Here is a 115343-nt window from a genome sequence, read left to right as displayed (position 1 = left end):
TGGAACGGTCACTGACGCTCGCGAGCATGTCGCGGTTCAGCTTCAGGATTTGCTCCGCGAACGCAAGCGCCTTGGTGCCTTCCTGCGTGAGCGTCACATCGCGCGGGCCCCGGTCGAACAGACGTACGCCGAACTCCTGCTCCAGGGCAGATATTCGGCTGGAGATGGCGGCCTGGGTCGCGTGCAGGTGCTCGGCCGTCATCCGGAAGTTGCGCAACTTGGCGAGCCATACAAACGTTTCGAGAAAGCGGACATTCATGGCGCACCCCGGCTGTTGCGTTGAGTGGCGAAGCGGCGGGTATCGACCGAATCAATCCCGTCAGTTTATCGCTGGAAGAATTCCCGCGTGACAAGAAAAAGTGACCACGTGGGTCCACATTTACTTGTTGGACATCGCAGCGCCCTTCTTCAAGACTGTCATTCATTGAATTCAACGGGTGAAAGGTTTTGATGAAGACACTTGAATGCAGGATCGATGGCGGCGCGAGTACCGAGGTTATCGAGGTAACGGTGAGCCGCCTGGCCATCGCCGGCTGGGCGGGACGCGATGCGCGCGACGTCGAGCACCATATCCGGGAACTGGAAGCGCTGGGCGTCAAACGTCCTGCGTCGGTGCCAACGTTCTATAGGGTCGCGTCGGCGTTGCTGACGACCGAGGACGCAATCGATGTCGTGGGCGCGCACTCATCCGGCGAGGTCGAGGTCGTGCTGATCCAGACCGCCAGCGACGGCTTGCTCGTCGGCATAGGGTCCGACCACACCGACCGGCGGGTGGAAAGCTACGACGTTGCCGTATCGAAGCAGATGTGTGCCAAGCCGGTAAGCGCCGCGCTCTGGCGTTACTCCGATGTCGCCTCGCACTGGGATTCGCTGATCGCCCGCAGTTGGCGGATCGACGGTGATGCCGACTCCGTGCTGTACCAGGAGGGCACGCTCGCCCGCTTGCTGCATCCGGACGCGCTGATTGAACGAGGTTTCGGTGCGGGCGCCATGCCGCCCGGATCGGCGATGTTTTGCGGCACGCAAGCCGTGCTCGGTGAACTAAGCGCAGGCGAGGGCTACGAGCTCGAACTACATGATCCGGTGCTGGGACGGAGCCTCCGGCATCGCTACATGGTCGACGCATTGGCCCATGTCGAATGAGAGCGATGACCGGGCGCCAGGCTCGGCCGACTCATGCCATTCAGCGAGGCATTAGATTTGTTTATTGCCGGCCAACAGAATTAGTCGCTGGACGGGGCAAATTGGCGTTTGAATACTGAGCCTCATTCGCCGCCCGTGTTGCCGGTCGCGTTCGATGAACACATCTGCCTCCGCTCACTCTCCAAGCCCCAAGGATCCGCTCGTGATTTCCTCTTCCGCCCCGCTTCGTTTCTCCCGTCCCGCCTGCTCCGCCCTCGCCGCAGCGGTCTTTCTGATGGTCGGGGGACCGAGCTATGCAGCCGATCCAGCCATCGTCCTGATCGGCCACGCTGCGCCCCTGACCGGGCAGCTTTCCCATATGGGCAAGGACAGCGAAAATGCTGCCCGGCTGGCGATCGACGAGATCAATGCCCAGCACCCGGTGATCGGCGGCAAGCCAGTCAGATTCCAGCTCGACTCCCAGGACGATGCCGCCGACCCTCGCACCGGCACGCAGGTCGCGCAGAAGCTGGTGGATGACGGTGTGGTGGCCGTCGTGGGCGACATCAATTCGGGCGTCTCGATCCCTGCGTCGAAGATCTACAGCGAAGCAGGCATTGTGCAGATCTCGCAAGGTTCGACCAACCCCACGTACACGTTGCAGGGATACAAGACCACGTTTCGCGTAGTCGCTACCGACGCGCTTCAGGGACCCGCGCTCGCCCATTACGCGCTCGACTCGCTGCATGCGAAGCGCATTGCGATCATCGACGACTCGACCGCCTACGGTCAGGGCCTCGCCGATGAATTCGAAAAAGCCGCGAAAGCGAACGGCAGCACGATCGTCACGCGCGAAGCGACCAACGACAAGGCAACCGATTTCCGCGCGATCCTGACGAAGATAAAGGGCTTGCGTCCCGACGTCATCATGTACGGCGGCTCGGACGCCACCGCCGGACCGTTGGCCAAGCAAGCGAGCAATCTCGGGATCACAGCGAAGGTGCTCGGCGGCGACGGTGCATGCACGGAGAAGATGATCGATCTGGCCGGCGACGCGATCGGCAACGTGACCTGTTCGGAGGCGGGCCTGGCACTGTCGAAGATGCCCAAGGGACAGGACTTCGAAAAGCGCTATACGGCACGTTTCAATACGCCGATCGACGCGTACGCGCCGTTCACCTATGACGCCGTCTACGTGATCTACAACGCGATGAAACGCGCCGACTCGGCCGAGCGCACCAAGGTGCTTGCCGCGATGCCATCGACTCAGTATGACGGCGTGATCGGCCGCATTGCGTTCGATCCGCATGGTGATCTCAAGGACGCAGCCATCACGATCTATCAGTTCAAGGACAAGAAGAAGACCGTGATGGATGTCATCAAGATGTGAGGATTGCTGCGGGCGGCAAAGCCGATCCTGCTATGCGACGCGTTCAGCGCGCCGCTCGACGAACCGGCGTTATCGATGTTCATGACGCGTCGTGTGCGAGGATCAGGCCAGCAACCTGGCCTGATCCTCGCACGGATAAGCCGAGAGCAATTCGCCACGAACCGTTTCATCGCCTCGGCGACATAGATGCGATGCACGATCGCGTCCGCCGGAATCAAGTCGCGTGTCACAAAACCGCTGGTGCGGTCCATGAAGATACGGCGTGGATCGGCGGCGGACAGCGCTCGGTCGTCGGCGGTAAAGTAGGGGTTCACCTTACGGGTTGAAAAGTAGGTTTTCGCGGCCAGCGCACGACCCTCGTTGCGCGCCCGCCCCAGCGTCTCCGGGCGCAGGAAGCCGTGCAGCTCGGCGCGGCAGCCAGCCACCAGTTCGTTCAGGCGGGGCTGTCCGGGTCATGCAGGGGATAGCGGCCGGTGTTGACGATATCGCCGAGATCCAGGCATTCGGCATCGGCAAGTGAAACGGAGAGACCAAGGCAGGCTCCAAATCGATATTTTGGCGAGTGGATTTACGAGTCGACTTCAACAACAATCTGCGAACACAATCTGCAAACAGCGGCCCGATCTTTTGGCGGCCAATTTCTTTTGGAAAGCGAGTATTTCCGATGGATTCCATTAGCGAGCCCGATTGGTCCAAGATCGCTTCACTCGATGCGGAACTCGTGCGTGCGTTTGTAGTAGTGGCTGAAAGCGGGGGTTTTACAGCGGCGGCGCGCCAGCTTCATCGAACGCAATCGACCATCAGCCTGCGTATCCGGACGCTTGAGGAACGGCTTGGCGCGCACCTGTTCATGCGCAATAGCCGTCATTTCGCGCTCTCAAGCGATGGCGAGAATTTCCTGATCCACGCACGGCGGATATTGCAGGTACAAAACGAAGCGATTGCGTCGCTGACGCGCGGCAGCCGCGGCAATGTGATTCGTTTCGGGCTGCCGGAAGATTATGCCGAGCTATGGCTACCGGAATTGCTGCGGGCGTTTTATGCGTTGCGCCCCGGCGCGCGGCCGCATATTCATTGCCGGACGTCGCTGGAATTGCTGGAGCGGCTGGGTGCCGGCGAACTCGATCTGGCGCTGGTCGTGCGGCATGGCGAGCGTGCTGGGGGAAAACCCCTGGCGCGTCAGGAACTGGTGTGGGCAGCACATCGCGATTTTGTGTTGTGCGCGGATGCGCCAGTGCCGCTCGCTCTCTTCGACGAAAGTTGTACTTATCGGCAACGGGGATTGCAGGCGCTGACCGCGATCGGGCGTGATTATCAACTCGTATATACGAGCCAGAGTCCGACGGGAATCCGCATTGCGGTGAATCACGGTGCGGCGGTGACGATCATCGATCGTCGGACGCTGCCCGCGTGCTGGCGCACGTTCGGCGACACGGACGGTCTGCCGGCGCTGCCGCCGGCCGAACTGGAGCTTCATGTTGCGCCGACCATGCGTAACGAAGCCACGCGCGACCTGAGCGCGTTGATCGAGATGCTGGTGTCGGAGCATAGCGGCGTGATGGCTTGAGGCGACGGGTGGTCAGTGCAGGATGTGCCACTGGTCTCTTGCGGTCCTGACGTGAGCGGTTATATTCCATGGTCGTTTCCGGTCACGCTGCACGCGGCGTGCGCGGCCTTATCCACGCTCACATGCTTTCACCATGCCCCATTCCGCCTCCGTCCTGGAAACCGATCGCCTGCTCCTGCGTCCACCGCAACAAACCGATTTCGACGACATCTACGCCATGTGGTCGGACCTCGCGGTCGTGCGCCATGTCACCGGCGTCGCCTTCACGAAGGAAGAAGCATGGGCACGTCTTCTTCGAAGCGCAGGGCACTGGTCATTGATGGGATTCGGCTACTGGGTAGTCAGCGAGAAGCTCAGCGGCAAGTTCATCGGCGAGGTCGGCTTCGGGCAATACAAGCGCGGTATCGACCCGGCATTCGATGAAGCGCCAGAGATTGGATGGATGTTGACGTCAGAGTCGCAAGGACAGGGGTATGGAACTGAAGCGGTACGTGCCGCGTTGCAGTGGGCGGATACACGGTGGCCCAAAGCAGAGATTGTCTGCATCATCTCACCGGAAAATCCGGCCTCGCTTGCACTCGCCAGGAAATGTTCATTCGCGCAAAGTCGCACGACCACTTACAAGGGCAAGCCAACCGTTGTATTTCAGCGCGAGGCGTCGGTGCGTGAAAGTTAAAGCGCTTCCATTCTCTGTTTACCCAGGTATAGGAAACCGTAATCAGATCGGCGAATCGATCTCGTGTCCAACGGCATCGAGGGAATGAACAGGGAACGTGCTAAGGGTTCACTCAAGCATCATTCGCTTTGCGTCGTACCTTGTAGTACTTATGACCGGCGAGCGCCTTAGCTAACACTACGGCTTCGAAATACTTACATGCGCGCTTACGGATCGCGCTTCGTCACTCCGATGAGGACAACGCTATTGACGTGGCGGGTCCGCTTATCGAGAATCCAGGCAGCACCTAAAGAAAACAAAAACTGCCGGGACTAAGATGCGCCCTTGTTTCTATTCAGTGGTAAGCGCTCTGATCGTGCTTGGTCTCGCCGCCGGTCCGTCCGCCGCCTTGTCCCAGGAAACCGGCACGGCGCCGGCTGACACCTCAGCCGCGCCCGTCGACACGCAGGCGTCGCCCGACGCGTCCGCTTCATCGGCTGCCGGAACACTCGTACGCGCGGACGCGGTGCCCCCGTCTGCTCAGGCCAATCAGGCCAACGCCCACGCCGCATCGGATGCGCTCCTCAACCCTGCTCGCCGCAACCGCGCAAGCGCCGCGCGAACAGCGGCAGCCAGTGACGCTGCCAGCGAAACGAAAGCGGACACCCTGATACCGGTCCCGCCGGAAACCACGTCCGTCACGCAACATTCAATCAGGCTCGATGGCCGCAAGATCGACTACACGGCCACTGCCGGCAACCTGCTTCTGCGCAACAACGCGGGCCAGGCTGAGGCCAGCGTCTTTTATGTCGCCTACACCGCGAATACGAAAAGCACCGCCACCCGTCCGATCACGTTTCTTTTTAACGGCGGCCCGGGTGCGGGCAGCGTCTTCCTTTTGATGGGATCGTTCGGACCCAAGCGTGCACATACGTCGAGTCCGGCCATCACGGCACCGGCGCCGTACGTGCTCTCGGACAATCCGGACAGTCTCCTCGACACCACCGATCTGGTATTCATCGATGCCCCCGGCGCAGGCTTCTCAAGGATCGTAGGCCACGCAACCGGGAAGCGCTTCTGGGGAGTCGATGAAGACCTCGACGCGTTCGAACACTTTATCGAGCGCTACCTGAGCGTGAACCAGCGCTGGAATTCACCGAAGTACTTGCTTGGCGAATCGTATGGAACGGCGCGCGCCGCCATGCTTGCATATCGTTTGAGCCAGAGCAACATTGCATTGAACGGAGTCGTGTTGATGTCCTCCATCCTCAACTCAGGCGCGCACGCGCCGGGGACGGATCTGGAGGCCGAGAGCTACTTGCCGAGCTATGCGGCCATTGCCTGGTATCACGACAAGATCGTACCCAAGCCACCGAGCTTGCCGGCGTTCGTCGACGAGGTCCGCGCGTTCGCTTCCGGTCCGTACGCGCAAGCGTTAGCCGCGGGTGACTCGCTGCCCGATTCGGAGCGTGACGCAATCGCCGCACGTGTGGCACATTACACCGGGCTCGATGTGAATTACGTCAAGCAGACGCGGCTGCAAATCTGGCCGTCGCGGTTTCGCAAGGAATTGCTGAGAAGCGAATCGCGTACCGTGGGTCGCTACGATGCGCGATTCGAAGGCCTGGACTACGACGATGCCTCCGAGCATCCCGACTATGATCCGTCGGTCACCAGCGTATCGAGCGCCTTCGATGCGGCCTTGCACGAGCATCTCGCGCAAGACCTCCATTTCGACGCGAAAGATACGTACCGCGTATTCAACGACGAAGCGTTGCGCCAATGGAACTGGAAACATCGCGAATGGTGGGGGGAGCAACTTACGCTACCGTATGCGGCCGGCGACCTCGCTGAAGCGATACGGCAAAATCCCCGCCTGCGCGTGCTGTCGCTCAACGGCTACTTCGATCTGGCAACGCCGTTCTTCCAGACCGAATACGATCTGGCGCATATGGGACTGGACCCGTCGCTACGATCGAATGTTCAGCTCAGGTATTATCCGACGGGCCACATGATCTATCTCGACGATGCAGCCCTGCATTCGCTCAAGGGCGATCTCGTGCGTTTTTATAATGCCGCCACGGCGGACACAAACAAGCCCGCATCACAGTAAATAGGTAGCAAGCGGGCTCATTCGCATTCCTGATGAATGGCCGATAGGGTCGCTCAAAGCAACGGCAATCCCGCGTGGCGCTTGACCTCTCGTAGTGACAGCGTGGACTCGACTGCCGTCACGCCTGGCAACGTCCGCAGTACGTCACGGAGGAACGTGCCATAGTCCTCCAGATCTCGCGCGATGATCTCCAGCAGATAATCAGCGCTGCCGGAAATGTTGTGGCACGAAACAATGCGCGGTATGGCCTGGATTTCGCGCTCGAATCGGTCGGCCAGTTGCCGGTCGTGCACGCCGAAGCGCACCAGCGTAAATGCGACCAGACCTAGCTTTAATGCGGATTTGGACAGGATCGCCCGATACCCTTCAATGTAACCTTCCGCTTCGAGTCGCTTGAGGCGCCGAGCGCACGGCGTTTCGCTAAGGCCAACTGCGTCGGCGAGGCTCGCGTTGGTCGCACGGCCATCGGCCTGGATCGCTATCAGGATTGCGCGATCTATCTTGTCAAGTTCCATCCGTTCCATTCCTATCCTCCATGGAGGATAGGAATGTTAGTGCATTCCGCTAAACCCTACGGCCTCCCTGCCGGAAATACCTAATTCGTGAATATAGTCTGATGTAATGAAAACGCGCTCCATCCTAAGCGGGACGGTTCGTCAGGCCCGGCGGCAACTCGCCAATCTGCCGGAACAAGCCCAGCCAGTCTTCAATGTGCCACGTCTTGGCAATGCGGTCATCGCGGAGTTCATGGAAAGAATGAATCGCGAAATCGACCGCCTTGGACGTAGCCGGAATGCCCATGAACGGTCCCGACTGCGTACCCGTGATCTTTGCACGCACGCCGACCATGGCGTCGTGGATCAGGACATCGAGCAGGATGATTTTCATATCGGGGAGCGCATGCCGCAGATCTGCAAGCATGGGTGCTATCTCCTCCACGCCGATCGGTTGTCCCGATGCCCCCGCAACATACTGCCAGTCGGAAGTGACGGCCGTGCGCAGAAGCGGTATATCCGCAAGCTCGATAGCGCGATAAAAACGCGTGATGACATCCCTCGTGGCGGCGTGCCCTACATCGTTCGATACAGTCATGTTCCATCCTCTCGGGCGCTGATGAGACGCGCATAGGCAAGCAGTCGGCCCGCTCCCTTATGCTGCATTCCATCTGCATGGGAGAGGGTTTTAGCAATGATAAGCCACTTGGCAGACTACGCCCGACTACGGAACACGACGCCTTTTCACGCGGGAAAATCTGTCGACCGTGACAGCGCCTCCCAGGCCAGAAGCTCCTGCTCGACAAACGCGTTCTTCTCACGAACCCGCGTCAAGGCGTCCGTGCCCAACTGAAGCCGCAGCGGCGGATTCGCGGCGGACACCAGCGCCAGCAGGGCCTGCGCGAGCCGCTTGGGGTCTCCTGGCTGTTGATGGTTGTACGCCCTCGCCGACACGCGAACCTTGCCTGCGGTTTCAGCGTAGTCCGCAATCACATTCTTCGCTTCCATCACAGACGACGAATCGAGAAAGTCCGTTCGAAAATAACCCGGTTCGACGACCGTGACATGAATGCCGAGCGGCGAAAGTTCTGCGTGGAGCGCTTCTGAAAGTCCCTCTACTGCAAACTTGGTCGAACCGTACACGCCGAAACCCGCACCGACCCGATAGCCGCCAAGCGACGACATGTTGATCACATGCCCCGAATGCTGGCTGCGCATTTGCGGCAGCACGGCGCGCGTGACGTTAAGCAAACCCATCACGTTGGTGTCGAAAATACTGCGAACCTCTTCGGCACTGCTCTCTTCAACCGCACCCGCCAAGCCATAACCGGCGTTGTTGACAAGCACGTCGATGCGGCCGAAATGCTCGACCGCCAGCTTGACGGCTTGATGAGCCGCCGACTCGCTGGTGACATCGAGGTCGACGGCCAACAGGCCGGGCTGCGAGCCGAGTGCGCCGGTGACGGCGCTCGATTTGCGTGCCGTGGCAACCACGGCGTCACCTTGAGCGAGCGCCGCAGCGGTGATCTCGGCGCCCAATCCGCGCGATGCGCCGGTGATCATCCAGACGCGTTTGAAGCTTGTTTGCAGGGTCATTTCGAATCTCGCTGGTCGGAACGGCTATCGGGAATCCGGTTGCCATGACGCGAATCCTACGCATCCGATTCAGCTTGAAAAAGCGTATCGAGGTACATTCGCTATGAACCAAGAGTTCATAATGGAGCGGTGCATGGACAAGGATCTTCTGGACGGCGTGGCCATGTTCCTGGCGGTGGCTGAGCATAAGAGTTTCACGACCGCGGCCGCTCGCCTGCAGGTTTCACCCACGGCGGTAAGCAAATCGATCCGGTTGCTGGAGCGACGTCACGGCGTGTCGCTCTTTCAGCGCACCACCCGGAGAGTCGCGTTGACCGAGGCAGGGGTATCGCTGTTCGAGCGCCTGCGTCCGGCTGTTGAAGATATCGACGGTGCGTTTGAAGCGCTCAATAGCTTTCGCGACAACGCCTCCGGTACCTTACGCGTCACGATGACCCGTTCTGCCTGCACGCTGCTGATCGAGCCAATGATCGAACAATTTCGCCTGGCCCATCCCGACGTGCATCTGGACCTGACGCTCGATGAAGGCGCCGTGGATCTGGTGGAAAGTGGCTTAGATGCCGGCATTCGCCTGGGCGAAGCGCTCGCGAAAGACATGGTGGCTTTGCGGCTCACGCCGGACGCTGTCTGGTCGGTTGTCGGCAGCCCCGCATATTTCGCAAGGGCGGGACGTCCACGAACGCCGCAAGACCTGATGGATCACGAAGGCATTCAGTATCGCTTCGTTAAATCAGGCGTCGTCCACCGATGGGATTTTCAGGTCGACGGCCGCAAGGTCATGATCGACATCGGCAGCCGTCTGACGGTCAATGATCGAGGCGCCTTGATTAAATTTGCTCTCATGGGCCTGGGGCTCGCGTACGTCGCGGATTTCGAAGCCAGGCGTGAGTTGGCCGCAGGCGAACTCGAACAAGTGTTGCTGCCCTTTACTCCTCCTGGCGACGGCCTGTATTTGTATTTCCCGGTCCGCACGCAGTCGCAGGCAAAGCTAAGGGCATTGATTGATGCACTAAAGCCTAAGCGCTCAACCAAAGGCTAAGCGCCAGGGTTTATTTGGCCGCCTGATATCCATCCGTCAACGTATTCAAAAACGCGACCACGTCCTTGATTTCCGCCTCATCCAGAGCAGGCTTTTCACCGGGCTTGCGATCGAATGGAGCGTCGGTATTGAGATTCGCCCAGTAGCGCTTAGGCAAGTCGTCGAACTTCTGGACCTTGCCGTGAACAGTCGGATAAAACTTCTCTGGGTTCGTATCGCGTTGAGCATAGAAGCGCACGGCTTCGTCCAGCGAGTGATAGATCCCGTTATGGAAAAACACCTTGCGTGTGGCCACATTGCGCAATGACGGTGTTCTGAAGATGCCGCAATACTCCGACTGGCCCTTAAGATCGTGGCGTTCCGAACCGCACGCGCCGAGGTCGAAATACTTAGGGTCCTTATTGATAGGCAACGCCCGATTGCGCGGCACACCCAGCGCAATCAAACCAAAGTCGCTGAACTGCGGCGGCGAGCCATCTTTCGCGCGCTGGCTGATATGACATGCGGCGCAATTGCCTTTCTTTTCGTCGTTGAATAATTCGAGCCCGCGCATTTCCGCTTCGTTCAGCTTCGCCTTGCCCGCAAGAAATGCATCGAACTTGCTGGTGTACGGATAGAACTTGTGCGGCGTCTGCTCAAATGCTTCAAGCGAGCGCAGGATAGCGTCGAAGGCTTTCTCGTCGTTGTCGAAAATGGTGGTGCCGAACGCTTCGCGCAGTTCTGGTTGATGCTGGGGTGGTCGGTTCTGGGGTAGCGGTCAGGGTCAATGCTGGGTTGGTCGGTTCTGGGGTTAGTGGTCGGGGTCAGTGCCGGGTTGGTCGGTTCTGGGGTCAGCGGTCGGAGTCAATGCCGGGTTGCTGCTTTCGGCCGTGGTGGTCTGCGAGAGTCGGATATTCTCTTTATCACTATTAGCCACTGTGCGTGGCGGCACGTCATTTCTTTGTCCAAAGCGACAAAGAAACGAAGCAAAGAAAACGCTTTTAACCACGCTACCCTAAGTGTCCACAGCGTGCAGTTTCTATTCATAGGTGCCCCAAAAGCACGGTGCTCGCCAGAGCGGAGGATGTGTGAACCCCTCTTTCTCCGAACACCGATACCCACACGCTTCGCCACCAGTGATTGAACCTGCCCAAGGAGCACCCCGCGCTATCCGCGGACAACCTCCCGCCAAATTTGTACGCGTCTCGAACCTCGTAGCCAACCCGCCAAGAAACGAAGCCGCAAAGATGCGGGTGGCCGTAACAAACGAAAATAGCTGTCTAGGCCGTGCGGCAAACTCACCAAAAACTGAAGTAGTAAATGCGCATCGGGCTGTGACGCACGAATATAGCCGCGTAGACCGGGGAGCCAACCCACCCAAAAACCGAGACCGTAAATACGTGTGAGGCTATTTGGATTCCTTAGCAATTGTACTTGCCCGAGAGCGTACGGGGCGAAGCGTGTTCGTGTCAGGATTCGCGAGAAGGAGGGGTTCAAACATCCTTCGCTCTGGCGAGCACCGTGCTTTTGGGGCACCTATGAATCAAAACTGCACGCTGTGGACACTTAGGGTAGCGTGGTTGAAAGCGTTTTCTTTGCTTCGTTTCTTTGTCGCTTTGGACAAAGAAATGACGTGCCGCCACGCACAGTGGCTAATAGTGATAAAGAGAAAATCCGACTCAGGCAGACCACTAACACTGAAAGCAGCAACCCGGCATAGACCCCGACCGCTACCCCCAGAACCGCCCCCCCCACCCCTACATATTGATCTGCCCACCCAACTCAACCACACGATTAGGCGGCAAACTATAGTACTCCGCCGCTTGCGCAGCATTCCGCCCAAGAAACGCGAACAGCTTCTCGCGCCATAGCGCCATCGCCTTGCTTTCACCGGTAGCACGAATCGTGTCGCGGGCGAGGAAGAACGAGGTATCGGCTGCATCATAGGTCCAACCGGGAATCTGCTTCTGGATCAGCGTCAGAAGCGCCGGCACGTCGGGAATCTCCATGAAGCCGTGACGCACCCTGACCGCATAACAGCCATCACCAAGATCCTCCACCACGGCCTTGTCAGCGTCCCTGACATGGGGCACGTTGTCGGTCGTACCGGCGAGAAAGATGTTCGTATTGTGCAGCACACGGTTGTGCTTGAGGTTATGCATGAACGCCGTCGGAGTCATGCCGGCCACGCCGCCGGGGAACACCGCCGTGCCTTCAACGCGCGACGGCGGATGACTGCTCCTGCACAGCGAATGGATGATGTCCTTGAGCGGCAGGTTCTCCGCTTTCATGCGGTCGATCAGCGTTTCGCGTCCCTTGTGCCAGGTCGTCATGACCGTGAACAACGTAGCGCCTGCAAGCAGCGGAAACCAGCCGCCGTCGAGCACCTTGCTGACGTTACTCGATACAAACACCGCATCGACAATCGCAAATGGCCCGATAACAAGCGCCGTAGCCAGCGGTTTCCAGTGCCAGAGGCAATGGGTGATGAAATACATCAACAGGGTGGTGAGCAGCATGGTGGAAGCCACCGCAATGCCGTAGGCGGACGCGAGGTTATCGGATGATTTGAAGAACACCACCAGGAACACGACCGCCGCGAACAACGAGAGATTGATGAACGGTACATAGACCTGACCAATTTCATGCGTCGATGTATGGACGATCGGAATGCGCGGCAGGAAACCAAGCTGCACGGCTTGCTTCGTCATGGAGAACGCGCCCGAGATCACCGCTTGCGACGCGATGATGGTTGCCGCCGTCGCCAGGATGACGAGCGGGACAAGCGCCCAGCCGGGAGCCGACTCGAAGAACGGTTGTTTCAGCGTAGCGGGATGCATCAACACGAGCGCGCCCTGCCCGAAATAGTTCATGACCAGGCTCGGCCAGACGAGAAACATCCACGCGAGACGGATCGGCTTTTTACCGAAGTGCCCCATGTCCGCATACAAGGCTTCGCCGCCGGTCAGCGCCAGGAAGACCGAACCCAGCACGATGAACGCGGTGCCCGGACTATGAGCCACGAACGATATGGCGAAGGTCGGCGAAGCGGCTTCAAGAATGAGCGGATGCTGGACGATGTGAAGCAAACCCAGCGCGGCCAAGGTCACGAACCAGACCACCATGACCGGCCCGAAGATCTTCCCCACAGCACTGGTGCCGTGCTTCTGGATGGCGAACAAACCCGTCAGGATAACCAATGAAATAGGCACGATCCAGGCGGTGAGCTGAGCATCGATCAGCGTCACGCCTTCCACCGCCGATATGACGGAAATAGCCGGCGTAATCATGGAGTCGCCATAGAACATGGCCGCACCGAACACGCCCAGCGTCAGCAAGACATTACGCAAGCGCTCGGGAGCAACGCCCGATGCCAGCGCGGTCAGCGCAAGAATGCCGCCTTCGCCGTCATTGCCTGCTCGCATGACAAAGCTGACGTACTTCAGCGTGACGACTATCAGGATCGACCAAAGGATCAGCGATACGATGCCAAACACATTAACCTGACTGGCTCCGCCCGCGGCCTTGAGACATTCCCTAAGGGTGTAAAGCGGACTTGTCCCGATGTCTCCAAAAACGACGCCTACAGCGCCAAGCATTAAAACGGGTGCACCTGGGACCACTTTGGTCGAAGAATTTGCAACGGATGCTGACATATGCCTTTCGCTCGATTTGTTAATCATCGCCGCTATCCGGGATCGCCCACAGACTAACCGGTTTCATCGGCATGGACCTCAGCATTTACACCAAGCGCGCTTCAACATCTCCATAACATCTCCATAACAATAACCGCGAAAAATGACGGTGAGTCATGTAAAGAAAAATGCGAAGCACGCACGTTTGAATAGTGACCAGGACGCGAACGCAGGCGCCGCGCCTGCTGCCTCGCAAACTTGTTGGCGGGAACCGCGTCGGTTACGCTTGCCGCTGGCCCTTTAATCCTGCGTACACACCATGAAAAAATTAGTCAGGCTGGAATTGCAGCAGATCCATCCGACGCAGATAACCGCGGGCATGCTGGAAGTCGATGAGAAACGCAAACACTTCGCCTCCCTGCCTGCGGAAGAATTGAAGCGCGCGCTGAAGGCCCTGCCTATTCCGGCCGTGTTGGGCCGGGATGGCACTCACTTCGCGACCGATCACCATCACCTTGCGCGGGCGCTATTCGACGCCCAGATTAATTATGCTTACGTTGAGGTCATGGCCGACCTGTCGAAGCTGAAAGGCGACGCCTTCTGGCTGGAGATGGCAAACCGGCGCTGGGTGCACCCCTATGACGAGCACGGCATCCTGCATGGCGTTACCGCGATTCCGTCCAACGTCTCGGGACTCATAGACGATCCGTACCGAAGCCTGGCAGCGTTTGTGCGCAACGCGGGCGGCTACATTAAAACGCCTGAACCGTTTGCCGAATTCCAGTGGGCGGACTTCTTCCGGACTCGCATCCGCTTGTGGAGCACGTCGTTTCAGTTCAACGCCGCTGTGCAGCAGGGAGTGCATCTTGCCAGAAGTCCGGATGCGCTGGTGCTACCGGGGTTCTACAAGAGCAAGGTCAGCAGTGGAGCAAATCCACGCCCTTGAAGGGTGGGCATGGTTCGCATCGGGAGCGGGAGGCTGGGATCTTCCTGCGGTAAGCGGGGGAGCGTCAAGCCGTAGAGCATCAAGCAAAAACGCCGTTGAACCCTCTGCGGGTCCAACGGCGTCAACCTACCTTCCAGCGAGCCTTGCGGCGTCCTTAATGTGCCAGGAACGAGCGCAGCTTCTCCGACCGGCTGGGATGCACGAGCTTGCGCATTGCCTTGCTTTCAATCTGGCGAATCCGCTCACGCGTCACATCGAATTGCTTGCCGACTTCTTCCAGCGTATGGTCGGACACGGTGTCGATACCAAAGCGCATGCGCAGCACCTTCGCTTCACGCGGCGACAATGAATCGAGCGCATCCTTGATCGCCAGACGCATGTCGGCGTGCATGGCGGCATCGGCCGGCGATTCGGTGTTCGAATCTTCCACCATGTCGCCCAGCGTCGTGTCGCCGTCTTCGCCCAAAGGCGTTTCGAGCGAAACCGGCTGACGCGCGATCTTGAGAATGCTGCGAACCTTTTCTTCCGACAAATCGAGGCGAACCGCCAGCACCGACGGATGCGCTTCCTGACCCGTCTGCTGCAGGATTTCGCGCGATACGCGGTTCAGCTTGTTGATCGTCTCGATCATGTGCACCGGCACACGAATGGTCCGGCCCTGATCGGCGAGCGAGCGCGTCACAGCCTGACGGACCCACCACGTGGCGTACGTCGAGAACTTCCAGCCACGCCGGTATTCGAACTTGTCCACGGCCTTCATCAAGCCGATGTTGCCCTCCTGGATCAGATCCAGGAAATGCATGCCGCGGTTCACGTACTTCTTCGCAATCGAAATCACCAGACGCAGATTCGCTTCCGTCATTTCGCGCTTCGCCTGACGCATCTTGTGCTCGGCGGACGTCATCTGCTTGTTCAGCGCCTTCAGTTGCAACAGCGGCAACATCAGGTTCGACTCGATCTGGATCAGCTTTTGCTGTTCCGCCTGAATGGCGGGCAGGCTACGTTCCAGCGCCTTGCCATAGGCGTTCGACGCTGCAGCGTGACGGGTCGTCCACTCGAGATCCGTCTCGTGGCCCGGGAATACTTCCACGAACTTCTCACGCGGCATGCCCGCCAGATCGACGGCGATCTTCAGGATACGGCGCTCGATAGCGCGGACCTGCTCGACCTGCTCATGGACCTCGGCGCACAACCGGTCGATCGTACGAGCGGTAAAGCGGATCGTGGCCAGCTCGCGCTGGATATGTTCCTGCACGCTCGGCCAGTCGCCGGTGCGTGAATCGTCGGCGATATAAGCCGCATGGAACACGTCGAAATGGTCCCGCACGTTCGAGAAAATAGGCAAGCAGTCACGCAGCAAATGCTTGAGGCGCGTTGCGTTCGCACGCGTTGCCTGCTCGTCTTCAGTCTCGCCGTCTTCGTCGTCGCCTTCCGACGCCAGTTCAGCTTCATCGAGTTCAGCCTCGGTATCGGCATCCGCCGGCACCGCATCTTCGTCCAGCGTGGTGTCCTTGAAGCCGTCGACCAGTTCGTCGATGCGCAGCTCGCCCGCGACAATCTTGTCCACGGTCGTGAGCAGCGTGATCACCGTCGACGGGCACGTGAATGCCGCCTTGATCATCTCGCCAAGGCCATCTTCAATGCGCTTCGCGATTTCGATCTCGCCCGCACGGGTCAGCAGTTCGGTGCTGCCCATTTCGCGCATATACATACGCACGGGATCGGTCGTCCGGCCGAATTCCGAGTCGACGGTTGCCAGCGTGACTTCCGCTTCTTCGTCCGATTGCTCGTCCGACACCGCCGTGGGGGCGGAATCGTTCAGCAGCAATGTTTCCGAGTCCGGCGCTTCTTCGTAGACGGCCACACCCATGTCGCGGAACGTGCTGACAATGGTTTCGATAGCCGACGTCTGAGCAAAGTTACCCGGCAGGTGATCGTTGATCTCTGCGTGGGTCAGGAAGCCTTGCTGTTTTCCCAGTTGAATCAACGCCCGCATCTGGCGTTGACGCTCATCGGCCTGCTCGGGCGAGCAGACGCTTTCGTCCATTGGGCGCGACAACTTGTCGGCAGACCCACGGCGGGCTTTCGATTTTTTTGCAGGAACGCCGTTGCCGGCGGTAGATTCGGTTGGATCAAAACTTGTCATACATTTCCTCGACAGCTTTGCTCTGTAATGACAAACCAGTGCACAAGCGGTTAGACACGAGCACTACCGTGACGACCAACGGGATCATCACCTCGGGTTCAGCTATTCAGCTTATTCAGCCAATTCGATGCGCTGATTCGAGCAAAACTGAATCAGTTTGGAGGCGGGACGCGCTAACGAGCGCAGTATTCGCGCGGGTCGTACAGTTTATAGCAACTTGCTTGCGGCTAGTGCGGTAAACGCCAATATCAGGCGTATCTAGTAGCCGAGCGCAGCAAAACTACAACATTTAGCTCGAACAAGCACTCATTTGCGGACGATTTAGCCCGAATCAAGACCGCAAAAGCCGCATGCAGCCGCTCATCGAGCCTAAAAAACGCGGCCTTATTCCGACCCTGATTAATGCCTTTGCTCAATGATGGGTCGATTCTCGACGACTTTGCCGCCGCTGAGGCGTTTTTTTTCGGGCGGCAGGCTTCTCCCGTCATTGCGACCCGCTCCCGCCGACTATCTGATCGGCGATAACGCCTATTTTAATCGCATTACGATTAAACACATTTCAATGCGATTTTTTTCTCCCTATGCTGTTTTTCAGACGCGGCGTTTCCGCTGACCCGTTGCTGGTCCGGGAGGCCGCCAGTGCCTATCGAGGAACTCGACATGAAGAACGTCACGGCGTTGATCGCAGCCCTGGAAGCGGAACTCGGCGCCGATGCGGTGCTGACAGCCGAATCCGACCTCGCGCCTTTCACGGAAGACTGGCGAGGCCGCTACAAGGGACCGGCTGCGGCAGTCGTCCAGCCGTCGAACACCTCGCAGGTGTCGGCCGTCGTGCGCCTGTGCGCGGCGTACGGCGTCCCGGTCCTGCCGCAGGGCGGCAACACCAGCCTGTGTGCGGGCGCGGTGCCGGCAAACGCGGGCCTGCCGCCGGTCATCGTCAATCTGACGCGCATGCGGCGCATCCGCCATATAGATGCCGCCAACGGCTCGATGGAAGTCGAAGCCGGCTGCGTGCTGAAAACCATCCAGGACGCAGCCGCGGCCGAACAACGCCTGTACGCGGTCAGTCTGGGCGCCGAGGGCTCGTGCCAGATCGGCGGGAATTTATCGACGAATGCGGGCGGCACTGCGGTCCTGCGCTACGGCAACACGCGCGACAACGTGCTGGGTCTAGAGGTCGTACTCGCCGATGGCACCGTCTGGAATGGTCTGCGCGCCTTGCGCAAGGACAACACGGGGCTCGACCTGAAGCACTTGTTCATCGGCACGGAAGGCACGCTGGGCATCATCACGGCAGCTACGCTAAAGCTGCACCCGTTGCCTGTTCAACACGCGCTCGCGTGGTTCGCGCCCGTTGATCCCGCCGCCGCGCTGAACATCCTCGGGATGTTCCAGGCCGCATGCGGATCGCGTCTGAGCGCCTTCGAGATGATCAATCGCCGCCAGCTTGAACTCGTGGTCGAGCATGTTCCCGGCCGCCGCAATCCGCTCTCGGAACTGCATGAATGGCACGTGCTGGTCGAACTAGGAGACACCCACGGCGGCGAGGAAATGGCCGCGTTGATGCAGCAAACGCTCGAACACGCAGCGGTTGCAGGGCTGATCCACGACGCCGTCCTCGCCAGCAACCAGACACAACGCGCCGCGCTCTGGGAAATTCGCCATAGCGTGTCGGAAGCCAACAAGAAAGCGGGCGTGGGCCTGACGACCGACTGTGCGGTGCCGGTGTCCGCGGTGCCCCTGTTTATCGAGCGTGCCACGCAAGCGGTGCATGCGATTGTTCCCGGGCTGGACATCCTCGTGGTCGCGCATCTTGGCGACGGCAACGCGCATTTCATCCCCTTCTTCACCTTCGACGCCTGGCGCCAACTCGCGGATCGCTCCGCCATGGCCAACGCCATGCGCCGCTGCGTGAACGACGTCGCGCATGAATTACGCGGCACGTTCAGCGCGGAGCATGGCGTCGGGCAAACCGGGCTGCCGGAAATGGCGCACTACAAATCCGCGGCTGAACTCGGCCTGATGCGCGCGGTGAAGAACGCGCTCGATCCGCACAACCTGTTCAATCCGGGGCGTTTGCTGCCCTGAGTTTTTGATCACCTTAGAACTAACCGATCCAGGCCAGGAAGAAGCCTGGACGTTCGCATCACAGCGTTTCTGTTTCCATCCACACCCTTGGAGCCGACATGAAAAAGCAGCCCGCACGCGATGAGATCCAACCGCTTCAGCAACCCGGCCGCCGCATGGTCATCAAGACGGCTGTCGCCGGCGTCGCGGCGGTGGCGTTCCCGTTCGTCTGGACGCCATCGCGCGCGACGAGCAAGCGGATCGTCATTCGCGACGATGGCGGCATCTACACCAAAGCGTACGGCGCGGCTTTCTACAAGCCCTTCACGGAGAAGACAGGAATTGAAGTGATCGGCGTGCAGGCTAACGCTGAACCGACCGCCCAGATCAAAAGCATGGTCGAGACCGGCAGCTACACGTGGGACATGGCCAAGATCAGTCAGCCAGCAATCCTTCTGTTGACGGGCGGCGGCAAGGAGTATCTGGAGAAGCACGGGCTTGAAGCGGACCCGGTGATTGCGAAGATTCCACCGCAATACATGTCGCCGTATGGCGTCGGCACCAACATCTATACGACCGTGCTCGCGTATCGCACCGATGCCTTCAAGGGCCGCAAAGCCCCCAATTCATGGGCCGATATGTGGAACGTCAAGGACTACCCGGGCCGTCGCGGCCTGCGCAAGTATCCGTTCGATACCTTCGAAGAAGCGATGATGGCAGACGGCGCGTCGCCCTCGCAGGTCTATCCGGTCAACTTCGACAAGGGCATCGCGAGCCTCGACAAAATTTCCAGGCACGTCGATGTATGGTGGACCACGGGTGCGCAAGTCGAACAGATGCTGGGCTCCGGTGAAGTCGACATGATCAGCACGTGGGTATCGCGGGCGCAATCGGCTATTGCGAACGGCGCGCCGGTGGCAATCGTCTGGAACCAGAACATCTGGGGCGTCGACAACTGGTCGATTCTCAAGGGCACGCCGAACGCGGCCGCGTGCCGCGAGTTCATCAAGTTCGCGTCCGATCCCAAACGTCAGGCCGCGCTGGTCGAATATTTCCCGGCCGGTGTTACGCAGCCCGAAGCGTTTAACTACATCAAGCCCGAGATTGCGAAGAACTGCCCGACGTTCCCGGAGAACATGAAGAACGGCCTGCATATCGATGCGAAGTTCTGGCAGGAAAAACAAAGCGTCGCGCTCGAACGGTTCAATAGCTGGATCCTGACCTGAGCGCTGTTTTCATCGCGTTCCTTTTGTGTTTTCACCGCCACGGATGCCGATTCCATGTCTGCCTCGAATCTTCAAATCACGGGACTGTGCAAGCGCTATGGCGACTTCGTCGCGCTCGCGCCGATCGATCTCGATGTCGCCCAGGGCGAATTCCTGACCCTGCTCGGACCCAGCGGCTCAGGCAAGACGACGCTGCTCAGTCTGATCGCGGGACTGGCACAACCGGACGATGGCCAGGTGCGGATCAATGGGGTTGACGTGACGTATGGAGCGCCGTATGAGCGGGACATCGGCATGGTGTTTCAGAACTACGCACTGTTCCCGCATATGACGGTAGCGGAGAACATTTCGTTCCCGTTGCAGATGCGCAAGACCGACGCCAAAGCGACGCGTGAGAAGGTCGTGCAGGCGCTTGAGATGGTGCATCTGCCGCATGTAGCGGGGCGCTATCCGCGTGAATTGTCGGGCGGTCAGCAGCAGCGGATTGCCCTCGCGCGCTGCATGGTCTACCGCCCGTCGATCATCCTGATGGACGAACCGCTCGGCGCACTGGACAAGAAATTACGCGACCAGATGCAGCTGGAAATCAAGCGGATTCATCGTGACCTGGGCACGACGATTGTCTACGTCACGCACGATCAGGAAGAAGCGATGACCATGTCCGACCGCATCTGCCTGATGAACGCCGGATCGATTGCGCAACTCGGCACGCCCGCGGATCTGTATTTCCGCCCGAAGAGCGTGTTTGTCGCGGATTTCCTCGGCGAATCGAACCTCCTCGATGCAGTGGTCACGGGGCGCAGCGGCGATCAGGTGCAGATCAGCGTGCAGGGTGGCGCGAACGTCAACGCAATGGTGTACGACTCCGTGATCCGAGACGGCAAGCCGGTGAAGCTGATGTTGCGTCCGCAAAACCTGCAGATCCACGATGGGCCGCCGGCCGCGTCGATCAACGGCGGGACGTTGTCGGCGAAGCTCACCGACATCATGGTGACCGGCAGCATGACGAAGCTTTATCTGCAGTCGCATATCAGCGATGCCCCGCCGCTCGTCGCGGCTTTCCCTACCAACCGGCTCGGCCGCCAGTACGAGATCGGGCAGACGCTCGGGCTTTCGTGGCTGACTGCGGACGCTGTTGCCATTGCGGGGTAAGAGATGAATCGTTCCGTCCTGACCGCCGAGCAAACGCATCCGGACGCGCCGCCGCCACGCCCTGCCCGATGGCGCGCGTGGTTGCGACCCGGCGCAATGAGCGCACCGATCATCGTGTTGCTGCTGGTGATGCTCGTGTACCCCGTCGGCCAGTTGTTGCTGCTCAGCGTACATAACGACAGCGGCTTTACGCTGGTTGAATACAAGCGGCTCTTTGCATCGTCGGTATATGTGGATGTATTGCTGATCACGCTGAAGATCTCGTTGTGGACGACCTTCTTCTCCGTGCTCACCGGTTATCCGATCGCGTATCTGATTTCATCGCTGACGCGGGAGCGCAAGAACCGCCTGCTGTTCTGGGTGCTGCTCTCCTTCTGGACCAGCTTTCTCGTGCGTACGTTTGCATGGGTCGTGCTGCTCGGGCGCAACGGCGTGATCAATCAGGTGTTGCTTGGACTTGGCATCATCGACCGGCCGTTGAGCCTGCTCTATAACTTTTCCGCCGTGATCGTGGGTATGGTCCACGCGCTGATGCCGCTCGCGGTGCTGACCATGCTCTCGGTAATGGAGAACATCGACCGCCGCTTGCCGAGCGCTGCCGCCACGCTCGGCGCTCGGCCGGGCACGGTGTTCTGGAAGGTGTATTTTCCGTTGTCGCTGCCGGGCGTTGCCGCGGGCGCGTTGATGGTGTTCGTCACGGCTATCGGCTTCTTCATTACGCCCACGCTGCTCGGCGGACGACATCAGACCATGATTACGCAACTGATCATCGACCAGGTAATGCAGGCGTTGAACTGGGGTTTCGCGGGGGCAATCTCCGTGTTGTTGCTGGCGGTCGTGCTGCTCGTGTTCCTGATCTACGACCGCATGGTCGGCCTCTCCACGATGGCTGGCGGCAGCTCGGCCGCGCGTGGTCCGAAGCACGGCGGCGGCTGGAGCCGCAAGCTGGGTGATGTGATCCTGACCGCGCTGGGCAACGCGACCGACGCCTTGCTCGGTCTATTCCCCAAACGTCGCAAACGCCGTGCCGCCGACGGCGAAAGCCTGACGTTGCGCGTGGTGGTAATCCTGCTGCTGGTATTTCTGAGCGCGCCTGCGTTCCTGATGATTCCGCTCTCGTTCGATTCCGCGTCCGGTCTCGCATGGCCGCCGCACGGTTTCTCGTTGCAGTGGTATCGGCAAATCACTGATTCACCGTTGTGGATGCAGGCCATTACGCGCTCCATGCTGGTGGGTATCGGCACCGGCATTCTCTCGATGCTGATCGGCACGCCCGCTGCGTTCCTGCTGGTGCGTGGCGGCATGAAGGGCAAGGCGGCCATGCTTGCTTTCATCCTCGCGCCGATCGTGGTGCCCCGCATGATCATTGCAGTAGGCGTGTTCTATTTCTTCGCGAAGATCGGCTTGATCGGGTCGTCGTTCGGCCTCGTGCTGGGACATACCGTGGTGGCTGTGCCTTACGTGGTGATCACCATGATGGCCGTGCTGCGCAACTACGACACGCGACTTGATCTGGCCGCGCATAGCATGGGCGCACGGCCGTGGGCCACGCTGCGCCTCGTCACGTTCCCGATTCTCGGTGCGGGGTTGATGTCGTCGTTCCTGTTCGCTTTCGCTACCTCCTTCGATGAACTGACCATTGCGTTGTTCTCGTCGGGCGGCTTGAGCACGACCTTGCCCAAGCAGTTCTGGGACGAAATCACGATGCAGATTTCACCGGTCATTGCGGCCGTTTCCACGTGCCTGTTCGTCTTTATTGCAGCCTTGATCTGGGTGGCGGACCGGTTGCGCCGCCGCAGCCTTGCTTCTTGAATAACCTTGTTTTCCAGGACTAACTCATGCTTTCAGCACACCAACTGCGTGGCGTCTTGCCGGCTATTCCGACTCCCGTCAATCCCGACGACACCATCAATGCCGACGCCGCTCGCGCGCTCATGCGCTATCTGCTGAAACAAGGCGTGGACGGTGTGGTGCCGCTTGGCGGCACCGGCGAATATGGCGCGTTATCGCGCGCCGAGCGCATTCGCATGGCCGAGATCACGGTGGAGCAGGCAGCGGGCAAGATTCCCGTTGTCGCGGGCGTGCTCGATCCCGGTTATCACGATGCGATGCAAGCGGGAAAGGACTTCGCTCGGGCCGGCGCCGATGGTCTGCTCGTGCTGACGCCCTACTACACGAACCCGACGCAAGGCGGGATTCGCGATTACTTCATGCGTTACGCCGATGAATCGCCGCTGCCGATTCTCATCTATGAAATCCCGTACCGCACGCGGATTGCGATTGCGCCCGAGGTGCTGCACGAGTTGTCGAGGCATGAGCGGATCATTGGCATGAAGGCGTGTAACACGGACATGTGGCATTTCTTGCGCACCGTTGCGGGCGTGGATGAATCGTTCGCCGTGCTAAGCGGTGAGGATACGTTGTTCCCGCTGCACGTAGCGGCTGGTGCGCGGGGCGGGATTGTCGTCACGGCGACGTTGCTGCCGACTGCGTGGCGAAAGATTTATCAACTGGCTTCGGAGGGGAAGACGCAGGAAGCCTTGACATTGCATCGCTCGCTGATTCCGCTGATGAACATGGCGTTCGCCGAGACCAATCCCGGTCCGATGAAATCCGTGATGGACCTGATCGATGTGCACGCGCCTGCGATGCTTGCGCCGCTGGTTCAAGCGGAGGCGGAGTTGTCGGGGCGGTTGCGCGTGGAACTGGAGAAACAACTTGATTTGTTTGAACGTGGGTAGGGTTAGGGGGGCAGGGTCGGTGGTTCTGGGGCTAGCGGTCGGAGTCAATGCCGGGGTGGTGGTTTTTGGGTTAGTGGTCGGGGTCAATGCTGGGTTGCTGCTTTCGGAGTTAGCGGTCTGCGGGAGTTGGATTTTCTCTTTATCACTATTAGCCACTGTGCGTGGCGGCACGTCATTTCTTTGTCCAAAGCGACAAAGAAACGAAGCAAAGAAAGCGCTTTTAAAACACGCTACCCTAAGTGTCCACAGCGTGCAGTTTTCATTCATAGGTGCCCCAAAAGCACGGTGCTCGCCAGAGCGCCGGATGTGTGAACCCCTCCTTCTCGCGAATCCTGACACGAACACGCTTCGCCCCGTACGCTCTCGGGCAAGCACAAGTTGCCAAGGAACCACCACGGCCTCACGCGTCTTTTCGGTTTTGTTTTTTGGTGGGCTAGCTGCCTGGTCTGCGCGGTCGTATTCGTGGATCGCAGCCTGATCCGTAGTAGCTTGACGCGAATTACCGCTTCGAGTTTTAGTGAATTGGCTACGTTCTCCATACGATTATTTTCGTTGATTATTGCCTTAAGCATCTTTGGGGTTTTGATACGTTGCGGGTTGGCCGCGTAGTTCGACGAGAGTACAAATTCGGAGGGAGGTTATCCGCGGATAGCGCGGGGTGCCCCTTGGGCAGGTTCAATCACTGGTGGCGAAGCGTGTGGGTATCGGTGTTCGGAGAAGGAGGGTTTCACACATCGGTGGCTCTGGCGAGCACCGTGCTTTTGGGGCACCTATGAATCAAAACTGCACGCTGTGGACACTTAGGGTAGAGCGGTTAAAGCGCTTTCTTTGCTTCGTTTCTTTGTCGCTTTGGACAAAGAAATGACGTGCCGCCACGCACAGTGGCTAACAGTGATAAAGAGAAAATCCGACTCTCGCAGACCGCTAACGCTGAAAGCACCAACCCGGCAATAACCCCGACCGCTACCCCCCGGAACCGACCGCCCCAGCATCGACCCCACCCCCAAGAACCCCAAAACCCACCATCACCCCCAAGTGCGAACAAAGACCAATCCCCAAAACCCCTCAACGCTTGTAACCCGCCAATCGCGCTTTCGAAATCGACGTCGCAGCGACCTGCACATGCTGCGCGAGTTCGGCTTCCACCCGTTCGATCGACCACCGCGACGTCGGCACCGAAATATTGATCGCGGCAACGGCCATACCACCGTGATCCGTGACCGGCGCAGCGACGGAAATATCGCCGAGTACCGTCTCGTTCTCAATCACCGCGTAACCCCGTCGCGCGACCTTGCGTACGCGTTCGAGCAGTTTGTCAGGATGGATTTCTGTGTAGTGCGTGAGCGGGTCGAGCCGTGTTTGCGCCAGGATCTCGCGCACGCGCTCGTCCGACAAACGCGACAGGATTGCTATCCCCGCAGCGGTGAACATGGCCGGCAAACGAGCACCAACCACAATGTCGATGTTCACCAGATGCTGCCCCGGAAAGCGCGCAACAAACACGATCTCGTGGCCGTCGAGTTCCAGCAAGTTGGTGGTTTCGCCGAGACGACGACTGATATCGAGCAGATACGGCGAGGCTTTGTCGATCAGTTCGTTGGCACGCACGTAGTTGTACGAGAACTGCAGCACCTTCGTCGTCAGGCCGTAGTTGCGCGTTTCGGGCACGCGATAAAGGTAGCCGAGCGCTTCGAGCGTATGAACAAGGCGCTGCGTCGCGCTGCGGTCGAGACCGGACGCGCGGGCGATATCGACGAGGGTCATGTGACGGCTCGGACCGTCGAAAGCATGCAGGACCTGGAAAGCTTTTTCAGTCGATCCAACGAACAACGACGAGCGCGCGGCCCTCGTTTCGTTCGGCTCTTCGGGCGTGCCAGCGGCGCTTTTGGACATGCTTGTGGGGGCTTTGAAGGTATCGGATCGTAATTATCTCAATTGTAGTGCAATCGAATCTCACGTTTATGGTCGATTGCCAGTTCGTGGAGCATTGATGCTTGCCTCTGTCGCTGAATACCGGATCGCTGCACAACGGCGCCTGCCGCGGCTTGCGTTCGACTACCTGGAGGGCGGCGCCGAAGACGGCGACGCGTTGCGGCGCAATATCGACGAGTACCGGCAGTGGCTGTTCAAACCCCGTGTGCTCACCGACGTGTCGCGCTGTTCAAGCACTACGCAATTTTTTGGACGCGAAGCGGCCGCGCCGCTGATCGTGGGACCGACAGGTCTGAACGGACTCTTCTGGCCGCGCGCCGACGAACTGCTCGCACAAGCCGCGAGCCGCGCGAACTTGCCGTTCGTGTTGTCGACAGCGTCGACGTCGCTGCTGGAAGATGTGCGCGCCGCCGCGCCGCAAGGTGACCTGTGGATGCAGCTCTACGTGCAACAGGATCGCGGCATTGCCGAAGACTTGATGCGGCGCGCAGGGGCCGCGGGTTATTCAACGCTGGTTCTCACCGTCGATGTCCCCGTGCACGGCAAGCGCGATCACGACACGCGCAATGGTTTCCGCTTGCCGTTGCGCCTGTCGCCCAGGCTTCTCGCCGATTGCCTGACGCATCCGCATTGGTGCTGGCAGATGGCGCGCGCGGGTTCCCCGCAATTGAAGAACATCGCGAAGAGCGTGGGCGAGCATGCGGATTTATCGCGTCATGCCGCCATGCTGAGCCGGCAGATGGACTTGACGCTGGGCTGGCGGGATCTGGAGTGGATACGGCAACACTGGAGCGGTAAGGTGATCGTCAAGGGCGTCATGGGTGTGGAAGACGCGCTGCTGGCCGTGGCGCATGACGCGGATGGCGTGGTGATATCGAATCATGGGGGACGGCAGTTGGGGAGCACGTTCGCACCATTGGAGTTGCTGCCGGGAATCGTTGCGGCGGTACGCGGAAAGACGGAGATTTTTATCGATGGCGGCGTGCGGCGCGGCAGCGATGCACTGAAGGCGGTCGCGTTAGGCGCGCGCGGAGTGCTGCTCGGGCGTGCTCCGTTGTATGGACTCGCTTCGCGCGGAGCAGCCGGGGCCAGCGAAGTGCTCGCGCTGATGATGGACGAGATGCTGATTTCCCTGCGGCTGCTGGGATGCCAGGGGATTGGCGATCTCGGTCCGGCGTTTGTCGGGCGCGATGGTTCGCATGGCGCATGTTTGGTTTAGACGACGCAGTCAGCCAGCCCTTTATAATCCCGGTCGCCGGAGCGCGTTCGCGCCTCCTCGATTATTACGATTATTTGAAGGAACTATGTCTACACTCCCAGCCTGCCCGCTATGCGCAATGGAGAACACCTACGCGGACGCCGATCGCATCATTTGCGCAGATTGCGGTCATGAATGGTCAGCATCAGAAGCCGCGCCCACCGATAACGACGCGAATGCAGTGGTGAAGGACGCCAATGGCAACGTGCTGGCCAACGGCGACTCCGTGGTACTGATCAAGGACCTGAAAGTGAAGGGCTCATCGATCACGCTGAAGGTGGGTTCGAAGGTGAAGAGCATCCGGCTGGTAGGCGGCGACCACGAGGTCGACTGCAAGATGGACGCCGGCAGCTTTATGCTGAAAGCCTGCTATTTGAAGAAGGTTTAAGGAGTATCCGGAGGTCGAAAGCCATCGGCCGGCGATGACTTTCGACGATGCCCTGCGCAGCGTTCACCCTCCCGCTATCGGATTGCCCTGGTCGTCGGTATCGAAACTCTGCGACTGGAACGCAAAGAAAAACGCGCGCCATGTGTTGTCCGCGTACGCGATCATCAGCGCGCCGTCCTGATACACGCCGTTATCCTGCTCGTACTGGCCGCCATTGCCCTGGTTCATGTGGATGTCGTGAACGCCATTGCCCGGGACGAATTTGAAATACTGATCCGGCTTGTTTTCTTCAGGACCCCATCGCGATCCAAATGCGTAAATGATCGACCCTTCCATGGCCATCGCCGTGACAACCGCATTTTCCAGTTTATCTTTCAGATCGTTGGTCGAGCCAGGTGCGTCGGCGGGAACGGGCACCATTGCCTTGATATCGACCAGGCCGCTGCGCACATAGTCAATGGCGAGACCGCCGGGTGTAGACGGCAGCTTGGTGAACCCAGGCGTCAACGCGCCCAGACCGCTCGTCAACGTATCGGGCAACGTATCCAGCTCTTCGAACAGAACCGTTGAAGGCGCATGCGGCGCCGACGACTTTACGTTCGACGCAATCCGGAAAACCGTCGTTCCTGCGTGGACCAGAATTTGATAGTGGTCGTCATCGGCATTACGAAGATGACCGGTCACGGTGCCCTTGAGCACCCCGTAGTTCACTGCCATGTGTCCTCCTCGTACTAAAACCAGCAGCAACCGCTGCCCCTGCGAAATCCAGCTTCTGTCATCCCTCACCTTACTCCCGCGATCAACCCTGACATCAACATAGCCGCCGGGCGACTTCGCGGAACGCCCGTCCGACGAGGCAATGCACGCATTGCGCTTGTCGTCGGCCAGTTCGACAGACGGCTTCACAAGAAGTGCAATGGAAACTGCGAACGCTCGAAAACATCTTCAGAATGTGCGGTTGCCATCAAAACGTCATTAAGAAAACGGGCGCGCGGAGATCATCACAAGCACCTTTCATCTTATGTACGCTCGCAGACACATCGGCTTTTGCGAGCGGTATGTAATGTCACCAACGCGACTCTTTCGTCATGTACAGTGCCCCGTTCGACCACCGTAACCGTTTATCAGGTCCTGCGACATTCATGAATGCACCTTCCCTTTCCGACCACCACGTCAGCGACGCCCCTGATAGCCAACGGGTGGGCCGCGCGTTCGCCGCAAGGCTTGACATGACCATCAAGCGCTCCGGGCTTTCGTCCGGGCGCGTGGCGAAATCGCTGGGCGTCACGGAGGGGGATGTCACGCTGTGGCGAGCGGGTATCACGCTGCCGCGAGCCGCCGACTGCCGTCGCTTGTCGGAACTCCTGCACGTGGAGATGGCGTGGCTGAACGGTGGATCGAAGCCAGTTGGCGAAGGCGAACGCAGGTCCGACAGGGTGAATGCCATTGCCTAGCGGCGATGCGATTCACCATCGATTTTCCGCCTTCGTGTAGTGCGCCGGACAATTGCCCGGCATAATCCGCCCAAAAAACGGCGAACATGCCAAGCGGGCGGGCTATGCTCGCTGGGTCGAATCATGTGCGGTGCGGCACCACGCTGGCGTGCGCCGCGCCCGAGGCCGAAGCAATCGCTGCCGCTACGCTGTCATACGCGCGGCCGTATCGAAGAACTCAATCCAGCGCGTCAACAACCCGTCCTTGACCGTGCAGATGTGAACCCACTCCGACTCGAATGGCTTGCCGGTTTCGCTAAGCATTACCCGGACAAACCCGAGAACGACAATATGCTCGTTCGCGTCGATAAATTCCCGGGGTTCGAACACCGTGATCTCGCCGTCCGCAGCCAGCTCCTTGAAGAACTGCCCGACCTCCTGCCGGGTACGGCATTGCGTTGGAAAAGGTAACGAGGCGGGGCCGACGACTCGCCAGTCGACCGTCGGCGCGATGCACTCGAGGACTGCCTCGATGTCATTGCGCCCGAACGCCTGATAAGCCCGCTTCACAACAGCCATGGGCGTGTCCATGAATTCCTCCTTGGAGCAAAAGGGTGGCGCGGGACGGTCCACCGAACGAATCGAGTTGCCGCGAAGGTCGATGCGCATGGGCGGTGTGCTTTCGCCAAGGCTTCACCGTCACAAGCGGGACCTCGCCTACGTCCGATACACCGTCTCACGTGAGACGGTCAACCTCGCAATGCCTTAAGGCAGCGGCGGCGTCGATAACGACGATTACCGGCTTATTAGTGGCTTATTAGCGGCTCGGTTTGAATGACCGGGGGTTTCCCCTGCTTCAGGATTCGCGGGTCATGAAACAGGAAGAATCATCATAAGAACGGGAAATGACTGGAGTTTTCCAGCCATGCCGGACCTTAAACGCGATGTATTAACCAGCACAATGAACGGTGTTATAGGTTGTGGCCGCCTATAAATCCAGGGTGTCGAGTGCGGATCGACTGCAGCAATGGCGGGACATACTGAAGAAAGGATACCTAAGTATTAAGTAGCTTACTTTGAACATCCGTTGCAAGCGGCAATACGACAACCTGGGCGGCCCGATCGATTTGTCTGCCCTGAAACCGATACGTGAGAGAAGGCGTGAAGTCCCCGTCTAGGACGCAAGGCTCCAGCGCGACTTTCCCATTGCCTTCGCGACGTTGAGCGCCTTGTCGGCGGCATTGAGCGCCGTCAGCACGTCGGTGCCGTGGTCCGGAATCAATGCTACGCCAATGCTCGCGCCCACATTGACCGAGACATGCGCGGTCAGCGCAAACGGTGCAGACATTTCGCTGATCAGGCGATCCGCGAATGCAGCCGCTTCCTCATAGTTCGACGCGCTGAACGTGACGACAAATTCGTCACCCCCAATGCGAAACACCATGTCCTCCGGTCCCTTCAATGCATTGAGACGGCCTCCGATCATCACCAGCAGCAGATCTCCCGCCTCGTGGCCGTGCCGGTCGTTGACGGGTTTGAAGCCATCCAGGTCGATATAAAGAACGGCGGTTTTTACGGTGCTGTCCGACGCCGTTTTGTATCGGGTCTGCGACGCATGGATCAACCCCGCGCGATTCGGCAGGCTGGTCAGCGCGTCATGGCGCGCACGGTGATCATTCTCCCGTTCCGCTTTCATGGTCGAGACAAGCAATCCGTTCAGGCGAAATGCGGCAATGCTCATTGCGACGAGGTAGAACGGAATCTGAATCAGCGTCAGGCTCAGGATGAGCTCTCTGGACATCGCCGCTGCAATACAGCACGGGCCAAGGGACAAAAGAATCATGATCCCGACCAGTCGGGGCGCGCCGAAATTCCGGAAGCAGATGCCCCCGACCATCGCGGCAGCGGACAAGCAGGAGAGCGTGGCGGCGATCCAGTCCGTGCTCAGGATGCTGATAAATGCGCCGTAACCCACGCTTGCACCCCAAAGAACGCCGAGGAGCAGATAGACATCGGTGAAGGTCGGCTGTCCGCGCCTCGCTGCACGGTGCGCCGCGACCAACAAGATCAGGCGTGCGCTGCACAGGACGACTTCGATCACCACCCAGGCGATAAATGCCGCCGAGGGTTCGCGCAGGGCGATCGCGACCGAGACAGCGATGGTATTAAGGACGCCACCGGCGAAAATAGGCAGCGTGCCGAACAGGCTTCCGATCAGCGCGACCCGGATGTCATCGGGTACGTCGGGCCCGGAATAACATAACCAGGTCGTAAATCGCCAGCGAGGCAAGCTAAACGGCGCTATTTTCGTATCCATGGATCGTTTCGTTTTATGCGCGACTGCCGGGTCAAGTTTGCTCGTCACGGCGTTGGTGCCCATCCGAGCGCTTTAGCCGAATAAGCCGGTATTCTATACTTGGCTTATGTCAGGCGATTGCGAGCGGTGCAAGGGACGGGCGCTGCTTGCGGGCATTTCGGCTAATCGACGCGAGGCGCTGCATAGCGGAATCAAAGCAGTCCTGCGCGCGTAACGCCACATCCCTAACTCGATCACGACACTGAGCATGCTGTTTGGACGACGACTTATGCAAAGGGTAAACATCAAACACACACGAACCCGACCTCACAACTTACGACACAGTAAGACTAACAGCCTGCTGAAACACCTCACCGCAAGTCACCCGAACCGTGAGTTCAACCGTTATAAATAGAGCCCCCAAACTGAGAGAAGACGATGCGCGGCGCCGATACCTTCACCGAGAGGCTCTTCACCTTGCGCAAGCTGGAGGACTTTGTTCCGGCCGAGCATCCACTGCGCTCAATTCGCAAGATGGCCAACGCCGCGCTGGTCAAGATGGACCGCTTGTTTGCCAGAGGCTGAGATCAAAGGTGGGCGCCCCGGCATTGCCCCGGAGAAGTTACTACGCGCGATGCTTTTGCAAGTACTCCAGGCAGCTGATGGAGCAGGCAATATAACCTGCTGTTTCGCTTGTTTATTGAGCCTTCGATGGACGATAGCGTGTGGGTGCCGACCGTGTTCACCAAGAACCGGGAATGGCTAATTAAACATGACGCGGCCATCGAGTTCTTCAATGAGGTGCTGGCCATTGCACAGCAGAAGGCCCGACTATCAAGTGAACACTTGAGCCTCGACGGTACGCTGATCCAGGCCTGGGCGCAGCGGACTTAGAATCCGCCGCCTTAAGGCTTGTCGGTTCAGGTCCGATTTTGGGCACCACCGATATATGCAAGTCGGCCCCAAGAAGTCGAAAATCCTCGGTAAAACTTGGCCCTCGGGGGATTTTCAATCCAGGCCCGGCGTCATCGTCCAGCTGTGCATGTCCGGCGTAACCTCGGCTGGTGCCGCCGTTGGTGGCGTCGCGCCAGCCCATCACTCACTGGTTATTGGCCCCCTGGTAGCCTCGGGGTCTACGCGCTTCAGCGAGCCAACATGGCTGCTGCAGCCGCCACCATGATGATCGCCGCGCCGCGGAACAGTCGTCGTTGCGCACGTTGGCTCGACAGCAGGTGCCGGATACGCACTGCGGCGAGAATGAACATCGAGCCGACGCTCAGTAACACCAGGACGGTAAGCGGTACCAGCGTCAACGCCCAGGTCTGTATCGAGATCGCTTCCAGGTTAATCACCAGGGGCAATAGCGCCAGATAGAAAGCAATTGTCTTGGGGTTGCCTAGCGTAATGGTTACTCCAGATATTGCCGCCGACAGCAATTCCTTCCTCTGCGCTGGCTTGCCCACTTCTATCGCTTGGTGGTTGGCAAACCAGAACTGCCAGGCCAGATAACAGAGATAGGCTGCGGCGCCCCAGCGCACCAGTTGAAACAACGCATTGAAGTGTTCGGCGAGCATTGCCAGACCAAAAACTGCGAACGACAGGTAGCTCAGATCACCCAGGATCAATCCACCCAGCACGCAAAACCCCAGTAAGGTACCGCCGCTGACGCTCCGGGCGACCAGCGCCGCCATCCCGGGGCCGGGAATAGCCGCGGCAATCCCTAGCGCTGCTGAATAGGTAAGTACTTGTGTCAAATCGAGCATCTCGTACTCCTCACGAAATTTATCATTGTCTTGTACAAATCTTCAAGCCTCAGCACGCAAAGCGATCAAGCGTTTCAACGGGACGCAGCGACCCATTGCCTGATGGCTTCCCGAGAAAAGACCAGATCCTGCACCGCCAATCCAACTGACTTGAAGATCGTCACGCCGTGCTCATGCGCCAGTGCGGCATCAGCGGTCCCTATCTCGGTGCCTGGCCCGTCGCTGGACAACAGGCCTTGGCTAACGGCCTTGATCACGCAATCGGATGCGGCGAGCACTGATCGGTTGCAGTCAGTGAACAAGGCACTGCCCTGGTACATGTCTGCATGCAATTCCTGGAAACCGAGGGCCGAAGAGCCGATGGCGTTGACATGACAGCGCTCAGGCAAATCAGCACGGGCCAGAATGGGCGAGCGAGCTGCCGTGGTGGCACAGATGATGTCGCTTTCACGTACCGCCTCGGCCACCGTGCCGCAAATCGAGACCGGCAAATCACACTTGCGTCGACTCCAGGCCGCAAATTCATGGCACGCGGCTTCGCTACGTCCCCATACCGAGACTTGTCTGATCGGCCTGACTGCCCGCATTGCCAACAGATGAGCCCGGGCTTGTAAGCCGGTGCCCAATATCGCCAAACGGCTAGCATTGGGCGCCGCAAGAAGACGGGTCGCGTAGGCCGAAGCCGCCGCGGTGCGGATTTCAGTGATCGCCCCGGCGTCTACCGCGACGACCGGAGATACGCCGGCTTCGTCATAGATCAATACGCTCCCCATATGTGAGGGGCCACGGGCTTCAGCGCCCAATCTGACTACCACAGACTTCAAGCCAAACCCCCGATAGGGGCCGGACTTGATGTACGCGGGCATGACACCCATCAAGTCGTTTTCGCCGCCTCTGACGATCGTGCGCAAGGGCTGCTCGACCTGGCCTGAAGAGTGCAACCTGAATGCTTCCTCGCTCAGCCGCAGGCCGAGTTTGAAATTCAACATTTCCTTGACCGAATCACTGTCTAGATGAAGCATCGTTCAAGCCTCGGCCGGTTGCTTGAGCCCTTGAAAGTCATCCCATTTGAAACGCCTGTCGATTTCAGTGCCAGCAATACTGTTCAGGATGGTCGACATGTTTTTCTGGGAAACACCGAGTATCACATCCAACATGTTTTGCTTGCTAAAACCAGCCCCTAAGAAAGAATCAATGGCTGGCTTGCCCAGTTGGCCGCGGCAATGAACCACTGCCAAGGTAAAGCGATGCAACGCCAACAGGCGCGCATTGAGGCGACTGGGCTCATGGGCAAGGGCATCGATCACGCGCTTATCCACACCCTTGTTCAGGGCGATGAAGGCATGGGCCTGAATGGTGTAACCGCATTTGTTTTCCACGCCGGAGGTGATCCACACCACCGCCTTTTCTTCTTCCGTCAACGAGCTGTCGATAAACAAATCATGCGCCCACTGGTAGGCGGCCAGTAACGAAGGCGACTCCGACATGTAGGCACTTTGGTTGGGGATCCAGCCAAAGTTATCGATGGAGCTCTGGAGGAGTGGTTTACTTTTTCCCGGGGTTGAATCGATGGTGTGAAGCTTCAGGACAGACATCATGACCTCAATCAAAGGGGGTTCAGTGGTCGCCCAACCTGGGCCGTCGCCAGGCAGAGCGCGGTGATCAGTTGCAGTCCAAGTTGATCACGGTCGGTTGCACGCCCCAACGGTTTAGCGTGCGGGTCAGCGCGAAAACAGACCAGAGCATGCGGATCGGGCGGGTGTTCGAGACAAAATGCAAACCGTGGATTTTGGCCGCCACTTCTGTAGTCAGCGCCACATCGACCTCACCCTTGGCGGCGGCTGCCGCGGCGGCGCTGGTGGAAAGCGCGAAAATCACCGAGCCAATCTCCAGGCCCTGAGGCAATAGCTCCTCAATCAGGAGCAGCGGTGCAGGGTGAGTGACTACCGTCAGCTTTTTATCTGGCAATGGCCCCTTGCTCGCCAACCCGTACAAGGGCGTGTCGAACACAAAAGTCGCCACCAGGCTTAACTTGGGATCCATATAAAAGTGATTGATCTGCGGATAGGCATTGGCGACGATCAACACCCCTGAGTAGTGCTCTTCCATCCCGGAGCGGGCACGCTCGTAAGAGTCGCTCAGACTGATCTGTACGTGCGAACCTGGATTTCGTTGCCCGAACCATTCACTGAAGTAGCCGCCCGCCGCTTCACTGCTGGTGCCATTAGGCCCCAAAGTGTGAATCGACACCTCAGGCCAATCGCCAATGCCTAAATTCAAAAATTTGCTGTCCATCGTTATAAATCTCCAGAGTGATCACTTGGACACCGGACTCAACCACTGGGCGTATTTACTGTTCAAGCCTCTTACTGTTTTCAGGTAGAGGTTCCTTATCGCAAAACTTGTTGCGCCAACTCTGCCCTCTTGCAGCACGCAATGATCGATTTGCGTCACGGGCACGATCTCGACACCGGTACCGGCCAGGAAACACTCATCGACAGAAAACAACTCAGAAAACGAGATATCTCGCTCAATGACCTTCAACCCCAGTTCTTCTCTGGCCAGGGTCATGACCGTATCGCGGGTAATGCCCTCCAGAATGTGGGCACTCAAAGGCGGCGTGATAAGACAACCGTCCTTCACAACGAAGACATTTGAGGTGGTCGACTCAGCCAGATTGCCATGCACATTCAACATCAATGCGTCGTCAAACCCATTGCGTTGTGCGGACTCCATGGCTAACGCCGAATTAGCATAACTACCGGTGATTTTGGCCCGCGCTGGGAGCGAAATATCAGGAATACGCCGCCAACTCGAGACCGCACAGCGAATACCCTCAGCAGGCATGTAGGAACCCATGGCCACGGTATTGATCACCAGGCCAGTGCTGACACCGGTGAGCTTTACGCCAAAGCCAACGCCAGGCAGCAGCGCTTTTTTGTAGGCCATGGGCCTGATGTAACTCTCAGTCGATGCCTGGTTACGCTGCAGCAAATCGAGGATGATTGCCTTCATCTCGGCGCGCCGCGGCAGGTTTTCCAGGCGCAGCAGCCTGGCCGAATTATCCAGTCGTTTCAGGTGATCATCCAGCCTAAAGACATTGAGCTCCCCGCTCACACCCACATAAGCGCGAATGCCTTCGAAAACAGCAGTGCCGTAATTGAATGCCTGGGTTGTTATCGGGATCATCGCTTCTGCGGCTGCTACAACCTGACCATCCAGGTACACCCAAGGATGGGGCTTACGCGGGGGCGTCGGGGGATTGCCGAGTACGTCTGTCATGATCAGGCCCTCCCCGTGGCAATCTTCAATGCGGTTTCGCGTTCCTGATTATCACTTCCGTTGCGCATGTCGTGCAGCCTGGCGGCCTTCCAGCTCACCATCGCCGCGGTGCCGGTCACGGCATCGGTAGAACCTACGCTAATGTGGGCCGGTGCACCGAGCCTGGCCTCCATTGAGCCGGCAACGAAATCGAGGTCGTTGTGAGCCGCTGTGTTCTGTTCCAACTCCAACGTGACGCGCAACTGGTCAACACCCGCTACGGTTTCCACCTGAATGTGGTAATCCAGGCAACCTTTGAGGTGTTCGAACAGTGCCGCCTCGATGTCATAAGCGCAATGGTTGCGGCCGTTGATGATCAAGGTATCTCTAACCCGCCCGATGGGGATGATCTGCCAATGACCCTTATCCATTACCTGAGCCCGGACCATATCTCCGGTGCGATAGCGTATCAGTGGTTTTTGCCCTTGATAAAGGTGCGTGATGACCAGTTCGCCGGTCATTCTAGCGTTCTCAGGTCCCACCACTAGCCCCGTCAGCGGGTTGACCAGTTCATAGACTATGTTCAGTGGAACCGTAGCCAGAGTGCCGTCCGCATCACTGACGGCCAGGATCGACGACTCTTGAGAAGCATACATGCAGTTGTATACGGCGCTGCCCCACACATCGCCGATATTGCGCAGCAACGCCGGGGTGGTCAGCTCGCCCAGGGTGAAAATGAGCTTTATGCCGAGGGCGGACGGGTTTTCGCCTTTTTTGAGCAGATGTCTGGCCAGACTGATCGCCACTGCTGGCGTGCAGACCAGAGCGGTGATCTTCAGCTCTCCGATCAACGTGACCGCACGATGCAGCCCGACTACGGGCGATCGTGGCCACATTTTCACAACGGTGTGGCCCAGACTGCGGCAGACGTCTTCGAACGTATCACCAGTGGAATGCAGCTCCGTCGGCCCCATCACGCCGACGATATGGTTTTCACCGTGGGCACGGAACAGATCGCCATAACGCAGTATCAGTGGCGTGTTATTGAATATCGAATCATGTTCGTTGCGCGGGCAAGGCGTCGATGAACCGGTCGTGCCCGTGGTTTCGTAGTATACCCAGGCTTTCATCAACGGTGCGGCGGCCATGTTATGGCCCGCTTCGCGCAAATCGTTCTTGGTCGTGAACGGCAGCTTCCGGAACGCATTCCAGTCAAGCGCCTCGATGCCACCGTCAGACAAAGCAGATAACGTGTCTCGGTAAAACGGCGAATGCGCTTTCACATAACCGAGTATTTTTTTTAGCCGCTCAAGTTGCATGTCGGCCAGCGCTTCGGCGGAAATCCCATCACTTTCAAACAATGCGTGTTGCTGATGAACTTCGCGAGCCAATTCCAGCAGCTCAGGTTTGAATAAAGCGTACACAACACCCCCTTGTCACTTAAACAGCGGAAGACTTCCAGTCAACTTGCCAATCTTTTTCTTTGGCCCAACCAATCCAATGGCGACCAATTCGATACCCGAGCTGTCAGCCTCAGAGATACGCGACTCGTACTCCTGATACGTTTTGCAAGATTGCGCCAAGGCACTGAATGGCATGGTATGGATTTCCTCATCCGCCAGCGCTTGCTCCTGAAGAGCCTGCAAATGCGCATTGGTGGAAAGCAGAATCGGCAACGGTGCGTAGATAACACCGGGGTAAACAACCTTGTTACGGCTTTGCATGTCAGGCCCGACCAGACCGCCGACCGAACGTCCAAGGCTGACGCCAATGACGCTGACAGCATTAGCGGCATGTCCTAGTCCCAGCGCGTTGTCGACTACGATGACGCACTTGTGAACAGCAGCATCGAAATTCATTAAAACCTCCACAACCAATCAAGAAACGTTCATCTCTTCGAGCTGCGACATTCCGAAGTCGGCCCAGGTATTCAACAGCCCGAAAAATTTTGTAGTGTCATTGCTGATGTCCATATCAACCACGTTCCAGCTGGCAATTTTTTGCCACTTCTGTACACCTCGCTGATGATCGGGATGAATCAGATAGCCAGACAACGCCTCCGGGCTTGCAAATAACCCCATCACCACGAAGTCCATTGCCTTTTTCCGCAAGGTGATATTCCTGCCGCAAGCCCAGCCCAATATTTCCTTGATATACAACGGGTGCTGGCGTGTCGCTACTTCAGCAGCGATCACTTCGGCGTCACCCCATTGATACGGATCATCAAATTTAAAAAAAACCAGATGAAGAATCATTTTTTGTCACCTCGGGTCGCGCCCTGAAAAAGACCGCGACCGACCTTTATCTATTCATTCAACGCCTCGAGCGTCTATTACATAAGAGATTAGACACGGATAAGGGGCGGCACTTCCAACCGTTACAGCGCTACCGCTCTGGCGCTTTGGCGTGGGGAAATGCTACGTGCTTTGGATAGGAAAAAAATCTCTATTTCGATTGCTTAGGATACGAAAATTGGTAAGATCTACCCCTTTTCTACGCCAGATGAAATCTATGCCCGAGCACTTGTTAACTCTTATAGATCTCAAAATTCTTACAGCCTTGCAGCAAGATGGCCGAATCACTAACCAGATATTGGCCGACCATATCGGCATGTCTACCTCACCCTGCTGGCGTAAGGTGCGCCAGCTCGAGGAGCATCGCTATATTCAGGGTTACAGAGCGGTTCTGGATCGACGCAAGATCGGGTTAGGGGTCATGGTATTCATACGGATTAACATCGACCGCCACAGCGAGGCTGAAGCCAAGAAATTCGAGCAGGAAGTCATGCAACTAGAAGACGTAGTGGCGTGCTATAGCATCGGAGGTGACGCGGACTTCTTGTTGCAGGTGGTGGCGCGCGATTTAGACTCGTTTGCTGATTTCGCGATGACCATTGTTCGGCAGTTACCTGGCATCAAGGAAATGCAGAGCATGTTCGTGCTCAAGGAAATCAAGCCTTTCGTATCGTTTCCGGTTAAACACGCCCCTGTTGTCTGACGGCGGTTTTCAAAAACCGCATCGATGCGCTTTGCGATTTGTCCGAGCGTCATGGACTCCGTGCGCGCAACCTCCATTGCCGTGGCCAGCACGGCTTCGGAAACGACGAGGACGGCCACCGCCATGGCCGGACAGCAGGCCGCACAAGCCGTGCTGCGCCCACAGGCGGGACCAGTTGTAGATCAATTGCGCTCTCATCCGGCCTTGGGGAGGCCTTGGGGCACTCTAGCCGCTGCCCAGCAGTAGAAGTTCATCCGCACGCGTGCGGATGTCTCGATGTTGACAATTCACGAGAATTTGCTGCGAGGCATGCCTCTCTGTTTTGCTCAAATTGACGGTTCATTTCATCTGGCATTTTTTGAGTTGGATTCCTTACTAAAACGCACAAACTTCAAAACCGTTTGCCCGGAACACTTATCTGACCATCACCCGCAATCGGATACTGGATCAACAGTCCGCATGTTATCCAGCGCGGAGGCCGCAGCCGCCAGCGCCAGATTGGACCGGAATACGTGCACCATACTCTGCCGGACATGCACTTCAACCACGCCGCCGCGGGCTTCAAGTTTTTCGGCGTAACGCAATGCGTCGTCCCGCAGCACTTAGTCATCGCCAGCATGAATCCGCGCCGGAGGCAAAGCGGCCAGATCGTCCAGTAGAGGAGACGCCGTCGGATCGATGGCTGGATGCTCCTGCAGATAACACGCGACGGCGAGCGCATCCCGCCTGAGCAACGGGTCTGCTTCTGCCCGGCTAATGTGGCTGGCACCGGTCAAAGCCAGATCGGTCTATGGTGATATAGCCTCCTAACCTTCCCTGTCGCGAAGCTTGCGCCTCAAGATCTTTCCTACATTGCTCTTGGGGAGATCATCGCAAAACTCGACGGCCTTCGGTCTCTTGTAACCAGTCAGCCGCTCCCGGCAAAATGCCAGGATGTCGCCCTCAGAGAGATCCGGATCACGACGCACGACGAAAAGCTTCACCGCCTCGCCCGAATGTTCGTCGCGCACACCGATCGCCGCGACCTCGAACACGCCAGGATGCGAGGCGACCACGTCCTCGATTTCGTTCGGATACACGTTGAAGCCGGACACAATGACCATGTCCTTCTTGCGGTCGACAATCCTTACGAAGCCGCGTTCATCCATGATGCCGATGTCGCCGGATTTGAAGTAGCCGTCGGGCGTCATGACGCTGGCGGTTTCATCGGGGCGGTTCCAATAGCCGGCCATCACCTGCGGCCCGAAAATGCAGATTTCGCCGGGCTCGCCGTTGGCAACATCACGCCCGTCGTCGTCGCGAATCGCGATGAAAGTCGAAGGCAGCGGCACGCCCACGGAACCGCTGAACGCAGTACCGTTGGACGGGTTGCTTGTCGCGCACGGCGAAGTCTCGGACAGTCCATAGCCTTCAATGATCGGCTTGCCCGTCCTCTCAAACCAGCGCGCCGCGACCCCTTGCTGGATTGCCATGCCGCCGCCGTTCGCAAGCAGTAGCCGGGACAGATCGAGCGTGGCGAACCCCGGGTCGTTCAACAGCGCGTTGTAGAGCGTGTTGACGGCCGGGAACGAGTTGATCGCGTAACCCTGCAGCGCCTTTATCATGGCGGGAATATCGCGTGGATTCGGAATGAGGATACCGAGGCCGCCGGCCCGCATGGTCAGGAACGCGCATACCGTCAGCCCGAAGATGTGATACAGCGGCAAGGCGACCACGGTGACAATCGGATCGGCATTGGGACGCTCCCGCGTCAACGGCTCGCGCCACGCTTCGCTCTGAAGCACGTTGGCAATCAGGTTCCTATGCAGCAGCATCGCCCCTTTGGAAACGCCCGTCGTGCCGCCGGTGTATTGCAGCACAGCCAGGTCATCGGGCTTGAGATCGGCACGCGCAAACGGGCTGCGGGCGCCTTGCGCCAACGCGTCCCAGAAACCGGTGCGGGGGGTAGGCGCCTGGCCGTCGGACGTGAGCGAGTCTGATGCTGCCATTGACACGCCCATCATCTCGCCAATCGACGTCACCACGACATGCAACACCCGCGTGTTGCGTTGGACAGCCCGCAGGACTGCATCGAATGGTTCGAGCAGGACAATCGCCTCGGCCCCGCTGTCGGCCAGTTGATGTTCGAGTTCGCGCGGCGTATAGAGCGGATTGACGTTCACGATCACATAACCCGCGCGCAGGATAGCCGCCATTGCCACCGGATACTGCAGCACATTCGGCATCATGATCGCGACCCGTGCGCCCCGGGCGAGCCCTTTCGATTGCAGCCACGCGCCGAGATTTCGCGACTGCACGTCGAGTTCCGCATACGTGAGCGTCCGGCCCATGCAGGCAAACGCTTGCCGCGACGCAAACGCCTCGAAGCTCTCGTCGAGCAGGTCCGGTAGCGAACGGTATCGCGCCGGGTCGATATCCGTGGGAACGCCGGGTGGATAGGCTTTCAACCAGGTTCTTTCCATTCTGGTTCTCATCGTGCTTCTCATCGTACTTCTCCTCGATGTCTAACGTGCCGCGAGCGCGGGCAAGCGTCGCGATGGCCGATCGAAGCAGCCGACAAACGCATTCAGTTGATCGATGTTTCCGCGCTCGAGCGCGGCGGTTCCTGCTTCAAGCAGTTCCGGCATCTGGCCCGCGATGTCGCGCAGCATCGTGTAGAACGTGGCGGTATCGAGTGCAAGCTGGAGGTGAGCATTGGGCCACTGACGCTCGTGAACCTGAAGCACCCCCTTGCGCAATTCGAGCGCAAACGTGGCGTCCCGGTCCGTCAGCCGCAGCACGAGGATCATGTGTACATCGGCAGACAGCGCGGGATCGACGCAGACGCAGAGGCGCTGTAACACGTTGCCAAGCGGTTGCGCGCGCATCACGTCCATTGACGCGAGTCCCCCGCCGCCCGCGAACGGCAGGTCGTCATAAGCATGTTCCAGCTCGCGCGCCGCGCTCAAGTACCAGTTGCGCCAATTCGTGTTCTCGGTGCGATACCCCAACTGGCGCAACGCCTCAGCCTTGATCGTACGTGCGTCGTTATCCGTTATATCGAGTCGCACGAGTAACGTGGCAAGCTCGGCAGCCCAGCGCCAGTCACCGTCACCGATAGCCACCCAGGCGGCCGCGCGCACGGCTTCGGAACCGTTCATCATGGCGACCGTGCGACGAGCCCGCTCTCCACGCGGCAATGGATCGAGAGAAGCGGGATCGCCGTCGAACCACCCCAGTTGTCCGGTGTACACCTGCCGCACGGAATGCTTGACCGTGCCGTAGTACTCGCCCAGCCACGCGTGCCCGGCCAGATGCGGCGGCAGCGATGGAATGGCCTCCGCAAGTTCGTCCTGCGTCATGCCGCGATTCATATGGCGGATCGCCTGGTCGTGGATGAACTGGATCGCGTCGCGATACACGGACAATACGTCCGCCACGGCCGCTTTGCCCGACACCGGGCGGCCATGCGCCGGCACCATATGCACCGCATGGAAGTCGCGCATCATGTCAATCGTGCGATACCAGCGCACCGGATCGCGATAGCGCGTGCCGCGCAGCGTATGCACGTTCGCAAGACACTCGCCCTGGATCACCTCTGCCGACAGCAGGACGCCGAGCTCGGGCAGCCACATCACGATCTCGTCATCGGCCTCCGATGGCGCATAGCGGAACTCGAAACGCACCCCGGCGAGCACGATGTCCAGGGTATCGTCGAACACGCGCGTGGGCGCGAGAAAACTCGCCGGTTCGGCAATCAGTACCGGCCCGATTCCTGCATTGACCTTGCCGGTCGCGCCTGCGGGCAACAACGTGCCGAAGCTGTACGCCGAGCGCGCGGCCAGGATAGGCGCGACCAGGTTCGCGTTGTTGATGACCGTTTCCATCAGCGAGCTGTGCGCGATGATCTCGACGCTTCCCGCCGCGAGTTGCGCCTCATCGGCGAACGCACGCACGCCGCCCGTGTGGTCCGTGTGGTTGTGGGTGTACACCACCGCCTTCACCGGCAATTGCGCGTGGCGCGGATCGATTGCGCAGAAGTCCTCATAAATGCGCTTTGCCGCCGACACCGCTTCGGTTGTATCGATAACCACGATGCCGTCGTCGCCGACCACGAAGATGATGTTCGCAATCGCATAGCCGACAGCGCAGTACACCCGCTCCGCCACGCGGTAGATACGCTGAGCCATGCGCTGCGAATGTTCCGTCAGGCGAGGCGGGACGGTCGGCGCGGCGATCGCGAAGGCGAGGTTCACGCCGGCGTCGAACGCGACATCGAGCGGCTCGCCAACGTGTGGCGCGTCAAAAGCGGGTTGGCGCGATGTGCCAGCGCAACATGAGGTCATGGATGTCTCCTTGCGGCAGTCTATAAATAACATCGGAATAGGAATTCTTATTCCGTTTTTGATGAAAAAATCAGGGAGTAGCCAAAATCAGGCAACGGCAAAACTGTGTCTTGAGCCAAGGCGCGAGACGGCGGCTCGCCAGCGACAACGGGCCCGGGTCGTTCAGGACGATGTTGACCAGCATCCCCAGGATCAGTTGAAGCGCGGCTTGTACCTCGAACTCGATCGAACTTGCATCCGCTTTTTTTGCATCGCGTTCTTTCACGATCGCAGCGACAAGCGGCGGCACGATCAACGCCAGCACGTCGCGGTTTGCTTCCTTGACGACGTCCCACGTCGCTCTCGGTCGCGACACGCGTAACAGCGACGCATGGAATAGTCCGCGGTTGCGGCGAAACGACTGCACGTACATCTCGACGATCGCGTCCGCGACCGCCCGTGCGTCGCCCGAGCGCCATTCGGGCCCGCTGGCGACCATGTCGCGAACACGGTTGCGACCTTCGGTCATTGCGCGGTCGAGCACCACGTCGAAAAACATGTCCTTGCTGTCAAAGCGCCGATAGAACGCGCCAATAGAGGTACCCGAGCGTTCAACGATATCCGTGATGGACAGATCGTCCAGGTTGCCACTCGCCTCAATCAGTTCGCGGCCAGCCTGTAGCATCTTCTCCAGCCCGATCTGGCTGCGCGCCTGCCGCGGCACCGCGAGGGCGGATTCAACTGCTGCGCGACTGCGTGCCTGGGGTCGGGTCATGGGGCCTGGTGAACGACGTTGCATAAAACGGAATCTGGATTCCGGATCCTCGGTGAACGCCGGCGCTTTGTCAACCCGCCCAAGGGAAAGCCCTATGCCTGCGCGCGGCGCGGTTACATCAATCCGCGCGCGGCCGTATTGGCGTCGTCCATGACTTTTTCGGTCAACGCAAACGCCGCGCTGGCTGCCGGCGAATGGGTCCGCTCAGCCAGGGATACAAGGGCGAAGTCAAGGCTCAGTTTCGGCGGATGGGTGAGCGAAATGCGCGCGAGGCGCTGGGCCTCCAGGTCGCGCCGGACGGCCGAGGCCGTCGCGAACAGCACAGCATCGGTTCGGGCCACGACCTCCTTGAGCACGGCGACGTCATTGCACTCGACCTGCAACGGAATTTCCTCGTGCGCGCGATACTTGAGCAGGCGATGCAGCGCGTCTTTCATAAACCCAGGCAGCGACACGGAAACAAGCGGGAACTCACGCAGCGCGGAGAGCGGCACCGGGCCGCGCACGAGCAGTGGATGATCCGGCCGGGCAAACCAGCCGCCTTCATGACGCGGCAACCGGTGCAATGCCAGGTCCGGCGCGACGGGCGGAACGCGCCGGTCCGTCACCACGAAATCGACCCGTTCCGCGCGAAGTTTCTGCATGAGTTCGTCGCCTTCGCTCAACTCGATCAGCACCTTGATCTTGGGAAAGCGCCGTGAGAACTCGACGAGCAAGTCTGGCAACAGCACGACAGCCGCGTAGGGCCCCAAGCCGATTTTCACCTCGCCGAGTTCGTGCGCCTTGAGCAACTCGACATCACGGAACATGCACCGTGTTTCGAACAGGACACGCCGGGCGCGCTCGACCAGGAGGCGGCCGGCAGCCGTCAGCGCGACTCCGCGCGCGGCACGATCGAAGAGCTTCATGCCGAGTTCGTCCTCAAGCGCCTGGATGCTGCGGCTCAGCGCGGGCTGGCTCAAATGAACCCGGCTGGCAGCGCGGGCAAAACTTCCTTCCTCAGCCAGCGCAACCACGTGAGAGAGCCGGCGAGAATTGATTTCATGCATTGTTTGCAACTTCCCGATAAAGATATTGCACTTGAACTATTGCGTTATACCACCTCAAATGGGCGCAAACGTGCGGCCAGGACCGCTTCGATAAGCTCAATACAGAGCCGCACACAGGAGACGTTATTGAAAACCACCTCATTGCGCACCGCTCCAAAACCCGCCTTGTCCGCCACCGTGTCCACGTGCTGTCATCGTTATCGGTAACGCGTCGGGGAACGACGAGTTCGTTACCCCCTGTCAGGGCATTCTCAGGAGCATTCAATGTTTGAAGCAAAAGATTCCGGATTCGTGTTAGACCGCTCTGCACCCATGGCAACAACCAACCGTCGGCGCTGGGTGATCGTAGCGTCGCTCTTTCTTTTCATGGCGATCAATTTCGCCGACAAGGCAGTGCTGGGCCTCGTCGCGCTACCACTCATGCGCGACATGCAACTGACGCATGCGCAGTTTGGAATTGTCGGAAGCGCGTTTTTCCTGCTTTTCGCGTTGTCGGGAATCAGCGTCGGGCTGGTTGCCGACCGCCTCAACATGAAATGGCTGATGGCGAGCCTTGCCCTGGTGTGGGCGGTCGCGCAATTGCCGCTTGCGTGGCCAACCAGCTTCGCCGTGCTGCTGGCCTGCCGCATCCTGCTTGGCGCGGGAGAAGGGCCGGCATCGCCGCTCGCGCTTCACGTTGTGTACACCTGGTTCGAGGATCATGAACGCGCGCTGCCGACCACCATCGTCCAGCAAGGCGCCACGACCGGCATCATCCTGGCGGGGCCGGTGCTCACCTTTATCGCTCAACGCTGGTATTGGCACGCGGCTTTTCTATCGCTGGGTGTGGTCGGCGTCATGTGGACGATCCTTTGGCTGGGCGTGGGAAAAAGCGGCGACGCGCACCGCCGCCAGCCGCTCGGGAATGCGCTGCGCGCCGGCTGGTCGCCGGTCCGCTCGAATGTGAGTTATAGGCGCCTTCTCACCGACCGGACCGTGATCGGCGTGCTGCTGCAGGGGCTTGTCGGCTATTCGGTGATAGCGATCGGCGTGACCTGGGTACCCAGCTATTTTCGGGTGGCGCTCGGGTTCAGCGCGACCGAGGCCGGCTGGCTCTTCGCGCTGCAAGTGGCGGCGCAAATTCCCATCGGGCTCGCGCTGGCCATGTTGTCGCATCGGATGCTCGCACGCGGGGTGTCGTCGCGGCTGGCGCGTGGCGCGCTGGTCAGCAGCGCATGCGTCGTGAGTGGAATGGCGTACTGCATGCTGTATGTCGATGCCCCACCGTTCGCAAAAGTGGCGCTGATGGCACTGGCGAGCGCGCTGGCCCTCCAGGCGTTCACGTTCGGCCCGCTGCTGGTAGCCGAAGTCACGCCGGACTCACGGCGCGGCGCGATGCTGGCGATCACGAACTCAATTGCAACGTTGGCGGGGTTGATTGCCCCTGCGGCAATGGGCAAGGTGCTCGGCGTGGCGGCGAACAATCATGGATATGAGTTGGGCTTTGCCGCCACCGGCGTGCTGTTGGTCGTGGTGGGCGCAGCAGGATTCATGCTGCTCAATCCGCAACGCTCGCATAAGCGTCTGCAACAATCTGCGATCGGTTGAAAACGCTTTTAATTCCGGGAACGTTGTTTCTGGAATGCCGGAGCAAAAACTGCGGCGCCCGGCATTTTGCCGGGCGCCGCAGTTTTGATCCGGGCAGCACTAACAGCAGTAACGTTAGAACTGGTGACGCAGACCTGCCATCGCGCCCACTTGCGTACCCTTCTGAGCCAGCCCGACGCCGTTGACACCTTGCAATTGCGCGCCGATCAGGTCTCCCCGGTATTGCGAGTAATCTGCTTCCACGTACACGTCAGTACGCTTGGACAAGTTGTAGTCAGCCACCAGCTGATACTGCCACGCTGACCCGTCCTTCGATTGGGTCTTGCCGTCCTGCAGCGTACGCCAGACGTTCGCCGCAAAGTGCCACGCGTTACCCACCTGCTGCGTCACGCCTCCCATGATCATCCGACGCTTTGAAAAGTCCGTGTACTTGAGCGCCGTCAGGGCAGCAGCCGTGAACGGCCCGTTAGCGAAATTGGAGAAGCCGGCATCGTTCTGGTCGACGATGTACCCCAGCGCAAATCGCGTCTTGTCCCATGTGTACGATCCCCCGAAGGTCCATGACTTCGAATCGCTGCCGTTGACGGAGTCTTTCGATTCCTTGTAGGCGCCACCCAGCGAGACCGGGCCGCCCGCCGGCGCGTAGGCGGCGGCCACGCCCATCTCGCTGCCGTACGACATGTGACCCGCAACACCACCGAACGCATAGGCCGTCGAGACCATGAGGTCGTGAGCATGAAACTGGTACTGGACCTGATTGCTCGTCCAGATCCCGCCGGTCATTGTCACCTCGGGCTGGAAGCTGAAGTCATACGGAACCCACGGATTGCTGCCGTATCCGCCAATCGTGATCCCTTCGATCATCACGTTGTACTGACGACCTACGATGACCTGACCATACGTACTCGAACGTATTCCGACCTGTGCCTCGTTGAAATACGGCAACGTGGGATCGCTTTGACCGTTGTTGATGTCGAATCGATTTTCAAGCTTGAAGAAGGTCGACCAACCGTCCCCCAGATCCTCGACACCCTTCAGGCCCCAGCGGCTCTGCGTCAGACCGCCATTGCCAAGTGCCACGCTTGAATCACCCGCTTTGTTGGCGTTCGTCATGTAGCGGACGCTTTCATCGACAACGCCATACAACGTGACGCTCGATTGCGCATGGGCTTGCTGACAAGCCAACGCGACCGGCAGCAAGGCATAACGCCACTTGCTCAACTTCCTCATATTGTCTCCGCTTTTTTGAGTATCGCTTTCTACTTGATTGGTGGCTTTGTGCCGGAATCGACAGCCTCACCATCTCCACGCAAAGGCTTGTCGATTCGTCCTGCTGACTTACAAGACGGTGCTTGCGTCTTCAATTTGACGGTAAGCTTGTAATAATTCCAGTGCATTGTTGTTATCGTCTGGATGCACTCACTGCATGGAGTGCGAGGTGCGCCGGAAGGCTGGCAGAGGCTTTAAGCCGGGACAGGCCGCTGCCAGCCGCCAAAGGGCCCTTTTGCAAAATCCGCCGGGGTGGTGATCACGAGCGCGTTGTCACGAGGCGCGAGCCTGCAATAAGCGATCTGAAGATGGCAACCGTTGTACAGCCGCCGCAGTCCTGTCTTCCAGGCGCAGTTCAGTGAAGTCGAACTGATCTTCGCGAATGCGACGCATCCGTCAGCCGGTGCGTGGACCGGGAGCATCGCCGCCCGGTCGCGATATTGCCAATGCGGATGCCTGAGGTTGCTGAGAGAGTTCAGGAGACTGTCGCTGATAGGAATGGCACCACTAGAAGCGAGCCTTGGCGACGTCGCTCGACACGATAAGCGAGCCGTGCGCGCCAGCGGTCCGGTCGAGAGACTTCAAGCCGGGTGTGTAAAAGCTCGACTCGAAGTCCCGACCATCCGGCCATCCGGCACGCACCCCTTGATGATGCGGTCGCAGTGTGCGGCCATCCGGAAGGCCATCACCAGCTGTATCGGAGTCCGATATCACCCTGAACGCCCTGACGCCGGCCACCGTCGCTTCCGCCGACGGCGAACTGATAACCAGCCTGAGCATAGAGGCTCAGGCGAAGGTTGATTTTCGCCGTGATGCCAGCCGCGAGTTCCAGCCGCGTGGCTTCTTCCAGCAGCGATACCCGATCAGCGCCGAACAGCGTCGTTGCGGCCCCGCCCCAGTCGTGCCAGAGATTGACGCGCCCATAGGGCTGCCAGACCTCGCCGTTGTCGCGATCGATGGTCCACTGGCCGCGCAGGCCGAGCCGGCCCGTAGTGCCCGTGGTCAAGCCGAGATCGACCGGGCCCAGCCCATCATTCTCGTCGCTGAAGCTGACACGTTGCCAGATGACCTGGATCTGCGGCTCCAGCACGAAACGCGGTCCCAACGGCAGCGGCACGGGATAGCCCGCCTCCAGCGATGTCAGGAAACCATTACCGGTGGTGGGCAGCCTGGCGGACTGCGTCGTGGCCTCGCCCTGGTAGGACGTACCTTGCAGCACCGCGTCGAGATACCAGCCGCCGGGCCCGTAATGCGTCCAGTAGGCCCCGCCGGAATACGCGTCGAGATTCAGCTTGCCGGTGCGGCCTGGCACATAGGCGGTTGCCGTCGCGTTGGTGACGAGTCCATCCACGTCGAGATTGCTGTTGCCGTACGCAAAGTAGACGCCGGCAACGTCGCGATGGCCGGGAATGAAACTGCCGCGCCAGACGTCGATTCCGGCCTGCACGCCGATCAACTGACCGCTCGCCCGGGGATCGGCGAAGGCCTCGTAGCGGTTGTCGATCTGCTGGCCGAAGAAACGGCCCCAGGCGGAATGACCCCAGCCCTCGCTGCCGGCGCCGGCATTGTCTGCCGTCAATGTGTCGCCGATACGCTCGTGCAGCGTGCCGAGCATGGTAAGCCCCATCTGCCGGGCGACCGGTTGTACCACGCCATACGTGGCCAACTCCGGTCCGATGATCGGATAGGTGGCGCCGGGGGATAGCTGATTGGGGGGCGGGTTGACCGGAAAGGCTTCTTCCGGCGACAAAGGTGTTTGCGGCACTCCCGGTTGCGTGGGTGGCGAAGGCGTTCCCGGCGTTCCGGGCTGTCCCGGTGGTGACGGTGTTCCGGGCGTTCCTGGTTGTGTCGGCGGCGAGGGCGTCCCGGGTTGTCCCGGCGTCTCCGGCTCCGGTGCGACAAAGCTTGAGCGGAGGAACCAGTCATTAGCACTGCTGCCGCCGACGCCGCCATGGAACAGGAAGTAGTCGAAGGCGCCGGCGCGCAGCCTGTCGGTCAACGCAAAAGCACCCGACGCGGTCGTGCCGCCGTTGAGTGTCTGCACGACCTGGATGCCGTTGGCTTGCGTCTCGGCACCGGGGCCGGTGGCGTTGCGGACCGTGAGATCCGTCGTCCCGGTCGCGGCGCCCCCGTTCACGACCAGCTTGTCTGACGGAGAGCCGTCGGCACCCAGATAGCTATTGATCGTGATAGCGCCTGCCGAGCCCGTATAGCTTCCCACAGTCACGGTCCTGTAACTTGTGGCCTGGGTGGGGTCGCCAGCCGGCGCCGCGAACAGGATGCTGCTCGCATTGTTGGTGAGGCTGGTCGCGTTGGAATTGCCTGTGACCGTCCACTCGGTACCATCGTGCAGCGTGACGGCGGAGGTCGTGCCGGAACCGGTGGTAATCGCGCCGCTCAGCGTCGAGGCGCCCGCGTCGAAGGTCGTTGCCGACGCAGACCCAGTGGTACTGAGCAGGACGCCGTTGTTGTCGGTGACAGTCGATCCGGTCACCGTAATGTTCGCGTTGGCACCGTTCACGTGCAGCGAGTCGGCCGTGGAGCTGAGCGTCGTACCGTTGAGTTCAAGCGTATTGGTGGCACCGGCCGCGCCATTGACTAGCAGTCCGAACGTTCCGCTACCCGACGCCGTCACCGGACCGCCAGTGATTGCGAGCGTGCCACCGCCTTGTACGGTAGCGGCCGATGACTGGTTGGCCGTCACGTTGATCGGTACGTTCACCGCCGTGATCGTTGCGCCCTGCGCCATCAAGCCGGTTTCGCCACTCGTCCCGTTCAATGTGACGGAACCGCCGGTCAACGCGATATCGCTATTGCTGGTGGACTTCACCGCGACATTTCCGCCCGAGCCGGACACGCTGATCGCGACACCATTGCCCGTGAACGTGCTGCCGTTTTCCGACAGCACGCCGACGACACCGCCGCCAGGAGACACCAGGCTGAGTGCGCCGCCCGTCAGCGCGATATCTCCACCGTTGTTGCTGTGGGCGACGAAATCTCCGCCGCCGCCCGCCCCCGTCACGGTGACGTTGGTGCCTGTAATCTGGCTGCCCGCGCCGTCGGCTAGCAGGCCCGTGCCACCCCCGCCACCTGGCGAAAAGGCGATAGTGGCGCTATTCAGGAATGTAATGTGGCCGCCGGCGGTTGCTCTCGCTGCGACGTTCCCGCCCCCCGAAGGAAGGCCGATGTTGAGACCATCCGCTGTGATCTGGCTGGACACTCCGGTCGCAAACAGGCCGACGAGGCCACCGCCGTTGGGAGCCGAAATAATCGACGGCCCAGCGACGTCATCCTGACCGAGGCTGACGGACGCTCCTCCCGAAGCCGTCACCGCGACGCCTACGGCACGGATAGCGTGACGCCAGCCGCCGTAGTCGTCCCATTACCCGTTGCGGTGATCCGGTTGACGGGAGGGACGACCGTACAGGTCCCGCCGGTATTCGTAACGCCGCCTTGCCCGTCCGGAGCGCACGCGGCCTGCGCGGTGGAAACGCCGCCTGCCACCACGAACGAAGCGAACATCGTACGCAATGCGCATACGACGTCGCGCTGAAAGCAATGATAATTGCCTTTTGCAGGCGTCTGGACAAACAAGTTGCCTGGCAGCATCGATCTGCCCCCGACAAAGTCAGCCTGACTTTAGTTTTGTCGATGAAAGGCATTTATGCAATATTAAATATGACGTTAACGCGCCTCTTCAACATGACCGGCTTTGCGCGGGCGGCACGCATCGATCTCCGATCACACGAGCGACCGCCCGATACAACTACGACCACCCCGCAACGGCGGCTTTCACGCAAATTCCTGCCGCCCACCCATCCTTGAATGAGCCTTCACCGGGACGGTTCCGACTCCAACCGCTTTAAGGCAACGACAGGGTGCCTCCCCGCGCTGATTCGGTTAACCGGTAACGGTCTGGGTCGCTCCCTGTCTTCGTCCGTATGTCTGCTCGGGTCGGGTACCGCCGATCGGACACAGACGGTAGCCGGCCAGTTGAGGCCGTTCGTCCGCACGCGGGGGACGGGTATTCCAACGCCGGTTCCGCACGAGCGGGCCGGTCATTCGTTAAACTCGTAATGCAGTTATATTCAATGCATCCATCGACACCTGGGCAATCATGAAACGTACACAATTCACGGTCCTCCTGGTCGCGGCAATGCTTGCCGCTGCTCCTGCTCTTGCCGAAAACCCCGTGCGCATTGGTGTAACGACGATGCTTAGCGGCTCGGACGCGGCGCGCGGCCAGACCGAGCAGTATGGTATCGAATTGGCGCTTGAGCGGATCAACGAAGCCGGCGGCGTACTCGGACGTCCCGTCGAGGCGTTCTATGGCGACAATGCATCCGATCCCGCGACCGGCATCAAGGCCGTGCATCGGTTGATCGAACAGGAGCATGTGTCGGTGATGATCGGTGCGCTGTTGACCGCCGTTACGCATGCCATCATGCCGGTGGCGCAGGAAGAGAAGGTTCCGCTCGTGATCGAGATCTCGTCGCTGCAGGACTTCGTGGAAGCGTCGGGCGTCGGTGGTAATCCTTATGTGTTCAAGACCATTCCGTCCGAACTCGATATTGCTCGCGGCATGATGGGCTGGTTGAAAAGACAGGGCGCGAAGCGTGTTGCGATCATCAGCGACGATAGCTATTTCAATAACGCGAATTCGCAGAGCTTTTCCCGGGCGGCAAGCGAGCTGGGAATACAGGTTGTGACCAGCATCACCGTGGCGCGCGGCACCACGAATTTCGAACCCGTGCTGCAACAGCTCAAGGAGATCAACCCCGATCACGTGGTGCCGATTCTCAACGCTTCCACCGCGCCGTTCTTCCAGGCTTACGAAAAGTCCGGCTGGAAGGTGCCGTTGACCGGGCGCATCGACTTTTCGGCCGTCGCCAAGGCGGTATCCCCCGGTTTCATCGCCTCGGGTGGGCTCGACAATGCCGCCAGTGTTTCAATGTTTTCCCCGGCCATCGAAACGCCGGGAGTGCAGGATTTTGTCCACGCCTATGAATCCAAATATGGGCTGGTACCGAATCAGTTGCCGTTCTACGCTTACGAAGCGACTTATCTGATCGTCGATGCAATACGCCGTGCCGGGTCGGACAAGCCGGCCGATATCGAGGAGGCGCTGAAGACCACCCGGATGCCGTCTTTGCTGGGCGGTACCTACGTAATGGACGATCACAACCATTCCCATATGCCGCTGCAAATCATTGGTCTGCACAACGGCCGGCCGACGGTAATCGGGGCGGGCGGCTAGGCGGCTCGGGATCCATTCTCGGCACGGCGCACCTGCCACCGACGCCATACGGCCAGCATTCCCGTTCGACGTGCAAATTGACGAACGGGGTGCCCGACGGGTTTTGGCTTCTGCGACCGCGGCGGTCTCCGAGATGCTTTCCAGGTTCGATTTCGAGCATGGAAATGAAGCGCGTCGCGACCGGTCATGAGATCCACTGCACATTGGGCCCCGGTCTGCCAATACTGCTCGCAATGAATCTCGCCGCGCTTGAGAACCAGCAAGGCCGGCCTATCCGGTGTCTCGAGTAGCCAGGCACTGTCTAGCTCCGCCCCATCGAATTGGCGTCCACCACAGCGGTCGCTCTGCCGTCGCCGAGCGACCGACGGCAATGGCAGAAGACCCGTCATTGGGCCTGGCAAGAGGATCCTCGCTCGCCGTGAGGTAATTCAACGCTAATTCTTCGACGTCACAGTGTCATCCATGTACTCACTACTGGATATCGACATCATGAAACGTCTACGACTCGCGAGCGCGGCAACACCTCTATGCTTGATCGCCCTCACCTTGGCCGGGTGCGCCGTCATTCCTCCCACCGGCCCGACCGTGGTCGCGTTGCCGCCGAAAGGAGAGCCGCTGAGCAAATTCCAGCAGGAAGATTACGCGTGCAGGGATTATGCGTTCCGCTCTGACAATGCCTCGCAACCATCGGCGGCGGCCAACGACGGTCTACGCAGCGGGGCGATCGGCACCGTAGGCGGCGCGGCGGCAGGCGCGCTATTCGGCGCGGCAGCGGGCGATGCCGGTATCGGCGCGGCGATCGGCGCTGGCGCTGGCTTGCTGCTCGGCAGTGCCGTGGGCGCCAACGGGGCTCAAGCCACCTCGGCCAGTCTGCAAGCCCGCTACGACGCCGCTTATTCGCAATGCATGGCGTCCAAGGGAAATCAAATCACACAGGCGGTCGGCTTTGCGACCGCGCCAATGTACGCACCGCCGCCTGTCCTTGCGCCTGCGCCGGTCGTCTATGGCTATCCGCAGCCTTTCGGCTACTGGTAGTACTGACGACCCATGCCCCGAGGCCTTGCTATTCCATCCGCAGTTTGCCGCCTGGTCTTCGCGCGGTCTAAGTAGTCGAACCGCCTTGTACCGCGGTGCGTCGGTGACCCGACAGTCGGAATACAGGCACGAAGTCCACCGTATGCGTTCGATGGCCGCGACGTAATTTTCCCTAATTGACTGCCTATACGATGTATCCAGTCAATGCGCACTGGCACTTGCAGCGAACAACCTTTGACAAGTTCCATTGCGTAGTACACCTGCCCGATTTGAGATTGTGCCAATTACCAGCCCCGAGCACTCATCCTCGAAGCGGGGAGTATTGAGTTATCAACAAACGCGACTCTACCGCCGCGAAGGCGGAAAGAGCCGCACCACCATCTGGAGAATGCTATGAAACACATTGTAGTGACGAGCGCCGTGTTGGCCGGTCTGTGTGTGTCCCCGCTGGCTCTTGCGCAAGCTGCAAAGCCAGTCCCGCCCGCACAGATGAGTTGCTCGGATTTCCTCGCCGTGGACGACGCCTACAAGCCGGCGCTCGTCTATTGGGTCTCAGGCGTCGACAAGCTGGGCGTAAGCGAGACCGTGACGACAGTCGTTGATGTCGCAACGCCGGTAGCCACGATCGTTGGCGAGTGCAAAGAGGCGCCGGAGGCACCGTTCGCGAGTAAGGTCCACGAGCTGTACAAGAGCGGTCGAATCGCGTTATTCAGGCACAACTGAGCGTCCTTGCACCAATTTCCGGTGCTTATAGTCTATTGAGCCATTTCCGTTAAAGTGAGAAACCATAATGATCAGCTATCCTCATCGAACAGAATTGATTAACGCATCAAAGATCGGCATCGAGCATATTGACATGACGATCGAAAAATTGAAGGCGGAGTGTCCCGATGCCTTCCATACCGACAGCACGCTGGGAAAGCGTAGATTCCATCACAAGCCCACAACGGACACGCCCTGTCGTGGCTTCGTCGCTGATCGGGATTCGTGAGTGTGCCGTGATTGCCAACGGCTAGCCATCCGCACGCGCGGGAGCTTCATATCCCGGCTGTTGATGGCCACGCAAAACAGACCCGCTTAGGCTAAAAGCGGGTCTGTTTCCGGGGGAAATCAACAGGAAGTTCGCCCCGAGGCCGCCTTGGGCGGATAGTGCGCGGCATTGAGAGGCTTTATCGGCGCACTACGGGAGTAAGACGGCAAATTCCAGCCAGCGAAAGCGGCGCTGGTGGTCACGGGTGTATCACACCCTCATGCGTAGCCACAGCGCGATAAAAACAATAACAGGTCTCTATCACCGCCATCAGCCACAAATGTATCAGCAACGTGATGTGTCCTTGTTCGCACCTGGACGGTTTGACAGGGAGCTGGATCATGGAAGGCGGCTACCTGAATCTCGACGCTCGACCTCGCTATCCCGCTAAAGGGCGTCAACCGACAGCAGATTGCGTCGAGGTCGCAGACTTTCCGGGCACTGTCGTATCCTATGTTTTGAGCGCGCGCAACGGGGTTCTTGACTTGACCCGCGTTCGCTATTCTACTTACGCCCGTGTCGGGGAATGTCTGCCGAAAGCGGTATATGAGGAGAGCAATGCGCGGGCCAACCAAGAAGCAACTGACTTTAATCGAACTGGTCGACCAGGGCTTAAGCGTCGAGGAAATTGCGATGCGCACCGGAAAACTGGTGGCGTCGGTTCATAAGCAATTGAACCGGGTTCGACGCAAAGTGCGCGAAGGGCATTTTGCACCCGCCCCTCTACCCATCGAACGCGCCGCGGCCACCCCGCGCGTCTATCTCGCGGGCTTCGACGTTTTCCGCAGCGACGCGCTCAGTCACGGCCAGCATCTGAAAGCGCTCTGCCAGGCCCGCGGGATGATCGGTCTCTATCCGCTCGACGGACAGGTTCCCGACGAGCTTGAGCCCCGCGCAAAAGCGCAGTGGATCTGCCGCGCAAACATGGACGCCATTCGTTCCGCCGACATCATCCTCGCCAACCTCAACGACTTTCGCGGAGCGGGCGAGCCGGACAGCGGAACCGCGTTCGAAGTCGGTTTTGCCGCTGCGCTCGGCAAGCCGATATGGGCGTATATCGACGACGACCGATCGCTGCTCGAGCGCGTATCGGTAAAGACGGACGAATCCGCCGCGTATTGCGCAAATGGTTTCCTGGTCGAAGACTTCGGCTTGAACATGAATCTGATGCTGGCGTGCACTGCCCGTATTGTCGTGGGCGGCCCGCAAGCGTGCCTGGACGCCATGCTTGCAAGCGGGCAGTTCTAGTCGGAACGAGTGAAAACGCTAAATGCGACAAGACCCTTGTTCTCTGCTTGTTCCCGATCAAGCCCGCACTATCGTCATACCTGCGTCCTCTAGTGGCTGGGTCAGTGCAAGCTCTGTTTCCCGCTCGACGATGATCGTCTGAGCTAGCGTGATCCCACCGATCACATACTGCGACGCAGCGTTGATCTTGTCGGATGAAGCCAGCACAACCGTTTCCGCCGCGCGAGCGGCAAGCGCGCGCTTTACAAACGCTTCCTCGAAATTGCCGGTGCTCAAGCCCGCGGTCGGATGCACGCCGGTCACGCCCATGAAATAGATATCGGCCTGGATATGCGACATCGCTTCAACGGCGGCGGCGCCGACCGTCACGATTGAATGCTTGAACAGCCGGCCGCCGATGACAATCACCTCGATCAACGGATGATCGACCAGCCCGACGGCAACACTCGGGCTATGCGTCACCACCGTGGCCGATAAATCCTGCGGGATCTGACGGATGAGTTCGGCGGAAGTCGTGCCGCCATCGATGATCACCACCTGCCCGGTTTCGATCATGGCCGCCGCCGCTGTGGCGATCGCGCGCTTGGCCGTCGACTCCAGGCCCCGGCGCTCGGCGAACGGCGCCACGGCCGTAGAAGCGGGCAGCGCGCCGCCGTGAACGCGTTGCAGCAATCCCTCGGCGGCCAACTCACGCAGGTCGCGCCGCACCGTGTCCTCCGATACCCCGAACGTCTCGCTGAGTTGTTTGGCAAGCACTTGTCCATCACGCGCCAGGGTTTTAAGGATCGCTTTCTTGCGTTGAGAGGTCAGCATGGCGTTTGCACGAAATATCTTGATATTGCACGAATCTGCACGATACCATGACTACTCCTTTTGCGCGATGTGGAGCTGACAAGATGGTGGCTACAAAAGACAGGGTTCGCATTATCGACACAACGGTTCTGTCCAACGACTGGTACGTGCTGAAGAAGACGACGTTCGACTTCCAGCGCCGCGACGGGGCGTGGCAGCGTCAAAGCCGCGAGACCTACGACCGGGGCAACGGGGCGACGATCCTGCTGTTCAACCGCGACCAGCGAACCGTCGTGCTGACCCGGCAGTTCAGGTTTCCCGCGTTCGTCAATGGCCACGACGGCATGATGATCGAGGCGGCCGCCGGACTGCTCGACAACGCAACGCCTGAGGAACGGATCCGCGCCGAAGCGGAAGAGGAAACCGGGTATCGCGTGGACAATGTGCAGAAGGTTTGTGAAGCGTACATGAGCCCCGGTTCGGTCACGGAGAAGCTGCATTTCTTCATCGCCGAATATGATGCTTCGACGCGCGTGGGACACGGCGGCGGCGTGGAGGCGGAGGGCGAGGATCTTGAAGTGATCGAATTGACGCTCGACGATGCGCTGGATGCGGTGCGTCGCGGCGAGATCGTCGATGCGAAAACCATCATGCTGCTGCAATTCGCCGCTTTAAACCCTGTGCATGAAAGGAGCGCGCGGTGAGACCTCGACTGATACTCATCGCGGGACCGTACCGCAGCGGCACCAATGGGAATGCCGCGTTGATTGCCAGCAATCTTCATCGGCTTGAAGAGGCTGCGTTGCAGGTCTACCGGCTCGGACATATGCCCATGATCGGCGAGTGGGCAGCGCTTCCGCTAGCGGCTGCGGCAGGCTCCAAAGCGATGGGCGATCCGATCAGCGAAACGTTCTTGTACCCGGTCGCGAATCGCCTGATAAGGCAATGCCACGCGGTGTATCGAATCGACGGCGCGTCCCAGGGCGCCGATGCCGATGTCCGCCTGGCTGAAGAACTCGGCTTGCCGGTTTATAGAAGCGCGGGGGAGATTCCGGAGGCGACTGTCTGACATCAAGACTGGACGCTTGGCGTTTTCCCCTAAGCGCGCCTCAAAACAGACACAACTACGCCAGAAAACGCTCATCGATCAGCGGCAATATCAAACCTTCGAAATGGAGGTTGGATCATGGTCTCGCTGCAATTGCTGCTCGTCTTTATCGGGGCCCTCGCGGTCGTGTATGCGCTTCCTGGTCCGGATATGGCGCTCATCCTGCAGAGGAGTTCATCGCATGGTTTGAGGTACGGACTGTCGACCGCTGCCGGCTTGGCGATTGCTCGCAGCATGCATGTCACGTTGTCGGCGCTCGGCGTCGCGGCGCTGCTGCGCAGCGCGCCGTGGCTATACGACGGTGTACGTATTGCAGGCGCGTTGTATCTCGCGTACGTGGCGATCCAGATTTTCCGCTCGCCGGCGTTCGGTCTCGACAACAACAACATGCCATCGAAGACGCGTCCGACCTTGCGCGCCGCGTTGTCGAAGGGCGTGCTGGGCAATCTGCTCAATCCCAAAGCGCTGCTGTTCTGTTCGGTCTTGCTGCCGCAATTCGTCCATCCGAAAGCGGGCGCGGTCTGGTCGCAGGTTCTTGAGTTGGGCGTGGTGCTGGTTGCTGTCGGCGCGATTTTCGACACAACGCTCGCGTTTTCCGCCGTACGGTTATCACGTTGGCTGCGCAGCCATCCACGCGCTCAGGTCGTGCAACGTTGGACGTTCTCGATTGCCTTGCTGGCGTTTGCGTTGAGGTTGTCGATTGATTAAGACGGCCTTCGGCTCGCTTGATTAAACCAGCGGACCATCGGCTTGCTTGCTCCTGATCGCAACCAGTATCGAGCTTCCGACAATCAGCAAGATACCGATCAGCGACACCATGCCGACTGTCTCTCCCCAGACCGCATACCCAAAGATCGCTGCCCAGACAATGCTGGTGTAGTTATACGGTGCGAGCGCGCTTGCATCGACTTGTCGAAACGCCATGGTCAACAGTAATTGCCCCGTGCCGGCCAGTATGCCGAGCAAACCCATTACGGCCACGAAATCCAGCGTCGGCGTTTGCCACGCGAAAAAGAGCGAAAGCCCGCTGACGACTGCACCAATGAAGGTGAAGTAAAGCACGGTGACACTCGAATCGTTCGATGCGCGGATGCGTTTGATTTGCAAAATCGATAACGCCCCGAAAATCGCGCTGGCTACAAGGAGCACGGGGCCGAGCCAACTTGTCTGATCGCTGCTTGGATGCACGACTAAAAGCACGCCGATAAAACCGATCGCAGCCGCGCCGGCGTCACGACGTCTTAGCGTTTCCTTGAGAAGCAAGGGCGCCAGCACGATCACGAAGATCGTTTCCGAATAGACGATAGCAACCGCTTCGCTCAAAGGCACGTAAGGCAAGCCCGCGAAGAACAGTCCGAGTGCGCAAAGCAAGGTAATCGCGCGGAGTGTCTGCGCTCGAAAATCCAGTGTCCTTAGCCGCTCGCTCAAGGGTTTGCCTTGCAGGCACATTGCAAACGCGGGCAACAAGCCGAAGATCATCCGAAAGAACGTGATCTCGTTAGCGGGATATTTCAGGCTGACCGACTTTGCCAGGGCATCGACCACTGCAAAGCAAAACATGGCGGCGAGGATTTGCGTGATGCTGCGCAGCGGCACCGCTCTGCTTTGGGCAATGGTTGCAGGCATAGTGATTCATGATCCGAAGGAAACGCGGCGTCCCCGCGCAAGCGTCGTGCGATAACGCTGAGTCGAGCGAACCCGATACGAGAACCGAGTTGTCTAAACATCGCGTAGCTTATCACCTGATGACTGGGCGTCAGGCGATGCTTTTGCTCACGATATTGATCAAATGCGACGCGGTGTTTTCGGACGATGACGGATTAAATCATCTTGCTGGCGGGTTAAGGCATTCCTCTAGAACGGGAATGTGCTTAGCGTTATGAGTGAAGTCCGGTCTAAGCGGATTTAGCTGCGAGACGTCCGGCAAGCCGGACGTCTCAGTCTTTGAAAACATGGACTCAGACTGTTACATCGCTGACGAGAATGGCGCCTTCCTCTTTTAGCGCATGAATACGTTCGTCGGAGAAGCCATATTCCTGCAGCACTTCCACTGTATGTTGCCCCAGCAGCGGTGCGGCCAAGGGCGACTCGGTACGCCCGTCAGAGAAATGGATCGGCAGGCCCAGACCGCGCATGCGCCCTGCTACCGGATGCGTCGTCTCGACAATCATTCCGCGCGCCAGCGCTTGCTCATGCGCCACTACTTCGGGGACGCCGAGCACCGGCCCTGACGGCAGGCCGATTGCATCGAAAGCCGCCAGCCATTCGTTCGTCGTCCGCTCGACGAGCCGCGCTGTCAGGATGTCGACCAGTACTCCCCGATGTTTCAAACGCCCTGCATTGGTCCTGAAACGCTCATCTTCGTCAAGCCCCGGAATATCCAGCGCGCCAACCAGCCGCTCATAATTACTCTGATTCGCCGCGCCGATATTCACCCAGCCGTCGCGGGTCCGGAACGCCTGATACGGTGCGCTGGTTGGATTCGCCGAGCCCGCCTTGGGCAACACCGTGCCGTCGGCGAAGTAGTTGGCGAAGGCCCAGTACATCTGCTGCAAACCGGCTTCGAAGAGCGAGGTGTCGACCATCTGGCCCAGCCCGGTCTTTTGCTTGCCGGCATAGGCCGCGCAGATTCCGAGCGCGGCGAGAATGCCCGCGTTGATATCGGTGACCGGCGAGCCCGCTTTGATCGGTGCCTGACCGGGTTCGCCGGTCATGCTCATGAGACCGCTCATGCCCTGCGCGATCAGGTCGAAACCGCCCTTGTCGGCCATGGGTCCGCTGCGGCCGAAACCCGAGATCGCGCAATAGATCAGGCCGGGATTTTCCGCCTTGAGTGCGTCATAACCCATGCCTAGTTTTTCCATCGTGCCGCGACGGTAGTTCTCCGTGACCACGTCGGCGGTGGCGAGCATTTTTCGGAGTACTTCACGGCCGCCGTCGGTCTTCAGGTTGATCGCGACGCCGCGTTTATTGCGGTTCACGATCATGAACGACGCCGACTCCCCGCCTTCCAGGATGGGAGCAAAACGGCGGCAGTCGTCGCCGCCGGGAACCTTTTCGACCTTGATGACATCGGCGCCCATGTCAGCGAGCATCATTCCGCAGATGGGTCCCGACATGATGTGAGCCAGTTCGATGACGCGCATCCCGCTAAGCGGGCCTTTGCTGCCTGTTTCTGTGTCGAGCATTTCAACGCCCCTTGAATTCCGGTTTGACTTTGTCGAGGAAAGCTTGATAGCCCGTGCGAAAGTCCTCCGTGCCAAAGCACGCGAAACCTTCGTCACGTTCCTCGGATGTGAGCGGCGCCGGGTTCATCGCACGCTTCACGAACTGCTTATGCCAGCGCGCGACCAAAGGCGCGCCCTCGGCAATCCGGACCGCCGTCGCAAGCGTTTCGGCGGTGACCTGATCGTCCGCTACGACCCGCGTAACCAACCCCTTGGCTAATGCCTCCTGCGCGCCGAAGATGCGCCCTTCCAGCAGGATTTCGAGCGCGACGGCAGGACCCGCGAGTTGTACGAGGGCATCGAGTTCCGCATGCGCCATCACCAGGCCGAGGTTCTTGATCGGCACGCCAAATCGGCTGGATTCCCCGCAGATACGCAGATCGCACATGGCCGCAATCTCGAGGCCACCACCCACGCAGATGCCGTGAATCATCGCGACAATTGGATGCCTGCATGCACCCAGCGCTCTCAACGTGCGATGCATGATCGCCCCATAAGCACGGGCTTGTTCCACATTGGAGCGATCGGTGCGGAACTCGGCTATGTCGTTGCCCGGTGAGAAGGCTTTCTCGCCGGCGCCGCGAAGGATGATGCAGCGGATGGTGTCGTCGGAGGAGAGCGCATCAATGGTTTCGCCCAGCGACTGCCAGAGCGGCTTGGTCATTGCGTTGAGCTTCGCGGGCCGGTCGATGACAACCGTCGCGATGAACGCCTCGCGTTCGATCAAGATGGATGGTTCAGCCACATCGTCTCCTGGAACAAAAAAATAACTGCTTACGGCGCGAGCACGCTTCTAAACAAATTTCCTCGCCGGCTCAGCGCCTTCCTTTCCTTCTGCGGCCGCAGCATCAACGTCCAGCGCCCGATCCGGCCGCATGGTGAACGAGAGCACAATGCCGAGACCCATCAGGATCATGGAAACCGTGAAAGGCAGGTTCCAGTTTCCGGTCCTGTCGATCAGGAAACCGCCGACCACCGGACTGATAATCGCGGCCAGCGCAGAACCCGAATTCATGATGCCGCTCGCGGTGCCGGCGTGCTTCGGCGCGATGTCCATCGGCACGGCCCACATGGGTCCGATCGTCATCTCGTTGAAGAAGAACCCGCCGCTCAGGCAAACCGCGGCCAACGTGATCGACATGTTGGAAACCAGCATGATGGGCGCAAGCGAAAGCAGCGTCAGGAGCATGCAGACGCCCACCATCACATTGCGAGCCATGCGCAGGTTGCCGCTGCGCCGCAGGATGCGGTCCGTGAGCGAGCCGCCGAGCCAGTCGCCAAGCACGCCGGCAAAGAAAACGCCCGATGCGAACAGCGCCGACTTCCCCAACTCCATGTGATAGTTGTGGAGAAAGTACTGCGGAATCCAGCCGAGGAAAAGCCACAACACCCAGCCGTAGCAAAAGTACACGGCGGTAACCGGCGCCATCCGTCCCAGCAGCGCACGCCATGGCACCGGTACTCGCTGCTTGACTCCGGAGAACGAGGACAGCGTGGCGCACTCATCGGCGGTAATGCGCTTGTGCTCACGGGGGTTGTCGCGGAAATAGAAGATCCAGACAATCGCCCACAGAAAACTGATGATCCCCGTCACAATAAAAGCACCGCGCCAGCTCGTCGCAATCATCAGCCAGACGATCAATGGCGGCGCCACTGCATTGCCAATACGCGACGCGGCATGCGTGGTCCCTTGCGCGAAGCCGCGTTTATCGGCAGGCATCCAGTTCGACATGGCGCGGGTCGCGGTAGGAAACGTGGCGCCCTCGCCCAGTCCGAGCAACAAGCGCGCAATGATCAGCGATACAAACCCGCCGGCCAGCCCGGTCATGATCGTGGCGCCCGCCCAGATCACGGCGCAAACAGCAAGCGTCCGACGCGGCCCGAAGCGGTCCCCCACCCATCCGCCAATAATCTGGAACACGAGATACGGATAAGCAAATGCAGAAAAAACAAAGCCGATCTCGACATGCGACAAGTGCAGTTCCGCGCCGAACTGCGAGGCGGCGGTACTGACGTTGACACGGTCGACATAGGTGATGAAATACATTGCGCACAGCAGCAACAGAACGCGCGTCGTAGCTCGACGGAACATCATCGTCTCCTTGAGTAGTGCGTGCTTCATCTCGGCGCTCATGGGCGCCCGAAGCGAACTGCATCCGGAACTTCGATAAGGCTTTACTGAATGGACGTTAAAGCGATCTGCCGAATCCTGGGTTTGCGCGGTCGTGCCATACTGGTCTCCAGTGTCGCGGAACGTGACGCCGTCCGCTGTTTATGTGAACCCGTGCGGGTCAATATTCCCTGAGCGCAGCGGCCAATACCTGCGCGACATGCAGCGCCTTTGCATCCGTGCCGTCCGCTATCTGATGACGGCAACTGGTGCCGTCGGCGACTATCACCGCGTCCTGTGCCTTTCGTGCCTTCCGCACGGCCGGCAGCAGCGACAACTCCGCCATCGCCTTCGATGCTTCGTAGTGCTCGGCTTCGTAACCAAAACTCCCGGCCATGCCGCAACACGACGATTCGACTACCGAGACCTCTAGCTGAGGAATCCAGCCGAGGACAGCCTGCACGGGACGAAACACATCAAAGGCCTTCTGATGGCAGTGACCGTGAACCAGTGCCTTCGGCTGAGCGAGGGGTTTGAGCGAAAGCCGCAGGCGTCCGGCCGCTTTCTCGCGGACCAGGAACTCCTCGAACAAGAACGATGACTGCGAGAGCTTGCGCGCTTCATCGCCATAACCGTAGTCGAGGAATTCATCGCGGAAAGAAAGCAGGCACGATGGTTCAAGGCCAACAACTGGCACTCCGCGTTCTATATAAGGCCGCAATGTGTCCAGCGTGCGGCGCGCTTCAGCCTTCGCTTCGTCGACCCGTCCCGCCGACAGGAACGTGCGCCCGCAACACAGCGGCCGCTCTCCCGCCTTCACATTCAGATGAACCGTGTAGCCCGCCGCCTCGAGTACACGCTTCGCGGCGCGGGCGTTGTCGGGTTCCATATAGTTGTTGAAGGTATCGACGAAAAGCAGCACTTCCTTGTCGCCCTGCGCGGGTGGCAAGGGTTGCACCGCCGTCGATAAAAATGACTTCGTGAAATGCGGAAACGAGCGTTGCGGCGCAAGCCCAAGGCGCGTCTTCAACCAGCCTGCAAAACGCGGCAAGCGCTCGACCGAGCCGAACAAAGACGGCATGCGACTCGCATACGGCGCGTAACGCGGCAGAAAGCCCACTAGCCGGTCACGCATGCGCAAGCCATTCGCCGCAGTCCACGCGGCGCGCGCTTCAATCTTGATCTTCGCCATGTCAACGCCCGTCGGGCAATCACGCTTGCAGCCCTTGCACGATACGCACAGGTCCAGCACATCCTTCACGTCCTGGCTTGCAAGGCCGCCCTCACCGAGTTGCCCGCTGATTGCGAGCCGCAGCGTGTTCGCGCGGCCCCGCGTGACATGCTGTTCGTCCTTGGTGATGCGATAGCTCGGACACATGGTGCCTGCATCGAACTTGCGGCAATGGCCGTTGTTGTTGCACATCTCGACGGCCTTCGCGAGCCCGCTGGTGCGATCGTCGCCCGTTCCCGGCCCGGTCTCGGCACCGGTCAACGGATCGCGTGTCACGTTCCATTGCGACCAGTCGAGTTGCGTCGCGATCTCACGTTCGCGGTACGTCGGCGGGAAACGAAAGTTCGTTGCGTCGTCCATCTTCGGCGGATTCACGATGCGATCCGGGCTCATGCGATTCTCAGGATCGAAGAGCGTCTTGATCTCGCGGAATGCCTCGTTCAGACGCGGTCCATATTGCCAAGCTACCCATTCGCCGCGGCACAAACCGTCGCCGTGTTCACCCGAATAAGCGCCTTTGTATTCGCGCACCAAAGCCGATGCTTCCTCTGCAATTGCCCGCATCTTCTGCGCGCCGGTGCGGCGCATATCCAGAATCGGCCGCACGTGCAGCGTCCCGACGCTCGCGTGTGCGTACCAGGTGCCTTCGGTGTCGTGCTTGTGGAAAACCTCGGTGAGGCGCGTGGTGTACTGCGCGAGATGTTCGAGCGGCACCGCGCAATCTTCGATGAACGAGACCGGCTTGCCGTCACCCTTCATGCTCATCATGATGTTCAGGCCGGCCTTGCGTACTTCCCAGAGGGCCTTTTGTTGCGTGGCGTCGGGCATCTCGACCACCGAGCCCGGCAAGCCCAGATCGCCCATCAGTTCCACGAGTTGCGCAAGCTTCGCGAGTTGGACGGCCTTGTCCGCACCGGCGAATTCGACCAGTAACACGGCTTGCGGCTGACCGACCAGTGCACGTTCGATCACCGGACGGAACGCCGGATTGGACATCGACAGGTCGATCATCGTGCGGTCGACCAGTTCCACCGCGACCGGCCCCAGCTTGACGATGTGCTGCGTCATGTCCATTGCGTCGTAGAACGTGGGAAAGTTCACGACACCAAGCATCTTGTGCTCGGGCAACGGCCACAGCTTCAACGTGAGTTGCCGGCTGAACGCAAGCGTGCCTTCGGAGCCCACCAGTAACTGCGCGAGATTCGGCTCGCCGTCGGCGCTGAAGGGCAAGGGGCTCTGGCAATCGAAGAGATCGATGTTGTAGCCCGCCACGCGCCGCAATACCTTCGGCACCTGCTCGCGGATTTCATCGCGTTCGCGTTGCGCTATGCGCTGCACACCCTCGACCAGCGAACGCGTGCGGGAGTCGGATGACATTGCACGCAATGCCGCGAACGTAGCTTGATGACCATCGGCCAGCACGGCGTCAATAGACGCCACGTTGTGCACCATGATCCCGTATTCCATCGACCGCGAGCCGCACGAGTTGTTGCCCGCCATGCCGCCGATCGTGCATTGCGCGCTGGTCGATACATCGACGGGAAACCACAAGCCGTGCGGTTTCAGCCACGCGTTCAGATGGTCGAGCACCACGCCCGGCTCCACCGTTACCGTGCGCGCCTCACGGTCGAAGTGGACGATATTGTTGAGCCACTTGCTTGTATCGATAACCAGCGCTTCGCCAATCGTTTGCCCGCACTGGCTCGTTCCGGCACCGCGTGCGAGCACGGGAACCCGTGCGTCGCGTGCAATCTCCAAAGCGAGCAGCAAGTCGGCCTGGTCTTTCGGCACGACTGCGCCCAGCGGCATGATCTGATAGATCGATGCATCCGTCGCGTAGCGTCCGCGCGCCGCCCGGTCGAACAGCACATCGCCCTTCAACTCCTGGCGCAGGCGCATGGCCAGCGGCGACAGCGTGGCGCTCGCCGAGGCCGGCATCAAGTGGATCGGCTGGACGAGTGCTTCGGAGGATTTAGTCAGCATCGGCGTCTACGCGCGGTTGATTTAGTAAGGATTACTCATGCTTACCTGAAGATGTCACGCCGCCGCCTTCAATGCCGGTGCTGCGGTGTGGCTCGTCAGGTGGTCCATTGCCGCCAGGACGCCGCTGCCCGCAAGCTTCACGCCGGACAACTTGAGGCCCATTTCACAGCCTGCGAGCGTGGCCATCAGCGTGAGGTCGTTGCAATCACCCAGATGCCCGATGCGGAACATGCGGCCCTTCAGCTTGCCGAGGCCCGTGCCGAGCGACATATCGAAGTGCTCGTAGATCGTCTTGCGGATCGCGTCCGCGTCGACTCCTTCGGGCGTCATCACGCCTGTCAGCACCGGCGAATAAACAGCCGGGTCGGCGCACTGAACCTCGAGTCCCCATGCGTTGACTGCGGCGCGGCAAGCGGCAGCCAGTCTTTGATGCCGGGCAAAGACCTGGTCGAGTCCTTCGTCACCGAGCATCTCGAGCGCTTCGGACAAGCCGTACAACAAATTGGTGTTCGGCGTGTACGGCCAGTACCCGCTCTTGTTCATCTCGATGATCTCGTCCCACGCCCAGAACGCGCGCGGCAACCTGGCGTCCTTGCTTGCCTTGATCGCCTTCTGCGAAACCGCGTTGAAGCTGATCCCGGGCGGCAGCATCAAGCCTTTTTGCGACCCCGACACGGTGACGTCCACACCCCATTCGTCATGCCGATAATCCGCGGACGCGAGGCCCGAGATTGTATCGACGAGAAACAGCGCCGGATGCCCCGCCGCATCGATCGCGCGCCGCACTGCTGCAATGTCCGATGTAACGCCCGTCGAGGTTTCGTTATGCACGACGCACACCGCCTTGATCGTGTGCTGCGAGTCTTCGCGCAAACGCGCTTCGATCATGTCCGCCTGCACGCCGCGCCGCCATCCCTCGATGCCGGGCAGCCCCAGGAACTCCGGTTTCAGTCCGAGGTTTTCGGCCATCTTTTTCCAGAGCGTCGCGAAGTGGCCAGTCTCGAACATCAGCACGGTGTCGCCGGGGCTGAGCGTGTTGCAAAGCGCCGCTTCCCATGCGCCCGTGCCCGAGGACGGATAGATCACGACCGGTTGCGCGGTCTTGAAGATGGCCTTGATGCCGTCCAGGACCTTCAGGCCCAACGCACCGAATTCCGGCCCGCGATGATCGATCGTCGGATAACTCATTGCCCGTAGAATGCGGTCCGGGACCGGGCTGGGGCCGGGAATCTGCAGAAAATGGCGACCGGCGGGATGGAAATCCAGCTTTAACATGATGCGTCCTTTGAATTTTGCATGCAAAATACTTTATCGCACCGTCGCGACGATCGGAAGCGATAAATGCTTGTTTTTATTAGGTGAAAACCCGTCCCTCCAAATTTTCCGGCGTCGTACGGTAAAATCGCGCCAACAGAATGGGTAGAGGTATTGAATGCAAAATGAACATTTGGCGGATTTGCAAATTGCACAGATTGCGCAGATCGCGACCACGCTCCCCAAGGTCGAGCGGCAACGGCTGCACGACACGGTGGTCGAGCATCTGCGTAATTTCATCGTCGAGGGCTTGCTCGCGCCGGGCGTGAAGCTCAACGAACGAACGTTGTGCGAGACGCTGGGCATTTCACGCACGCCGTTGCGTGAGGCGCTGAAGGTGCTGGCGTCCGAAGGACTGATCGATATCCTGCCGAACCGGGGCGCGTCGGTGTCACAGATGAGCGAGGCGGAGATTCGCGAGACCTTCGAGTTGATGAGCGGGCTGGAAGCGTTCTCGGGCGAACTCGCGTGCGAGCGGATAACGTCCACCGAACTGAGCGCAATCAAGGCGCTGCATTACGCCATGCTGGCGTGCCGGGAGCAGAACGACCTGTCGGGGTATTACAGCCGCAATCAGGCCATTCACGACAAGATCAACGACGCCGCGCGTAATTCGGCGCTGCGGCAGACCTATGTATCGGTGAACCGGCGGCTGCAGGCATTACGGTTCCGGTCCAACTTCCAGACGGTGAAGTGGGACAGCGCGATCCGCGATCACGAAGCGATGATCGAGGCGCTGGAGGCGCGCGACGGCAAGCGCATGGCGTCGATCCTGCGCGGCCATTTGCTGGCCAAGCGCGATGCAGTGCTTGCCGAAAGGACCATGACGACGCTGCGCACGCGCTCGGAGGGCGGCACGCTGCCTGACGCGCCGCCGGGGTTAATAACGCCGGGTTCGACACCATAAACCCTCGGCGCCGTTACTCCCTTGCCCTCAATATCGATGCGCGTTTTCGGATAGCAGGGGCAAGACCGCCGTCCGCTGACCATCGACGGTTGCGCCTGCAAAAGCAAAGCTCGGAGAAAGATCCCTGTTGAGATCGGCGGGGAAGTTGAGAACGGGCTTCGATGCTTCGTCGAGGGTCGCGATCTGCGCCTCAGTCAGCTTGAGGTCGAGCGCGGCAAGATTCGCCCTAAGCTGTTCAATCCGGCGTGCGCCAAGGATCGTCGATGTCACGCCCGGCCGGTTTTGTACCCATGCAAGCGCAACGGCCGCCGGAGTGGCGTTCACTTCCCTGGCAACGGCCGTCAGCGCATCGATAACCTGAAAATCCTTCTCGCCCGGCAAACCGACCAGAGACCCGCGATCCGACGCCACGGTACTCACATTCTCACGGCTGTATTTGCCCGACAGCCAGCCGTTCTTGAGAGGACTCCAAGGCATCACGCCGATGCCAAGCTCTTGCGCCATCGGCGTCAGTTCTCCCTCCACGGTCCGTTGCAAAAGGGAGTATTCGATCTGCATCGCGATCAACGGCGTCCACCCGCGGAATTGCGCAATGATCTGCGCCTGCGCGACCTTCCAGGCGGGCGCGTCGGAGAACCCCAGATAACGCACCTTGCCGGCGCTGACGAGATCGTCCATTGCGCGCATCGTCTCTTCAATGGGCGCGGTGCGGTCCCAGTTGTGCATCCAGTACAGGTCGATGTAATCCGTCTGCAACCGGCGCAGCGATTCCTCGCATTGCTCGACGATTGCCTTGCGCCCGGCCCCGCCACCGTTCGGATCTCCGCGATGCAGATTGCCGAAGAACTTCGTGGCAATGACCGTGCGATCCCGACGGCCTTTTTGCCGCGCAAAGAAATCGCCGATGATCTTTTCGGAATGGCCGACGGTGTAGATGTTGGCGGTATCGATGAAATTGCCGCCCCGGTCGAGATACTCCGCAAGGATGGTTTCTGCTTCAGCGGGGCTCGAGCCCCAGCCCCAGTCTTCGCCGAAAGTCATGGTGCCGAGACAAAACGGACTGACGCGAAGGCCGGAGCGGCCGAGGGTGACGTACGAATCCAGCGACATGATGTTTCTCCTGAAATTGACGGGTTGGCTCGACGTCAATAAAACCATCGCGCGCCTTCCCGGCGATAGACCAATGCTCGCAGGCTCTTGCACAATCCTGCCAATATTGAGCGAATCATGCGTGCGGTGCTTGCCGTGCTTGCAGTTGGCGCGTCTGCCGCTTACCGTGGCGAGATGGACCATCTCGCCGAACTTCGCACGCTGATCACCCGCCACGCCCGCGCCGACATGATGGTCGAAGCGCTCCCGGGCGTCGCCGTCATGGCTTCCGACACAACCACCGAGCCGATCTACCATGTGTACGAACCCACGCTTGCCGTGATCGCCCAAGGCACCAAACGCACGGTGCTGAACGACAAAGTATTCGAGTACCGCGCGGGGCAGTACCTGGTAGTGTCCGTCGATTTGCCGATTACCGGTCATGTAGTCGAGGCGAGCGAGCGCGAGCCTTTTCTCGCGATGGGGCTGGTGCTGAAGCCGGCGAACATCGCCACCTTGCTGCTCGAGACTGCGACCGGCGACAGGAGCGTCGCCGAGCCTTTGGGTTTGGCTATCAGTCAGGCATCGCCGGAGTTGCTCGATCCGATCGTGCGCCTGCTTCGCCTGCTGGATCGTCCTGAGGATATCCTCGTGCTCGCGCCCATGCTCGAACGCGAAATTCTCTGGCGGCTGCTAGCGGGCGAACAGGGTGCGATGGTGCGGCAGATCGGTCTCGCCGACAGCCGTTTATCGCAAATCAGTTATGCCATCCGCTGGATTCGCGGCCACTACGCCGAGACGCTCGCGACTGAAGCGCTCGCCGGGCTCGTCGGCATGAGCGTTTCGTCGTTTCACCGGCACTTCCGCGCAGTTACTTCGATGAGCCCGCTTCAATATCAGAAGCGCATACGCCTGCAGGAGGCGCGTGCACGGCTGCTGGCGGAATCGGGAGACGTTGCTGCGGTGGGATTCGAGGTGGGCTACGACAGCCCGTCGCAGTTCAGCCGCGAATACAGCCGCCTGTTCGGCGCGCCGCCAGGCCGGGACGTGGCGCGCTTACGCACCGTGCCGACGCTGGAGCAAGGCATCGCCTGAACGGTCGGACGCGCCTGTCAGCGCGTCCTCAACCCACGCACATTCTCCACACCTACAGCTCCTTGTATAAATCCATTTGATGGGTTGATAAGAAATCACAATTATTTTTATGGTTTTCGGCTTTGTACAGTCCGATGCACTTACAACGCGCCACGCAACGAAAAACGAGCGCGACAAGAACATTTACTCGCCACCGGACCATCATGAAACTACTCAAGCTTGCTCCTCTCGCGGTGCTGGGCGCCTTCACGGTGTCGTCGTATGCACAGAGCAGTGTCACCCTTTACGGCCTGATTTCAGGAGGTGTCGGCTTCGCGACCAACCAGGGCGGTCACAACGCTTATGAGGCGCTCAGCGGCACGAACCAGAATCCTCGCTGGGGCCTGAAAGGACGGGAAGACCTGGGCGGTGGTTTGAGCGCGGTGTTCCAGCTTGAGAACGGTTTCAACATCATGAGCGGCGCGGCCTCCCAGAACGGCCGCGAATTCGGCCGGCTGGCGTATGTCGGTCTCGCCGATAAAACCTACGGCACGCTGACCCTCGGCCGCCAGTACGACACGATCCACGATTACATCGGCCCGGTGATCATCGCGAGCAACGGCGTGAATATCGGCGATAACGACAACGGTTATAACGACATTCGCGTCCAGAATTCGGTCAAGTACGTGAGCCCGAATTATCGTGGGCTGAAGGCCACCGCCATCTATGGCTTCAGCAATTCGACCGGCTTCGGCGACAACAACGCGTACAGCTTCGGGGTCGGTTACGAGAACGGCCCGCTGAAGTGGAGCGCGGTCTACGCGCAGTACAACCACCCGTACAGCCCCACGAATCAGGACGGCGCGATCTCCAACGACTACGCATCACCCATCCTGATCTTCAATAAGAGCGCGACCAACCCGTCCGTGTTCGCGAGCAAACAGCGCATTGCCGGCACCGGCGGTTTCTACACCATCGGTCGAGCACAATTCGCCGCACTCTTCACCGATGTCCACTACGATTACCTCGACAACTCCCACCTGCACTTGCAGAACTTCGGCGTGAACGTGGTGTACACCATGACCCCGGCGCTGTTCCTCGGCGCGGCCTACGGTTACACGGACGGCAAGTACGACGTCATCAACCAGAAGCCGCAGTGGCATCAGGTGAACTTGCAGGCAGACTATTTTCTTTCGAAGCGTACCGACGTAGCGTTGACGGTGATTGGTCAGCTAGCCGCCGGCGACGCGCAGCATGCGCAGATCTTCGCGTTCGCGCAGTCAACCACAACGCGCCAACTGGTCGCGACCATCGGCATGCGCCACGTATTCTGACCATGAGCCAAACTTTTAACGTTCCCCGTCGCACGTTCCTCAAGGCATCGGTCGCGCTGACTGCCGGTGCGTTGTTCAACCCGCTCGCGCAGGCTGCCAACGAGCGGCGCACGGTGATCATCGACTGCGATCCGGGTCAGGACGATGCCATCGCCATCCTCTTCGCACTCGGTGCGCGCGACCGGCTCGACGTGCGCGCACTGACCGCCGTTGCGGGCAACGTGCCGCTGAACCTGACCGAGCGCAACGCGCGCATCGTGCGTGACTGGGCAGGTCAGACAAAGACCTTGCCGGTGTACGCGGGATGCCCGCGTCCGCTGATGCGCCCGCTGATTACCGCGGCGAACGTACATGGCAAGACCGGCCTTGAAGGCGTGGAATTGCACGAACCGCTGGCGCCGGTCGCGCCGCAACACGCGGTGGCGTATCTCATCGAAACGTTGAAAGCGGCCGCGCCCCACAGCGTGACGATCTGCGCGATCGGACCGCTGACGAACCTGGCGACCGCGCTCACCGAAGCGCCCGAAATCCGCGAAGGCTTGCGCGAAATCGTGCTGATGGGCGGCGCATTCTTCGAGCGCGGCAACATCACGCCGGCCGCCGAATTCAACGTCTACGTCGACCCGGAAGCGGCGAGCATTGTCTTCGCGAGCGGCGTGCCGATCGTCGTGCTGCCACGCGATGTCGCCGTGAAGGCGCCCATCACGCCGGCACGCATCGCACCCATCCGCGCTATCGGCAACCGTTGCGGCGCGATTGTCGCGGACATCATGGCGGCGGAAGTGAAGTATCAGAAGGGCCGGCGCGGCGTGGAAGAAGCACCCGTGTACGACCCCACCGCAGCGGGTTATCTCGTCGACCCGAGCTTGTTCAAGGGCCGCCTGGTCAACGTAGTGGTCGAAACAACCGGGCAATGGACGCTGGGCGAAACGGTGGTCGACTGGAGCGGCCATAGCGGCCGTACGCCGAACGCGACCTGGATCACCGACGTCGATGCCGACGCGTTTTATGCCGCGTTGCGGGCCAGCATCGCTACGCTACCTTGAGCCGACGTTGTGACCCATGCTTCAAATGTGCGCGGCAATATAGTCCCAGCACGCTTTCGCATGCGGGCCGCGATCTTCGCCCACCAGCGAGATCAACGCAATGGCACGCGTGACGCGCGGTTTGTCGAGGCGCAGCGCCACGAGCTCGGGATCGTGCAGATGCAATGTGTAAAGGCTCGGCAGCACCGCAATCGCGAGTCCATTGCGCGCCAGCGCGTAGAGTGGCTCGGAGTATTCCATCCGGTACGCCACCGAGAGACGCAATTTTTCATCGCCACTCGTGCGATGCAGCGCGTCGCTCACACTGCCGCGCACGAACACGGCGAGATCGCGGCCGACAAGCTTCGCCCACGGCAGGGTCTTGCGTTTGGCGAGCGGGTCGTCGCGCCGCAGGACCACGACGATCTCGTCTTCGAAGACGTCTTTGAAACGCAGGGCCTCGTGGTTCGCTTCCGGCTCATGCACGCCAATGCCGATGTCCGCGACGCCATCGCGCACAGCGTCGATCAGCGCGCTATTGGGCAGGTCGGTGAGCGTGAAGCGCAGCGACGGCTGTTGTTCGCGGAACGCGTTCAGCACCGGTAGCAGACGCCCCGCCACCGATGGAATCATCGCGATGCGCACCGTCTGCAGTTGCTCGGCGAAGGTGCTGGCCATGTCGTCGAACGTACCGCGCGCGTGGTTGAGCAGGCGTTCGGCGAGCGGCAGTATGCTGGCGCCGGCAGCAGTCAGCGTGAGGCGGTGAGCGGAACGCGCGAACAATGGACCGCCGAGCAGGAACTCGATCTGCCGGATCGCGGCGGTCAGGGCAGGTTGTGTCAGCGAAAGCGATTGCGCCGCTTGTGTGAAGCTGCGCGCATGCGCGAGCGCAACGAAGTACTGCACTTGCCGCAACGTCAGCGCGGGTAAGAGGGACGAACGATCGGACATTGAGCGCCACAGCTTGGGGACAATGCGCCGCAGTATAAAGCGCGACCAAGCCGGCACAGGTAAAGGAAATAATAGTGAACAAGGAATCTTCGATGGCTTCTCCCGACCTCGCCGCACCAAAAACATCGGGCGGCTGGCTGGATCGCCGCTTCGCATTGAGCGCTCGCAATACCAGCGTGCGCATCGAGACGCTTGCAGGCGTTACGTCGTTTCTCGCGGCGGCGTACCTGCTCGTCGTGATCCCGTCGCTGCTCGCAACGGGCGGCATGGATCGGGGTGCGGCGACCACGTCGACCATCATCGTTTTTGTTTTGAGCACCATTTTCATGGGGCTTTATACGAATCTGCCGTTTATCGTCGGGCCGGGGATTGGCGGCTCGGTGATCCTTGGCGTGACGCTGGCGGCGACCGAACACGTCGCCTGGCAAACCGGTCTCGGCATTGCGTTTATCTCCGGCGTGCTGTTTCTGATCCTCACGCTGGTCGGCGCACGCAGTCTGGTCGTGCGGCTGATCCCGGCTCAGATCAAGCTCGGTCTGGGCGCGTCCATCGGACTCTTTATCGCGGTGCTTGGCTTCCGTAACGCGGGTATGGTCATCGCAAACGCAAAGACCAATGCGCTGGCCCTCGGCGATTTTTCGCGGCCCGGCACGATCGTCGCGTTGATCGGTTTGGCCGCAGCCGTGGTGTTGCAGGGGCGGCGCGTTCCCGGCGCCATTCTCTGGGCAATCCTGATCGCGGCGGCGGCGGGCGTACCGCTGGGCGTCACGCATCTGCCGCAAGCCATGATCTCGTTGCCGCACGACATCATGCCCGTTGCGTTCAAGCTCGATATTCCGGGCGCGCTGACCGTTGCTGCCATTCCTTATTTGTTCGTGTTCTTCGCAGCCGAATTTTTCTCGACACTGGGCACGACGCTCGCGGTCGGCGCCAAAGCGAACCTGCTCGATGAAAACGCCAACCTGCCGAATATCAACCGTCCGTTCCTCGTCGATTCGATCGCAGCCACGCTCGGCCCCGTGTTCGGTATTCCAGCGCTCACGGCGCTGGTCGAATCGGCGGCGGGCGTGGAAGCGGGCGGGCGCAGCGGCCTCTCATCGCTGGCTGCGGCAGGCATGTTCGCGTTGATGCTGCTGTTCGTACCGGTCGCGCTCGCGATTCCGAAGGAAGCCACCGCGCCAGCGCTGATCCTGATCGGCCTGTCGATGTTCAGCACGATCCGCCACGCGCATTTCGACGATTTCACGGACGCTTTCCCGGTCCTTTCCATGGTCCTGCTCACGCTGATGTCGAACAGTTTCGGCACAGGGATTGCGGGCGGCTTGTTGTGTTTCGTGATCGTGAAGCTGCTTGCAGGCCGCTTTAAAGAAGTCCCCTGGGGTCTTGTCGTGCTGGCGATTCCGCTTGGTTATTACTTCTGGACCGTTGTTAAACACCATTAATCCTGCACTCCCGCAAGTACCTGGAATATGAACGAGACATTTGGCAATGTGCCCGCTTCACGCACCGGCATCAAGATCACGCCTGCGCATCGGGCATTTTTCAAGGCAATCCCGAAGGTCGAACTGCACTGCCATTTGCTGGGCGCGGTTCGGCACCAGACGTTTATCGCGTTGGCCGAAAAAAGCCATGCGCCGATCGAGCGGACGGAGATCGATGCGTTTTATACGCGCGGCGAGAAGCCGGTTGGCGTGTTGCGCGTGCTGCGCGCGCTTGATGAATACCTGCTCACCAACGCCGATGACCTGCACCGCATCACGTACGAATATCTGGAGGACGCCGCCGCGCATAACGTGCGCCACGCAGAATTCTTCTGGAATCCCACCGGCACGGTACGGGTATCGAAGATTGCGTACGGGGATGCGCAGGCCGGCATTGTCGCGGCGATCCGCGATGCATCGCGGGACTTTGGAATGTCCGCGCTGCTGATTCCAAGTATTGACCGGGAGGCCGATCCCGACGAAGCGGTGACCCTGGTCGAGTGGATGAAAGCCCATCGCGCCGATGAAGTCGCCGGCATTGGCGTGGATTATCGTGAAAATGACCGGCCGCCGGAATTGTTCTGGAAGGCTTATCGCAATGCCCGAAACGCAGGCTTCAAGACTACAGCGCATGCGGGCGAGTTCGGCATGCCTTGGCGCAATGTGGAAACTGCGGTTGAGCTGCTGAAGGTGGATCGTGTCGATCATGGTTATACGATCGTCAATAATCCCGCGCTGGCCGCCAAATATGCCGCGTCCGGCCTGGTGTTCACGGTCGTGCCTAGCAACTCTTATTACTTGCGCATTTTGCCGCCGGAGAAATGGGCGGAGTTGCATCCGATCCGCCGCATGCCCGGGCTTGGTTTGAAGATTCATCCAAATACCGACGACCCGGCGCTGCACAAGGTGAATCCGAGTGAAGCGTGGGAACTGATGTTCAGCCATTTCGGCTTTGGCATCGGCGATTTGAAGGGTTTCATGCTCAACGGCATCGACGGAGCATGGGTCGATGGCGCGACGCGCGACGCGTGGCGAGCCCAATGGCCGGGTGAATTTGACGCGTTGGCCGAGCAGTTGCCATAGGGGTTGGATAGGTTTTGGGCGCTGGCGGTCGGTGGGAGATGTTGAAGGCTGGGTCGGGGTCAGCGCCGATGCGGCCTCAAGCACAAATAGTCGCGTTGCCTTATCATTGCCCCGCATCGCCCAAGCCAAAGATAGCAACTCATGCGTAACGCGTGCGTAACTTATGCGTATCGGCACCGCCGCCCCCAAGACCGCGCCTATGCACCCCGCAGCAGACCACCTGACCCACACCCCAAAAGCAAAACCCGCCCGCGTCGTCCTGGCTACCATCATCGGTAACGCGTTTGTCGCGTACGACTTCACGGTCTACAGCTTCTCCGCCGTCATCATCGGCAAGCTATTCTTCCCGTCGCACAACCCGCTGTCCTCACTGCTGCTCTCGCTTGCGACCTTCGGTGCGGGCTTCGTCATGCGCCCGCTCGGGGCAATCATCATCGGGCAGATCGCCAACAGCCGGGGCCGCAAAGCCGGCATGACCTGGTCGCTCGCATTCATGACACTCGGCACATGGCTGATCGCCTGCCTGCCCACGGTTGCTTCCATTGGCCCGGCTGCAACGGTGTTGATGGTTCTCGCGCGACTCATGCAGGGGCTCGCGGCAGGAGGCGAGATCGGGCCGGCGTCGGCCGTGCTGATGGAGTCGGTCCCGCGCAACCGCCGCTGTTATCTCACCAGTTGGCGTGGCGCGAGCCAGGGCGCGGCCGCATTTGCCGCCGCGATGGTCGGCGCAACTACCACCGAGCTGCTCTCGCCGGCCGACATGCACGAATGGGGATGGCGGATTCCGTTTGTGCTCGGTGGGTTGATCGGCCCCGTCGGCTGGTATCTGCGCCGGAGCATGCCTTCGATTGTCGTGGAGGTACCCAAGCGCCCCCGGCTCGCGACTCTGTTCTCAAAGCACGCCCGCCCGCTGTTCTACGGAACATTGATGATGGCCGCGCCGTCGATCGGTATCTACATCACGGTGTTCTACATGCCGAGCTATCTGGTGCGCACGTTGCATCGGCCCCCGGCCATCAGCCTGCTGACCGCCAGCCTGTCCGGTCTCGTGATCCTGGTGGCGAACCCGCTGGTGGCCCGGATCGCCGACGGCCAAAAGCGCCGCAAGCCAATCCAGTACCTGGCGCTCGTGATCTGTCTTGTGCTGACTTACCCGGCCTTCTTCGCCTTGAGAATGGGCGTAGGCAATGTCACCGCGCTGCTGATCATCCTTGGGTATGTGGCGGTCGCGCTCAGCAATGCCGGCGCGAGCACGGTGATGATGCTGGAGGCCTTTGCGCCGCAACATCGCGCCGCCGCGCTTTCCATCATGTACAGCTTCGGCGTGGCGATTTTCGGTGGCTTCTCGCCGCTTATCGTCACGTGGCTGATCGCCGCGACCGGCAATCCGATGATACCCGCGTGGTATCTGATCGCCGCCATCTGCATCACGCTTTTTGCCCTGCAGCGCTTCCCCGAAACGGCGCCCGACTGATTGGGCTGGCGCGCCGGGTTATCGCGCTATCTGCCGCCTGGCCCGTACGACGACATCAGGTCCAGCTTGCTCGCCCGCTGCAACTCGAGCGCGCGAGCGCGCGCATCTTGCGGGCTCATGCCGTAGGCGCGGCGAAACGCGCGCGTAAAATCCGACGCGCTGTTGAACCCCAGCCCGTAGGCAATATCGACAACCTGAAGGTGGGGGAAGCGGACCAGCTCGTCAGCCGCCTCGCGCAAACGGCGATTGCGGATATACGCGCCCAGTCCGCCCTCATGCTCGAACCAGCGGTAGATCGTGGCGCGCTTCAAGTGCAGCGCATCCACCACGCTGGTTGGCGAAAGATCAGGCTGGTTGAGATTCGCTTCGACATACCGCCGCACCTGGCTCATCATGGCCGCCTGCACCGCCGCGCGGGCGTCGCCGGTCAGCCTTGCCTGCTTGCGGAAAGCCGCGAGCAGCAGTTGCGCGCCGGCATCCATTTCCCGCGCCGCCTGCGCAGCGTTCATTCCGGCCAGGTCGCGGCTCAGCGCCAACGCGTGATTCGTCACCAGTTGGGTCAACGGCGCGCCGTGCTCGACCGCGCGGCCATGAATCGAATCCGCGTCTGGAATCGCGGCCTCCACGACCGCTCTCGGCACGAACATGGTCAACACCTGGCACGCAGACCGCTCGGTGCGAAACGGCTGGTCCATGTCGAAAACGACTATTCCCTGAATCGGATTCGGGGCGCTGCGTTTCTTCTGCATGCCCACTACCGCGTCGACCTCGCCCTGGACGAATATGTGGAAAACATAGTCCCGCCGAACGTCGGCGGACACTCTCGCAACCGAGCGTTCAAGCGACATGGCGTCGGTGACGGCATCCGTAAAGACGAAATCGCCCACTGCATACCGGTCGATACGGCCGTTAAAGCCGCCCGCGATCTGCGCCTTCGAAGGCAGGACATCGATGACATGCCCCACCCGGTCGCGCCAAGCGAGGAGCTGCTGGTCCACCTCCGAGGCGTACGTGCTGAAACTGCTGCGGACGATGCCAGCGTCCGGCGCGGCAGCCTGAGCGAGCCCGTCGCGGCGGGTATACGAAGCCATTTTCATTACCTGTTAGTGCCTCCAAACAGCCGATCCATCCCGCCCGGGTCGCGATGATCAATTTATTTCGAGAACTGAGACATAGGGTAAAGCCTGCCAAAAACTGTGCGCTATCTTCAGATTAATAACTTCGCTGTCCATTCCGCATCATGAGAGGCAAATGCCTTGTTTACGGCATTGCAAGCGGGAAGCGCAGGCTTTTCCATCAAAAGGCGGCGGGAGCGGAAAACAAAACCGCCCCGCCCGTTCACCGCCATGGGTATGTGTATTGGCAGAATGAGCAGCCTGATCAGCGATGTCCGGACGAATTGATTGCAGCACCCTTCCTGAGGCAGCTCAGCGAAGCAGACGAGATATCAGCAAATGAGCGCTTTAAAGAAAGCACCGTCGCTTAATCCCGGCAACTTGATGCCCGCAAGTTTAGCCGATCGCCAGCTTGACCATATCGAGCGCATGGTCAGGTCCGTCATGCGCGTCAATTCGGCTGGACCCGTCCACGGCATGGACCAGGAGTACTGGGAAAGCCGGCTCCGGGTCCTGATGAATGAGAGCGATCTTGTGGCAGTGCAACAACACCGGGTGAAACGATTATTACTGGATCTGGCCAAGCGCGCACGGTCGAACGCACTGACACAAACGGCAGCGTGAACCGCGAAAGGACGAACGGGGATCGGAAGAACGCGCGTTAAGCGCGGGCACAGGTTGCAACCTGGAAGCCTATTGATGGCGGCAACACGGGATCGACCGCGAATCTCCCCGATGCCGCGCGCAATCACCACGACTGGCATCAAGCCGGTGATCTATGAGCATTCGGCTTCGAGCAAATCGTCGATGCTTACCGCTTCCTTTCGAGCGCAGCACACGTCGGAAAAGTCGCCCTCGACCTGGATGCTTGAACTAATGATTCTGTTGCTCGGGCAGAATCACGCCGCGGGCTTCGGTTGTAGCCCGATATAACGTGCGCGAGGCCGGATCAGGCGGCCCGTTTGCGCTTGCTCCAGCGCGTGCGCGAGCCAGCCAGCACAGCGCGCAAGCGCGAACAGCGACAGCGGCGCATGCGTCGGCAGATCGAACGCAGCGGCAAGAACCGCCAGCGCGAAGTCAACGTTCGGCCGCTCGCCAACCGCCCTCTCCACGCATGTGGCAAGTTCCGCGTAAAGCGGCGGCACGCTTACTGTGCTGAGCAGAGCGCTCGCCCTTGGGTCCCCATCGGCATATAGCGGATGCCCGAACGCCGGAAACGCGCGGCCTTGCGCCAGCCAGTCATGCACGGCCGCTTCCGGGCCGATATCGGCTGCCAACTCGATCAGCGCGCGAACCGACGACGATGCCCCTCCATGCAACGGTCCAGTGAGCGTAGCGAGGCCAGCCAGCACGCCAGCCGATAACGACGCGCCGGTGGAGACGGTGACGCGCGCCGCGAAGGTCGATGCATTCAGTTCATGATCGGCGAGTAAAACGAGGGCGCGCCGAATTGCGTCTTCCGCCTCGCTGCGTCCCCACGATACGGCCAGGCGCTCGCTTAACGTGGGTCCTGCGCGCGAAGAAGCTGTACCGCCAAGGATGGCCTGTGCGAGCGTCGAAAGCACGCTGGCGGCCTCGTCTCGCAGCACAGCAGGCGTGCGTCCACTCGATGGCAAATCACGCGCGCTACGCCTGGCCAAAGCGACGAGACTCGCGGTCAAAGGATCGTCGGCGCCGGCGGCCTTGCGCGCAACCGATGGTTTGATCAAGACCGCATCGGTCTCCCATAACAGCCCGGTGACTTCCTCAAACGACGCCGTGTTCGCGAGCTCGACGGCATCCCGCCCGCGATACCAAAGCTTGCCGTTCGATACCGTCGAGATAGCGGAAAGCAAAACGGGATCACCCCAGTCGATTGTCTGCGCTGCGACCTTCTCGACCTTGCGCTGTCCGCTACGGCGCTCCGCCATCCGCAATACATCGTCGCGGTGATAAAGGCTGCGGCGAGGGTCTGTCTTATCGGACTTTGCGCGGATTTTTCCGCGACTCACGTTCGCATACAGCGTCTGCGCGCGGACGTTCAATACGCTCAAGGCCTCGGCCGCCGTCATCCATGCCATGGGGATCTCACATTGATGAATTGAATCAAGATTGACGTCAACTCTATCAATATTAATATCCATGCAGGACGAACGATTTAAAGCCGCAAGGAGGACGACATGCAGAGCCTGTTCAAACAGCACTTCGACACATTCGCGCGCTACAACGCCTGGGCGAACACACGACTCTTCGATGCCGCCGCGCTCCTCAGCGACGCCGATTATCGAGCGGACCGGGGCGCGTTTTTCAGATCGGTACACGGGACGCTCAATCACTTGCTCGTGACCGACCGCGTATGGATGTTTCGTTTCACCGGCGAGGGGAATTCACCTGACAGGCTCGACGCGATCCTCTTCGAGGAACTTGAGTCGCTGCGCCATGCGCGTGAGAGGGAGGATGCACGGATCGTGCGGCACGTAACAGGGCTTGATGATGCTTCGCTGGAAGGCACGATCACGTACCGGCGCGTCTCCACGCCGGACGCGATCACGCAACCTCTCGCGCCTGCACTCGCGCATTGGTTCAATCACCAGACGCATCACCGTGGCCAGGTGCATGCGCTGCTGACCGGTATAGCGGGACGAGCGCCGGAACTTGATCTGCTTTTTTACCAACGTCTCGCGGAGAAGGGGCTTGCTTGAGCGACAGCTATCGCGTGCCACGCTGTTTTCCTGTTTGTCAGGGAACTGCCGCCCGCGCTCGCCCTGCGATGAAGCGGTTAGCAGTTACTCAGGTCCCGCCGAGCGCGCAACAGTATCGAAGCTCGGTCAGCCACTTGCCGCCGAGTTGAACGCCTCTGCTCGAGTTATCGCAGACAAAGCCGCTTCGTTTATAGAAGGCGCGCGCGCGACGATTGTCCAGCAAGACCCACAGGGCGACATCGGTATATCCCGCGGATTGCAGCGCGTGCCGTGCAGCATCGATCAATCGCTTGCCGACGCCTTTGCGCCAGAAAGCCGGCGCGATGTAAAGCGTCTCCACTTCGGCCCAGCGATGATCCTTGTCCCCGTCCCGTGAGTCCCCGAATGCAACCCAGCCGAGAATCGCTTCGTCGGCATCGGCATCGGCGTGAGCGATCAGCACCCGGGGCCTTCCGGCGATGATCGACTTACGCCATGCCTCGCTTCGTTGCGCCACGGCCAGATTCGCCAGGTAGGCCTCGGGCAGGATTCCCCGATAAGCCGCCTGCCATGAGTCCACGTGAATCGTGGCGATAGCCTGCGCGTCTTCGACCGTGGCCTCGCGTATTCCAACAAGCATGCGGTGTCCCTGGTTGATGTTGGTTGCGACCATGACGCCGCTTCGAGCGTCTCCATCTCGGGCGGGAGCGCCGCGATCCTCGTAATCCTCATGTCAGGTGTTGTCGCCATTCTGCGTCAACGGTGGATTCGCCGCGGCGATGCTTGGGCGGACCCCAAGCGCTGCGGATCATCAGGGACGGATTCAAGTTTATCCAAATTTCTGTTTCGGGAGGTTTCACCCGCATAGACGCCATGAAGAGTGAACTCCATACTTGCTTAATCCGTCCGGCTTTCGGGATGTCGGGATCGAATACTGCTATTAAGGGGACGGTTCCCGATAAGCATCGGAAGTCGCACTCCAACGATGAGAGGCCACATGCGAAAACAATTGCTTCAATGGGGTTGTATTGGATTTGCGGGGTTACTGGCGATGCCGGGCGTGACGTTCGCGCAGCAGCAGGCGTACACGAATAGCCCGGTCAACATGCGCGCCGGGCCGGCGAGCGACTATCCGATCGTGACTCAATTGCCGGGCGGCGTGCCCGTCACGGTCATGGGTTGCGTCAGTGGCTACACCTGGTGCGACGTGGTGGTGCCCAACTTGCGCGGCTGGGTCTACGCGGGGCGTCTCAGCTATCCGTATCAGGGTGGCAATGTACCGATCCTGACTTACGGAACCACGATCGGTTTGCCTATTGTGACGTTTTCCATCGGTTCGTACTGGGGCAGTTATTATCGCGGCCGCCCTTGGTATAACCAGCAATCACGCTGGGCGAATCATCCGCCTCCTGGGCGCGGTCCCGGCCGCCCGCCGGGTTATGGCGGACGTCCTCCGCCGGGACCGCAGCCCGGTCATGGCGGCGGTCGTCCTCCTGGACCACCACCGGGTCAAGGTGCGGGTGGACGTCCTCCCGGACCACCGCCGGGTCAAGGTGCAGGTGGGCGTCCTCCCGGACCACCGCCCGGTCATGGCGCTGGCGGCCGCCCTCCAGGGCAGCCCGGCGGCGGTGGGCGCCCTCAGGGACCACCGCCGAGTCATGGCGGCGGAGGGAACAATGGTGGTGGCCACGGCGGTGGGGGGCAAGGCGGCCACGGCGGTGGAGGCAACCAGCAGCAGCACGGTTAACCGCTATCTTTTGACGGTCGGCGGCAATGGTGCGCCTCTGCGCCGCCGGCAACATGCGGGCGACGACGGAAACATCGCGGGTTTCGCGTCGCTTGCGCCTGCGCCAGGCATTTGGAAATTTGCCTTCCCGACCAGACGCCTGCTTCGGCGGGCGCTTGAAGCACCGATAAGAAAAGAAAACGCTACGCGGGATAGCAGAACACTCGAGTCAGCAACAATGCTGCAAGCCGATGTTTCGACGCCGTGCAAGCATTAAGACTTCCGCCGCCAAGATGGCTTTTGTGCTGCTCTGGTCGGGAGGATTCCCGATAGCGAAGATGGCAGTCGGATATGCACCGCAGCTAACCTTGCTGGCGTTGCGATATGGATGCACCGTCTGCCTGCTCATCCCGCTCTTCGTCATCATCAAGCCTGCGCTGCCGAAGAATCGAACTGCCTGGGGAAATGTCGGGTTGGTGCTTTCAGTGTTAGTGGTCGGGGTCTATGCTGGGTTGGTGCTTTCAGTGTTAGTGGTCGAGGGTCAATGCCGGGTTGGTGCTTTCAGTGTTAGTGGTCTGCGAGAGTCGGATTTTCTCTTTATCACTATTAGCCACTGTGCGTGGCGGCACGTCATTTCTTTGTCCAAAGCGACAAAGAAACGAAGCAAAGAAAACGCTTTTAAACCACGCTACCCTAAGTGTCCACAGCGTGCAGTTTTGATTCATAGGTGCCCCAAAAGCACGGTGCTCGCCAGAGCGACGGATGTGTGAACCCCTCCTTCTCGCGAATCCTGACACGAACACGCTTCGCCCCGTACGCTCTCGGGCAAGCACAATTGCTAAGGAACCCGCACGGCCTTACGGGTATTTACGGCTGCGGTTTTTTGACAGGTTAGCTACCGGGTCTGTGCGACCGTATTCATAGGCCACAGCTTCATGCGTGTTTGTGGTTACTGCTTCAGTTTTTGTGAATTGGCTGCGCGTTCTGTACAGCTATTTTCGTCGGTTACGGCCGCCCGCATCTTCGCGACCTCATTTCCAGCAGGGTTGGCGACGTGGTTCGAGGCGCGTACACATTTGGAGGGAGGTTGTCCGCGGATAGCGCGGGGTGCTCCTTGGGCAGGTTCAATCACTGGTGGCGAAGCGTGTGGGTATCGGTGTTCGGAGAAGGAGGGTTTCACACATCCGTGGCTCTGGCGAGCACCGTGCTTTTGGGGCACCTATGAATAGAAACTGCACGCTGTGGACACTTAGGGTAGCGCGGTTGAAAGCGCTTTCTTTGCTTCGTTTCTTTGTCGCTTTGGACAAAGAAATGACGTGCCGCCACGCACAGTGGCTAATAGTGATAAAGAGAATATCCGACTCTCGCAGACCACCACGGCCGAAAGCAGCAACCCGGCATAGACCCCTGACCACTAACGCCGAAAGCAGCAACCCGGCATAGACCCCGACCACTACCCCCCAAACCACCACCCCCGACCAACATCCCCTCCCCGTCCACCAGCGCGAGCGCCCCTAACCTGGTAAATCCTGCCCCTTCGTTTCCGGCGCGAACGGAATCACCGCCAACCCGATCACAAACGCGATAGCGGTCAGCGCAATAGGCATGCCGAGCGTCTTCATGTGCAACACCATCGCGCCGATCCCAAAATTCACAATGGCCCCGAAGAAGCGCCCTATCGAAGTGCAGAACGCAAACGCCGTCGCTCGAACGCGAGTCTCGAACTGCTCCGGCAGCCACAGACTGAACAACGCGAAATTACCACCAAAAAAACCAAGCACGACCAACAGCGCGATGAACGGCACGAGTCCATTCTCGAGATAAAACGCCCAACCAAACGCCAGTGCGATCGACACCGCCATACCCACGAAGTACACAGCAAGCGTGAGTTTGCGCCCAATACGTTCAGCCATTGGCGGCAACGCGAGACAGCCGATGATCGTTCCGATGGACAACAAACCCGTCGCAATCGACGCAGTCCGGGATGCATCCGCCTTCGTCATTCCAGCTTTGGTCGCAAGCTGAATAACCGCCGACGGTTCATACACCGCGCCCGCCCACAGTCCAATAATCGCAACAGTCAGCAACACAGTCGCAACGATGGTGCGCTGCCGATATTGCGCCGAGAAAATCGATCGCAGCGAACCCGCCTTCTTGACCACGGTTGCCTCGACCTTCTGCCACTTGTCGGTTTCCTTCACGCGCAGCAACACCACAATGGACACCACCACCGGCACGATACCGACAAGGAACATCGCGCGCCAGCCGAAGGTCGCGCCGATCGTATAGTTAAGTGCGGCAGCCATGAAGAAGCCCGCGTAATACCCCGTCTGGAGATACCCCGCGCCCATCTTGCGGCGATCCTCCGGCCACGCTTCCGCCACATAGGTCCCGGCCAGCGCCCACTCCCCGCCAATACCCACGCCCGCAAGAAAACGATAGATACCCAGCTCCCAGACGGTATGTGAAGTCGCCGCGAGTCCGGTAAAGATCGCGAAGGTGAAAATAGTGGCGGCAAGCACCTTGGTGCGTCCAAAGCGGTCAGCGAGTGGCCCCCAGATGAACGACAGCCCCCAACCCACAAGGAACAGCGCGAACAGGATGGAGCCTGCCAGCCCGACATTCGCGGGCGTGGCTGCATAGCCGGACTTCGGCAGCAGTTCAGTCAGCGCAGGCGCCAGCACCAACGCATAGATGAAGGAGTCCATGCCATCGAGCGTCCATCCGGCCCAGGCACCCCAGAAGCCTACGATCTGTGTCCGGTTCAGTGGCGTACGGATGCGCCGGTTGGCGCCTATCGAACGTTCCAGCGTGCTTGGCATGACTGTCTTCCTGGTAGGTGTAAACCTGAATGAGTCTGATATGAACGACGCGCTCTGTTTGCGAGTCCGGACGTCTGCGCTTGAGCACCGGGTCTGCTTTTCAGGCCCCAAAAGTGCATTTTCATATATAATATTTGAAAATGAGCTGTTGACCACTCCGCACTTGTACCTAGCTTCGGTAGAAAAAAGCATGAAAAACGAGCTGAATCCCCTTTTTCGCGAGGCGCAATTCGAGCCACGCCAGAGCACGTCGCGTTATATAGCGGACGCGTTGCGCTCGGCTATCGTGGAAGGCACGCTTCTGCCGGGCGAACCGTTGCGTCAGGACGCTATTGCCAGGCAGTTCTCCGTCAGCGCCATTCCTGTGCGCGAGGCGTTCAGGCAGCTGGACACCGAGGGCTGGGTCACCATTGAACAGAACCGTGGTGCGTCGGTCAGCCTGCAATCGCCCGATGAGGCCCGCGAGATCTATGAGATCCGCGCGTCGCTGGAAAGTCTGGCGATCGGCATTGCGATCGAGCGCCATACAGACGCAACACTGGCCGAGGCGCGCCGATTGCTTGAGGCCGCCGCCAGCGAACAGGATCAGGCGCTGTATGTAGTACGTAATGAGCAGTTCCACATGAGCCTGTACGCGCCCGCTGAGCGCCCCCATTTGATGGAGTTGATTGGTACGATGCATCGGCGGGGCGAGCGTTATCTGCGGCTCAAGTTCGGCATGCCCACGTTCAAGGGACAGTCCGACGCCGAGCACGAAGCCATTCTTGACGCGCTGCATGCCCGCGATATCGAAGCGGCACAAACGCTGGTCGCACGCCATCTGCTCGCGACCGGCGAACTGGTTTATCGTTTTCTCCACGACGCTCAAGTGCAGGCTCAGGCCACGCAGCCAAAGAAGCGTCGCCGTCCTTCCACTGCGCGGTCAGCCTGAGCGCTGATTTCGTTCCGCTGATCCTGCTCAATACGAGGCCACCGCATGAATCCTCCCGCACAAGCCGACACCACCCCAGCACCACGCCAGTGGAACACGCGTGCGCTGGAAAAGGCCCGGCGCCTGAAGGCTATCGAAGGCTGGCTCGACAACGGTGTGCTCAAGGCTGAACGCATTGTCGACGCCCTGGAAACACTGATTCAATCTGGTGATCGCGTCGCGCTGGAAGGCAACAACCAGAAGCAGGCCGACTTTCTTTCGCGCGCATTCGCGAAGCTTGATCCGGCGCGCGTGCATGACGTTCATCTGCTGATTTCCAGCATCAGCCGGCCCGAGCATCTGACGCTGTTCGAACGCGGCATTGCGCGCAAAGTGGACTTCTCGTTTGCAGGGCCGCAGAGCCTGCGCGTCGCGCAGTTGCTCGAAGACGGGCAGCTCGAGATTGGCGCGATCTATACGTATATAGAACTGTATGCGCGCATGTTCATCGACCTGACGCCGCAAGTCGCGCTGGTCTGCGCGGTGCAGGCCGATCGCCACGGCAATTTGTATACGGGCCCGAACACCGAGGACACGCCGACCATTGTGGAGGCGACCGCGTTCCGTCATGGCATCGTGGTGGCGCAGGTGAACGAGATCGTCGATGAACTGCCGCGCGTCGATATCCCCGGCTCGTGGGTCGATGTCGTCGTGCAGGCCGACCGGCCGTTTGCCGTCGAACCGCTGTTCACGCGCGATCCACGTCATATCGGCGAGTTGCAGATCCTCATGGCAATGATGACCATACGCGGCATCTACGAACGTTATGGCGTAACCGCGCTGAACCACGGCATTGGCTTCGACACCGCCGCGATCGAATTGCTGCTGCCGACCTATGGCGCAGCGCATGGGCTGAAGGGCAAGATCTGCACGCACTGGGCGCTCAATCCGCACCCCACGCTGATCCCCGCCATCGAGAGCGGCTGGGTGGAAAGCGTGCATTGCTTCGGCAGCGAAGTGGGCATGGAGGATTACATCGAAGCGCGCTCGGATGTGTTTTTCACCGGCCGCGACGGCAGTCTGCGATCAAACCGCGTGTTGTGCCAGCTTGCGGGTCAATATGGCGTGGATCTTTTTATAGGCTCGACGCTGCAGATGGATGCCGACGCGAATTCATCGACTGTCACGCTCGGCCGCCTTGCCGGATTCGGCGGTGCACCGAACATGGGACACGATCCGCGCGGGCGCCGCCATTCGAGCGCGGCGTGGTTATCGCTGATGAAAAAAGATGGGCCGAACAGCGATATCGGGCGCGGGCACAAGCTCGTCGTGCAAACCGCCGAGACCTTCAAGAAGGGCGGTGAGCCGACTATTGTCGATGCCCTCGATGCAATCGCCGTCGGCAAGCAAAGCAACATGCCCATAGCCCCGGTCATGATCTACGGTGACGACGTTAGCCATGTCGTGACCGAAGAAGGGATCGCGTATTTGCACGCGGCCGAAGGCGTGGAAGAGCGCCGCGCGGCATTGCGCGCCGTGGCGGGGGTTACACCCATCGGCATGCGCGCCGACCCCGCCAAGACGGCGGAATTGCGGCGGCGTGGCATTGTTGCGTACCCGGAAGACCTCGGCATCCGGCGCGGCGAAGCGAAGCGCTCGTTGCTGGCGGCACGGAGTATCGACGATCTGGTCGCGTGGTCGGGCGGGCTGTACCAGCCGCCGGCACAATTCCGTAGCTGGTGAAACGCGATGGCCTGCACTCAACCCGTATTCATCGACGTTGCCTGCGCTCCGTCGGCCCTCGCGGATCTGGCAGTCGCCGCGTTGATCGATGAGGCGTGCCTCACGCCGAAACCCGCGCTCGTGGACCGGCGTGGCAGCGGCGCGCATCGTGATCTCGATCTCGACACCATGCTGCGTTCGGCGCGCTCGTTGCGGCCGACTTTTCTCGCGCTGGCTCGCGCGGCCGTTGATCAAGAACCTTCGCAACGGCTGCGCGAACAACTTGCGCGTATTGGACGTGAAGGTGAAGCGGCGATGCTGCGCGCAACAAATGGCAGCAATGCGCATCGCGGGGCGATCTGGATTGTCGGCTTGTTATGCGCAGCCGCAGCAATGAGCCCTTTGGGAGAGCCCTTCGAACTTTGCGCGCAAGCGGCAGTCATTGCTCGCTTCGAGGACCGTTTCGCGCCAGCGCCCACTGCGCTGAGCAACGGAGCGCGTGTGGTCCAGCGCTTCGGCGTGGCCGGCGCACGCGGTCAGGCTGCGGAAGGTTTTCCGCACGTGCTCGATGTCGGCTTGCCCGCGCTGAATCGATCGCGTCAGAACGGCGCAACCGAAGATGAAGCGAGGCTCGATGCACTGCTTGCCATCATCGCGACGCTCGACGATACCTGCCTGCTGCATCGCGGCGGCCAGGTCGCGCTTGAGGTCGCGCAAAGAGGCGCCCGCGACGCACTGCAAGCAGGCGGCGCAGCACAACCGCAAGGCCGCGCCGCGCTCGCCCGCCTCGACCAACGTCTAACCGAATTGAACGCATCTCCCGGAGGCGCGGCGGATTTGCTGGCTGCCACCCTCTTCCTCGATACCCTGCCGCGCGTCGGCTGACGCGGAGAATACGCCATGGAAAACTTGCGCTACGAATATCCCGCCACCCGCCCCGTGCCGCAACGCGCGCATGTGGGCGTGGTCGGCTCGGGCGACCTGGAGATCCTGCTGTCGCCGTCGGAGAGTCAACATGCGGAAGTCGTGATCCGCACGAGCGTGGACGGTTATGAACACGTGTGGAAAAGCGTGCTCGACCGTTTCTTCTCGCGCTACGACGGCGCCGCGCGCCTCGAACTCAATGACTTCGGCGCAACGCCCGGCGTTGTCATGCTGCGGCTCGCCGAAGCGGTGGAAGCGAGCGAAGGAGACGCATCATGAGCGTTCACGAAACCTTCATCGCCCGGCATAGTTTTATCGAACTGACCGCGCGTGAACGTGCCCGTGCACTGCTCGACGCCGGCACCTTCCGCGAGTTGATCGGGCCGTTCGACCGGCTCGAGTCGCCGTGGCTCGCCATGCAGAATGTGGTCTGTCAGGCCGATGACGGCGCGGTCATTGCACGCGGTACGCTTGGCGGCGAAGCGGCGGTCATCGCAGCGATCGAGCCTGCGTTTCAAGGCGGCAGCATCGGCGAGGTGTCGGGTACGAAGATCGCGGCGGCGCTCGAAATGGCCGTGCGCGAGTTCGAAGCAGGCCGCAAGATCCTGCCAGTGATCCTGTTCGAAACGGGTGGCGTCAGGCTGCAGGAAGCGAATCTCGGTCTCGCGGTGATCGCGGAGATTCACGCGGGAATCGTCGCATTGCGGCGGCATGTGCCGGTGGTCGGCGTGATCGGCGGCATGGTCGGCTGCTTCGGCGGGATGTCGCTGGCAGCGGCGTTGTGCACGCGGTTGATCATGACGCGGCAGGCACGGCTCGGGATGAACGGGCCTGAAGTCATCGAACAGGAAGCGGGAGTGGAAGAACTCGATTCACACGACCGGCGCCTCATCTGGTCGATGATCGGCGGCGAGCAACGCGCGGCCGTGGGCCTGGTCGATACCCTCGTGGAAGACGATACCGATCAGGTTCGCGACGCCGTGCTCGGCGCGTTCGCAAGCGGTGTGCCGGCGAGCCATCGAACAGAACAGGTCGATGCACAACTTGAACGGCTTGCGCGCGTGGACCCATCGGCAATCGATCCCGCTGTGTTGCGGACGCTTTGGCAAGGAGAGGTTTGATGAGCGCATCACGTGGGCAAATCTGGTTCGACGCCCTGACGTCGAACGCGTCGAACGAGCGCTCGGCTTCGGGCAATGAAGGCAACGAAGGCAACGAAGGCCCGATCCGCAGCGCCGACGCACCGCTTGGCGACACAAGCGCGCGTTTCATCACCGTCGTTCCCGATCCGCATAACCGCTTTCCGCGTGCAACCGATAACGTGGTCGGCCTCGAACAAGGCTGGCTGCTCGCGCGCGCCGTGCGTAACGCGATGGAAGCGGACCGCGATGCTTCGGTGAAGCGCCCGATCGTGGCTATCGTCGATGTGAAGAGCCAGGCTTATGGGCGCCGCGAAGAACTGCTTGGCGTGCATCTCGCATGCGCCGCCGGCGTCGATGCGTATGCAAGCGCACGGCTCGCCGGTCATCCTGTGATCGCGTTGATTGTCGGCCCGGCGATGTCCGGTGCGTTCCTCGCGCATGGTTATCAGGCGAACCGGATCGTCGCGCTGGACGCGGACGGTATCGCCGTGCATGCAATGGGCAAGGAAGCGGCCGCGCGGGTCACGCGCCGCAGCGTTGAAGGACTCGATGAACTCGGTGACCGCGTGTTGCCGATGTCGTACAAGATAAGCGCTTACGCGAAGCTTGGGCTGCTGCATGAGCTTATCGCCGGAATCAATGCGGATACCCCCGGGCACGAAGATATCGAGCGCGTGCGTGGGTCGTTGATCGCTGCCATTGACGATGCGCGCAAAGGTCCGCGTGATCTCTCATCGCGGTTGCAGTCGGCGGATGCCAAGCGGATTCGCGCGGCGTCAATAGAAGTCCGCAAACGCATGGCGGAGCAATGGGACGCGTCGTGAGTCCACATGACCTGTTGCGGCTCCCGCCGGGTACGCCTGATTTTTCCGATGCCCCGGCGTGGGTGGCAGCATCGCTGAAGCGAGCACCGTTCGTGGTGGTTCGACGGGCGGTGTCAGTGAATGCGTTGATCGCGGTCGGTATTCGCGGCACGATCCGCAGCGAACGTTTCGGCTCATGGCTTGATCCGCGTTATGTTGAACAGGCCCTGGAACCCGAAACGCTTCTCGCAAACTCAAAGCCCTCAACGACGCGTGCAAAGTTGCCCGCGTTTGCATTGCTGCAAGCGGTCGCCCCACTCTGCGATGCAACCGGCTGCACGTGGGGACCTACTGGCAGCGTCGGCTTTGAACTCGCAAGCGGATATCCAACGGTCACGCAAACGAGTGATCTTGACCTGCTGCTGCGCGCGCCAGATCGACTCGATCGCACCGCAGCGAAGCTATTATTCGATACCCTCTCCCAAGCCGCACTCGACCACGGCACACGCGTTGATATGCAAATCCAGACGCGCGACGGCGCGTTCTCGCTGGCCGAATACGCGCATCCTGGCGCACGCGTGATGCTGCGTTGCGCCGATGGCCCGAAACTCGTCGCCGATCCGTGGCAGACGAGTCAAGCGGCATGATCGCGTTCCTTTTCCCTGGCCAAGGCTCGCAATTCGCGGGCTTTTTGCGCACGCTTGGAGGCACGACGCCGCACGCGCGTTTTGCTGAAACCATCGAAGAAGCGTCCGACGTACTGCATATAGACGTGCTCTCGCTCGATCACGCCGATGCTTTGAGTTCAACCGTCGCCGTGCAACTCAGCTTGCTTGTTGCGGGCGTCGCGACTGTGCGAGCGTTGCAGGATGAAGGCGTCGTGGCGGATGCGGTGGCGGGTTTATCGGTGGGGGCGTATGGCGCTGCGGTTGCGTGCAATGCTCTATCTTTCAGCGATGCCTTGCAGCTACTTCACCTGCGCGCGCAATTGATGGAGAGCGCTTTTCCGCACGGCTACGGGATGTTGGCGGTATCCGGCTTAAGCGAGCGCGAACTGAACGCCGTGATCGCGAATGCCCATACGCAAGCCGCTTACATTGCGAATTTGAATGCGCCACGACAGATCGTGGTGGCAGGCGCCGACGCCGATCTCGACTACGTTTCTAAACGCGCACTGGAAGCCGGCGCGCGCAAGGCCGAGCGGTTGGCGGTCAGCGTGCCGTCCCACTGCGTGCTCCTCGACGATGCCGCGCGCGAACTCACCGAAGCCGCGGGCAAGATCGCGTTCCGCGCGCCGACGATTCCCTATATCAGCAATCGCGGCGCACGGCCTTTGCGCCAGGCTGACGCTATCCGTACCGACCTCGCGACGAATCTCCGATATCCCGTTCGCTGGCACGACTCCACTATCGTGCTGAGCGAACTCGGCGCACGCGTGCTCGTTGAAATGCCGCCGGGGAGTACGCTGACGCAACTCGCGGAAGACGCGCTGCCGGGTATCGCCAAAGTTGCGATAGAACAGACATCGATTGCATCGGCCGCCGCGCTGATCCGGGCACGCGCCGCCGCCTAGTCGTGTTTGGTCCTTGAGCGTGCCGCCTGCTTCATCAGCCCTGCAAATGCAAAGCGTTTTCCCCGATCACCTTTCGCGGGGTCGCTTGTTATAATCATTTCATCTAGCGAACAAAATCTAACAACCACATCCACGACGTGCAGCTTGCGTCCACTGTCCTCTGCGAATGACCAAAAGCGATCGCTTGCGTGTTCTTGCCGATGCTTTGCGTGAGCAAAGTGTGATGCGTCTTCGCGATGCGGCGACCTTGCTCGATGTATCGGAGATGACGGTTCGCCGCGACATCGCGTCGAGTCCGGGGACGTTCACTTACCTTGGCGGTTATATCGTTCGAGCCTCGGATGTGCCGAACGGCGCGGGTTATACGATTGACGAAGAGCAGGATCATTTTGCGCAGGCCAAGGCGGAGGCATCGGCGGTGGCTGCGCGGTTGCTTGCGGACAACGAGACCATTTTCATCGATTGCGGGACAACGCTGACCACGTTGGCGCGGCTCATTCCGGCCGACATGCATTTAACCGTGCTGTGTTATTCGCTGAACGTGGCCGAGATTTTGCGACGCAAGACCAACGTGCGAATGATTTTATTGGGCGGCGTTTATGCGCCTTCATCGGATTCGTTTTCCAGCGATGAAAGTATCGAGACGTTACGGCGGATGGGGATTAACAAGGCGTTTATCTCGGCTGGCGGGGTGGATCAGACGCGTGGCGTGACGTGCTGGAACTTTCACGAAGTCGCGATCAAGCAGGCGGCGATGGAGAGCGCGGTTGAAAGGCATCTTGTAGTCGATGCCAGCAAGTTGGGGAAGGTCAAGGCGGTGCGGTTTTCTCAGCTGGATCAGTTTGATTCGTTGATTACGGAGAAGGGGATGGAGGTGAGGAAGTGAATAGGATGTTTTAGTGCATGCCCAATCGATTGGACGCGCTTTAAAAGTTCACCTACCGCGTGTTGAAAGCGAACTAAAAAACCGCTGAAGGCCGTGCCTCAAATTTTATCTGCCACATTCTTTGTGTAGTACCATTTTATAGTACTATGTGGTACTATAGTCGAAATGAAACGAGCGCACACTAAGACCCTTAAGCTGATTTTTGCCCGCCCCATATCGGGCAACGTGCGTTGGGCCGATATCGAAGCGCTTTTCGTTGAACTTGGCGCAACTATCACTGACCGCGAGGGCTCGCGTATCGCGGTTGTGTTATTCGATCAGGTTCAGGTCTACCATCGCCCGCATCCACGGCCTACCACCGATAAAGGTGCTATCGCCAGCGTGCGCAAGTGGCTGGAAACGAACGGAGTAAAACCATGAATATCCTGAGCATCGACAACTATCGCGCGGTTGTCACTTATGACCCTGATACCGACATGCTGCGCGGTGAATTTCTCGGTTTGAACGGGGGCGCGGACTTCTACGCCAGCGACATTCCCACGCTCAAGGCCGAAGGCGCCAAGTCCTTGGCTGCGTTCCTCGATGTCTGCAAAGAGAATGGTATCGATCCTGTCCGCCACTTCTCCGGCAGATTCAATGCACGCATCGATCCTGAGCTTCACGCTCGCGCGGTTGAAACGGCTGCGGCCGAAGGGATCAGTCTCAATCAACTCATTGAGCGCGCTATTGAACACGAAGTCCGGACGTAAGCTCCGGAGGCGGTGACGAAGGGCGGAACGTGCATCGCTCGCAGTAAAGCGGTGAATTGCGAACAACCCTTTGGAGGGCCGGCGATTTCTAGAAACCAACACCACCCGGCAAATTTGCCGGGCGGTTCAATCAACAACCGCCCGTAAGCGAATTCACCCCCCTACGCCGCCCGCCTCCCCAACGCGAACAGCGTCCCCGCCACCAGAATAAACGCCCCAATAATCACCTTCTGCCAGGTACTCGGCACGCCAATCAAGATCAAGACGCTATTGATCAACGTAACCAGCACCACACCGAGCAACGTCCCCACCACCGTCCCCGTCCCACCGGTAATCCTGGCGCCGCCAAGAATCACCGCCGCAATCACGTCCAGCTCAGTCCCCACCAGATCAAACGGATTCGCCAGCCGGTTCGTCGATACATGCAATATCCCCGCAATCCCCGCCAGCATCCCGGTGTAACCAAAAACAAACAAGTGAATAGCCCGCAGGTTATAACCAAGCCGCTCGGCAATCGGCAAACTGCCGCCCATGGCATACACACCGCGTCCCATCATCGTCCGGTTGAGCAACCACCACGTCACGCCCGCAGCAATAAACAGCGCAATGACCGAGACCGGCAACACCGCCCGAAGCCCATCGTTCGTGTGATAGAAAAACAGCGGCAACTGCCCGAAGCTATCCATGCTATGCGGGATATTCATGAAAAACTGCGTACCCACGAACGTCAGCAGCAACCCACGATACAAATACTGCGTGCCAATAGTCACGATCAACGAAGGCGCTTTCAGCCGATGCACCAGCACGCCATTGATCAACCCAAGCAACACGCCGCCCACCGCGCCGCAAACCAGAATCACAAAAAACGGCGCATCGGGCCACCAGGCAAACACGGCCTTGGTGATCGAATACATCGTAAAAGCAGCAATGGCTGTAAACGACACATCGATACCACCCGACGCCAGCACGACCAGCGTCCCCAGCGCAAACAACGACACGGTCGTCCCCGAATGCAGCAAATCGAAGAGCGTCGCGAACTGGAAGAAACGCGGATTCAACGTGCCCACCACCAGGCACGTCACAAGAATCAGCGCGACCGTGAACCACTCTGGATTGCGCACCAGCCGCCCAATCAAACTGGGCCGCCGCACCTGCGGCGCAACCTCGGCCAATGCCGGACTCAGCGCGGAAGCGCCTTGCGATGTCTGAGCAACGCGATGAAGTGACTCGCTCATGCTGCCTCTGAAAGTAAAGCGTGGTAAAGATCGGCTTCAGTCAATTGCCCCGCACGATATTCGTTCGAGACACGCCCCTTCTTCATCATCAGGATTCGGTCGCAGTTCTGCAGCAACTCGGGCAGGTCATCGCTGATCAAAATGATGCCGATGCCCTGCTCCGCCAAGCGCTGCATGATGCGGTAAATGATGTCCTTCGATCCCACATCCACACCCACCGTCGGGCCGTGCAGGATCAACACGCGTGGGTCAATGGCCAGCCATCGGCCGATCAACACGCGTTGCTGGTTTCCTCCGGAAAGCGACTGAACCGGTTTATCGACGTCAGGCGTCGCGATCTGCAACTCCTTCACGGTGCGCTCGGCAAGCTCGCGTGCGCGCTTCCGGTCAACCTGTCCAAAGCGGTCGCGCAAACTCGAAATCATCGCGGTGATGACGTTGTCGCGAATGGATTTATCGAGGAAAAGCCCTTCATTCAAGCGGTCTTCCGGCACATAGCCTATGCGTTGCCACTTTGCATCGGACGGCGTTTTAAGCCGCACGATAGAACCATCCAGCGTCACCGTTCCGCTATCCGCAGGCGCAACACCCGCCAATGCCCGCGCCAATTCGTTGCGCCCCGAGTCGAGCAAACCGGTCACGCCAAGAATCTCTCCGCGATGCAGCGAGAACGTGACATCGGCGAACTGACGCGACCGCGATAACGCCTTCACATCGAGCACGATGTCGTGGCCATCCATGACTTCAGCCTGCCGATATCGCTCGTTCGATAACTGCTTGCCTGTCATCAACTCGCCAATCTGCGCCTTCGTGTAATTCTCGATCGGCCCTTGCGCCATCTTCTGGCCATCGCGCAGCACGATCACTTCACCACCTATCGCGTAACACTCATCCAGCTTGTGACTCACGAACAGCACGGCTACGCCGTCGGCACGCAGCTTCGCCAGCACAGCGATCAGGTTATCGACTTCCTTTTGCGTGAGCGACGTGGTCGGCTCATCCATGATGACGAACTTCGCCGCGCTCGCTATCGCCCGCGCGATAGCCACGAGTTGCCGCGTCGCCAGTGGCAACTGCTCGACCAGCGTCGCTTGAAAATCAGCATCGCCGGGTAAGCCCACCGCTTCCAACGCACGCGCCGCTGTCTTGGCCAGCGCACGGCGATCGAAAGTCCGCGTAAGCCGCCCCGCGTGCGCGGCGAGTTCGGACGTCAACGCCACGTTCTCTGCAACACTCATGTTGGGCAGCAAAGAAAGGTCCTGATACACGGTCTCGATACCCGCCGACAACGCCTCCAGCGGCGCAAGCCGCGAGTGCCTTACGCCTTCGATCACAAGCTCGCCCTGATCGGGTGGCTGCGCGCCGGAGATGATCTTGATCAGCGTGCTCTTGCCGCAGCCGTTCTCGCCGAGCAGGTGATAAATCTGCCCACGCTGGAACGAAAGGCTCACGCCACGCAGCGCATACACGCCGGTAAAGCGCTTGTGGATATCGACGACTTCGAGAAGCGGCGCTGTACTCATCATTGAACCTTCTACCCTTTCAACTTCCTGAAGACAGCGCGCACGGCAGCCGTGCGCGCTTTATTGCTTCCTCGAAGACAATCAGAACGGATACTGCTTGTAGTTGGTCTTGTCGACGTCCACCCAGCCGGTGCCGCGCACGATGATGCCCTTGCCCGGACCCTTGGTGACCGTGACCTTGTTATAACCAACCAGACCCAGGTCCGTACCGTTCTCCACCGTCTTGCCATCGATCAGCATTTTCGCAATCTTGTTCATTGCGATACCGGCGAGCTTCGGGTCCCAGAACGCAATGCCGTTGATAGCGCCGCTCTCCAGGAACTTGCCGGCTTCCGTCGGCAGGCCCGTGCCGTACACACAGATCTTGCCAATCTTGCCGGCCTCTTCCACTGCACGCCCAATGCCGATCACGTCCAGCGACGACGACCCTTGGAAGCCAGTCAGGTCCGGGTGCTTGCGCAGCACTTCCTTCGCGACCTGGTAGGCACGTTCGCCATCGTTATTGGTTTCGAGTTTCGGTTCGACCAGATCCATCTTCGGATACTTCTGCTTCGCATTGCCGATACCGCCATCCGCCCACTGAACCTGCGAACGGCTGCCGAGCGAGCCGACCAGTACCGCCCATTTGCCCTGGTCGCCCATGCACTTCGCAAGCCTTTCGTTCAGGCCCGCACCATACGCGGTGTTGTCGAACGCTTCGATGTCGACCATCGTGTTCTTCTCGTTATCCGCTTCATGCGTGACGACCTTGATGCCACGATCCATCGCTTTCTTGAGCGCCGGCTCGAGGGTTGGCGGATCGTAGGGAACGACCGCAATCGCCGTGACTTTCTTCGCGATCAAGTCTTCGATGATCTTCAGTTGTTGCGCAGCATCCGCCTGCCCCGGCCCGGTCTGATACGCGTTCACGCCCGGGTTGTCCTTGGCGAATTCCTTCACGCCCTCGTCCATCCGGTTGAACCAGTTGATACCCGTGACCTTGACCACCGTGACGATGGTTTCGTCGGTCGCGGCCTGCGCGACAGCAATGGCTCCGGCCGCAAGCGTGACAGCGGTAAGCGCGATGGCGATTCGATTGAGTTTCATGCGTTGTCTCCGTTATGGTTTGTATGTGCTGCACATGAGATGAAGTTTTGAAACCGAGGGAAGCTTGTTTTATCCGGTCATGCCGCTGGCGGTTTCGGTACCTTCGAAACGGGCGCGGCACCGCCCAGGCCGAAGATCGCACGCACGCGTTCTCCACCCGCCAGCGCAAGCGACGCAAGCAGCAGAAAGCCCCACGCGCAGTCGCCGAAAAACTGCGATATGCCCATCAGATTGAACAGGCTCGACAAGAACTGGAGCACGGTCGCGGCCAGGAAAACACAGACGATCCGGCCGTAACCGCCCGCCGGATTCACGCCGCCCATCACGGCGATCAGGATCGCGATCAGCAAGTACGAGTTGCCGTAATCCCACTTTGCGCTCGACGTATGCGATGCACTGATGAGCCCGGCAAGCGACGCGAGCACGCCGCACATGCCGTAGGTCAGGATCAACATGCGGTCACGCGGAATGCCGGCGTAAAACGCGGCTTTCGGATTCGTGCCCATCAGGTAGAGCCGCAAACCGAAGGGCGTGCGCTTCAACACCCAACCGAGCAGCAACACCGTTACGACGAAAATCCACAACGAGATAGGCACTTGCAGGAAGGTGCCGTTGCCGATGTCGGAGAGGGCATCGACGTATTCCACCCGCACCGACGCACCGTTGCTCAATACCACGGCGATGCCAGTAAACAGCAGCGACGTACCGAGCGTGCAGAGGATCGGTGTGAGTTTCAATCGCGCGATGATCACGCCGTTCATCAAGCCGCCGATAGCGCCAAGCGTGACCGTAATCACGCAGAACACGGCGGTGTAGAGCGAGGGCGAGTTATCGGCGGAAACGAGCATCGGCAGCAACTGCGCGGCGACCATGCCCGAGAGGTTCGCCAGCGCAACGCCCGACAAGTCGATACCACCGTTACCCGACACCATCGAGAGCATGATGCCGAGCGCGAGCAAGCCCAGTTCGGGCAACTGACTGCCCATGGACTGGAGGTTGTCGATATCGACGAACTGGCCATGCGATAACGCGGTCGCGACCAACACGACCAGCAAGTTCACCGCGACCAGGAAGTTCAGTTGCCGGTCGGCGAGCCATTTCGATGTGTTCATCGAGTGCTCCTCCATTCAGGAATGGTTAGCCGACACGCTGCCGGATTGCACAGGAACGCCCAGCACTGCTTCGATCTCAGCAAGCTTCGGCATCGACGGTGCGGTGCCGGGGCGCGTAACCGACAAACTCGCCAGCGCACAGCCAAAACGCACGGCGTTCAACGGACTTTCACCGCGTGCAAGCGCCGCGGCAAAGCCGCCGGTGAAGCCATCGCCCGCGCCTGCGGTCTCGACCACGCGACCGCAATTGAAGGCTGGCACCAGTACCGATTGTTCCGGCGTATGCAGCAACGCACCCGCTTCACCCAGCGTCACGATCACGGCGCGCACGCCCTTTGCGAGCAGGACATCGGCGGCACGGCGGGCATCGTCGACGGAAGCCACCGTGATACCCGTCAGCGCGGTCGCTTCGGTTTCGTTCGGGGTGATGTAGTCGCAGAGCGGGAAGATGTCGTCGTCGAGCGGCAACGCGGGCGCCGGATTGAACACGGTCGTCACGCCGTGGCGACGCGCGAGTTCAAGGCCGCGCCGCGCGGCAGGGATCGGTTGTTCAAGCTGCGTGACGAACACGGCGGCGGTCGCAATATCGGCTTCTATCGCTTCGACGTCTTCAGGGCACAAGCGTCCGGCCGCACCCGCCGCGACGATGATCGCGTTGCCGCCCGTGGCGTCGTCAACAAAGATATGCGCCGCGCCGGTCGCCACGCCGTCGGTTGTTATCGCCCGCGCTGTGATGCCTTCCGCGGCCCACGTCGAGCGTGCAATGTCGCCGAATGCATCGGCGCCGAGGCGCGTGCAGAAGATCACGTCGGCACCGGCGCGCGCTGCGGCCACGGCCTGGTTCGACCCCTTGCCGCCGGGTCCCATCGCAAACGCCGATCCGGCGATGGTCTCGCCAAGCAGCGGCATGCGCTCGGCGCGGAACGTGAGATCCGTCACGTAGATGCCGAGGATGACGACGCTGCGGTTCATCGCGTGCTCTCCGAATCCGAAGCGACAGCCGGTGCATCGGGCGCGAGGTTCACGCCCTTCTTGAAGATGAAGCAACCATAGCCGCGTGCTTCGCCGGTCGCGATCACGCAATACGCTTGTTTGGCGCGTTCATAAAACGCAAACCGTTCGATGGAAGCAAAGGGCGTCGCGCGCCCTTCGGCGGCATCCACTTCGGTTTGTGCTTCGCGCTGCACGGCGGGAAGCGCGTTGGCGTCGCCGACGACTTCCATGCGCTCGGCCGGATGATCGACGAAACTATCGAGCGGCAACACCGACAACACCGCGCGAATCGCACGCGGCGCATTCGCGCCGTCGAGCCGAAGCACATGGCCAAGCACCGTTTGGCGCGCGACGGAATCTGCGGGAAAATTGGCGTCGCAGATCACGACTTCGTCGCCGTGTCCCATTGCGCACAGCGCGTGCAGGACGTCGGCGTTCAGCAGCGGATCGAGGTTCTTCAGCATTGCGTCTCCTTCATGTTGAGCGTGCCTCGCTGTGTTGCGAGGTCATCGCTCATGATTCTATTTTGAACCCGTGCTTCTGATGTTCAATCTCCGTACGGGATCCAGATGTTCTTCACTTGCACGGCTTGCCGCAGGAACGGCAGGCCTTCGCTTGCGGCATCGAACCAGTCGAACACGCGGCCATAATCAACGAACGTGCGCTTCAGGTTGCCCACCGATTCGCGCTCAGTCACCGTCGATAAATCCGCACCGCCGAAGCACCACAACGCGTCGACATCGTCGTGTTTCGCCAGGGTCGACGCCAGCGCCCGACGCTCACCGGTGACAATGTTCAACGCACCCGCCGGCACATCCGACGTCTCGACGACCTGATAAAAATCGGTCGCCATCAGCGGACACGTTTCGCTCGGCACGGCGACCACGCGATTACCCAGCGCAAGCGCCGGTGCGATCAGCGAGACGAGGCCCAGCAACGGCGCTTCGTCCGGGCACACCACGCCGATCACGCCGAGCGGTTCGTGCATCGCCAGCGCAACGCCTCTTAGCGGCGGCGAATGCACCGCGCCATCGAACTTGTCGGCCCACGCGCCGTAGGTGAACAAACGCGTGATCGATGCTTCGACTTCACGCTCGGCATCGGCGGCCGAAACGCCGGTCCGCGCCACCAGTTGCCTCGCGAATTCGTCTGCGCGTGCCGACAGGTTTTCCGCAAGGTAATACAGCACCTGGGCACGGTTATGCGTGCTGGCTTGCGACCACTTTTCAGCGTTGCGCGCAGCGGCTACAGCGTTACGAATGTCCTTGCGATTACCCTCGCCCACTTCTCCGACGATCGCCCCCGACGGCGCATGCACAAGCCGCGAGTAACCGCTGTCCGGCCGAACCTGCTTGCCGCCGATAAACAGCTTCGCGGTCCGGTCGAGCGCGCTGACGTTATTCGTGTCGCCTTCAAAAGCGGAAGGCTGCGCAACTCGCTCGCCAGGCGCGGAGCGAACGGCCAGCTTAGTCCACGCACGCGGCTTCAGATACTCGTAAATCCCCTCGCGTCCGCCCTCACGCCCGAAGCCTGATTCGCGATACCCGCCGAAGCCGACACCGGCATCAAAGAGATTGGTCGCGTTGATCCAGACCACGCCGCATTGCAGGCGCGGCGCTATATCCAGCGCGCGGCCGATGGTCTCGCTCCACACGCTCGCGGCCAGTCCATAACGTGAATGATTCGCCAGCGCGACCGCTTCGTCAGGCGTGCGAAAGCTCATTGTCACCAGCACCGGCCCGAAGATTTCCTCTTGTGCGAGCGTGGACGCGGGCGCGACGTTCGTCACCAACGTAGGCGGATAGAACGCGCCTTGCTCGGGCATCCGAAGCCCTTTGGGCTGATGAATCTCGCAGCCTTCCTGCACACCGCGCTCGACCAGCATGCGAATGCGTTCGAACTGCACCGTATCAACAATCGCGCCCAGATCGATGCCTTTATCGAGCGACGGCCCGACCCGCAGCGTATCCATGCGACGTTTCAATTTATCGATGAAGCGCTTCTCTACACCTTCCTGCACCAGCAGCCGCGAACCGGCGCAGCAGACCTGGCCCTGGTTGAACCAGATTGCATCGACGACACCTTCCACGGCGCTGTCGAGATCGGCGTCATCGAATACGATGAACGGTGACTTGCCGCCGAGTTCAAGCGTGAGCGACTTGCCCGAGCCTGCGGTCGCCACGCGAATCTGCCGACCCACTTCTGTCGATCCGGTGAACGCAATCTTCGCCACTCGCGGATGTTCGACTAGCGCAGCACCGGTGCGGCCGTCGCCGGTGACCACGTTCAGCACGCCTGCGGGCAAGCCTGCACGCGCTGCCAGTTCAGCGAACAATAACGCCGTGAGAGGCGTGTATTCGGCCGGCTTCAGCACCACGCAATTACCCAGCGCGAGTGCCGGTGCGATCTTCCATGAGAGCATCAGCAGCGGAAAATTCCAGGGCACGATCTGGCCGATAACCCCAAGCGGCGCCCAGTCGGCGAACTCGCGGTCCTGCAATTGTGCCCAACCTGCGTGATGCAGAAAGTGCCTTGCCACAAGAGGGATATCGATGTCGCGCGACTCGCGGATCGGCTTGCCGTTATCCATCGATTCGAGCACAGAAAATAAGCGCGCGTGCCGTTGCACCATGCGCGACAGCGCATACAGATGCCGTGCGCGGCCCGCGCCGCCCAGCGCCTGCCACGCGGGCAGCGCAAGATGCGCGGCATCAACCGCTGCGTCAACATCAGCTTGATCGCCCTGAGCGATGCTCGCGATTACGCGTCCAGTCGCGGGTTCCAGCGAGTCGAATTGGTCACCGGCCAGAGGCGCGCGAAAGGCGCCGTCGATGAAATGACCAAAGCCGGCCGCGTGTTGATCCAGCCAGGCGCGCGCGGCGCTGTCGTCTTCCGGTGCAGGTCCGTAATCCATCGAGGTGAAGTAGTCGGCTACGCTCATGTGGAGCTCGTGTAAGAGATGATGCGGTGCTGGTTAATGAACTCAAGCAACCGGATGTCGATGGAAAGCCGAATAGCGGCCGGTGACGTGATGCTCGAGTTGCCGTTCGATATCGGCGAGCAGGCTCGATGCGCCAATGCGAAACAACGCCGGTTCAAGCCATTCGCGGCCGAGTTCTTCCTTCATCAGGATCTGGTATTCGAGCACCGACTTGGCGGTGGACACGCCGCCCGCTGGTTTGAAGCCGATCATCACGCCGGTCCGTTCAAGGTAGTCGCGAATCATGCGCACCATGACGAGCGAAACGTCGAGCGTGGCGTTAACACCTTCCTTGCCGGTGGACGTCTTGATGAAATCGGCGCCGGCCATCATGCAGACCATGGACGCCTTGGCGATATTCGAGAGCGTGCGGATGTCGCCGGTCGCGAGAATCGCTTTGATATGCGCCGCGCCGCATGCTGCGCGAAAGTCGCGCATTTCGTCGTAGAGCGCTTGCCAGTTGCCGGTGAGCACATGTTCACGCGTGACGACAATATCGATTTCCGCCGCGCCGTCTTTCACCGACGCCTCGATCTCTTTCAACTTCAGCGGATGGGGAATCAGTCCTGCGGGAAAGCCCGTGGAAACCGCCGCGACCGGGATGCCGCTACCGGCAAGCGCGGCGACGGCGGTGCCGACGAAGCGGTGATACACGCACACGGCGCCGGTCTTGATGGAGCCGGGCGGCATGCCCAGCGCTTCGAGCAGGTCGTCGCGAATCGGGCGGCGTGCTTTGGCGCACAGGCGTTCGACGCGGGCGGCGGTATCGTCGCCGTTGAGCGTGGTCAAGTCGATGCAGGTGATGGCTTTGAGCAGCCAGGCGGCTTGTGCATCTTTTTTAACCGCGCGGCGCGTGCCTAGCGTACTGACTCGCCTGACGACCGCCGATTGATTGACCCGCAGGCTATCTAGCCAGGAGAGGTCCAGCGGCACGCCGGGATTGCGCTGCTGTTGCTCAAGATGGAAGAGCGGTTTGCCGCGCAAGGGGACGACGGGTTGGGAAGCAACATCGAGCATGAGCATGGCCGGTTGTGCAGCGCACAACATTTTCCGGTTAATCGATGCATTATTCTAACACCTTGTTGTTACGATTATAACATTCGGGATTATACGGAGGGAGGTCGTTCGCATTGTTGTGGCAGTTTGGGGGGAGCACCGGCACGAACGAACTCCCGTCCAAATATGTGGCCTTTTAATCTCCACGGTTAGAATTGCCCCTTCAGCACCAATCGCCGGAAAAAAGCATAGGCGACACCGCGGTCAAGGAGAACCCGATGGATGCATTGCCACCCGAAGAAACCATCCGCAGTGCCGTCGACCGGTCGGTAAACCGTCTGCGCCTTCAGCACGAGATCGCCGTGCAATTCGCGACGTCCGTGCTGCGCGTACACAGCGCCAACGTGCTCCTCGACGAAGCCTGCAAGGCGGTATCGGCTGGACTGCGCTCGCGCTTCGCCAAGGTGCTGCGCTATCAACCCGAAAGCGAAACCTTCGTGCTGGAAGCCGGCATCGGCTGGGACCCGGCCGACATCGGCACAACCGAACTCGGCGCCGACGACGCCAGCCCCGCCGGCCACGCATTCGTCAGCGGCCGCCCGGTGTTGTCGAATCACCTCGGCACCGAACACCGTTTCCGCACGCCTGAACTGCTCGCCCGGCACGGCATCAAGCGCGCCATCAACGTGCCCATTCGCGGCATCCCTGAAACCTTCGGCGTGCTCGAAGCCGATAGCTCCGACGACGAAGACTTCAGCGAAACAGATATCGTATTCCTGGAAGCGATCGCGAACGTCATCTCCATGAGCCGCGAACGGCTGGCCGCGGAATCGCAAACCGGCGCCGACGAACTGTTCTCCACCAGCGTGCTGAACGCGAGCACCGACTGCATCCAGGTGCTGTCGCTGGATGGCGGTATCGAATTCATGAACGACAACGGCCTGGCAGCGCTGAGCATCGACGACTTCGCGGAGGTCGGCGGCACCACTTGCACCGACCTATGGCCTGACGATCAACGCCAGAAAGTCCTGCAGGCACTGACGAAATCCGTGGGTGGCGAACCGGTCCGGTTCGAAGGTCCCTGCCCGACCCGTGCCGGCGATGCCCGCTGGTGGGATGTGTCCGTGGCGCCTATTCTCGATAACGATGAGCGCGTCAAGCGCATCGTGCTGACCATGCGCGATGTCACCGAGCGGCACGAGAACGAGGAGAAACTCGCCGCGCTTGTGTTGAGCCAGGAGACGCAGCTTGGCAATTCGGCGTTGATGATGAAAGAGGTTCATCACCGGGTTCGCAACAGTCTTCAACTTGTGCAGACGCTGCTCGCGCTCCAGGCGAATCTCGCCGGCGATAAGTCCGTCGCCACGCATTTGCAGGCGGCAGCCACGCGCGTGCGCACGGTCGGGTCGGTGCATCACCGGCTCTATCAGGACGACGGCGCGGAAGCCACGGATGCCACCACTTACCTGCGCGGCTTGACGGCCGATCTGGCTGAATTGGCGGCGGGGCGAGAGGTATCGCTGGAAGGCGAGTCGATCGTGCTGCCCGCCGCGCGGCTCGCGCCGCTCGGGCTAGTGACGGCGGAACTCGTGACCAACGCGCTCAAGTACGGGCGCGGGACGGTGCGCGTGAAGCTGGAACGATCCGAGGCAGTCGTGCTGCTGACCGTGGAGGACGAGGGAGACGGCTTTCCCGTCGACTTCCCGAAACCGCAGGGTACAGGGCTTGGCATGCGGCTCGTGACGACTTATGCGGGCAAGGGCACGGGGGCGGTTACGGTTGACAGGTCGGTGCCGTTCAGCCGGATTGTGGTGAGGTTTCCGGCGGGGTAAAGGCGAGCTGACGGATAGCGTTGGTTCGCTTTTACGACGCAAGCCAATTAGCGACCGGTCGAGACGAGCAATACCGGTGATACCAGCGATTTCGCCAAGCGCACGACAGGGACATCGGCCTCAGGTCCAGTCCGGTGTGCAAGAGCGTTCATCAACCGCCGGTTTTCTCGCGAGTTTGCCGGAATTGCGCAAGCGAAACAACACGATTCCCCGCCTCATGCTCGTCGTCCGCCAGGGGAGCAATTTCTGCGAGCAGGGCGCGGGTCATGTGCACGGACACGGCAATATCGTTCAACGATAAACCCAGTTTTTCTCTGAGAACGGTCATCGCGCTATGAAGAAGCTCCGGCTTTTCATGCGGAATGGACATGTCCTCGTGCTCGATGTGGCGCTCGCCTTTTTCAAACAGATGTCCTAACAGCGCGCGCTTATATTGGTCTTCACCAAGAATGTTCAGTTGCCGGGCGCGATACAGCATCGCTGCCTTACTCACGCGCCACCGCATTTTCAGTTGCGACAACGCTATCCAGTTAACCTGCGTGCCACCTCTCAAGGCCGGAAATTCTTTGACGAAGCTGCTTCGAGGAAGCAAGAAAGCACTGGCAAAACGATTAGCTTCGGACTCCGATTCTTTGTCTCCCGTCTTGCGGCCGACATGTCCAACGAAGTGACCGCACTCGTGCGCGTATCCGAAGCGTACGCGGCACGCTGACGCGTCGGCGCGGTTGGTCACTACGATTGGCCGGGACGATGCGATAGACAACGCATCGATACCCTTCGCCGAGTTTTCAAACGCGGTCACAACCGCTCCTGCGTTTTCAAGCACGCGAACCATATTGCCGATCGGTCCCATTCCTAACCCCCAATGCGCTCTGCATTTCTCAGCGGCACGCTCGGCCGCTTCAGGGCTGTCAATGGGATATTCGGGAAAGTCCAGCTTGGGAAGCCGCAATCTGGCATCAATCGAAGCGACGAACCGGCGGAAGAGTTCGCCTTTGGCGATAACGGTCTGCTTGTCGCTCAGCTTCGCAGTGGTCAACTTGCGAAAATGGAATGCCTCTTCCGGCAACGCTTGCGGCGCGCCCGGGAAAAAGAACTGCCGCTGCACGCGAAGCACCGAAGCCAACGCATCGACGAGTTCATCTGTAGGTTGAGCCATTCCTGACTCAACCCGCTGGATGAATTGTTTCGACTTGCCGACGGCGTCTCCGACGTCAGCAAGCGAAAGGCTTTGGGCGCAGCGGACCAGTCTCAGATTGGCCGCATCGAATTCAACTGTCATTTGCCAGTATCAGCGTTAGGTCGGGAGACGTCGTCGTCCGTGTGCAGCAGGTCGGCCCGGGGAGCGTCCTGATGAACCGCATCCGGTAATTGGTCATCCGTGCTGCTGAGGACGCGAACATCGCCAAATCGCCATTCGCACAGCGCATCTTCCTCAGCGTTATAACCGACGAAATAGATTTCGAGTTCGTCGTTTTCAGTCAAAGGACGTTGAACAATAAACCGGAAAATCACTGCCTCCGCGTCGCTCGGCGCGAACAATTGATCGGTCTGGTTTCGACGCCAAAAGCCCTTCTTCTTGGGCGACTCATGATCGTCGCGAAAAAACCGAAAGGGAACACCCTCGATTTCCAGCGTAACGTCCATCGCACTATTGGTGAGCTTGAGCCAATCATGTTCACCCGAGGTACCCAGCCGGATAAGGCGTTGTCGAGAACGGCCGAAAAAGAGCGTCCCGCGGCCATAGGAGCAGTCGTCCTCTGAATCGAGCAGCGACTCGACGCCGTAATAGATCTCGCGAAGATCACGGGCGATGACGTTAAGACGTTCTTCCGTGAGCACGGGCTTCGACTTCCAAGGCAGCGGCAAATCCATATACCCATCTCTTTTTCGGTTTTTGACGAAATCGTCAACCGCATATTGTCGGAGATGGGGAGATTCGTCAACCGGGATCGATGTCAACAGTCTGTCGGCGAAAGGCGATGGATCGCCCCCGCCTAAACCCCCTTCGTCTCTCGCAACCTCTCGATCAACTCACCCGGCACATGCCAGTCCCGCAGGATCGCGTCGGTATCCTGCCCTGGACTCGAAGGCGGCGAACTCACCTCCGGCACCGTGCGGCTAAAACGCGGCGCCGGGCCCGGTTGCGTCACCCCATCCACGTCGATGAACGTTCCCCGCGTCCGGTTATGCACATGCTCCGGCGCCTCGTCCATATCGAGCACCGGCGCAAAGCACACATCCGTGCCTTCCATCAATTCACACCATGCCTGTCGAGTTTTCGTCGCGAAGATGACCGCTATTTTCGTTTTCAGCGACGGCCATTGCTCGCGGTCCATCTGGCTATTGAAGGCCGCATCGTCGATACCGCAAAGCCTCAACAGCAAAGCATAGAACTGCGGTTCGATCGCCCCCACCGACACGAATTTGCCATCCGCGCACGCGTAGGTATTGTAGAAATGCGCGCCGCCGGCAAGCATGCTCGAGCCTCGTTCGCCCCCCCACGCGCCAAACGCCTTATAACCGTAGATCATCGCGCCCAGTAGCGCGGAGCCTTCGACCATCGCGGCATCGATCACCTGGCCCTTACCCGACCCGCGCGTTTCCAGCAGCGCGCACAACACGCCAAACGCGAGCATCATCCCGCCACCGCCAAAGTCACCCACCAGATTCAGCGGCGGCAGCGGGGGTGCATCGTTACGGCCAATCTCGTGCAGCATCCCGCTCATCGCGATGTAATTCAGATCGTGCCCGGCAGTCCGGGCCAGCGGACCGTCCTGGCCCCAGCCCGTGACACGGCCGTACACCAGCTTCGGATTGCGTTGCAGGCACACGTCCGGCCCGAGGCCAAGCCGCTCCATCACGCCAGGGCGAAAACCTTCAATCAGCGCATCGGCCTGAGCAACAAGATGCAGCGCCAGCTCACGTCCTTCCGGTTGCTTGAGATCCAGCGCGAGCGAGCGGCGCCCGCGCGCCATCACATCGAATTTCGTGCCTTGCATGGGATACGGCGTGGCACCGCCGGTCTGCTTACGATCGATGCGGATCACTTCCGCACCCATGTCGGCGAGCATCATGGCGGCGAACGGACACGGCCCGAGCCCGACCATCTCGACTACCCGGATCCCCTTGAGCGGCCCGCTCATCGCAACGTCCCATGCGATAAACAATCCCGGCCCGGCGACGCATGAATTGCTGGAGACTTCATATTGGTTTTCCCTAGCGCAAAGGTTGTTCGAGACCAGCGTTTCTCTTAAGCACCTGAATTCCCGATGCTCTCCGATTCAAGAAACTCTACACCTTACGTTTAATACGCTCTCGCGCCAATGTCCCCCATTTATCTTTTCTAGCCGGGTACCATTGAATAGAATTGAATGGCAACGAATTGACTCGAATGCTGCTCGTGCAGCACGAAGACCAGGCGGTCCGCGATCATGTCCATGGGAGTCTGCTAATGAGTCTTCAGAACATCAAGGTAGCGAGCGCAAGCGCCGCTTGGGTTCTTCTTTGCGTGTGCGCGACTGCCCAGGCTCAAACGGCCAGCAGCGCGGTCGCTACGCCCGCGCACTCCCCTGACGTTACGCCGGTCGGCATTGTGGTGTCGCCCGGTTTTACCGGCGACGAGCCGGCTGCCGTCAGGGACGCGCTGGCCCGCAAAGTCACCGATGGCAAGACGCTCTCGTTCACGCATCGAGTAGAAGATCTGATCGGCGACGCCTTGCCGAAGACGCTGCACGACTCTACGTTGATGGACGCCAAGCTAAGCCGCGATCTCGCGTTCGTTGTGCCCGCACCGTATGGAATCCGCTATCGGTCGAAGGTCCACGTGATGACGGTAGACGTGGATCTGTCGGACAGCGATCACCCCGACACCATCGTCCTCAAAAGGACCATCACAGGACCGCGTGGCCGAAAGCTGGTGGTAGCGGCCGAAGCGAAATCCAAGGGCTATATACAGAACATCGATATCGTCGAACTGGATCCCGTCAACAAGCACAACAAGACGACAGTGCATGGGCGCTTCGTGCTGTCGCCGCAGGCATTTTCCGCAGAAGACGGTGATCTCGCGCTCGTGTTGATCTGTCGTGTGGTGCCGCCTTATCTGACGCAGACCAAGGACCATACCGACCCGAGCAACGAGGAGCCCACCGACATCACCACACGCACGGCAACGCTGCACGCGAACGTCGGCGATATCTGGCTGATCAATCGAGAAAAGGGCATTGTGCTGGCGAAGGGACTGCGCTTGGTGAAATAAGCGCGGGCCTGGTCACGTCAATCGCTTGCACCGGCTACTGCGCTAATTTTCGCCTAGCTCGACAGCAAGATACCAAGCTGGTTGCGCAGCCGATCCGTCGCTTGCGTCATCGGCGCACGAAGCTCCTGGCGAATCATTCCCAAGACTTCGAGCGCACACTTCACAGGTGCCGGATTGGGCTCGGATACAAGTGCTTCAATCAATGGCACTAGTCGATGGAACTGCGCGCGCGCTTCATCAAGACGCCCCGCCTTGATGTCGTTATAAACCGCAACGAAGTCGGCCGCGCGCACATGCGCACTCGCCGCGATCGCACCGTGGCCGCCAAGACATAACGTACTGAACATATTCATGTCTTCGCCCGCCAGCACGGACAAACGTCCATCGAGGATCAACGCGAGGGTTGTTTCCAGCGAGCCTGCACAATCCTTGATTGCGTGAATGTTCGGATGACCGGCAAGCGTCAACAGGGTTGCTATATCCAGGCGTACACCCGTTCTATAGGGGATATCGTAGACAATCAGCGGGGTCTTGCTGGTATCGGCGAGGGAGGTGAAGTGGTTCGTCAAGCCGATCTGCGACGGACGCACATAGTAAGGCGCAGGAACCAGCAAGCCGGCGATCGGAAACTCGTTCAAGCGAAACGCGCGCTCGCGAAGCTCCATCGCGTTATTGCCGGCCAGTCCCACTACGACCGGAAGGTTCTTTGCCTCATTCAGGATGGTCGCCAGCACCTGTACCTGCTCAGCGTGATCGAGCGACGAAGGTTCGCCCGTTGTTCCCAGCGCAACGAACCCCGCTACCTTTGCTTCAATGTAAGACTTGACCAGGTTTCGCAGCGCGTCGTGATCGACACGTCCGTTTGAAAACGGCGTGACCAGCGGAATCCAGATACCAGAAAAAATCGACATTCCATACTCTCCTGTTCGACCGATAAAAACCGTCAGGGTGTCGGAGAACAGGGATGGAAATCGAGAGGCCACATCCGCTCCGCCGCACCTGACGGAACGGCGCTCCGGTCAGATGAGCAACGGTTATTTGCTTTTGAAGCCCGCAGGCGCGAGTGGCCGGATCACGTTGACGTGATCGAGTGCATTGCACGGAAATACGTGATGCGAGTTCATAACGGATAGTTGCCGTGACAGCTTGCGGGACGTGCTTTGTTGATCGGGAAAAATGCTTGATGATCGACTACTCGAAAGCCGTTCGTTTGCGCGGCGTGAATTTCCAACCTAACGTAGTTCCAGCCGCCGCCAGCAGAATCAGCGCCGCGCCAACAATCTGTAGCCATCCTAAACGTTGTCCGAATGCAACCCTATCCACAATGATCGCCACGACCGGATAGATGAAGGACAACGCCCCCGTCACCGCGATCGGCAGTTTCTGGATGGCGCCATAAAGCAGCACGTACATGATGCCGGTGTTGACCACACCGAGCACGACAAGATCCGCCCAATGATTTGGGGTGGTCGGCAAATGGTGAAAGTCGACGAATGGCGCTAGCATGATGATGCCGAGCGCCACATGCAACAACGCAATCAGATGCGGTGGCGTTCCCTTGAGCTGCTTGGTCACGATTGAACAGATCGCATAGAGAAATGCGGCGCCGAGCGCATAGCCGATACCTTCCAGATATTCACCAGGCTTGGCCAGCACCGCAGGCTCCACTCGCACGACCAGCGCGAGGCCTACAAACGCGACACTGAGCCAGAGAATCGTACGCAGGGTAATTCGTTCCCGAAACACTACTGCGCCAAGCAGGACGAGCATGAACGGCTGGGTGTTATAGACCGTGGTCGCCATCGATATGGAAGCTCGCGAATAAGCCGCAAACAGCAGCACCCAGTTGCCGACAATCGTGACGCTGCCGAGTGCAACCAGTCCAAGCATGCGCCATGAAAACAAGCTTTTGCGCAGCATCCCTTTTAACGCACAGATCACAAGCAGCGTCGCCGCGCCGAACACGCAACGAATGAACACGACGTTCAGCGGCGTCTGCTGCGACGACACGACGAGCCAGCCGACCGTGCCGGATATCACCATTGCTACAGTCATTTCTACGCAGCCAACGCGCGTTTCTCTCGAGCTCATCGCCTCGCCTTTCAAGTGGTGCCAACTCTATCTGTCTAGTAAGTTTAGTGGGCGGCCAAGCGTGATTCCATGTGTAAAATGAGCGGACATCGACGTTTTGACTTCAAATCGAAGGTTCATTTGAAGAATCGCCTTTCTTCCCCGCCAGGTCTTGTTTTGCTCGACCAGACCGACCGCGAATTGCTCACCGTTCTATCCGAGGACGGCCGGATCGCGATGAGCGAACTCGCGCGCCGGATTGGCTTGTCGGCGCCCAGCACAGCCGAGCGCGTGCGTCAGCTCGAAGCGCGTGGCGTGATCCAGGGGTTCGCGGTCAGGCTCGACCCGCGTGCGCTTGGGTACACGCTTCAGGCCATCGTTCGAGTCAAGCCACTGCCTGGTCAACTGCACCTGGTGGAAGAAGCCATCCGACGCATTCCCGAATTCGTCGAATGCGACAAGGTCACTGGCGACGACTGTTTTGTCTGCCGGCTATTTCTCAAGACGATCGAACAACTCGACGAGATTCTTTCGAAGGTCGCAGAGCGAGCCGAGACGAGCACGGCGATCATCAAGTCAACGCCGGTCGAACGCCGGTTACCGCCCCTGGATTGAACCACGCGTCCGGACGTTCAACCTTGGCGACGTCACCGCGTCCTGCGGACAATCGAGCAGCAACGAAGCGGCCGGCCTCAGCGGGCTGTCGCGGCGAGTCACTACGTTGATTGCGATAGGCGGCGGCAGGTAGACTATAGGCAACACGGCGATGCCCTGGGCCCCCGGTGAGCCAGACCGGTGACACCTTTTTGGCCATCTTGATGAGCCATCGTCATCATCCAGGCTATCAACGGCATTGTTATAGAGGACACCAGTCGATGAACTTGCCCCCCGTCGAAACCGAGCCGGTGATCGAAGGCTTAAGCGCCATCACGTTGTCCACTCGCGACATGCGGAGCGCCGTGCGTTTTTACAAGGCGCTCGGTTTCCCGCTCTTGCATGGCGGCGAAAACGAACCGTTTACTTCATTCGCAGCGGGCGTGTCGTTTCTCAATCTGACAGTGGAGATGCACGGTCCAATCAACTGGTGGGGTCGGGTGATCATCTATGTGTCAGACGTCGATGCAATGTACCGCAAGGCGCTGGCAGCCGGGTTCCCACCGGCGTTCACCCCGCGCGATGCGCCTTGGAACGAACGCTATTTCCATGTCATGGACCCCGACGGGCACGAAATCAGCTTCGCGCGGCCATTGAGCTGAGCGCGCGATGGGGCAACAACATTGACCGTTTGATGTG

At 60.0% G+C, this 115343-nt stretch carries 103 protein-coding genes and 2 pseudogenes (1 of these 105 only partly in view); 52 read left to right on the top strand and 53 right to left on the bottom strand.

Going from position 1 to position 115343, the window contains the following annotated elements:
• On the bottom strand, positions 1–259 hold the 5' portion of the coding sequence (locus ACSQ8V_RS32115; RefSeq protein WP_436208492.1) for a LysR family transcriptional regulator. It extends 737 nt beyond the left edge of the window; only the first 259 of its 996 coding nucleotides appear in the window; its start codon is at positions 257–259; its stop codon lies beyond the left edge, outside the window.
• A gap of 191 nt (positions 260–450) precedes the next feature.
• On the opposite strand from ACSQ8V_RS32115, the gene ACSQ8V_RS32110 reads away from it, so the two are divergent.
• Both ACSQ8V_RS32110 and ACSQ8V_RS32105 read left to right on the top strand, forming a co-directional pair.
• On the top strand, positions 451–1143 hold the full coding sequence (locus ACSQ8V_RS32110) for a DUF2848 domain-containing protein (RefSeq protein ID WP_436208491.1): 693 nt from the start codon (positions 451–453) through the stop codon (positions 1141–1143).
• Between the two features lie 274 nt (positions 1144–1417).
• Complete coding sequence (locus ACSQ8V_RS32105) at positions 1418–2512, top strand: branched-chain amino acid ABC transporter substrate-binding protein (protein WP_436209225.1); 1095 nt, start codon at positions 1418–1420, stop codon at positions 2510–2512.
• On the opposite strand, the gene ACSQ8V_RS32100 is transcribed toward ACSQ8V_RS32105, so the two are convergent.
• Entirely contained in the window at positions 2464–2937 is a 474-nt protein-coding gene (locus ACSQ8V_RS32100; protein ID WP_436208490.1) for a hypothetical protein, read from the bottom strand. The genes ACSQ8V_RS32105 and ACSQ8V_RS32100 overlap by 49 nt on opposite strands.
• 239 nt (positions 2938–3176) lie before the next feature.
• On the opposite strand from ACSQ8V_RS32100, the gene ACSQ8V_RS32095 reads away from it, so the two are divergent.
• The 3 genes from ACSQ8V_RS32095 (at position 3177) to ACSQ8V_RS32085 (ending at position 6847) form a co-directional block, all read left to right on the top strand.
• Positions 3177–4079, top strand: coding sequence for a LysR substrate-binding domain-containing protein (locus ACSQ8V_RS32095; protein WP_213768045.1), 903 nt, complete (start codon positions 3177–3179; stop codon positions 4077–4079).
• Positions 4080–4212: 133 nt separating this feature from the next.
• Positions 4213–4755: a GNAT family N-acetyltransferase gene (locus tag ACSQ8V_RS32090; RefSeq protein WP_436208489.1), complete on the top strand. Its 543-nt coding sequence runs from the start codon at positions 4213–4215 to the stop codon at positions 4753–4755.
• Between the two features lie 316 nt (positions 4756–5071).
• Positions 5072–6847, top strand: a complete 1776-nt coding sequence (locus ACSQ8V_RS32085) for a S10 family peptidase (protein WP_436208488.1) — start codon at positions 5072–5074, stop codon at positions 6845–6847.
• Positions 6848–6900: 53 nt separating this feature from the next.
• Here ACSQ8V_RS32085 and ACSQ8V_RS32080 read toward each other — a convergent pair whose 3' ends face one another.
• The 3 genes from ACSQ8V_RS32080 to ACSQ8V_RS32070 form a co-directional block, all read right to left on the bottom strand.
• Entirely contained in the window at positions 6901–7362 is a 462-nt protein-coding gene (locus ACSQ8V_RS32080) for an Lrp/AsnC family transcriptional regulator (protein WP_436209224.1), read from the bottom strand.
• 124 nt (positions 7363–7486) lie between these two features.
• Complete coding sequence (locus tag ACSQ8V_RS32075; RefSeq protein ID WP_213768041.1) at positions 7487–7939, bottom strand: ester cyclase; 453 nt, start codon at positions 7937–7939, stop codon at positions 7487–7489.
• A gap of 146 nt (positions 7940–8085) precedes the next feature.
• Complete coding sequence (locus tag ACSQ8V_RS32070) at positions 8086–8937, bottom strand: oxidoreductase (protein ID WP_436208487.1); 852 nt, start codon at positions 8935–8937, stop codon at positions 8086–8088.
• Between ACSQ8V_RS32070 and ACSQ8V_RS32065 the strand changes: the two genes are divergently transcribed.
• Positions 8897–9976 carry a LysR family transcriptional regulator gene (locus tag ACSQ8V_RS32065; RefSeq protein ID WP_436208486.1) on the top strand — a complete coding sequence of 360 codons (1080 nt, stop codon included), beginning with the start codon at positions 8897–8899 and terminating at the stop codon, positions 9974–9976. The genes ACSQ8V_RS32070 and ACSQ8V_RS32065 overlap by 41 nt on opposite strands.
• A 10-nt stretch (positions 9977–9986) precedes the next feature.
• On the opposite strand, the pseudogene ACSQ8V_RS32060 reads toward ACSQ8V_RS32065, so the two are convergent.
• A pseudogene (locus ACSQ8V_RS32060) lies at positions 9987–10697 on the bottom strand (cytochrome-c peroxidase); the annotation flags it as partial.
• A gap of 1015 nt (positions 10698–11712) precedes the next feature.
• Positions 11713–13611 (bottom strand): potassium transporter Kup, encoded by a 1899-nt coding sequence (locus tag ACSQ8V_RS32055; protein WP_213769209.1) that lies wholly within the window; start codon positions 13609–13611, stop codon positions 11713–11715.
• Positions 13612–13909: 298 nt separating this feature from the next.
• Between ACSQ8V_RS32055 and ACSQ8V_RS32050 the strand changes: the two genes are divergently transcribed.
• On the top strand, positions 13910–14536 hold the full coding sequence (locus ACSQ8V_RS32050; protein WP_436208485.1) for a ParB-like protein: 627 nt from the start codon (positions 13910–13912) through the stop codon (positions 14534–14536).
• A 154-nt stretch (positions 14537–14690) separates the two neighbouring features.
• Here ACSQ8V_RS32050 and rpoD read toward each other — a convergent pair whose 3' ends face one another.
• A complete protein-coding gene (gene rpoD / locus ACSQ8V_RS32045) occupies positions 14691–16682 on the bottom strand; it encodes an RNA polymerase sigma factor RpoD (protein ID WP_436208484.1) in 1992 nt (663 codons plus the stop codon).
• 660 nt (positions 16683–17342) lie between these two features.
• Here rpoD and ACSQ8V_RS32040 point away from each other — a divergent pair.
• The 5 genes from ACSQ8V_RS32040 to dapA (ACSQ8V_RS32020) all read left to right on the top strand — a co-directional run bounded on the left by ACSQ8V_RS32040 (position 17343) and on the right by dapA (ACSQ8V_RS32020) (position 23868).
• Positions 17343–18770: an FAD-binding oxidoreductase gene (locus ACSQ8V_RS32040; protein ID WP_436208483.1), complete on the top strand. Its 1428-nt coding sequence runs from the start codon at positions 17343–17345 to the stop codon at positions 18768–18770.
• Positions 18771–18868: 98 nt separating this feature from the next.
• Positions 18869–19975, top strand: coding sequence for an ABC transporter substrate-binding protein (locus ACSQ8V_RS32035; RefSeq protein WP_436208482.1), 1107 nt, complete (start codon positions 18869–18871; stop codon positions 19973–19975).
• A gap of 54 nt (positions 19976–20029) precedes the next feature.
• Positions 20030–21127 carry an ABC transporter ATP-binding protein gene (locus ACSQ8V_RS32030; RefSeq protein ID WP_436208481.1) on the top strand — a complete coding sequence of 366 codons (1098 nt, stop codon included), beginning with the start codon at positions 20030–20032 and terminating at the stop codon, positions 21125–21127.
• A 96-nt stretch (positions 21128–21223) separates the two neighbouring features.
• Entirely contained in the window at positions 21224–22939 is a 1716-nt protein-coding gene (locus tag ACSQ8V_RS32025) for an ABC transporter permease subunit (RefSeq protein WP_436209223.1), read from the top strand.
• 26 nt (positions 22940–22965) lie between these two features.
• Complete coding sequence (gene dapA / locus ACSQ8V_RS32020; RefSeq protein WP_436208480.1) at positions 22966–23868, top strand: 4-hydroxy-tetrahydrodipicolinate synthase; 903 nt, start codon at positions 22966–22968, stop codon at positions 23866–23868.
• A 1065-nt stretch (positions 23869–24933) separates the two neighbouring features.
• Here the strand turns inward: dapA (ACSQ8V_RS32020) and ACSQ8V_RS32015 are convergent.
• Entirely contained in the window at positions 24934–25761 is an 828-nt protein-coding gene (locus tag ACSQ8V_RS32015) for an IclR family transcriptional regulator (protein ID WP_436185705.1), read from the bottom strand.
• Positions 25762–25858: 97 nt separating this feature from the next.
• Here ACSQ8V_RS32015 and ACSQ8V_RS32010 point away from each other — a divergent pair, with 97 nt between their 5' ends.
• Both ACSQ8V_RS32010 and ACSQ8V_RS32005 read left to right on the top strand, forming a co-directional pair.
• Complete coding sequence (locus tag ACSQ8V_RS32010; RefSeq protein WP_436208479.1) at positions 25859–27019, top strand: alpha-hydroxy acid oxidase; 1161 nt, start codon at positions 25859–25861, stop codon at positions 27017–27019.
• 85 nt (positions 27020–27104) lie between these two features.
• The gene (locus ACSQ8V_RS32005; protein ID WP_436208478.1) at positions 27105–27446 is read left to right on the top strand and encodes a zinc ribbon domain-containing protein YjdM; all 342 of its coding nucleotides are present in this window, start codon (positions 27105–27107) and stop codon (positions 27444–27446) included.
• Positions 27447–27509: 63 nt separating this feature from the next.
• On the opposite strand, the gene ACSQ8V_RS32000 is transcribed toward ACSQ8V_RS32005, so the two are convergent.
• Positions 27510–28163 carry a DUF2278 family protein gene (locus ACSQ8V_RS32000; RefSeq protein ID WP_436185702.1) on the bottom strand — a complete coding sequence of 218 codons (654 nt, stop codon included), beginning with the start codon at positions 28161–28163 and terminating at the stop codon, positions 27510–27512.
• A 425-nt stretch (positions 28164–28588) separates the two neighbouring features.
• Between ACSQ8V_RS32000 and ACSQ8V_RS31995 the strand changes: the two genes are divergently transcribed.
• Positions 28589–28900, top strand: coding sequence for a hypothetical protein (locus ACSQ8V_RS31995; RefSeq protein ID WP_436185701.1), 312 nt, complete (start codon positions 28589–28591; stop codon positions 28898–28900).
• Positions 28901–29083: 183 nt separating this feature from the next.
• Here the strand turns inward: ACSQ8V_RS31995 and ACSQ8V_RS31990 are convergent, their stop codons facing one another.
• Together ACSQ8V_RS31990 and ACSQ8V_RS31985 are read right to left on the bottom strand one after the other, a co-directional pair.
• Complete coding sequence (locus ACSQ8V_RS31990; RefSeq protein WP_436208477.1) at positions 29084–29470, bottom strand: nuclear transport factor 2 family protein; 387 nt, start codon at positions 29468–29470, stop codon at positions 29084–29086.
• A 583-nt stretch (positions 29471–30053) separates the two neighbouring features.
• Positions 30054–31196 (bottom strand): diguanylate cyclase domain-containing protein, encoded by a 1143-nt coding sequence (locus tag ACSQ8V_RS31985; protein ID WP_436208476.1) that lies wholly within the window; start codon positions 31194–31196, stop codon positions 30054–30056.
• Between the two features lie 417 nt (positions 31197–31613).
• On the opposite strand from ACSQ8V_RS31985, the pseudogene ACSQ8V_RS31980 reads away from it, so the two are divergent.
• Positions 31614–32057: pseudogene (locus tag ACSQ8V_RS31980) on the top strand (transposase); the annotation flags it as partial.
• A gap of 260 nt (positions 32058–32317) precedes the next feature.
• Here the strand turns inward: ACSQ8V_RS31980 and ACSQ8V_RS31975 are convergent.
• From ACSQ8V_RS31975 to ACSQ8V_RS31940, 8 genes are all read right to left on the bottom strand, one after another.
• Positions 32318–32938 (bottom strand): LysE family translocator, encoded by a 621-nt coding sequence (locus ACSQ8V_RS31975; RefSeq protein WP_436208475.1) that lies wholly within the window; start codon positions 32936–32938, stop codon positions 32318–32320.
• A 74-nt stretch (positions 32939–33012) separates the two neighbouring features.
• Positions 33013–33960 carry an ornithine cyclodeaminase family protein gene (locus ACSQ8V_RS31970; RefSeq protein WP_436208474.1) on the bottom strand — a complete coding sequence of 316 codons (948 nt, stop codon included), beginning with the start codon at positions 33958–33960 and terminating at the stop codon, positions 33013–33015.
• 3 nt (positions 33961–33963) lie between these two features.
• Entirely contained in the window at positions 33964–34536 is a 573-nt protein-coding gene (locus tag ACSQ8V_RS31965) for a carboxymuconolactone decarboxylase family protein (RefSeq protein ID WP_436208473.1), read from the bottom strand.
• Positions 34537–34600: 64 nt separating this feature from the next.
• Entirely contained in the window at positions 34601–35233 is a 633-nt protein-coding gene (locus ACSQ8V_RS31960) for a hypothetical protein (RefSeq protein ID WP_436208472.1), read from the bottom strand.
• 21 nt (positions 35234–35254) lie between these two features.
• Positions 35255–36220 (bottom strand): branched-chain amino acid transaminase, encoded by a 966-nt coding sequence (locus ACSQ8V_RS31955; protein ID WP_436208471.1) that lies wholly within the window; start codon positions 36218–36220, stop codon positions 35255–35257.
• A 2-nt stretch (positions 36221–36222) separates the two neighbouring features.
• Entirely contained in the window at positions 36223–37623 is a 1401-nt protein-coding gene (locus tag ACSQ8V_RS31950; RefSeq protein WP_436208470.1) for a phenylacetate--CoA ligase family protein, read from the bottom strand.
• Positions 37624–37635: 12 nt separating this feature from the next.
• Entirely contained in the window at positions 37636–38058 is a 423-nt protein-coding gene (locus ACSQ8V_RS31945; protein WP_436208469.1) for a DUF2000 domain-containing protein, read from the bottom strand.
• 18 nt (positions 38059–38076) lie between these two features.
• A complete protein-coding gene (locus ACSQ8V_RS31940) occupies positions 38077–38454 on the bottom strand; it encodes a Dabb family protein (RefSeq protein ID WP_436208468.1) in 378 nt (125 codons plus the stop codon).
• 256 nt (positions 38455–38710) lie between these two features.
• Between ACSQ8V_RS31940 and ACSQ8V_RS31935 the strand changes: the two genes are divergently transcribed.
• Positions 38711–39196, top strand: coding sequence for an Lrp/AsnC family transcriptional regulator (locus ACSQ8V_RS31935; protein ID WP_436208467.1), 486 nt, complete (start codon positions 38711–38713; stop codon positions 39194–39196).
• 806 nt (positions 39197–40002) lie between these two features.
• Here the strand turns inward: ACSQ8V_RS31935 and ACSQ8V_RS31930 are convergent.
• The 4 genes from ACSQ8V_RS31930 to ACSQ8V_RS31915 form a co-directional block, all read right to left on the bottom strand.
• Positions 40003–41658, bottom strand: coding sequence for a long-chain-fatty-acid--CoA ligase (locus ACSQ8V_RS31930; protein WP_436208466.1), 1656 nt, complete (start codon positions 41656–41658; stop codon positions 40003–40005).
• Between the two features lie 42 nt (positions 41659–41700).
• Entirely contained in the window at positions 41701–43521 is a 1821-nt protein-coding gene (locus ACSQ8V_RS31925) for an alkyl sulfatase dimerization domain-containing protein (protein WP_436208465.1), read from the bottom strand.
• Positions 43522–43591: 70 nt separating this feature from the next.
• Positions 43592–44275 carry a TetR/AcrR family transcriptional regulator gene (locus ACSQ8V_RS31920; protein ID WP_436208464.1) on the bottom strand — a complete coding sequence of 228 codons (684 nt, stop codon included), beginning with the start codon at positions 44273–44275 and terminating at the stop codon, positions 43592–43594.
• Between the two features lie 113 nt (positions 44276–44388).
• Complete coding sequence (locus tag ACSQ8V_RS31915; RefSeq protein ID WP_436185696.1) at positions 44389–45324, bottom strand: LysR family transcriptional regulator; 936 nt, start codon at positions 45322–45324, stop codon at positions 44389–44391.
• Positions 45325–45636: 312 nt separating this feature from the next.
• Here ACSQ8V_RS31915 and ACSQ8V_RS31910 point away from each other — a divergent pair, with 312 nt between their 5' ends.
• Positions 45637–46911 carry an MFS transporter gene (locus ACSQ8V_RS31910; protein WP_436208463.1) on the top strand — a complete coding sequence of 425 codons (1275 nt, stop codon included), beginning with the start codon at positions 45637–45639 and terminating at the stop codon, positions 46909–46911.
• A 114-nt stretch (positions 46912–47025) separates the two neighbouring features.
• Here the strand turns inward: ACSQ8V_RS31910 and ACSQ8V_RS31905 are convergent, their stop codons facing one another.
• The 3 genes from ACSQ8V_RS31905 to ACSQ8V_RS31895 form a co-directional block, all read right to left on the bottom strand.
• Positions 47026–48141, bottom strand: a complete 1116-nt coding sequence (locus ACSQ8V_RS31905) for a porin (protein ID WP_213768383.1) — start codon at positions 48139–48141, stop codon at positions 47026–47028.
• A 724-nt stretch (positions 48142–48865) separates the two neighbouring features.
• Complete coding sequence (locus ACSQ8V_RS31900; protein WP_436208462.1) at positions 48866–51511, bottom strand: autotransporter outer membrane beta-barrel domain-containing protein; 2646 nt, start codon at positions 51509–51511, stop codon at positions 48866–48868.
• Between the two features lie 8 nt (positions 51512–51519).
• Positions 51520–51789, bottom strand: a complete 270-nt coding sequence (locus tag ACSQ8V_RS31895) for a hypothetical protein (protein WP_436208461.1) — start codon at positions 51787–51789, stop codon at positions 51520–51522.
• Positions 51790–52297: 508 nt separating this feature from the next.
• Here ACSQ8V_RS31895 and ACSQ8V_RS31890 point away from each other — a divergent pair.
• The 5 genes from ACSQ8V_RS31890 (at position 52298) to ACSQ8V_RS31870 (ending at position 56750) form a co-directional block, all read left to right on the top strand.
• Positions 52298–53437 carry an ABC transporter substrate-binding protein gene (locus ACSQ8V_RS31890; protein WP_213768382.1) on the top strand — a complete coding sequence of 380 codons (1140 nt, stop codon included), beginning with the start codon at positions 52298–52300 and terminating at the stop codon, positions 53435–53437.
• A 486-nt stretch (positions 53438–53923) separates the two neighbouring features.
• Entirely contained in the window at positions 53924–54472 is a 549-nt protein-coding gene (locus ACSQ8V_RS31885) for a glycine zipper family protein (RefSeq protein ID WP_436209222.1), read from the top strand.
• Positions 54473–54865: 393 nt separating this feature from the next.
• Complete coding sequence (locus ACSQ8V_RS31880) at positions 54866–55195, top strand: HdeA/HdeB family chaperone (RefSeq protein WP_436208460.1); 330 nt, start codon at positions 54866–54868, stop codon at positions 55193–55195.
• A 67-nt stretch (positions 55196–55262) separates the two neighbouring features.
• On the top strand, positions 55263–55463 hold the full coding sequence (locus ACSQ8V_RS31875) for a hypothetical protein (protein WP_436208459.1): 201 nt from the start codon (positions 55263–55265) through the stop codon (positions 55461–55463).
• Positions 55464–56060: 597 nt separating this feature from the next.
• A complete protein-coding gene (locus tag ACSQ8V_RS31870) occupies positions 56061–56750 on the top strand; it encodes a nucleoside 2-deoxyribosyltransferase (RefSeq protein WP_436208458.1) in 690 nt (229 codons plus the stop codon).
• 57 nt (positions 56751–56807) lie between these two features.
• On the opposite strand, the gene ACSQ8V_RS31865 is transcribed toward ACSQ8V_RS31870, so the two are convergent.
• Positions 56808–57563, bottom strand: a complete 756-nt coding sequence (locus ACSQ8V_RS31865) for a DeoR/GlpR family DNA-binding transcription regulator (RefSeq protein WP_436208457.1) — start codon at positions 57561–57563, stop codon at positions 56808–56810.
• 83 nt (positions 57564–57646) lie between these two features.
• Here ACSQ8V_RS31865 and ACSQ8V_RS31860 point away from each other — a divergent pair, with 83 nt between their 5' ends.
• From ACSQ8V_RS31860 to ACSQ8V_RS31850, 3 genes are all read left to right on the top strand, one after another.
• Positions 57647–58246 (top strand): NUDIX domain-containing protein, encoded by a 600-nt coding sequence (locus ACSQ8V_RS31860; RefSeq protein WP_436208456.1) that lies wholly within the window; start codon positions 57647–57649, stop codon positions 58244–58246.
• Positions 58243–58611, top strand: coding sequence for a DUF4406 domain-containing protein (locus ACSQ8V_RS31855; RefSeq protein WP_436208455.1), 369 nt, complete (start codon positions 58243–58245; stop codon positions 58609–58611). The genes ACSQ8V_RS31860 and ACSQ8V_RS31855 overlap by 4 nt, the downstream gene beginning before the upstream one ends.
• Before the next feature lie 117 nt (positions 58612–58728).
• Positions 58729–59358, top strand: a complete 630-nt coding sequence (locus ACSQ8V_RS31850; RefSeq protein WP_436208454.1) for a LysE family translocator — start codon at positions 58729–58731, stop codon at positions 59356–59358.
• Positions 59359–59379: 21 nt separating this feature from the next.
• On the opposite strand, the gene ACSQ8V_RS31845 is transcribed toward ACSQ8V_RS31850, so the two are convergent.
• From ACSQ8V_RS31845 to ACSQ8V_RS31820, 6 genes are all read right to left on the bottom strand, one after another.
• Positions 59380–60276, bottom strand: a complete 897-nt coding sequence (locus ACSQ8V_RS31845; RefSeq protein ID WP_436208453.1) for a DMT family transporter — start codon at positions 60274–60276, stop codon at positions 59380–59382.
• Between the two features lie 332 nt (positions 60277–60608).
• Positions 60609–61838, bottom strand: coding sequence for a CaiB/BaiF CoA transferase family protein (locus ACSQ8V_RS31840; RefSeq protein ID WP_436185686.1), 1230 nt, complete (start codon positions 61836–61838; stop codon positions 60609–60611).
• Position 61839: 1 nt separating this feature from the next.
• Positions 61840–62622, bottom strand: coding sequence for an enoyl-CoA hydratase/isomerase family protein (locus tag ACSQ8V_RS31835; protein ID WP_436208452.1), 783 nt, complete (start codon positions 62620–62622; stop codon positions 61840–61842).
• Positions 62623–62670: 48 nt separating this feature from the next.
• The gene (locus ACSQ8V_RS31830; RefSeq protein ID WP_436209221.1) at positions 62671–63972 is read right to left on the bottom strand and encodes an MFS transporter; all 1302 of its coding nucleotides are present in this window, start codon (positions 63970–63972) and stop codon (positions 62671–62673) included.
• 196 nt (positions 63973–64168) lie between these two features.
• Positions 64169–67201 (bottom strand): FAD-binding and (Fe-S)-binding domain-containing protein, encoded by a 3033-nt coding sequence (locus tag ACSQ8V_RS31825; RefSeq protein ID WP_436208451.1) that lies wholly within the window; start codon positions 67199–67201, stop codon positions 64169–64171.
• Between the two features lie 54 nt (positions 67202–67255).
• Positions 67256–68476, bottom strand: a complete 1221-nt coding sequence (locus ACSQ8V_RS31820; protein WP_436208450.1) for a pyridoxal-phosphate-dependent aminotransferase family protein — start codon at positions 68474–68476, stop codon at positions 67256–67258.
• Between the two features lie 157 nt (positions 68477–68633).
• Here ACSQ8V_RS31820 and ACSQ8V_RS31815 point away from each other — a divergent pair, with 157 nt between their 5' ends.
• A complete protein-coding gene (locus tag ACSQ8V_RS31815) occupies positions 68634–69422 on the top strand; it encodes a GntR family transcriptional regulator (protein WP_436208449.1) in 789 nt (262 codons plus the stop codon).
• A 27-nt stretch (positions 69423–69449) separates the two neighbouring features.
• Here ACSQ8V_RS31815 and ACSQ8V_RS31810 read toward each other — a convergent pair whose 3' ends face one another.
• A complete protein-coding gene (locus ACSQ8V_RS31810) occupies positions 69450–70532 on the bottom strand; it encodes an aldo/keto reductase (RefSeq protein WP_436208448.1) in 1083 nt (360 codons plus the stop codon).
• A gap of 117 nt (positions 70533–70649) precedes the next feature.
• On the opposite strand from ACSQ8V_RS31810, the gene ACSQ8V_RS31805 reads away from it, so the two are divergent.
• The 3 genes from ACSQ8V_RS31805 (at position 70650) to ACSQ8V_RS31795 (ending at position 73965) form a co-directional block, all read left to right on the top strand.
• On the top strand, positions 70650–71606 hold the full coding sequence (locus ACSQ8V_RS31805) for an AraC family transcriptional regulator N-terminal domain-containing protein (protein ID WP_436208447.1): 957 nt from the start codon (positions 70650–70652) through the stop codon (positions 71604–71606).
• A gap of 200 nt (positions 71607–71806) precedes the next feature.
• Entirely contained in the window at positions 71807–72919 is a 1113-nt protein-coding gene (locus tag ACSQ8V_RS31800; RefSeq protein ID WP_436209220.1) for a porin, read from the top strand.
• Positions 72920–72921: 2 nt separating this feature from the next.
• Positions 72922–73965, top strand: a complete 1044-nt coding sequence (locus ACSQ8V_RS31795; RefSeq protein WP_436208446.1) for a nucleoside hydrolase — start codon at positions 72922–72924, stop codon at positions 73963–73965.
• Between the two features lie 21 nt (positions 73966–73986).
• Here the strand turns inward: ACSQ8V_RS31795 and ACSQ8V_RS31790 are convergent, their stop codons facing one another.
• Complete coding sequence (locus tag ACSQ8V_RS31790) at positions 73987–74895, bottom strand: LysR family transcriptional regulator (RefSeq protein WP_213768369.1); 909 nt, start codon at positions 74893–74895, stop codon at positions 73987–73989.
• A 92-nt stretch (positions 74896–74987) separates the two neighbouring features.
• On the opposite strand from ACSQ8V_RS31790, the gene ACSQ8V_RS31785 reads away from it, so the two are divergent.
• The 3 genes from ACSQ8V_RS31785 (at position 74988) to ACSQ8V_RS31775 (ending at position 78933) form a co-directional block, all read left to right on the top strand.
• Positions 74988–76337: an NCS2 family permease gene (locus ACSQ8V_RS31785; protein WP_436208445.1), complete on the top strand. Its 1350-nt coding sequence runs from the start codon at positions 74988–74990 to the stop codon at positions 76335–76337.
• A 27-nt stretch (positions 76338–76364) separates the two neighbouring features.
• Complete coding sequence (locus ACSQ8V_RS31780) at positions 76365–77459, top strand: adenosine deaminase family protein (RefSeq protein ID WP_436208444.1); 1095 nt, start codon at positions 76365–76367, stop codon at positions 77457–77459.
• Between the two features lie 163 nt (positions 77460–77622).
• On the top strand, positions 77623–78933 hold the full coding sequence (locus ACSQ8V_RS31775) for an MFS transporter (protein ID WP_436208443.1): 1311 nt from the start codon (positions 77623–77625) through the stop codon (positions 78931–78933).
• A 26-nt stretch (positions 78934–78959) separates the two neighbouring features.
• On the opposite strand, the gene ACSQ8V_RS31770 is transcribed toward ACSQ8V_RS31775, so the two are convergent.
• On the bottom strand, positions 78960–80024 hold the full coding sequence (locus ACSQ8V_RS31770; RefSeq protein WP_436208442.1) for a helix-turn-helix transcriptional regulator: 1065 nt from the start codon (positions 80022–80024) through the stop codon (positions 78960–78962).
• A 363-nt stretch (positions 80025–80387) separates the two neighbouring features.
• On the opposite strand from ACSQ8V_RS31770, the gene ACSQ8V_RS31765 reads away from it, so the two are divergent.
• Positions 80388–80672 (top strand): hypothetical protein, encoded by a 285-nt coding sequence (locus tag ACSQ8V_RS31765; protein WP_436208441.1) that lies wholly within the window; start codon positions 80388–80390, stop codon positions 80670–80672.
• Between the two features lie 275 nt (positions 80673–80947).
• Here the strand turns inward: ACSQ8V_RS31765 and ACSQ8V_RS31760 are convergent, their stop codons facing one another.
• Positions 80948–82108 carry a citrate synthase family protein gene (locus ACSQ8V_RS31760; RefSeq protein ID WP_436208440.1) on the bottom strand — a complete coding sequence of 387 codons (1161 nt, stop codon included), beginning with the start codon at positions 82106–82108 and terminating at the stop codon, positions 80948–80950.
• Between the two features lie 99 nt (positions 82109–82207).
• On the opposite strand from ACSQ8V_RS31760, the gene ACSQ8V_RS31755 reads away from it, so the two are divergent.
• The gene (locus ACSQ8V_RS31755) at positions 82208–82729 is read left to right on the top strand and encodes a DinB family protein (protein WP_213768364.1); all 522 of its coding nucleotides are present in this window, start codon (positions 82208–82210) and stop codon (positions 82727–82729) included.
• 88 nt (positions 82730–82817) lie between these two features.
• On the opposite strand, the gene ACSQ8V_RS31750 is transcribed toward ACSQ8V_RS31755, so the two are convergent.
• Positions 82818–83381 (bottom strand): N-acetyltransferase family protein, encoded by a 564-nt coding sequence (locus ACSQ8V_RS31750; protein ID WP_436185673.1) that lies wholly within the window; start codon positions 83379–83381, stop codon positions 82818–82820.
• A 324-nt stretch (positions 83382–83705) separates the two neighbouring features.
• On the opposite strand from ACSQ8V_RS31750, the gene ACSQ8V_RS31745 reads away from it, so the two are divergent.
• Both ACSQ8V_RS31745 and ACSQ8V_RS31740 read left to right on the top strand, forming a co-directional pair.
• Positions 83706–84455: an SH3 domain-containing protein gene (locus tag ACSQ8V_RS31745; protein ID WP_436185672.1), complete on the top strand. Its 750-nt coding sequence runs from the start codon at positions 83706–83708 to the stop codon at positions 84453–84455.
• Positions 84456–84727: 272 nt separating this feature from the next.
• The gene (locus tag ACSQ8V_RS31740) at positions 84728–85204 is read left to right on the top strand and encodes an EamA family transporter (protein WP_436208439.1); all 477 of its coding nucleotides are present in this window, start codon (positions 84728–84730) and stop codon (positions 85202–85204) included.
• Positions 85205–85948: 744 nt separating this feature from the next.
• Here ACSQ8V_RS31740 and ACSQ8V_RS31735 read toward each other — a convergent pair.
• Complete coding sequence (locus tag ACSQ8V_RS31735) at positions 85949–87256, bottom strand: MFS transporter (RefSeq protein WP_213768361.1); 1308 nt, start codon at positions 87254–87256, stop codon at positions 85949–85951.
• 190 nt (positions 87257–87446) lie between these two features.
• On the opposite strand from ACSQ8V_RS31735, the gene ACSQ8V_RS31730 reads away from it, so the two are divergent.
• The 11 genes from ACSQ8V_RS31730 (at position 87447) to ACSQ8V_RS31680 (ending at position 95965) form a co-directional block, all read left to right on the top strand.
• On the top strand, positions 87447–88187 hold the full coding sequence (locus ACSQ8V_RS31730; RefSeq protein WP_213768360.1) for a GntR family transcriptional regulator: 741 nt from the start codon (positions 87447–87449) through the stop codon (positions 88185–88187).
• Positions 88188–88232: 45 nt separating this feature from the next.
• Entirely contained in the window at positions 88233–89909 is a 1677-nt protein-coding gene (mdcA, locus tag ACSQ8V_RS31725) for a malonate decarboxylase subunit alpha (RefSeq protein ID WP_436208438.1), read from the top strand.
• 6 nt (positions 89910–89915) lie between these two features.
• Complete coding sequence (locus ACSQ8V_RS31720) at positions 89916–90773, top strand: triphosphoribosyl-dephospho-CoA synthase (protein WP_436208437.1); 858 nt, start codon at positions 89916–89918, stop codon at positions 90771–90773.
• A 15-nt stretch (positions 90774–90788) separates the two neighbouring features.
• Complete coding sequence (locus ACSQ8V_RS31715; protein WP_062086412.1) at positions 90789–91091, top strand: malonate decarboxylase subunit delta; 303 nt, start codon at positions 90789–90791, stop codon at positions 91089–91091.
• A complete protein-coding gene (locus ACSQ8V_RS31710; protein ID WP_436208436.1) occupies positions 91088–91933 on the top strand; it encodes a biotin-independent malonate decarboxylase subunit beta in 846 nt (281 codons plus the stop codon). Before ACSQ8V_RS31715 ends, ACSQ8V_RS31710 begins: the two co-directional genes overlap by 4 nt.
• Complete coding sequence (gene mdcE / locus ACSQ8V_RS31705) at positions 91933–92778, top strand: biotin-independent malonate decarboxylase subunit gamma (RefSeq protein WP_436208435.1); 846 nt, start codon at positions 91933–91935, stop codon at positions 92776–92778. Before ACSQ8V_RS31710 ends, mdcE begins: the two co-directional genes overlap by 1 nt.
• A complete protein-coding gene (locus ACSQ8V_RS31700) occupies positions 92763–93404 on the top strand; it encodes a malonate decarboxylase holo-ACP synthase (RefSeq protein WP_436208434.1) in 642 nt (213 codons plus the stop codon). Before mdcE ends, ACSQ8V_RS31700 begins: the two co-directional genes overlap by 16 nt.
• Entirely contained in the window at positions 93401–94330 is a 930-nt protein-coding gene (gene mdcH / locus ACSQ8V_RS31695; protein ID WP_436208433.1) for a malonate decarboxylase subunit epsilon, read from the top strand. Before ACSQ8V_RS31700 ends, mdcH begins: the two co-directional genes overlap by 4 nt.
• Before the next feature lie 166 nt (positions 94331–94496).
• A complete protein-coding gene (locus tag ACSQ8V_RS31690; protein ID WP_213768352.1) occupies positions 94497–95216 on the top strand; it encodes a DeoR family transcriptional regulator in 720 nt (239 codons plus the stop codon).
• Positions 95217–95381: 165 nt separating this feature from the next.
• On the top strand, positions 95382–95636 hold the full coding sequence (locus ACSQ8V_RS31685; RefSeq protein ID WP_436208432.1) for a type II toxin-antitoxin system HicA family toxin: 255 nt from the start codon (positions 95382–95384) through the stop codon (positions 95634–95636).
• Positions 95633–95965: a type II toxin-antitoxin system HicB family antitoxin gene (locus tag ACSQ8V_RS31680; RefSeq protein ID WP_436208431.1), complete on the top strand. Its 333-nt coding sequence runs from the start codon at positions 95633–95635 to the stop codon at positions 95963–95965. Before ACSQ8V_RS31685 ends, ACSQ8V_RS31680 begins: the two co-directional genes overlap by 4 nt.
• Positions 95966–96126: 161 nt before the next feature.
• Here ACSQ8V_RS31680 and ACSQ8V_RS31675 read toward each other — a convergent pair whose 3' ends face one another.
• From ACSQ8V_RS31675 to deoC, 8 genes are all read right to left on the bottom strand, one after another.
• Positions 96127–97200 (bottom strand): ABC transporter permease, encoded by a 1074-nt coding sequence (locus ACSQ8V_RS31675; protein WP_436208430.1) that lies wholly within the window; start codon positions 97198–97200, stop codon positions 96127–96129.
• Positions 97197–98726: a sugar ABC transporter ATP-binding protein gene (locus tag ACSQ8V_RS31670; RefSeq protein WP_436185662.1), complete on the bottom strand. Its 1530-nt coding sequence runs from the start codon at positions 98724–98726 to the stop codon at positions 97197–97199. Before ACSQ8V_RS31670 ends, ACSQ8V_RS31675 begins: the two co-directional genes overlap by 4 nt.
• 78 nt (positions 98727–98804) lie before the next feature.
• Complete coding sequence (locus ACSQ8V_RS31665; protein ID WP_213767497.1) at positions 98805–99809, bottom strand: autoinducer 2 ABC transporter substrate-binding protein; 1005 nt, start codon at positions 99807–99809, stop codon at positions 98805–98807.
• Positions 99810–99886: 77 nt separating this feature from the next.
• A complete protein-coding gene (locus ACSQ8V_RS31660; protein WP_436185661.1) occupies positions 99887–100921 on the bottom strand; it encodes an ABC transporter permease in 1035 nt (344 codons plus the stop codon).
• A 15-nt stretch (positions 100922–100936) separates the two neighbouring features.
• On the bottom strand, positions 100937–101893 hold the full coding sequence (gene rbsK, locus ACSQ8V_RS31655; RefSeq protein WP_436208429.1) for a ribokinase: 957 nt from the start codon (positions 101891–101893) through the stop codon (positions 100937–100939).
• A complete protein-coding gene (locus ACSQ8V_RS31650; RefSeq protein WP_436208428.1) occupies positions 101890–102378 on the bottom strand; it encodes an RbsD/FucU family protein in 489 nt (162 codons plus the stop codon). The genes rbsK and ACSQ8V_RS31650 overlap by 4 nt, the downstream gene beginning before the upstream one ends.
• A gap of 83 nt (positions 102379–102461) precedes the next feature.
• Positions 102462–104855, bottom strand: coding sequence for an aldehyde dehydrogenase family protein (locus ACSQ8V_RS31645; protein WP_436208427.1), 2394 nt, complete (start codon positions 104853–104855; stop codon positions 102462–102464).
• Between the two features lie 42 nt (positions 104856–104897).
• The gene (gene deoC / locus ACSQ8V_RS31640) at positions 104898–105911 is read right to left on the bottom strand and encodes a deoxyribose-phosphate aldolase (RefSeq protein ID WP_436208426.1); all 1014 of its coding nucleotides are present in this window, start codon (positions 105909–105911) and stop codon (positions 104898–104900) included.
• Between the two features lie 257 nt (positions 105912–106168).
• Between deoC and ACSQ8V_RS31635 the strand changes: the two genes are divergently transcribed.
• Complete coding sequence (locus ACSQ8V_RS31635; RefSeq protein WP_436208425.1) at positions 106169–107722, top strand: sensor histidine kinase; 1554 nt, start codon at positions 106169–106171, stop codon at positions 107720–107722.
• A 151-nt stretch (positions 107723–107873) separates the two neighbouring features.
• Here the strand turns inward: ACSQ8V_RS31635 and ACSQ8V_RS31630 are convergent, their stop codons facing one another.
• From ACSQ8V_RS31630 to ACSQ8V_RS31620, 3 genes are all read right to left on the bottom strand, one after another.
• Entirely contained in the window at positions 107874–109004 is a 1131-nt protein-coding gene (locus ACSQ8V_RS31630; protein WP_436185656.1) for a helix-turn-helix domain-containing protein, read from the bottom strand.
• Positions 109001–109597 carry a hypothetical protein gene (locus tag ACSQ8V_RS31625; protein ID WP_436208424.1) on the bottom strand — a complete coding sequence of 199 codons (597 nt, stop codon included), beginning with the start codon at positions 109595–109597 and terminating at the stop codon, positions 109001–109003. The genes ACSQ8V_RS31630 and ACSQ8V_RS31625 overlap by 4 nt, the downstream gene beginning before the upstream one ends.
• A gap of 122 nt (positions 109598–109719) precedes the next feature.
• Positions 109720–110868, bottom strand: coding sequence for a CaiB/BaiF CoA transferase family protein (locus ACSQ8V_RS31620; RefSeq protein WP_436208423.1), 1149 nt, complete (start codon positions 110866–110868; stop codon positions 109720–109722).
• 308 nt (positions 110869–111176) lie between these two features.
• Here ACSQ8V_RS31620 and ACSQ8V_RS31615 point away from each other — a divergent pair, with 308 nt between their 5' ends.
• Complete coding sequence (locus ACSQ8V_RS31615) at positions 111177–111980, top strand: hypothetical protein (RefSeq protein ID WP_436208422.1); 804 nt, start codon at positions 111177–111179, stop codon at positions 111978–111980.
• A 53-nt stretch (positions 111981–112033) separates the two neighbouring features.
• On the opposite strand, the gene dapA (ACSQ8V_RS31610) is transcribed toward ACSQ8V_RS31615, so the two are convergent.
• Positions 112034–112891, bottom strand: a complete 858-nt coding sequence (gene dapA, locus ACSQ8V_RS31610) for a 4-hydroxy-tetrahydrodipicolinate synthase (RefSeq protein ID WP_436208421.1) — start codon at positions 112889–112891, stop codon at positions 112034–112036.
• Positions 112892–113171: 280 nt separating this feature from the next.
• Positions 113172–114071, bottom strand: coding sequence for a DMT family transporter (locus tag ACSQ8V_RS31605; protein ID WP_436208420.1), 900 nt, complete (start codon positions 114069–114071; stop codon positions 113172–113174).
• Positions 114072–114191: 120 nt separating this feature from the next.
• On the opposite strand from ACSQ8V_RS31605, the gene ACSQ8V_RS31600 reads away from it, so the two are divergent.
• The gene (locus tag ACSQ8V_RS31600) at positions 114192–114665 is read left to right on the top strand and encodes an Lrp/AsnC family transcriptional regulator (RefSeq protein WP_213767510.1); all 474 of its coding nucleotides are present in this window, start codon (positions 114192–114194) and stop codon (positions 114663–114665) included.
• A 260-nt stretch (positions 114666–114925) separates the two neighbouring features.
• Positions 114926–115306: a VOC family protein gene (locus ACSQ8V_RS31595; protein ID WP_213767512.1), complete on the top strand. Its 381-nt coding sequence runs from the start codon at positions 114926–114928 to the stop codon at positions 115304–115306.
• The last annotated feature ends 37 nt before the right edge of the window (positions 115307–115343 follow it).

Source organism: Caballeronia sp. LjRoot31 (assembly GCF_964253885.1).
Classification (GTDB): Bacteria; Pseudomonadota; Gammaproteobacteria; order Burkholderiales; family Burkholderiaceae; genus Caballeronia.
The sequence above is the reverse complement of the archived record's forward strand: the minus strand, read 5'-3'. Positions and strand labels throughout refer to the sequence as shown.

Bases quoted from the DNA above. Each gene is read 5' to 3' on its own strand.
- ACSQ8V_RS32110 (WP_436208491.1), top strand. From the start codon at position 451: ATGAAGACACTTGAATGCAGGATCGATGGCGGCGCGAGTACCGAGGTT.
- ACSQ8V_RS32105 (WP_436209225.1), top strand. From the start codon at position 1,418: ATGGTCGGGGGACCGAGCTATGCAGCCGATCCAGCCATCGTCCTGATC.
- ACSQ8V_RS32095 (WP_213768045.1), top strand. From the start codon at position 3,177: ATGGATTCCATTAGCGAGCCCGATTGGTCCAAGATCGCTTCACTCGAT.
- ACSQ8V_RS32090 (WP_436208489.1), top strand. From the start codon at position 4,213: ATGCCCCATTCCGCCTCCGTCCTGGAAACCGATCGCCTGCTCCTGCGT.
- ACSQ8V_RS32085 (WP_436208488.1), top strand. From the start codon at position 5,072: ATGCGCCCTTGTTTCTATTCAGTGGTAAGCGCTCTGATCGTGCTTGGT.
- ACSQ8V_RS32080 (WP_436209224.1), bottom strand. From the start codon at position 7,362: ATGGAACTTGACAAGATAGATCGCGCAATCCTGATAGCGATCCAGGCC.
- ACSQ8V_RS32075 (WP_213768041.1), bottom strand. From the start codon at position 7,939: ATGACTGTATCGAACGATGTAGGGCACGCCGCCACGAGGGATGTCATC.
- ACSQ8V_RS32070 (WP_436208487.1), bottom strand. From the start codon at position 8,937: ATGACCCTGCAAACAAGCTTCAAACGCGTCTGGATGATCACCGGCGCA.
- ACSQ8V_RS32055 (WP_213769209.1), bottom strand. From the start codon at position 13,611: ATGTCAGCATCCGTTGCAAATTCTTCGACCAAAGTGGTCCCAGGTGCA.
- ACSQ8V_RS32050 (WP_436208485.1), top strand. From the start codon at position 13,910: ATGAAAAAATTAGTCAGGCTGGAATTGCAGCAGATCCATCCGACGCAG.
- rpoD (WP_436208484.1), bottom strand. From the start codon at position 16,682: ATGACAAGTTTTGATCCAACCGAATCTACCGCCGGCAACGGCGTTCCT.
- ACSQ8V_RS32040 (WP_436208483.1), top strand. From the start codon at position 17,343: ATGAAGAACGTCACGGCGTTGATCGCAGCCCTGGAAGCGGAACTCGGC.
- ACSQ8V_RS32035 (WP_436208482.1), top strand. From the start codon at position 18,869: ATGAAAAAGCAGCCCGCACGCGATGAGATCCAACCGCTTCAGCAACCC.
- ACSQ8V_RS32030 (WP_436208481.1), top strand. From the start codon at position 20,030: ATGTCTGCCTCGAATCTTCAAATCACGGGACTGTGCAAGCGCTATGGC.
- ACSQ8V_RS32025 (WP_436209223.1), top strand. From the start codon at position 21,224: ATGAGCGCACCGATCATCGTGTTGCTGCTGGTGATGCTCGTGTACCCC.
- dapA (WP_436208480.1), top strand. From the start codon at position 22,966: ATGCTTTCAGCACACCAACTGCGTGGCGTCTTGCCGGCTATTCCGACT.
- ACSQ8V_RS32015 (WP_436185705.1), bottom strand. From the start codon at position 25,761: ATGTCCAAAAGCGCCGCTGGCACGCCCGAAGAGCCGAACGAAACGAGG.
- ACSQ8V_RS32010 (WP_436208479.1), top strand. From the start codon at position 25,859: ATGCTTGCCTCTGTCGCTGAATACCGGATCGCTGCACAACGGCGCCTG.
- ACSQ8V_RS32005 (WP_436208478.1), top strand. From the start codon at position 27,105: ATGTCTACACTCCCAGCCTGCCCGCTATGCGCAATGGAGAACACCTAC.
- ACSQ8V_RS32000 (WP_436185702.1), bottom strand. From the start codon at position 28,163: ATGGCAGTGAACTACGGGGTGCTCAAGGGCACCGTGACCGGTCATCTT.
- ACSQ8V_RS31995 (WP_436185701.1), top strand. From the start codon at position 28,589: ATGAATGCACCTTCCCTTTCCGACCACCACGTCAGCGACGCCCCTGAT.
- ACSQ8V_RS31990 (WP_436208477.1), bottom strand. From the start codon at position 29,470: ATGGACACGCCCATGGCTGTTGTGAAGCGGGCTTATCAGGCGTTCGGG.
- ACSQ8V_RS31985 (WP_436208476.1), bottom strand. From the start codon at position 31,196: ATGGATACGAAAATAGCGCCGTTTAGCTTGCCTCGCTGGCGATTTACG.
- ACSQ8V_RS31975 (WP_436208475.1), bottom strand. From the start codon at position 32,938: ATGCTCGATTTGACACAAGTACTTACCTATTCAGCAGCGCTAGGGATT.
- ACSQ8V_RS31970 (WP_436208474.1), bottom strand. From the start codon at position 33,960: ATGCTTCATCTAGACAGTGATTCGGTCAAGGAAATGTTGAATTTCAAA.
- ACSQ8V_RS31965 (WP_436208473.1), bottom strand. From the start codon at position 34,536: ATGATGTCTGTCCTGAAGCTTCACACCATCGATTCAACCCCGGGAAAA.
- ACSQ8V_RS31960 (WP_436208472.1), bottom strand. From the start codon at position 35,233: ATGGACAGCAAATTTTTGAATTTAGGCATTGGCGATTGGCCTGAGGTG.
- ACSQ8V_RS31955 (WP_436208471.1), bottom strand. From the start codon at position 36,220: ATGACAGACGTACTCGGCAATCCCCCGACGCCCCCGCGTAAGCCCCAT.
- ACSQ8V_RS31945 (WP_436208469.1), bottom strand. From the start codon at position 38,058: ATGAATTTCGATGCTGCTGTTCACAAGTGCGTCATCGTAGTCGACAAC.
- ACSQ8V_RS31940 (WP_436208468.1), bottom strand. From the start codon at position 38,454: ATGATTCTTCATCTGGTTTTTTTTAAATTTGATGATCCGTATCAATGG.
- ACSQ8V_RS31935 (WP_436208467.1), top strand. From the start codon at position 38,711: ATGCCCGAGCACTTGTTAACTCTTATAGATCTCAAAATTCTTACAGCC.
- ACSQ8V_RS31930 (WP_436208466.1), bottom strand. From the start codon at position 41,658: ATGGAAAGAACCTGGTTGAAAGCCTATCCACCCGGCGTTCCCACGGAT.
- ACSQ8V_RS31925 (WP_436208465.1), bottom strand. From the start codon at position 43,521: ATGACCTCATGTTGCGCTGGCACATCGCGCCAACCCGCTTTTGACGCG.
- ACSQ8V_RS31920 (WP_436208464.1), bottom strand. From the start codon at position 44,275: ATGACCCGACCCCAGGCACGCAGTCGCGCAGCAGTTGAATCCGCCCTC.
- ACSQ8V_RS31915 (WP_436185696.1), bottom strand. From the start codon at position 45,324: ATGCATGAAATCAATTCTCGCCGGCTCTCTCACGTGGTTGCGCTGGCT.
- ACSQ8V_RS31910 (WP_436208463.1), top strand. From the start codon at position 45,637: ATGGCAACAACCAACCGTCGGCGCTGGGTGATCGTAGCGTCGCTCTTT.
- ACSQ8V_RS31905 (WP_213768383.1), bottom strand. From the start codon at position 48,141: ATGAGGAAGTTGAGCAAGTGGCGTTATGCCTTGCTGCCGGTCGCGTTG.
- ACSQ8V_RS31895 (WP_436208461.1), bottom strand. From the start codon at position 51,789: ATGCTGCCAGGCAACTTGTTTGTCCAGACGCCTGCAAAAGGCAATTAT.
- ACSQ8V_RS31890 (WP_213768382.1), top strand. From the start codon at position 52,298: ATGAAACGTACACAATTCACGGTCCTCCTGGTCGCGGCAATGCTTGCC.
- ACSQ8V_RS31880 (WP_436208460.1), top strand. From the start codon at position 54,866: ATGAAACACATTGTAGTGACGAGCGCCGTGTTGGCCGGTCTGTGTGTG.
- ACSQ8V_RS31875 (WP_436208459.1), top strand. From the start codon at position 55,263: ATGATCAGCTATCCTCATCGAACAGAATTGATTAACGCATCAAAGATC.
- ACSQ8V_RS31870 (WP_436208458.1), top strand. From the start codon at position 56,061: ATGCGCGGGCCAACCAAGAAGCAACTGACTTTAATCGAACTGGTCGAC.
- ACSQ8V_RS31865 (WP_436208457.1), bottom strand. From the start codon at position 57,563: ATGCTGACCTCTCAACGCAAGAAAGCGATCCTTAAAACCCTGGCGCGT.
- ACSQ8V_RS31860 (WP_436208456.1), top strand. From the start codon at position 57,647: ATGGTGGCTACAAAAGACAGGGTTCGCATTATCGACACAACGGTTCTG.
- ACSQ8V_RS31850 (WP_436208454.1), top strand. From the start codon at position 58,729: ATGGTCTCGCTGCAATTGCTGCTCGTCTTTATCGGGGCCCTCGCGGTC.
- ACSQ8V_RS31845 (WP_436208453.1), bottom strand. From the start codon at position 60,276: ATGCCTGCAACCATTGCCCAAAGCAGAGCGGTGCCGCTGCGCAGCATC.
- ACSQ8V_RS31840 (WP_436185686.1), bottom strand. From the start codon at position 61,838: ATGCTCGACACAGAAACAGGCAGCAAAGGCCCGCTTAGCGGGATGCGC.
- ACSQ8V_RS31830 (WP_436209221.1), bottom strand. From the start codon at position 63,972: ATGATGTTCCGTCGAGCTACGACGCGCGTTCTGTTGCTGCTGTGCGCA.
- ACSQ8V_RS31825 (WP_436208451.1), bottom strand. From the start codon at position 67,201: ATGCTGACTAAATCCTCCGAAGCACTCGTCCAGCCGATCCACTTGATG.
- ACSQ8V_RS31820 (WP_436208450.1), bottom strand. From the start codon at position 68,476: ATGTTAAAGCTGGATTTCCATCCCGCCGGTCGCCATTTTCTGCAGATT.
- ACSQ8V_RS31815 (WP_436208449.1), top strand. From the start codon at position 68,634: ATGCAAAATGAACATTTGGCGGATTTGCAAATTGCACAGATTGCGCAG.
- ACSQ8V_RS31810 (WP_436208448.1), bottom strand. From the start codon at position 70,532: ATGTCGCTGGATTCGTACGTCACCCTCGGCCGCTCCGGCCTTCGCGTC.
- ACSQ8V_RS31805 (WP_436208447.1), top strand. From the start codon at position 70,650: ATGCGTGCGGTGCTTGCCGTGCTTGCAGTTGGCGCGTCTGCCGCTTAC.
- ACSQ8V_RS31795 (WP_436208446.1), top strand. From the start codon at position 72,922: ATGAGCCAAACTTTTAACGTTCCCCGTCGCACGTTCCTCAAGGCATCG.
- ACSQ8V_RS31790 (WP_213768369.1), bottom strand. From the start codon at position 74,895: ATGTCCGATCGTTCGTCCCTCTTACCCGCGCTGACGTTGCGGCAAGTG.
- ACSQ8V_RS31785 (WP_436208445.1), top strand. From the start codon at position 74,988: ATGGCTTCTCCCGACCTCGCCGCACCAAAAACATCGGGCGGCTGGCTG.
- ACSQ8V_RS31780 (WP_436208444.1), top strand. From the start codon at position 76,365: ATGAACGAGACATTTGGCAATGTGCCCGCTTCACGCACCGGCATCAAG.
- ACSQ8V_RS31775 (WP_436208443.1), top strand. From the start codon at position 77,623: ATGCGTATCGGCACCGCCGCCCCCAAGACCGCGCCTATGCACCCCGCA.
- ACSQ8V_RS31770 (WP_436208442.1), bottom strand. From the start codon at position 80,024: ATGGCTTCGTATACCCGCCGCGACGGGCTCGCTCAGGCTGCCGCGCCG.
- ACSQ8V_RS31765 (WP_436208441.1), top strand. From the start codon at position 80,388: ATGAGCGCTTTAAAGAAAGCACCGTCGCTTAATCCCGGCAACTTGATG.
- ACSQ8V_RS31760 (WP_436208440.1), bottom strand. From the start codon at position 82,108: ATGGCATGGATGACGGCGGCCGAGGCCTTGAGCGTATTGAACGTCCGC.
- ACSQ8V_RS31755 (WP_213768364.1), top strand. From the start codon at position 82,208: ATGCAGAGCCTGTTCAAACAGCACTTCGACACATTCGCGCGCTACAAC.
- ACSQ8V_RS31750 (WP_436185673.1), bottom strand. From the start codon at position 83,381: ATGGTCGCAACCAACATCAACCAGGGACACCGCATGCTTGTTGGAATA.
- ACSQ8V_RS31745 (WP_436185672.1), top strand. From the start codon at position 83,706: ATGCGAAAACAATTGCTTCAATGGGGTTGTATTGGATTTGCGGGGTTA.
- ACSQ8V_RS31740 (WP_436208439.1), top strand. From the start codon at position 84,728: ATGGCTTTTGTGCTGCTCTGGTCGGGAGGATTCCCGATAGCGAAGATG.
- ACSQ8V_RS31735 (WP_213768361.1), bottom strand. From the start codon at position 87,256: ATGCCAAGCACGCTGGAACGTTCGATAGGCGCCAACCGGCGCATCCGT.
- ACSQ8V_RS31730 (WP_213768360.1), top strand. From the start codon at position 87,447: ATGAAAAACGAGCTGAATCCCCTTTTTCGCGAGGCGCAATTCGAGCCA.
- mdcA (WP_436208438.1), top strand. From the start codon at position 88,233: ATGAATCCTCCCGCACAAGCCGACACCACCCCAGCACCACGCCAGTGG.
- ACSQ8V_RS31720 (WP_436208437.1), top strand. From the start codon at position 89,916: ATGGCCTGCACTCAACCCGTATTCATCGACGTTGCCTGCGCTCCGTCG.
- ACSQ8V_RS31715 (WP_062086412.1), top strand. From the start codon at position 90,789: ATGGAAAACTTGCGCTACGAATATCCCGCCACCCGCCCCGTGCCGCAA.
- ACSQ8V_RS31710 (WP_436208436.1), top strand. From the start codon at position 91,088: ATGAGCGTTCACGAAACCTTCATCGCCCGGCATAGTTTTATCGAACTG.
- mdcE (WP_436208435.1), top strand. From the start codon at position 91,933: ATGAGCGCATCACGTGGGCAAATCTGGTTCGACGCCCTGACGTCGAAC.
- ACSQ8V_RS31700 (WP_436208434.1), top strand. From the start codon at position 92,763: ATGGGACGCGTCGTGAGTCCACATGACCTGTTGCGGCTCCCGCCGGGT.
- mdcH (WP_436208433.1), top strand. From the start codon at position 93,401: ATGATCGCGTTCCTTTTCCCTGGCCAAGGCTCGCAATTCGCGGGCTTT.
- ACSQ8V_RS31690 (WP_213768352.1), top strand. From the start codon at position 94,497: ATGACCAAAAGCGATCGCTTGCGTGTTCTTGCCGATGCTTTGCGTGAG.
- ACSQ8V_RS31685 (WP_436208432.1), top strand. From the start codon at position 95,382: ATGAAACGAGCGCACACTAAGACCCTTAAGCTGATTTTTGCCCGCCCC.
- ACSQ8V_RS31680 (WP_436208431.1), top strand. From the start codon at position 95,633: ATGAATATCCTGAGCATCGACAACTATCGCGCGGTTGTCACTTATGAC.
- ACSQ8V_RS31675 (WP_436208430.1), bottom strand. From the start codon at position 97,200: ATGAGCGAGTCACTTCATCGCGTTGCTCAGACATCGCAAGGCGCTTCC.
- ACSQ8V_RS31670 (WP_436185662.1), bottom strand. From the start codon at position 98,726: ATGATGAGTACAGCGCCGCTTCTCGAAGTCGTCGATATCCACAAGCGC.
- ACSQ8V_RS31665 (WP_213767497.1), bottom strand. From the start codon at position 99,809: ATGAAACTCAATCGAATCGCCATCGCGCTTACCGCTGTCACGCTTGCG.
- ACSQ8V_RS31660 (WP_436185661.1), bottom strand. From the start codon at position 100,921: ATGAACACATCGAAATGGCTCGCCGACCGGCAACTGAACTTCCTGGTC.
- rbsK (WP_436208429.1), bottom strand. From the start codon at position 101,893: ATGAACCGCAGCGTCGTCATCCTCGGCATCTACGTGACGGATCTCACG.
- ACSQ8V_RS31650 (WP_436208428.1), bottom strand. From the start codon at position 102,378: ATGCTGAAGAACCTCGATCCGCTGCTGAACGCCGACGTCCTGCACGCG.
- ACSQ8V_RS31645 (WP_436208427.1), bottom strand. From the start codon at position 104,855: ATGAGCGTAGCCGACTACTTCACCTCGATGGATTACGGACCTGCACCG.
- deoC (WP_436208426.1), bottom strand. From the start codon at position 105,911: ATGCTCGATGTTGCTTCCCAACCCGTCGTCCCCTTGCGCGGCAAACCG.
- ACSQ8V_RS31635 (WP_436208425.1), top strand. From the start codon at position 106,169: ATGGATGCATTGCCACCCGAAGAAACCATCCGCAGTGCCGTCGACCGG.
- ACSQ8V_RS31630 (WP_436185656.1), bottom strand. From the start codon at position 109,004: ATGACAGTTGAATTCGATGCGGCCAATCTGAGACTGGTCCGCTGCGCC.
- ACSQ8V_RS31625 (WP_436208424.1), bottom strand. From the start codon at position 109,597: ATGGATTTGCCGCTGCCTTGGAAGTCGAAGCCCGTGCTCACGGAAGAA.
- ACSQ8V_RS31620 (WP_436208423.1), bottom strand. From the start codon at position 110,868: ATGAGCGGGCCGCTCAAGGGGATCCGGGTAGTCGAGATGGTCGGGCTC.
- ACSQ8V_RS31615 (WP_436208422.1), top strand. From the start codon at position 111,177: ATGAGTCTTCAGAACATCAAGGTAGCGAGCGCAAGCGCCGCTTGGGTT.
- dapA (WP_436208421.1), bottom strand. From the start codon at position 112,891: ATGTCGATTTTTTCTGGTATCTGGATTCCGCTGGTCACGCCGTTTTCA.
- ACSQ8V_RS31605 (WP_436208420.1), bottom strand. From the start codon at position 114,071: ATGAGCTCGAGAGAAACGCGCGTTGGCTGCGTAGAAATGACTGTAGCA.
- ACSQ8V_RS31595 (WP_213767512.1), top strand. From the start codon at position 114,926: ATGAACTTGCCCCCCGTCGAAACCGAGCCGGTGATCGAAGGCTTAAGC.